Origin of the sequence: Binatus sp. (SeqCode) (assembly GCF_049584895.1) — a bacterium.
Lineage (GTDB): Bacteria > Desulfobacterota > Binatia > Binatales > Binataceae > Binatus.
Window position 1 is genome coordinate 1 of sequence record NZ_JBAUYR010000086.1, and the last position, 115343, is coordinate 115343.

The window sequence follows — 115343 nt, forward strand, 5'->3', positions numbered from 1 at the left end:
GTTCAGGTGTCGTTAAGATGGTCGAGCACATCGAGCATCTCGACATGCCAATCGTCGTCGAAGCGAAGAATATGAACCGAGCCAAGCTCAACGACGGGCTCGCGGCGCGTGAGCTTTCGCACGATCGCGCGAATCACTCCGCGATGCGCCACCAAGAGCGCGACGCCATCGCGCGGTGTCCACGCAGCCAGCATGCGCTCCAGGCCGCGCTCGACGCGGTTGGTAAAGTCAGCGCGGCTCTCGCCCTCGGGATAAGTGTAGCCGGGCGCGAGTCGATCGATGTTCCATCGCGCGAACTCGTCGGGATAGCGAGCGCGAATCTCGTCCGCGGTGAGTCCTTCAAAGAGCCCGAAATGAACTTCTGCGAACTCATCGATCGTGACAAGCGGCGCCGAGTCACCCGCGACGATTCGAGCACCCTCGGATGCGCGCACCAGCGGGCTCGAAAAGACGCGGGCGAAGTTTACCCCGCCGTGATTAGTCTCGATCGCACGAGCCGCGCGACGCATCTGGTCGCGCCCGAATTCCGACAGCGCCACGTCGGTGCGGCCGTGATACCTGATGCTCGACTCGCCCTCGGTCTCGCCGTGGCGAACCAGGATCAACCGCGCGCCACGCGAATTCATTTGTCGTCGAACAGCGGATTCATCACGAGACCGGTGAGGAGCTTGGGATGGAAGTAGGTTGATTTCTCGGGCATCGTCGCGCCCGCGTTGCTGACGCGCTCGACATCGTCAATTGACGGCGGATTCATCAGGAATGCCCCGTCGGCATGCCCCTGCGCAACTGCGCCGAGCGCGCCGCCGATTTCGATCGTGTATTCGATATTTCCACCTTTGCGAATCTCGTCGGCGCGGAGCCCGAATATTCGATCGAACACGAGCGCGTGCAGAATCGATATGTCGAGGCGACGCACCTCGTCGGGCGTATTGGGCATCGCGTTTTCCATCTTGCCGGCGCTGCGCAATCGCAGAATCAGATAGTTGGGAGTTCCTTTCAGCGTTACGCCGATTGCGCCGGTGCCCGAATCGTTCAGGCGATCGCGAAATTCGTCGCGATGCGCGATTTCATCAACGTCGAACACCTCGCGCGCACGTTGCGTGAACGTCGCGATCGCGCTGGCGGGCAACGATTTCACCACTCGATGCGTCGGCAGGATCACGAGACCAGGATCGTCACATGCGACCAGCGTCATCATCGTGTAGTCATACGGCTCGGGCTCGCTCGACGGGTTCTCTTGCCGACGCGCGCGTCGATAGTTCAGCGCGGTTTCATACCGATGGTGTCCATCGGCGATCAAGATTCGCGGCGATTCAAGTTCGCGCTGTACGATCGCAATTTCGTCGGGAGCCTCGATCGGTCGCAGCTCGTTGCGGATTCCGAGGTCATCGACGAGGTCGATCAGCGGCTGGCGCGCGGCCACCTGCGCGCGCAGTCGATCGAGCTGGGGATGCGCGCCCGAATACAGCCCGAAGATCGAGCTCGTGTTGATCTGGAGCGCGGTGAGCAAGCGAAGACGGTCTTCTTTGGCGGCGGGAAAAGTTTTCTCATGAGGCAGGATGCGGCCGCGATCGAATTCCTCGAGCCGCACGCGCGCGATGTATCCCGTCCGATGCAGCAGCCGACCCTCGAGGTCAAAGGTTTGCGTGTACTGAAAAATAGCAGGACGCGCCGATCGCTCGAGTACGCCCCACGCGCGCCACTCCGCGAGCGTCTTCTCCGCTGCGACGTATCGGTCGGCCTCGCGCCCGAGTTCGAGGCGCACGACGTTGTACGGACTGCGCTCGTAGAGTTGATTCTGACGCGCGGCGCCGATGAGGTCGTACGGGGGAGCCACCACGCGCGATGGATCGCCGACAATTTTGTGATTGTACATCAGCGCGCGGAACGGCTCGATCCGTTTGCCGAGCCCGCTCATTTCAATGCGTCTCCCGCCAGCGCCATCGCGATCTGGCGTTCCGAAATCGCTCCCAATCTCACCATTTTCCATCCTGTCTGGTTTACCGCGACGACCGTGCTCGGTTCCGCCGCCGTCAATTTCCCACCTTCAAGGTATACTTTAACTTTTTCGCCGAGGCCCGAGCGCGCTTGCTCGAGCGTGCTTGCGGGTACGGCTCCGCTCAGATTTGCACTGGTCGCCGTAATCGGCCGGCCGATTCCTGCGCTGAGTGCGCGCGCGACCGGATTGGGAGATACGCGAACACCGACACCGTCGGAACCTGCCAGCTCCGGCGCGATGCTGTCGCGAGCGGGCAACACGAGTGTCAGCGGTCCCGGCCAGAATGCGTCGGCGAGTCTTCGCGCGTCGATCGGTATTTCGCGCGCAACCGAAAATGCCATCGCAGTGTCGGCTGCGATCAATCCAACCGGGCGTCCCGGTTCGCGCCCTTTCACTTGGAAGAGGCGTCGAAGGGCGATGGATGAAAATGCGTCGGCACCGATCGCATAGAAGGTCTCAGTCGGATAGACGACCAGCTCGCCGGCTTGCAGCGCCGCAATTCCGTCCTCGAGCCGAAACATCACGACGAGCCGAGAGCGCGGCGCGCGATATCGCGCCGGAAGTGGCGTCCCTCGAACTCGATCAGTTCCGCCGCCTCGTACGCCGCGTCGACCGCGGTAGCGAGTTCCGGCGCCATCGCAGTCACCGTCAGTACGCGCCCGCCGTCGGTCACGAGCTGCCCGTCGCGCATCGCGGTGCCCGAATGAAAAACCTTTGCGCGAATCTTTTTCATCGCCCATTTGATCTTGATGTCCGACGGGACGTTACCTTCGAGCCGGTCCAGCCCGCGAATCGCGATACCTTTTTTGTACTCGGCGGGATATCCGCCCGACGCGAGCACCACAGCGACTGCGCTTCGCGGCGAGAGCCTGATCGCAGCGTTGGCGACTTTGCCTTCAGCGGCAGCGAGCAGGTTCTCGGCAAGGTCGCTATCCAGCCGCATCATCAGAGCTTCGCATTCAGGATCGCCGAAGCGGACGTTGAACTCGAGCACGTTGATTCGATCGCCATCGATCATCAAGCCGACGAACAGCAGTCCGCGAAACGGAATCCCGCGCGCGTTCATCGCCGCCAGCGTGGGGCCGACGACCTCGCGCATCACGCGCGCTTCCATCTCGGGCCCGAATTGCGGCACCGGCGAATACGCGCCCATCCCGCCGGTATTGGGGCCGCGATCGCCGTCGAAGATAGCTTTGTGATCCTGGAACGTCCCGAGCGGGATCGCGTTTTCGCCGTCGCACAGCGCGAAGAACGAAACTTCCTCGCCGCGCAGGAACTCCTCGACAATCACGCGATTGCCGGCCGCGCCGAAAAGCTGCCGCTCCATCGCGTCTGCGATGGCTTCCAGAGCTGTCGTTATGTCGTGGCAGATGACGACGCCTTTTCCGAGTGCGAGGCCGTCTGCCTTTACGACCATCGAGCCGGTGCGCGCGTTGACGTAGCGGCGCGCGGCCTCTGCGTCGTCAAAAGCGGCGAAGTCAGCGGTTGGCACACCAGCTTCGCGCATGATCGTCTTTGCGAACGACTTGCTGGTTTCGAGCTGCGAGGCCGCCGCGGTCGGACCGAATATCTTCAGACCGGCGCGTGTGAACTCGTCGACGATTCCGGCGGCGAGCGGATCCTCGGGTCCGACGATTGTCAGATCGACTGACTTCGACTTCGCGAAATCTGCCAGCGCCGCGACGTCGGTCGGCGCGATCGGCACAGCTTCCGCGATCTGATCGATGCCCGGATTTCCGCTCGCGCAAAAGATCTTCCAGACGGTCTCGCTCTGATGGAGCCGCCAGACCAGCGCATGCTCGCGGCCGCCTTTTCCTATGACCAGTACTTTCATCGCGCGAAGTGCCTAATGCCTGAAGTGGCGCACCCCCGTAAAAACCATCGCAAGCCCGAACTTGTCGGCAGCCTCGATCACTTTGTCGTCGCGCAACGAGCCACCCGGCTGTGCAATCGCAGTCGCGCCCGCCTCGGCCGCGAGCGTCGGGCCGTCGGGAAACGGAAACAACGCCTCCGACACCAGCACGGAACCCTGGAGCGCGACTTTGAGCCGCGCTGCTTTCTCGCGCGCCGCGTACACCGGATCGATTCGCGAAGTGGCGCCGCCACCGACCGCCAGCGTGCGATCTTCCGCGACGAACGCGATCGCATTGGACTTGACGTGCTTGCAGACCTTGATGCCGAAGGTCATGGCGCGAATCTCGGCGTCGGTCGGCGCTCGACGCGTCACGACCTTGCCTTTGTGAGGATCCTCGATGGTCAGATCCGGGGTCTGCACCAGCAGTCCGCCGAGTACCTTTTTGAGGTCGGGCTCGTTGCGATCGACCGCCTTCGAATTGAATGTCATGACGCGCCGATTTTTATTCTTGCGCAGGAACGCGATCACATCGTCAGGATACGAGGGACCGATCAGCACCTCGGTAAACAATTCATCTACGGCGCGCGCGAACTCCATGTCCCACGGGCGATTGGTGATGATGATACCGCCGAAAGGAGAGTCCGGATCGGTCGCGAACGCCTTGTCCCATGCCTCTTTCAGCGTATCGGCGATGCCGACTCCGCAGGGAGTGTTGTGCTTCAATATCGCGACGACCGCGCGCCGCTCGTCCTGAAATTCGAGCATCAGGTTCATCGCCGAGCTGATGTCGACGACGTTGTTGAACGAGAGTTCCTTGCCGTGAAGCTGATGCGCGATCTCGAGGAAGTGGCCGTAGAGTGCGCCCGTCTGATGTGGATTCTCGCCGTAGCGCAGCGCCTGTTCACGCTCGAGCGAAAGATTGAAGGTCTCGCCGAGCGAAGACTCATCGGCGTCGCCGCTGTGTGTGCCGAGATAGTTCGAGATCGCGGCGTCGTACGCAGTGACGCGCGCGAACGCCTTGCGCGCGAGGCGCCATCGCGTGTCGGCGCTTATCGCACCATGGTTTGCGTCGAGTTCGGCGGCGATCGCATCGTAGTCAGCAGCGTCGACGAGCACCGCGACATCGTCGTGATTTTTTGCCGCTGCACGGACCAGCGTGGGACCGCCGATGTCGATATTTTCGATCGCGTCCGCAAGCCGGGCGTGAGATGCCGCCACAGTTTTCTCGAATGGATAGAAATTCACGACCACCATATCGATCGGCTCGATATTATGCTGACGCATCTCGCGCTGATGATTCTCGTCGGCGCGCCGCGCGAGGATTCCACCGTGAATCTTCGGATGCAGCGTCTTGACGCGACCGTCGAGCATCTCGGGCAAGCCGGTAAAATTCTCGACGGTTCTGACTTTCACTCCCGCCTTTTCCAGAGCCGCGGCCGTGCCTCCGGTAGATACTATTTCAACCCCGTGCCGCTCGAGGGCGGTGGCAAAGGCCGCGAGACCCGCCTTGTCCGAGACGCCCAGCAGCGCGCGCCTGATCACGACCCTTTGACTCTTCATCGTCAGCTAGCTCCGAATCACACGCGGCACTCGTTTGCCGACCGTGCACAGCATCTCGTAAGAAATTGTCTGCGCCAGGCGCGCGACGTCGTTGACGCTGATGACCTCGCCGCCGGATTCGCCCCACAAGATTACCTCATCGCCGACCGACGCGCCCGCAATGTCGGTGACGTCGATCGTCGTCAGATCCATTGAGACCGCGCCGATGACAGGCGCGCGCGCGCCGCGCACGATCACTTCGCCGCCGTGTTGCAGACCTCTGCGGTAGCCGTCGGCGTAACCAACCGGCAGCACTCCGATCAAGCTCTCGCGCGGCGCGACGAATGTATGCCCATAGCCGACGCCGCTGCCGGCGGGCGCGCGCTTGACTTGCATCAGCCGCGTCTTGAAGGTCATGACCGGTTGCAGGTCGACGCGCTCGCGCACGGCAGTGACGGGCGGCAGCCCGTAGATCGCCAGCCCGGGGCGAGCCAGGTTGAAGTGCGAATCGTAACGCAGCACGAGCGCCGCCGAATTTGCGACGTGGATCACCGAGGGCCTCATCCCGGCCGCTTTCAGCGTCTCGATTGCCTTGTTAAAGACGGCGAGTTGCGCGTCGGTGATGGGACTCTTCGGATCGCCGGCGTTGGCGAGCAGGGTGCACACGCCCTCGAGGCGTATTGCCGACGCGCTCCGCACGGCCTCGATCACGTCGGGAAGATCCGCGGGCATCACGCCCAGCCGGGTCGCGCCGCTGTCGATTTTTAGGTGAATCGGAAAATCGGCTCGGCCGGCCGACGCGGCCGCGCGGTCGAGCAGCCCGATCATCGGCGCGTCGAAAACGAACGGCGTCAGATCGAGGGCAACGATCTCACCTGTCTGTTCGGCAAAGAAACCCGCCTGCAGATACACGCGCGTGCGAACGCCTGCGTCGCGCAACTCGCGTGCCTCGTCGAGCGTGGCCACTCCGAAATGACGGCAACCTTCATCGATCAAGGTGCGTGCGACCGTCACCGCGCCATGGCCGTAAGCGTCGGCCTTGACCACGACCATCAATTCGCCGTGCGATGCCACCGCACGCAGCGCGCGAAAGTTCGAGCGCAGTGCGCTGAGATCGATCTCGGCGACGGTCGGGCGTTGCGTTTCGATTGCCATGGATCGCTGAATTTCCATCTTAGCGCGCGAGGACGCAAGCCGTCAGGTTCTTGCCCCTGTGGATGCGTTCGCCGCGGCCGCTCCCATCAACTTTGCGAGAATGCAATTATCGCCCGAGATGAACACTGCCATCGTGACGGGCGCTAACACGGGCTTGGGCTTTGAGTGCGCCCGAGCGCTCGCCGAGACCGGCTACTGGCACGTCGTCGTCGCTGGTCGCAGCGCCGAAAAAGGTCGCGAGGCGGTCAAGCGAATCGTCGCGCAGACAGGGCAGAAAGAAATCGAAGCCAAAGAAATCGAAGCAATGACGCTGGACCTCGCTTCGCTCGAGTCAGTGCGAAACTTCGCGCGCGACTACGCGGCTGAGCGGCGTCCGCCGCTGCGCGCGATCGTATGCAATGCGGCGACGCAAATCGTGACCGGCAGAACCTTCACCGAGGATGGCTTCGAGACGACCTTCGCCGTTAATCATCTTGGGCATTTTCTGCTGGTGAACCTGATGCTTGCGCAGATGTCGCCGTCGGCGCGCATCGTCGTCGTCAGCAGCGGCACGCACGATCCGGCGCAGACGACCGGGATGCCAGCACCGCTCTACCGACGCGCGCGAATTCTTGCGCGTCCGGATGAAGATTCAAAGCCGCTCCACGATCCCCAGGGGACAGCGGGCCGGCGCGCATACACTACGTCGAAGCTGTGCAATGTTCTGTTCACCTACGAACTCGAGCGCAGGTTGCGCGCCGAAAAAGCAGCCGGACAAAATGGCGCTTCGATTACCGTCAACGCGTTCGACCCGGGGCTGATGCCGGGGACTGGGCTGGCGCGCGACTATGGCAGGATTGCACGATTCGCGTGGCGATTCGTGCTGCCGGTGCTGCGCCCGTTTGTGCCGAATGTGAACAGCGTCGCGCGATCGGGGCGTTCGCTTGCGAGCATGGTCACCGATCCAAGATTCGAGCGCATCTCGGGAAAATACTTCCAGGGCGCGCGCGACGTGCCGTCGTCCAAGGACTCATACGATCCTGCGATGGCGGCGGAGTTGTGGGAGTCGAGCGCCGCGATGGTCAAGCTGACGCCCGATGAGACGATTCTACGGCTGAGATCGACTCCCTCGGCAGCGTAACCGGTGCCGCGGAATACATATCCAGTAGTATTCTCAGTTGATTATATTTTACTCGGGTTGACACTAGTAAATTACTAGTTCAAGCTAGAGAAAGCCGGAATCGATATAAGAGTCGAGTCTCGGCTTGATCCAGCCTGACAGTGGCCCTTTGCTCGCCTTTGACCACGTTCCGCTAGACCAACGTCATTAGTACGATCGCAAGGCTTGAGGAGGCCGCATGGCAGAACCTCGTCGCCAATCCCTCAGAATCGATCTATCGGCTGCGTCGGAAAAATTGAGTTTGATCGCCGGATTGAGCGCTGGCCTCGGGTACTCGATCTTTGCCAGCTTTGTCGCTAACGCACTCACCCCCGTCACGGGACACCTCGTTGAGACGGACTCCTTCCACCGCCTGGCGTCTGGGCACTACCTGGAAGTTTTCAACCTAGACGGCGCCGTTCCTACTGTTGTCGCGTCGCTCATAGTTTTCGTTCTGGTTTGGTGGTCGATGCGCGTGATTCTCGAACACTGGAATCGCGAAAACTGGGGACGCATCGGCGCAGTCGATCGTAGCTTATCAAGCGGACCGATGCTCATACAGGTGACCGTCGCGCCTCCGGTATCTGTAGTGAATAAGTAATCTGTAACTATATCGAAATCTCAGTTCACTGAAAGGAGAATGACTAATGAATGGAACAACTGACAAAATTAAGGGACGCGTCGAAGAAGCGGCCGGCGTATTGACTAATGACAAGAAACTGAAGAATCGCGGAAAGGTGGATCAGGCCGTCGGCAACGTCAAGGATGCAATCGCAAAGACGATTGACAAGGCGGTATCGGCGGTCAATCGCGACAAGCGCTAGAGCTTTCCCCGCGACAAGCGCTAGAACGTTCCCAAGGCTCGAAAACGCAAGCGTTCTTTGCTTTCGCAGCGCGACGGCAAATGGTAAGAGTGCGATATTGCTTGTGGGTGGGAATGAGAGCAGACGGAAGAGAGACACTCTGATTTAGCCGGAGAAGAATTATGGAGCGCAAGCTACGCACTACCTTTGTTACGGCCGCGTCCGGACTGTTATTACTGGTAGTAGGACTTTCGGGATGCTCGATGTTCTCAACGTCGAACGATCCAGTCGATTGTAACATCGTGAAAACGCAGAGAGCGGCGGGACAGACCGACGCGCAGATCGCATCTAACTTGAATGCGACGGAAGATAAGGTCGCCGCCTGCAGCAGCGGCTCGGAGCACGACACTAACAAGCAGACCGTCGTTCCCGAAAAGGGATACTAGGCGGAAGCATAGTCTGAACTTCACGCGCCCGGGATGATCCGCGGCGAGTGGAGGATTTACCAAAACCGCCGGCTCCGTGCGATACTCGCCGCCGAGGGATGAAATCATGAGCAGCGAATATCGCATTCACGGCATCGAGCTCTCGCCGTACTCTGTAAAAGTCCGATCGTACTTCCGCTATAAAGGGATTCCCCATCGATGGATACCGCGGAGTCTCGACGCCGACGGCGAGTATCAGAAATACTCGAAGCTCCCGCTGGTGCCGCTGGTCGTCACGCCCGAGAACCAAGGCATCCAGGATTCCACACCGATCATCGAGCGGGTCGAAGCAGGTCATCCTGAGCCTTCGATTCATCCAGTCGATCCGGTAACAAAATTCATTTCGGCCTTGATAGAAGAGTTCGGCGATGAATGGGGGAACAAGTGGATGTTTCATTACCGATGGGCGCGCGAGGCCGATATTCTTTCGGCCGCTGGGCGTATCGCGCGCTCGATGATGCCCGCAGTCGATGAGACTCAGCTCGCCAACGGAATCGCGATGGTCCGCGAGCGAATGGTCCCGCGGGTTTCTTTCGTCGGTTCGAATCCCGTGACTGCGCCGCAGATCGAGGACTCATTCCGCGATACGCTCGCGATTCTCGAACCTCACTTCGCCACGCGCAACTATCTGTTCGGCAATCGTCCAGCTTTCGGCGACTTCGCGATGTGGGGACAGCTCTACAACGCATGGACCGATCCGACTCCCGGCGCGATTATCAATGCGACCACACCAAATACGCTCGCATGGATCCATCGCATGCTCTGGCCCAGGGCCGACGGTGACTTCGAGCCGTGGTCGAGCCTCGCACCGACTTTGACGCCATTGCTCCAGCGTCAGGTTGGCAGACTGTTCATGCCGTGGACGGTGGCCAATGCGGCTGCGATAGCGAAAGGCAGCGACGAGTTCAGCGTCGAGCTTGGCAGCCGCACCTGGACTCAGAAGCCGCAGAAGTATCACGCCAAATCGCTGATAGCTTTGCGCGAAAAATATCAAGCCGTTGGCGATAAGAGCGCTCTGGATCCGATTCTGGATGCGTCCGGTTGCCTGGCAGGATTACGCGGCTAAGGATCGAGCCCGGCACCGTTACGATGTTAGTGAAGCCTTCCAGGCAGTTGGTTATCTCGTTCGCGACAGTGGTCCTGCTTTGCCTGGGCGTGACCTTCGCAGCGCCAGGTCCTATATCGTCCGATGAGGCAACGTTGGAGCGCAACTTTGACGCGCTCATTCATCCGGACGAGATGCGCGACTGGATGAAGCTGCTCGCCGCTCAGCCGAACCACGTCAGCTCTCCTCACGACAAGTCCAATGCCGACCAGATCCTTGCATGGTTCAAGGACTGGGGCTGGGATGCACACATCGAAACTTTCTGGGTGCTATATCCCAAGCCCATAAGCGAGACCCTCGAGCTAGTGGGCCCTCAGAAGTTCAGCGCCACGCTTCAAGAGCCACCGATCCCCGGCGATTCCAGTGCCACTGCGACTGATCCTGCGCTTCCCGCCTATGCCGCCTACCAGAGCGACGGCGATGTCACTGCTGAGCTGGTCTACGTCAATTTTGGGATGCTCGACGATTACAAGATGCTCCAGCGGCTGGGTGTAAGTGTCAAAGGCAAGATCGTAATTGCGCGCTACGGTGGCGGCTGGCGTGGGTTGAAGCCCAAGCTGGCGTACGATCATGGCGCGATAGGTTGCATCATCTACTCGGACCCTGCGCAAGACGGTTATTCCATCGAGGAGACTTATCCCAACGGTCCTATGCGCCCGCCTCACGGTGTGCAGCGCGGATCGGTGCTCGATATGGGTCTCTATCCCGGCGATCCACTAACGCCAGGCATAGGTGCGACCAAGGACGCAAAGCGCCTTGAGAGGTCCGACGCGCCGACCATCATGAAGATTCCCACAATACCGATCTCCTATGCCGACGCACAGGTCTTCCTCGCAGCACTTACCGGTCCTGTTGTTCCGCAAAACTGGCGCGGCGCGCTGCCGATCACCTATCGAGTAGGACCCGGTCCTGCGCTAGTCCACCTGGCAATAAAGTCCGACTGGCAGCAACAGCCGATCTATGACGTGATCGCGACGATGAAAGGCTCGACCTGGCCGGACCAGTGGGTCGTTCGCGGCAATCATCACGACGGCTGGGTATTCGGAGCTACCGACCCGTTGTCGGGTCAGGTCGCGCTGCTTGCAGAGGCTAAGGCCTTTGGCGGTCTCGCGAAGCATGGTTGGCAGCCCAAGCGGACAATCGTTTATACAAGTTGGGACGCCGAAGAGCCGATGCTCCTGGGATCGACTGAATGGGCCGAGCAGCATGCGGACGAACTCAAGAAAAAAGTAGTCTTATATATTAACTCGGACTCCAACGAACGCGGCTTCCTAGGTGTAGGCGGCAGCCACGACTTCCAGCATCTGATGAACGAAGTAGCAGCGGACGTAATCGATCCTGAGACCGGCGTGTCGATAGGCACTCGCGAACGCGCGAAGATGCGCATAGCAGCGCTCGCACCTACTGCCACCGAGCATGCCAGGGCCGAAGCAAAGATCGCGGCGGACCCCGACAAGGACTTTCCTATTGAGGCGCTTGGGTCGGGCTCTGACTTTTCAGCTTTCATCGATCACTTGGGCATACCTGTGCTGGACGTGGGTTTCTATGAAGAAGGACACTCAGGAGGCGTATATCACTCTCGTTACGACACCTTCGAGCATCACAGCCGGTTTGTCGATCCGGGTTTTGTATATGATGCATTATTGGCGAAGACAGTCGGTCGAATAGTCTTGCGCGCGGCCGATTCGGACCTTCCACTCCAAAACGCGAGCGGTTTTGCAAACGCGGTCTCGGACTATCTCGATCAGGTGAAGAAGCTGGTTGACGACGAGCGCGAGGAAGCCGAGACCCAAGCAAGACTGCTGCATGATCGCGCGTTCCAGCTAGCAGCCGACCCAACCAAGCCAAGCGGCTTGCCCACGGCGCTCGATCGCGTTCCGCATCTCGAGTTTGCAGCCTTAGAGGACGCGGTCGATCGCCTAGAGCGGAGCGCCAAGTCCTATGACGACGCGCTGGCAAAGAACGGCTCACACCTATCCAGCTCTCAGATAGCACAGGTACAAGTCCTGATGTTGAACATCGACCAAACCTTAGCACCCGAGAATGTAGGACTGCCTGGAAGGGATTGGTATAAGAACCTGGTTTACGCTCCGGGGCGCTACACGGGCTACGAAGGCAAAACCCTCCCCGGCGTCCGTGAAGCAATCGAAGACCGCCGTTGGTCCGACGCCAATCGTTACGCCAAGCTGACTGCACAGGCCCTAAACGCGTACAGCGACCGCCTGAACGCCGCAACAGCCGTCCTCAACGGCGGCTGAGGGTTTCATCGTGTCAGTGGGACTCCGAGACTTGAACCCCTAGCGCTTTTGCGAATTCCTTGGCGAACGGTTTGGCATGCTCGCTCGATTTGAAGCCGGCGAAGTACTGCGACGGAATCGCGACCTGGCTTCCATCTGCCAGTTCCAGCCGGACCTCGCAATCGCCTACCTCGCCGCCGAACGACGGGACGATCCGCACGCTTCGAACGGTTCCCGCCGCGCATAATTCTTGTTCGCCGTAGCTGACGCGGCCTCCATTTTTGACGTTGAGCGGAGTGTTGCGAGTTCGCCATGCCCGTATCGCCATCGCGGCGATCAGAACTCCTGCGAGAAGGAGAGTCACGCCAAACAGTGTGTTCGCAGATCGAATGAAATAAGTGGACAGGTAGAGGTAAAGTGCGCTGCCCGCGACGAAGCCGCCGATCATCAAGCTGGCGAGAGTCGTGGAGGGGACGAATTCCCATCCGTCGTCGCGGCGCTTGACTACAATTGGGGCTAGCATCCTTTCTTCCACTGAGCGATCTCAGTACAGCCCGCCGCGGGTCAGATCGCGTGTCAGTGAATTAGCGAATTCCAGCCCAAGCAATTGACTAAGTTTCGGCGTCGCGCGTGCGAGCACATAAGCCGGTACCTTCGCGATCTCGGAATCGAGCGGCCGAATCACCTTCAATCCATAGTTGATCAAGAGAGCCACGCGCGGATCGCTGGTGTGATTTTGCGAAGTGTCATGCCACAGCAGCCCATGTGAAATGATCGCATCGCCGGCAGCGCCCGTGATCTTGATCGCCTCGCGCGCGAAGTCCTCGCGATTCGGCCGCGCGCATCGCAATTGGCTGCGCGGCGCGACCAGCGTGGCGCCGTTTTTTTCGGTGAAGTCTTGCAGCATCAAAATGACTTGCAGCATGAGCGGCGGCCGCAGCGTGAACGGCCCGCGCATCGCCCAGTACGGATAGTCGATGTGAACCCCCATCTCGATCGCGCCCGGGTACAGAATCCGCGCTGAGTATGCGCCGAGCGTCATATCGTCACCGAGCATTGCCTCGGCGATTTCCAGAAGCGCAGGATGCTGCACGATGCGCTCGAAAATCTCACCGTGTCCGAGCAATCCGCGAACATGCTGCTGGCCGATTTTTTCATTGAGCTTGCCGAACGCGGCAGCGGAGGGCGATGCGGCGACTTCCAATGCTCGCGAACGCGCCTGCGCCGCTTCGGACGGGTCGATCAAATTCGGCATCAGCACGAATCCCGGCCCATCGATGAGCTCGTCAACAATCTCGGATGTCGCTGGCACAGCAATCTCCTTCATTCTTCTGAGGATCGATTTCGCATAGCACAAACGCGCGGACTCGATCGAATTGGACATGAATTGCCGAGGCGCACGGCCAACTGCGCAACGAGTCGATCTTTCGAGAAACGCAAATTCACACTATCTGTTGTGGTTTGGTGACGGCCTGCCACTATCGGTAGCTTCGTTCCGTCAAAATTGCTGTTTCGGAGCAGGATCCTGAGCCGACGCTGAGTGTTGGACGGGTGATCTGAAGCCGGGTTTGCATTTAGTCGCGAAGGTAAAGTGGGCAGTACCAGAGAGCTATCCATTAAACTATCCTGTACGGTAGCACCTCAGTGGCGGCGCGTTCAGGCTGAAAAGTTCATCCCCGAATCTGGCCGTTTGCGTTAAGATGGACGAAGGCACTTGTGATCAAAGATCCCCGCCTGATTTGCGATGATCGACCTTTACGAACATAAAAATTCCGGCGATGGTAAAACTGTCACCTTTTTTCCAGGTAAAGAGAATTTGGATCGACGAATAGCGACGGCTGAAAAGATGTTGGCCGGTGCGACGCCTCCGTACAAAGAGAATTTTGTCAGACCGCGATAATATTTGTGGATTGGAACCCGGTCTTTCCGCGGCTTGCAGCCTTCGCTCCCGAGACCGAAAAAAAGCCTGCGCTCGTGATCAGATCGGGGCTCGGATTTTTTGACTCCACGCGGCGGTGGTCGTATAGTTGAATTGGCTGGGGGTGTGCGTTAGCGCACTGAGAGCTCCTGCGGGAGAACCCCTTGAACCTGATCCGGATCATGCCGGCGTAGGGAAGCCTTTGGCGCGCCGTTCGTGGCTGCGCCTGAGCCGCTTCCTCTCACCGGGGAAGCGGCTCAATAATGCCTGACTCCATCGCAACTTCAATCACACTCAACGGCGATTCGTACCCGCTCGACGCCGATACTCCGCTGACCGCGCTGCTCGAGCGCCTGAATATGCGCCGCGGGCGCGTCGCGGTCGAGATCAATCGAGAGATCGTGCCCAAGGCCAATTACAATGCGACGATCGTGCGGGCTGGGGATCACGTTGAGATAATCAACTTCGTCGGGGGCGGCTGAATTTAGCCTGCGGAAAGTAGAATCTTGAATCGCGCGCGGAAAAATCGCGCGCTGAATAAGGTTGACGGAATAAATTCCGTCCTATTGTCGGAGAAAAGATGCAGGACACTCCATTTGAATTAGGCGGCAAGAAATATAGTTCGCGGCTGATCGTCGGGACCGGCAAATATCGGGACTTTGCCGAGACCAAGGCCGCGGTCGAGGAAAGCGGCGCCGCAATCGTGACGGTCGCGGTGCGTCGCGTGAACATCACGGATCGCGGCAAGGAAAATCTGCTCGACTATCTCGATCCAAAGCGCTACCAGATTCTGCCCAACACTGCCGGATGCTTCACCGCCGAAGAGGCGATTCGCACCTGCCGCCTCGCGCGCGAGGTGGGAGTCGGTGAGCTGGTCAAGCTCGAAGTGATCGGCGACCAGCAGACGCTGTTTCCCGATGTGGCCGCGACGCTCGAAGCGGCTCGCGTACTGGTCAAGGAAGGATTCAAGGTGATGCCCTACGTCACCGACGATCCCGTGACTTGCCTGCGGCTCCAGGAGATCGGATGCGTGGCGGTGATGCCGCTGGCGGCGCCGATTGGATCAGGCCTCGGAATCCGCAATCCATTCAACCTCGCGATCATTATCGAACAGGCGAAGGTTCCGGTGATCGTCGATGCGGGCGTCGGCACCGCGTCCGATGCGGCCGAGGCGATGGAACTTGGATGCGACGGGGTGCTGATGAACACGGCGATCGCGGGCGCAAAAGATCCAATCGCGATGGCGCGCGCGATGAAACTGGCGGTCGAAGCGGGCCGTATCGCGTATCGTGCCGGAAGAATCGAGCGCAAGCTGTACGCGACGGCGTCGAGCCCGTTGACGGGGCTGATAGGGTAGGAAGGAACCTAATAATCGCCTGCGCGGCGGGCGGCAGGGGTGACCCCTGCACCCAGTGAGAAAAGTGAGAAACGCAAAGTTGCGCGCGGCGGGATTTCGGCTTTATCTGATTACTGATCGACGCGTCGTAAAGAGTGGTGACCTGATCTCGGCGTGCGAAGCCGCGCTGTCGGCTGCGGCGCCGGGGACCGTCGCATTGCAGCTTCGCGAAAAGGATTTGCCGGCGCGTGAACTCTACGAACTCGCGCTTCGGCTTCGGGAAATCTGTACGCGCGCTGATGCGCCGCTGATCGTGAACGATCGGGTTGATGTGGCGATTGCGGCGAATGCTGATGGGGTGCATCTGCCGTTCGATTCGATCGGCGTCAGCATGGCGCGCAAGCTGCTCGGTCGCAGCAGGCTTATTGGAGTGTCGAGTCACTCGCCGCCCGACGTATCAGGTGCCGCTCGCGAGGGCGCCGACTTCGCGGTCTTCGGGCCTGTCTTCGATCCGCTATCCAAACCTGCGACCGGTCCGGCATGGGGTGTGACCGGCCTGAAAGCGGCATGCAGAGCGGGTGCGATTCCAGTGTTCGCGCTCGGCGGCATGACAGCTGATCGCACGCGCGAGGTGTTCGCGTCTTTTGAGGACACGGCGCGGCCGGCCGGAGTGGCATCGATCGGTGCGATATTTGCGGCTGATTCGCCGGCTCTAGCTACTGCGGAAATGCTGCGGGCGCTGGATGCGTCGTCGACTCGCGCGCAATGACAGATTTCGCGGCGTCGAGAAGAGTGTCGGGTCGCGGCAGTTCGCGATAGTAGGGCGACGTGAAGATCCATCGTACGACGCCATCTCGATCGACGATAAGGAACGCGGGTATCGCGTTGTCGGGTTCGCCGTTGCGATGGTGTTGCACGAGACCGAGCGGCGCGATGAGCGATTCGCTGTTGTCGCTCAGCAGCGGGATTTTTGTGCGCAGGAAGCCTGCGAGCATCTTCGATCGTTCGACCTGGTCGGTACTGATAGCAATCGTGTCGAGGCCGGCGCGGTTAAACTCTTCACGGTGCGCGGTTAATTCGGCGAGCTCGAATCGCGCGAACGGATCGTAATCGCCGCGATAAATATAAATCAACGTCGCGCCCGTGTCGGATGCCGGTCCGTGATGAATCGAGTCATTTTGATCGATGAGCGCGAAGCTTGGGAATTGTTGTCCGACCGCGAGCTTCAGGGTGAATGGCGGATTGAGCGTCGCGCGCATCACATAACTGACGAATCTGCCCCCGCCTGCACCGACTACGATGCATGCCAGGAATGCGAACAACCCGAATCCCAGCTTTGCGTGCGGCGAATACAGTCCTAGCGCGAGTCGCAGTCCCGCAATCGAGAGCACCATCGCGGCTGCCAGGATCGCGAACGCGGGCCATGGGATTCGTTCGTGAATGCCCATCCACGGCACCGACCAGAACGATACCAATACATATTCGTAGAGTCCGAAGCCGCCCGCTATCAGGATGAGCGCAGCGATCGCGCGGATTGGCTGGAATGGCGGGGTAATCCAGGGCTCGTCGTAAAATTCCGGAGCGTGCTCGTCATCTGCGTCGCGGTCGAGCGGTTCAGAGTCGGCCATCAGTTGAGCATCCGCAGCTTCAAATCCTCAAAGGTGATCAGCTCGACGCCCTCCTGCTGCAATTTTTCGTGGAAGGTTGGCGACTCGGTGCCGACAATCGCGACGGCGTCCGTGACGATATGGAGTTTCGGGCCGACCCCTACCAGCGCTGCGATCTCGCGCGATACGCATGCCTCGGTGTAGACGCCGTATATTACGATGTCCTGGTATGGATGCAGCACGAGCCGCAGGATGGCGCCCAGGTGAGGGTTGTCGGCAAGCTTCTCGAATTGCTGGCGGCGAAAAACGATCTCTCCCTTGTGGTCGAGGATTTTTTGAATTTCGTCCGGCGTGTATTCCCGGGTTTCCAGCGTCAGAGGATTGAGCGGCTTGGTCTCGTCGATTTTCTCCTGGCCGGGCGTGCCTGCCATGCAATGATCGGGATATGGACCGCCCCAGCTTTTCAGCTGCGGATCGCCGGGAACGTGACAGTCGACCGAGCATACGATGCGCACTTTCTGATCGCGCGCGAGATCGGTAATCGCCTTCCACGTCGGCACGAGATTTTCAGCACCCTCGATATGAAATTTGCCGTCGTGCAGAACGAGGTCTCGCTGAGTGTTGATGTCGTAAAATATTGTCTGATCAGATTTCATCAGATCGACTCAGAAATGCTCGGGCTCGTGCTCGCGCCGATTGTTACATTCGAGCTGCAACGTAAGATGATGAATGTCGAACTTGCTCTGGAGCAAATGGCACATTTCGGCGAGCACGCGATCGCGATCCGCGTCCGCCGCGACCACCGCATGCGCTGACAGCGCGATCTGCCGCGTCGTCAGACACCAGACATGAAGGTCGTGGACTTCTTCGGTACCGCTGACGGCGAGCAGGTCGGTGCGCATTTCGTTGAGGTCGATATGTCGAGGTACTGACTCCATCAGGATATCCACGCCCTCACGCACGAGCCCCCACGACCCGTACAGCACCAGGCCTCCTATCAATATGCTCACGGCAGGGTCGGCCTGCATCCATCCGGTGAAATAATTCAACGCGCCGGAAGCGAGCACGCCGATCGAGCCGATGAGATCGGAAATGACGTGGACGAATACGGCGCGCATCGCCATTCCATGCTTGTGACCGCCGTGAGACTCGGTCGAGGTCATCCACGCGGCGAAAGCATTTACGCAGATTCCAACGAGTGCGATAGCCATTACGGCCAGCCCTGAGACTGGACGAGGGTTTCGCAGCCGCTCGAACGCTTCGATCCAGATGAAGACCACCAGCACCCAGAGGAACAAGCCGTTGAGCAGTGCGCCGAGGATTTCCGCGCGAATGTAGCCGTAAGTTTTCGCCAATGATGCGGGCCGCGTCGAGATCCACAACGTCAGCATTCCAAGGCAGAGCGCGGCGATGTCGGTGAGCATGTGGACTGCGTCGGACAACAGCGCGAGGCTGCCGGTCAGATAGCCGCCGACGAGCTCGCTAAGGAGATATGCCGACGTGACGCCGAGGACGACTAGCAGGCGGCGCTGATCCGACCGCGCAGGCGCGCGCGGTTCGTGATTGTCGATCGGGGTTCGCATTGTTTAATCATAGTGGATCAGCGAGAAGCAGTTCACTGGCGCGAGGCGCTCGCGTCCCTTGAGCGCGTCAAGCTCGACCACGAACGCGCATCCGATCACGTTGCCACCGAGCTTTGCAACAAGGTGAGTCGCTGCCGCGGCCGTGCCTCCCGTCGCCAGCAAGTCATCAACGAGTAGTACGCGCCCCTTGCCGGAGAGCGCGTCCTGATGCATCTGCAACGACGCGCTGCCGTACTCGAGATCGTACGCCTGATCATAAGTATGGAACGGGAGCTTGCCAGGCTTGCGCGCGATCGCCAGGCCCACGCCCAATCGATACGCGACGGGCGCGCCGACGATGAAGCCGCGCGACTCGATTCCGACCACAGCGTCAACTTTGCCGAGGTAAGGCTCGGCCAACTGATCGACTACAGCGGCGAAACCGCGCGCATCGGCGATCAGCGGCGTGAAGTCCCTGAACATTATCCCGGACTTGGGGAAGTCCGGTATGTTGCGAATCAGTTTTTTGATTTCTTCAGCAGTCATCCTTGATTCCATCGCACTGGTTTCATGGAACAGTCTCGCGTGCGGTGGTCAACGATACTAGCTGCCACCGGCCGCGGCAAAGCTGATTCCATCGGAGGTCGCGGGCTCGGGCAGATATGCCAGCGGATTCTCAGCGATGTTGTCACGACGAACTTCGAAGTGAAGGTTCGCGCCGGTGGTATGTCCGGAGCGCCCGATCTCTCCGATCTCCTGTCCGCGTGTGACGCGCGCGCCTTCGCTTACCAGGTTGCGCGAGTTGTGCCCGTACACGGTTGCGTACTCGTCGTCGTGACGGATGATCACCGTGTTGCCGTAGCCGTGAAGTGTGCCCGAAAAAATCACGACGCCGCTGTCGGCTGCAAGCACGGGAGTACCGACTGGAGCCGCGATATCGACGCCGCTGTGCATCGCGCCGTTGCGGATTCCGAATCCTGACGACACCACTCCTTGCTGCACCGGCCATAAGAATTGGCGCGACGCCCGTTCGCCGGCGTATCGATGCACTCCGCTGGACGCAGTCCCGATCGACACAGCGCGATACGCGCCCGGGATTGTCAACACCTGGCCGACGCGCAACTCGCGCGGGTCGCTGAGTCCGTTCGCCGACATCAGGCGTCCAACGCTGACGCCGTATTCAGTCGCGATACGGTAAACCGTCTCGCCTGGTGCGACGACGTGAGTCACTGCGCGCTGCGGACCGATGGGAAGTTGCGTCGAAGGCGATGAGCTGTCACCGCATCCGGCGAGCGCGATCGAAATCGCAAGCGCGAGCACCACGCTCGCGCGCGAAATTCGTCGCGTATGTTCAGTCCCCGCCCGGGTCACTTCATCCGCCGTCCGTCACCGCCCCGCACCACATCCCTGCGGGTCCCGTGAAATAGGAAATATCAGTACGCTAATCCTGGAAGCCGTGCTTGCCGGTCATCTTTACGAATCGGCACTCGCCGAAATATTCCTCATTCCAATGCCCGGTCTTGTGACTGATGCGCACCAGGGTCTGGAGTTCGTCTTCGCCAATCGGCGCAATCAGCCGGCCTTGCGGGGTCAACTGATTCAGCAGCGGCAGCGCGATACCGGGCATGGCCGCAGTCACCATGACGACGTCGAAGGGCGCCTCCTCGGGCCAGCCGTCGGAGCCGTCGCCGCATCGGAGATAGACGTTGCCGACGCCCATCGAGTTGAGAATCACGCTGGCGCGATCGTGAAGATGAAGGTTGAGCTCGACGGAATAGACGGCGCGCGCGAGCTGCGCCAGCACGGCAGTCTGATAGCCCGAGCCGGTGCCGACTTCGAGAACTTTTTCGGTGCCCGTCAGTTCGGCGACCTCGCTCATCAGCGCGACCATGTACGGTTGCGAAATTGTCTGCGAGTCGCCAATCGGCAGGGGCCCGTCGTCGTAGGCGTGGTCGTGGAGCTCCGCGGGAAGAAATCGATGGCGCGGGACCGTGCGCATCGCGGTGAGCACGCGCGGATCTTTGATGCCGCGGCGTTCGAGTTGCTCGAGCACCATCCGTTCGCGCGCGTTTTCGAGATCAATCGCCATCGCCAGCATCATTATACAGATACGTCGGCCAACGATTAAGGTATCAGGCGAGATTGCGCGCAGGAGATTTGGGGATGCCGTTTTTCGATTCGGCGGGAATCAAGATTCACTACCAGGACGCCGGCTCGGGCGAGGCCGTGATGCTGGTGCATGGATTTGCTTCGACGGCGGAGCACAATTGGGGCGGCACCGGATGGATCGCGACGCTGTCGGAGAAGTATCGCGTAATTGCAATCGACGTGCGCGGGCACGGACTCAGCGACCAGCCGCATTCGTCCGAGGCGTACGGCTACGCCGGCATGGGTGCGGACGTGACGCGACTCATGGACCATCTTGGAATCGAGCGCGCTGTTCTGATCGGCTATTCGATGGGCGCGAGCATCGCGATCGAGCTGATGCTGTCGCATCCGGAGCGCTGGCGCGCGATAGTGCTTGGCGGAATCGCGTACGACGATGGCCTCGAAGACAAAGCGGACCGCGACGCGATTGCGGAGGCCTACCGCGCTGACGATCCGGCGACGATCAAAAGTCCGGTGGCAAAAGCGTATCGGCGATTCGCGGAGTCGATGCCGAACGACCTGAAGGCGCTGGCCGCGTTGATAGAAGCGGAACGCTCGCCGTTCGATCCCGCCAAGCTCGCGGCAGTCCAGACGCCGGTGCTGATTGTTGTTGGGACCAACGACAATGCGATCGGAGATCCGAAGCCGCTGGCGAAGATAATCCCGGGAGCGCGGCTAGTAATGCTCGAAGGGCGCGACCACATGACGGCGCCGGCGGATCCCAGATTCAAGAAGGCGGTACTCGATTTTCTTCGAGCTACTCCCCTCTAGAAGACGAAGATGCGAGAACTGTACAAAATGGAGCGCCTATTCAATCGGCACTGCTCAAAAAGTTTGCAGCAAGTATGACTGTTAGCTTCCTCTGATCGACGGCCTGAGAGGAATCCGGCCGTTCCAAGTGTATTGCAATATGAAATCGCACGCATTGTATGCTGCATTGTTTGTGAATTGACCAAGTTCGAGGTGGGCGGTCGAACAATTCAATTTGCAAAGCTGATGATTGCTTACCGTTAGCCGTCCTTCACCGATTACTTTTGCTCATCAAACTGGCGCTAGTGGCATAGATCCTGCTGCCGTCCGGCGGAAGAGAGATCTATTGGGGAAAGTCCTAGAACTAGCCGGGGAGTTGAGAGCAACGCGCAACCCGAGCCCAAACACAAAGGTGTAAGGATGGCCGAATCAACAGAACCAAAGATGAAACCGACCTTGGGATTGACCGGAGTTACGGTCAACGCGATGGCGCTGATTGCGCCGGGAGCCTTCCTATGGATTACGTTTGTAGTCCAGGCCGGTTATGCGTACCCGTCCGGCATGGCGATGTGGTTTGGAATTTTCTTCGCTATTCTGCTGGCGTACGCGACTGCGATTTCTTACTCGGAACTCGCCAAGCTCTATCCGGGGGCTGGCAGCTCCTATCTCTTCGCGGAAAAGGCCTTCCTCAACCATTCGACGAACTTCAGGTTCGCGCGAATCGCTAAGTTCGCAACCGGATGGGCATCGCACCTCTACTATTGGGTTTACCCCGGCGTGATGGTCGCGACGATCGGCATCATGATCGGATACATCGTCGGCAGCATAGCTCCCAACTACATGAATGCGGGAATTCCGGGGCCTGTATTCATGGCGCTGATCGCCGTTATTTCAGCTTACGGAATCTCCTGGATCGCGTTTAAGGGTGTGGTCGGCTCCACCATGGTCAATCTCGTGATCAACATAGTTCAGTGGATCGCGCTTCTGTTCTTTACTGCGCTGGCGATCGCCTACAGGATGGGACATCCGGATGGTTCCACGGGTATGGCCCTGGACGGCACGAGCAAGGTGCTGCACTACGCGTTCAACGGCGACGCGCCGGCGCATCCGACCGCGCTCTCGGTGATCATGCCGCACAACTTCAACTGGATGATGCTGCAGGCGACGATCGCAATCCTGCTGCTGGTCGGATTCGAATCAATAACCTCTTTGGGCGAGGAAGCCAGGAACCCGACAAAGGACATCCCGCGAGGGGTGCTGCTCTCGATTACGATCCAGTGCCTGTTCATGTACCTGATCGAATACTTCGCCGCCAACTATTTCATGAACAGCGCTTATAGCTTGGCCGACGCCAAAGGCTCGGCCGCGCCGATCGGCGACATGATGGTGATCATCGGAAATACGTTGCTCGCCGGTCACGGCCAGGCGTTCATGCTGCTCGAAGCGGTGACTGTGTTCCTCGCGCTGATCGGAACGACCCTGGCCTGCATCAACACCGGCGCACGCGTCACCTATGCGATGGGCCGCGACGAGGAGGTGCCACAGCACTTCGGTCTGCTGCACGGCGATAATCTCACCCCGCATCGCGCAATCTGGACGCTGGCGACAATCTCGGCAGTATTGGGCGCTTTCGCCGCACTGTTTTTCTTCTGTGGTTCGGCCGCACCCGACGACAAGACCATGGCCACGTTGCCCCACAGCATCTGGTACGCGGTGGGTTTAGGTTCAAACGCAACCCTGTCTGAGCTGCCAAACGGACTTTCGCTGGTAACGCTGATATCCAACTTTGGCACGTTCGCGCTTTACGGCATGACCAACATCATCTGCATAGTGGCCTTCCGCGAGCATCACTCATTTAGCGGCTTCAAGCACATGATGGTGCCGGTATTCGGCGCGATCGCGAACTTCGGCTGCATGGCGTTCTACATCATCGGGCCTCTGGAAGGACTTGGAAGTTGGAAGGAGCCGATTATTGCAGTGGTGCTGTCGGTTATTTGGGGAATATATGGCGCGTACTATTTCTCGCGCAACTCAAAGAAACTTGGAAGGGATACGCTGACGGCTAAAGTCACAACTGCTTGATGAACTGTGCCTCCGCTGTGCGGGTCGGCCCACCAGCAAAGGTTTTACGGGGACCGGTGGGACCACCCGCACGGTTTTTTTAATCGGCACCTCATTCCCTGGACTCAACCCTAGACGAATAATCACCTGCGCGGCGGGCGGCAGGGGCGACGCCTGCACTCAGTGAGAAAGTGAGAAACACAAGTTGCGCGGCGCGCTACTTTGCTCTCACTGCGGTGGCAAGGGGAATTGGAGGTTACGGGCCCCAGCAGGGAGGGGGACCAGTAGGCTGGGGCCCGAGCAGGATCGCAAGGTTGTTATTGGACTATGACTCGTTGGACGGCGGTGATTCTGGCGTCGTCGCCGAAGGCGCGGCGGAGGTCTTCGGCTTCCTCCCATGCCTCATCCTCGTTGTCGGTCTCGACCAACAGGCCCATCTGTTTGCCGCCGTAACTGACACTCACGTAATGCCATTGGCTGTCGAGCAAGCCAGGCTCGTCGTTAAAGAAATCGCCGATTGTTGCCGCGCTGTCGTTTTTATTCATCAGACTACTGCCTATGGGTTGGGACCTATTGTCTCTCTGATCGTTGCGGTCAATTCGCCCGGCTTGAAGGTGGCGATTACCAGCAGGAATTGCTCGAAGGTCATGCCGAGATTGCGAAATCCACCTTGGCAAAAGAGAAATGCGTAAAGGTCGAGGACTTCGTCCCGGATAGCCACGGGCATGCTCGGCGCCGTGGTTGCAATCGGGAATTCGCGCAGCTCGGGGCCATGGAATTTCTCACCGATGATCCTGAAACGCTTTGCTTCGACTGGCTTGTCCTTGACTGTCGGTAACAGCGAAGGGCTGGCTTCTGGGGACATTTTGGCTTCCTCCCAAAATATGTCGTCCGGTATTCGAGATGGCGGCGAGCAGGCGATTGGGATCGCCCAGATCGCTCCAGGTGACGCCTTTGACGGGCAGAACCGAGAACTCCGCTGGAAATGCAGCCAGCACGCTGGCTGAGAAATCCGCGGAAGGTAGATGACGATAGACGGTTTGAAGAATTTCCGCTTCGGCAGCGCCACCGAAGAATGGGCGGATGCCGGCGAAGGCGGCGTACAATTCAGGCATCGCTTTGGCGATCAAGGAGAGCAGCGTTGTGGTGTTCGCGATGAGAACGAAGCTGTTCCAGAGATAGTTGCGGTCGTACAGTTGGCGCGCGACCTCGCGCGAGGGTTTCTCGAGGAAGCGGCGAACCCGGCTGATCTGGCAGGTGCCGGCAGCGGGCAACGATAGAGGAGAGCCCGGCTCGATCCATCCGTACTCAGTCTCAGGACCGTCGGGCGCAATTCCCAACAGCACCGTCAACTGGGGCGAGCATTCGACCGCGCGCAGGGCGGTGTAAACATGGTGCATGAAGAGGGTGTCGTCGCTGATGTAGTGATCAGAGGGAAAGATCGCGACAGACCCCGTGTGTCCAGTCTCGGCAAGGCGAAGCAACGCGCACAGGATGGCAGTAGCTGTGCCACGATTCTCAGGCTGGACGAACAGATTGCTGGACGGAGTTCCATGGAGGAGCGGGGTGTAAAACTGCCGATGCGCGCGATTCAGCACGGTCAAGGTTTGCGACGGAGGGATCAGCATCGAGACCCGACGCGTCGTCTGTTCGAGCAGGGTCTTATCCTCGAACAGCGGACAAAACTGCTTGGGCAGGTGATAGCCGAAAACTTCGCGAGTGAAAGAACTGAGGCGTACGCCGTCCCCTCCGGCGAGAATCAATGCCGCGTATTTGGAGTCATCGAAATTTGAGGTCGTCAGGAGGCGCGGTTCTAGTTTCCCATCGTGACTGGTCGCTCCGGGCATTTTTACTATCTCTCCCTGTCTATGCTCAGTCGGGCGGGTCAACGAGATTTTTCTTCGGATGTAGCGGCAATGAAGCAAGCTATATGCCGCGATATAATCGAGGCGCCGCAATGGATAGCGGTCATGCTGAGTTGGAAGCCAGTAGTTTTTTCTTGATTAGTAGGGATTACATGATCTGACCTGAGCCGATTGCATCATGATGTCGTCGGAGTAGGCCTACCAGTACGAGCTACGATCCACTCATGACGCGGATAGGTAATTAATTCATAGTAGCTTTGGAGTTTGTAAATCTTACCTGCTGCTATTTAAAAAACCTCAGAGTTTACGAACAATTTGTTGGCCTTGCTCTTGCTGATTCAGCTTCGGCCCAACGTGTTCACCTACAGACAGCAACCTGTGATCTCTTGGCGAGATGTGGTCCTCCCATGAATGGCACAATCAGAACGATGCCCGGGAACCCTTACCCGCAGGGGGCGAACTGGGACGGGGCGGGCGTAAACTTTTCGCTGTTCAGCGAAAACGCGACCGGCGTAGAGCTTTGTCTTTACGATGATCGTGACGAAAACCTGGAAATCGCCCGAATAGCAATTACCGAACAGACCGACTGTGTCTGGCATATCTATTTGCAAGGGGCGAAGCCGGGCTTGCGATATGGCTATCGGGTGCAGGGACCTTATGATCCGAATAACGGGCATCGGTTCAATCCGTCGAAGCTGCTGATAGACCCGTACGCCAAATCGATCGACGGCACACTGCGGTGGGACGATGCGCTGTTCGGCTACACGATTGGGCATCCCGATCAGGATTTGAGCCGCGACGATCGCGACAGTGCGCCGTTCGTTCCGAAGAGCGTGGTGGTCGATCGCTACTTCGACTGGCGCAACGATTCGCAACTGCACATCCCGTGGCATGAGACGATAATTTACGAGCTGCACGTCAAGGGCTTTACGATGCAGCATCCGGAGATACCGGCCGACCTGCGCGGCACCTATGCAGGGCTGGCGCATCCGGCGGCGATTGACTACCTGAAAAAACTTGGAATCACATCGGTCGAGCTGATGCCGATACATCATTCGGTCGCGGACAGGCATCTGCTGGAGCGCGGGCTTACCAACTACTGGGGCTACAACTCGATCGGATTTTTCGCGCCCGACGCGCGCTTCTCAGCCGCGGGCTCCGCCGGCGATCAGGTGGCGGAATTCAAGAACATGGTGCGGACGCTGCACAGCGCCGGCCTCGAAGTAATCCTGGACGTGGTCTACAACCATACTGCGGAGGGTAATCATCTCGGGCCGACGGTTTCGTTCAGGGGTATCGATAACACGGCGTACTATCGTTCGGTGGAAGGGAATCCGCGCTACTACATGGATTACACCGGATGCGGCAACACCTTGAACATGCGGCATCCACGGGCACTGCAGTTGCTGATGGACAGTTTGCGCTACTGGGTCACGGAGATGCACGTCGATGGGTTTCGATTCGATCTCGCGGCGGCGTTGGCGCGAGAGCTACACGAAGTCGATCGCCTCGGCGCGTTCTTCGATATCATTCACCAGGACCCTACTTTGTCGCAGGTTAAACTGATTGCGGAGCCGTGGGACCTGGGCGAAGGCGGCTACCAGGTCGGCAACTTCCCGGTGTTGTGGTCGGAGTGGAACGGGCGCTATCGCGACTGCGTCCGCGACTATTGGCGAGGATCCGATCAAGGCATAGCGGAATTTGCGTCGCGCCTGACCGGCAGCTCTGACCTGTACGAATCGGGGGGGCGCAAGCCTTACGCCAGCATAAATTTTCTGACCGCGCATGACGGCTTCACCTTGAACGACCTGGTCAGCTACAACGAGCGGCATAACGAAAACAATGGCGAGGAGAATCGCGACGGCGAGTCCAATAATCGATCGTGGAATTGCGGCGTCGAAGGACCAGCGGGCGACAATCGGGAGGTCACCGTATTGCGCGCGCGTCAGAAGCGGAATTTTCTCGCGACACTGTTCCTGTCGCTGGGCGTTCCGATGCTGCTCGCGGGCGACGAATTGGGGCGTACGCAACGAGGCAACAATAACGCGTACTGCCAGGACAATGAGATTTCGTGGCTGGACTGGGAAAATGTAGATCTTAAGCAGCTCGAGTTTACCAAAGAACTCATCCAGTTCCGCAAGGAACATCCCGTATTTTGCCGGCGAAAATGGTTCCAGGGAAAATCAATTCGCGGCGGCGACGTGAACGATCTGGCGTGGTTTCGTCCCGATGGAGAGCAAATGTCGGATGAAGATTGGGGCGCCGGTTTCGCGAAGTCGCTGGGCGTGTTCCTCAACGGCGACGAAATTCCAAGCGTCGATGCGGCCGGGCGTCGCGTGCTCGATCAATCTTTCTATCTAATCTTCAATGCTCATTGGGAGCCGGTCGAATTTATACTGCCGCCGGAAATCTGGGGGCAAAGCTGGACGCGGGTGCTCGATACCAGGAACGGGGATGCGCCCGCCGAGGACAATTGGCAGCGAGCGGCGGGAACCAAGATCAATATCGAATCACGTTCGCTCGTAGTGATGAGCCGTGTTGCGTGAATCGCGATCCGCTATCCACCTACCGCATCCAACTGAATAGCCAGTTCGGGTTCGAGGATGCGGCAGGAATCATTCCGTACCTGGAAGAACTAGGTATCGACTATCTCTATTGCTCACCGCTTTTGCAGGCGGCGCCGGGCAGCACTCATGGCTACGACGTGGTCGATCACTCGAAGGTGAACCGCGAGTTAGGCGGCGAGCGCGCCTACGATCGAATGTGCGCAGCGCTCGAGCGCGCGAAGATGGGCCAGATGCTCGACATCGTGCCGAACCACATGGCGATCCATCGCGAAAATCCGTGGTGGTGGGACGTGCTGGAGAATGGACCGTCGAGCGCGTACGCGGAATTCTTCGATGTCGATTGGGAACCGCCGGAACACCGCATCCACAATACGGTGCTGATGCCGGTGCTCGAGGATCAATACGGAATCCTGCTCGAGGCGGGAAAATTGAAGGTCGTGCGCGAGGGCGGCGCCTTCGAAGTGCGCAACGGCGACAAAGTGTTCCCGGTTGCGCCGCGATCGTTGCGGCAGATTCTTGCTCCGGCGGCGCAGAACAGCGGAAGCGATGCGCTCGCGTTTCTGGCCGACGGATTCGACGCATTGCCGTCGCCTGCGTCGACCGATCTCGCGAGCATCACGCGGCGGCATCGCGACAAAAAGTTGTTGGCCGAAATGTTGGCGAAGCTGCTGAATGAAGACGCCTCGGCCGCCAATGCGGTTGACCAGGTGCTCGAGCAATTGAACTCCAACCCCGAGCTGCTACACGAATTTCTCGAGCAGCAGAACTATCGCGTCGCGTATTGGCGGATGGCGGCGCGGGATCTTGGTTACCGCCGGTTTTTCGATATCAACTCGCTGGTGGGTCTGAGAATCGAGAACGAACGGGTGTTCTACGCAACCCACAAGCTGGTGATGCGGTGGGTTGCCGAAGGGCGGTTGCAGGGACTCCGGGTCGATCATCCTGACGGATTGCGCGATCCGCTGGAATATTTTCAGCGCTTGCGGGCCGCATGCCCTGACACCTGGATCGTTGCCGAAAAGATTCTGCTTGGCTCTGAGAGCCTGCGCCAGTCGTGGCCGATCGAAGGCACAACAGGCTACGACTTTTTGAATATCACGGGGCGATTGTTTGTCGATCCGGCCGGCGCTCAGCCGTTGACGGATTTTTATCGAGAGTTCACCGGTGAGTCGGCCGACTATGCCGCGCTGGTTCGAGCGCGCAAGCAATTTGCGATGCGCGATACGCTTGGCAGTGAGATCAATACGCTCACCGCGATGATGCTGGACTTGTGCGAGGCTGACCGGCTGCATCGCGACTACACGCGTCACGAAGCGCACGAGGTTATTCGGGCGACGATGGCGTGCCTGCCGATTTACCGCACCTACGTTCGGGAGTCCGGCGAAGTCGCTCCTGAAGATGAATGTCAAATATCGAGTGCGGTCGAGGCGGCCAAAGCGTACCGGCCAGACCTTGATGCGCGACTGTTCGATTTCATGCGCGATATTCTGTCGCTGCAAACCGGCGGAAAGATGGGTGCAGAGCTGGCGCTTCGATTTCAGCAGATTTCGGCGGCGGTGATGGCGAAGGGCGTCGAGGATACAGCTTTCTACTCATTCAACCGGATGCTCGCGCTCAACGAAGTCGGCGGCGATCCGGATTGCTTCGCCGTCGCGCCGGCGGAGTTCATCGCGTGGTGCCGCAAGATGCATCGTCATTGGCCGCGCACGATGCTGGCGACGTCGACCCACGACACCAAGCGCAGCGAGGATGTGCGGGCGCGGCTGTTCCTGCTCTCGGAGGAACCTCAGCGATGGAGCCGCGCGGTTAGCCAATGGGCCGCGATCAACGAACGTCATCGCGTCGGCGAGATGCCGGATCGAAATTTTGAATATCATCTATACCAGTCGATGGTAGGCGCGTGGCCGATCGAAAAATCGCGGTTGATCGCATATGCAGAGAAGGCGGCGCGCGAAGCCAAGGTCCACACGTCGTGGACCGACCCGGCGCCCGCTTACGAAGACGCGGTGCGGAAATTTATCGAAGGCATCTACGACGATCCTGCTTTCATCGAAGCGCTGAATGAATTTGTTGCATCGCTGATTCATCCCGGGCGGATAAATTCGCTCGCACAAACTTTGCTGAAAATTACCGCGCCCGGTGTGCCCGACTTTTACCAGGGCACCGAGCTATGGAATCTCGCGCTGGTCGATCCGGATAATCGCCGGCCGCAGGATTTCGATCTGCGACGACGAATGCTGGCCGATCTCCGAAGCGCAACGCCCGAACAGGTTATGAAACGCTTCGACGAGGGCATGCCCAAGCTGTGGCTCATCCGGCAGGGCCTCGCGCTACGCAAGCAGCATCCGGAATGGTTCGGCGCGAAGGCCGGAATCGAACCGCTCGAAGTTCGCGGAGACCGCCGCGATCACGTCGTCGCATTCATTCGCGGGGAGTCGGTGGTGACTATCGTGCCTCGGCTGGTGGCGAAGCTGGGCGGCGATTGGCGCGACACTGAAGTAGAACTGCCGCGTGGCGAATGGATCAATCATATGACTGACGCGCGATTGCGTGGCGGACGCATAAAGCTCGCCGAGCTGATGCGTCGATTTCCAGTTGCGTTGCTCGCGCGCGAAGGAACCTAGTCGTGAATCGGCGGATTGTGTGGGCGCCGTCGGCGGCCAGCGTCGCGATGGTCACGGCGAATGAGCGCGTCGAGATGCATCGGGCGAGCGACGGATGGTGGCGCGTGGAATTGAGTCCCGAATTATCGCGAGCCGACTACGCCTTCAGTCTCGACGGCGGTCCGCCTTTGCCCGATCCGCGATCGCCGTATCAGCCGCACGGTGTGCACGGTTTGTCGCGGCCGGTCGATCACTCGGCTTTCGAGTGGCGCAATACGAAATGGCAAGCGGCGACGTTGTCGTCGGCGATCATTTACGAATGCCACATCGGAACGTTCACGTCGTCGGGGACGTTTGACGCCGTGATCGAGCGTCTTGGCCATCTGCGCGAGCTGGGTGTGACCCACATCGAGTTGATGCCGGTGGCCGAGTTTTCGGGCGCGCGCGGGTGGGGCTACGACGGCGTCGATCTTTTCGCACCGCATCATTCGTACGGCGGCCCGGACGCGATGAAACGCTTCATCGATGCGGCGCATGGGCATGGTCTCGGCGTTATTCTCGATGTCGTTTACAATCATCTCGGCCCGGAGGGGAGCTATCTCGCCAAGTTCGGTCCCTATTTTACTAATCGCTATCGCACGCCGTGGGGCGACGCGGTTAACCTCGACGACAGAGACAGCGACAAGGTCCGCCGATTCTTCTGCGACAACGCGTTGATGTGGCTGCGCGACTATCGCGTCGACGGTCTGCGCCTCGATGCGATTCACGCAATTTTCGACGCCTCCGCGATTCACTTTCTCGAGCAGCTGGGCGCGGAGGTTCATCAGCTGGAAGCCGAAGTGGGGCGCCATCTGTTCGTGATCGCGGAAAGCGACCTCAATCAGCCGCAAATCGTCGCGGCGCGCGAGGCGGGTGGCTACGGCCTGGACGCGCAATGGAATGACGATTTTCATCACGCGCTGCACACTATCCTGACGGGTGAGACCGCCGGCTACCTGGCGGACTTCGGATCGATCGCGCAGCTCGCGAAGTGCGTTACGCGCGGCTTCGTTTACGACGGTACGTATTCGAAGAGTCGGCGGCGGACGCATGGCAGGCCGGTGCTCGGGCTTTCGGCGCATCGATTTGTCGCGTTCATGCAGAACCACGATCAGGTTGGCAATCGCGCGATGGGCGAGCGTCTTGGGCATCTGGTGACTATGGAGCAGCTCAAGATTTCCGCGACGCTTTTGATGACGTCGCCGTTTATCCCGATGTTATTTCAAGGCGAGGAATGGAACGCGTCGAGCCCGTTTCAGTACTTCACCGATCATCAGGATTCCGCGCTGGCAGAGTCTGTACGCAAAGGCCGGCGTGCGGAATTCGCACATTTCGTCGCGGATGCGTCGGAGGTTCCCGATCCACAGGCATTGCAGACGTTCGAGCGATCCAAGCTGGACTGGGACGAGCGCGAGCGGGACGAGCATCGCGAAATATTCGAATGGTATCGGCAACTGATTGCTCTTCGCCGACGCGTTCGCGACTTCGAGAAGGGCGAGCTCAACCTTGACGCTGTAAAGTTCGACGAAGCAGCGCGCTGGATATGCGTAAGTCGCGGCGAGTCCCTCGTGATTTGCAATTTCGCGACGAGTCCGCAACGCATACCAATTGCGCAGGAGGCAAATCGCTTGCGCGTCGCGCTCGCGTCGAAACACGGCGTTCGAGTGGACGGCCTCGCGATCGAGCTGCCGCCGGTCTCCGTCGCGATCCTGGCGCCGGAAGACGGCGCTCGTTCAACGGGAGGGTTCGAGTGAGTAGTCCGATCGAAAACTATGCGCTCATCGGAAACCTGCGAACGGCGGCGCTGGTCGATCGGACTGGTTCGATCGATTGGTTATGTTTGCCCCGGTTTGATTCGGGCGCATGCTTCGCGGCGCTTCTCGGAGACGAGACAAACGGTCACTGGCTCTTGGCGCCAAAAGGCGACGTCAAGCAAGTCCGGCGGAAGTATCGCGATGAGACGCTAATCCTCGAAACCGAGTTCGAGACTGAAGGCGGTGTTGCGACAGTCATCGACTTCATGACGGTTGAAGAGCGCCCGGAGCGGGTCGAAGTGATTCGAATCGTGAAAGGAATTCGGGGGCAGGTGCCGATGCGCACGGAATTAATTTTGCGGTTCGACTATGGCCGCACGATCCCGTGGGTGCGAAAACGCGATTATGGTCTCAGCGCGGTCTCGGGGCCGAGTGCGATCGCCTTCCGAACCGCGGTACCTCTGAGTAGCAAGGACTATACGACCTTTGGCGAATTTACTATCAGCGAAGGTCAAACTGAGACGTTCAGATTGACCAGTTATCCTTCGCACGAAGACGAACCGGGTGACGCGGATCCGCTCAAGATGCTATCGGCGACCGAACAACGGTGGCGAGACTGGTCTGGCCGCTGCAGTTGCCAGGGCGAATGGCGAGAGCCGGTATTGCGGTCGCTGATCACTCTAAAGGCTCTCACATATAGGCCAACTGGAGGTATCCTTGCGGCGCCGACGACCTCGCTCCCCGAGAGTCTCGGCGGTGCGCGCAATTGGGACTATCGATTTTGCTGGCTGCGCGATTCTACTTTCACACTTTACGCACTATTGATTTGTGGCTATATCGATGAGGCGCGCGAGTGGCGCGAATGGCTACTCAGAGCAATAGCCGGTCATCCACAAGATACTCAGATCATGTATGGAGTCGCGGGCGAACGAATGCTCATTGAGTCGGAGCTTCCGTGGCTGTGTGGCTATGAGAACAGCTGCCCAGTGCGTATAGGCAATGCGGCGCATCAGCAGTTTCAGCTCGACGTCTATGGCGAAGTGATCGACACGCTGCACGTGGCGCGCAAGTACAAACTGGAACGCAACGATGACGCCTGGCGCTTGCAGACTGCGCTGATGGATTTCCTCGAATCGGGCTGGAAGGAACCTGATGAGGGAATCTGGGAAGTGCGTGGTCCTCGGCGGAATTTTACGCACTCGAAGGTGATGGCGTGGGTGGCAGTCGATCGATCGGTGAAAGAAATTCACCACGGCTTCGGCGATGGTCCGATCGATCGATGGCGAGCGCTGCGCAACGAGATTCATCGCGACGTTTGCAGCCATGGCTTCGATCCAGAGCGCAATGCGTTCGTCCAATACTATGGATCGAAATCGCTCGATGCGTCGCTGCTGATGATTCCGCTGGTCGGTTTCTTGCCGGCAAATGATCCGCGCGTAGTGTCGACGGTCGCAGCAATCGAACGGGAACTTATGTACAAAGGCCTGGTGCTCAGATATCCGACCGAGACCGGCGTCGACGGCCTCCCGCCGGGTGAGGGGGCGTTCATTCCGTGCACGTTCTGGCTCGCTGACAACTATTCGATGGCAGGCCGTCATCAGGAGGCGCGCGATCTCTATTTGCGTCTGCTCGATCTGCGCAATGACGTCGGCCTGCTCTCCGAAGAATATGATCCCGTTCTTCGCCGCCAGCTCGGGAATTTTCCGCAAGCCTTCAGCCATGTGTCGCTGGTCAACACGGCGCACAATATTATGCCGGCTGAAGGTCCCGCGGAGCATCGAGCCGAACATTGATCGTCGAACCGATGCGAGAGGGCAGCCAATGCGAACATCGACGCGACTTCTCGCCCTGGCGCTTGCGACGTTGCTTTATGGATGCCATGCCTCGCCGGAGCCTGATCAACTCAATATCGCGCTGGCGGTCTTCCCTGACGAAGCCGCGCGCTATGAGTCGTTCGTCGCCGACTTCGAATCGCAGCACCACATGCATGTGAAGGTGTTCGCGCAGACTTACACCGACATACTGCAAGCGATGCGGGTGCAAGCCGGGAGTCATGGATCGCTCGACCTGATTGAACTCGATCTCGCGATGCTGGGCGAGGCGCATAGTTACGCAGAACCGATCGACAAGGTCGTGTCGCCGACTGCGCGGGGGTTGTTTTCAAAAGAGGCGTGGGATGCCGCGACGATCGATCGGCAACTCTACTTTGTTCCGCACCGGTTGATGTGGCAGGCGATGATCTACAATCACGTTGAGGTGCCGAATCCGCCGGCGACGTGGGATGAGCTCGAGCGGTTCGCGCGCGAGCATCCGGGCAAGCTCGCGCTGAAAGGCGCGCGCTACGAGGGCGCGATTTGTGACGTGATGCCGTTCGTGTGGACGGCGGGCGGCAACGAATGCGCGCCGGATTCGACTGGATCGATCCGCGCGCTCGATTTTCTGCGGCAACTGGCGCCGGACTTGAATGACGAGTCGGCGGTGTTTCGCGAGATGTCGGTGCTTGAAGCGCAAGCGCGCGGCGCGGTCTGGATTCATTTCAACTGGCCGTTCGCGATTGGCTATCTGCACACGAAAGGCCTGGCCCCCAACGTAAATCTGAGCGCGCCGATTCCGGCCGGGCCTGACGGCAGAGCAACCGCGCTTGGTGGCGGCTACCTTGCTATTCCGAATTCCGCGCCTCATCCGAAGCTCGCCGCGGAATTCATCGAGTATCTTCTGACGGCGGACACGCAAGCGAAGTTGAGCCGCGAACTTGGATGGTATGGGAGTGTTCCGCCGGCGCCCGGAAGCGAAGACGCGATACTCTATGCCGGCTACACCGCAATGCGACCGTTTGTGCGAGCGCGTCCGACGGTCGATTGCTATGCCGATCTGAGCGATCAATGGCGGCGTGCGATACGCGCGGTGCTCTTCGATGACGCTGCGCCGGCCTCTGCGGTCAGGTCCAACATTCTAGATGCGCATGACCGATGCGACTGCGCGCAATCGCCTTCAGGTTCACAGCTGTGAATCCTGCCGCAAAGAGACTTCGCATCGTCTTCGTCGTGGTGCCATGCATCTTCATGATCGCGATGCTCGTGTTGCCTGCGTTGAACGGCCTGATTCTTTCTTTCGATCATAACGGTCCGTCGCTAGCCAACTACAAAATTCTTTTCGATGATTCGATGTTCTGGCGCGCACTAGCGAACAACCTGCTGGTGCCGTTCGGGAGCGTCATTGTCGAATTTGTACTGGGACTCGCGCTGGCATTGGCGCTGACGGCGCGGCGGAGCCGGTCCGCAATTATAGAAACCGCGGCGATACTGCCGTTCGCGATTCCCGAGATCGTTATCCTCACGCTTGCGCGCTACATCTTCATGCCGCGCGGATACTTGAACGGCGCGATCGCGATGACCGGGATGCATCTGCTGCCGTGGCTGAGTCCGCGCAGTTCGCTGGCTATGTTCACGGTCATCGTGGTTGACGCGTGGCACGTGACTCCGATCGTGATGCTGATGTTGATGGCGGGTCTGCAGACGATCCCCGACGAACTCTACGAAGCGGCACGCCTCGATGGTGCTGGAACGTTCGCCACGTTCAGGTTCGTCACGCTGCCGATGCTGACGCCGGCAATTGTTGGAGCGCTGATCCTGCGTGGAATCGATGCGTTGAGGATTTTCTCAACCGTGCTCGTACTCACTGGGCCAGAAGGGGTTCCTGTGCTCTCGACTTATTCCTACGGCTTATGGGATGACGCACAGAAACCGCACGAAGCGATGGCAGCTTCGATGATCCTGGCACTGATGGTCACGATGATCGGAGTCGGCGGTCTCGTGGCAGCGCGCCGATTCTCGCGCGACGATGGAGCGTTGGCGTGAAGCCTGGAGCGAAAGGCGATACCGCCGACCGCAGTCTGCGGGCCGCACGCCTCGCATTGAACGCGTTTGTGATTGTGGGCGCCGCGTTGCCGCTCTACATTCTCGCGAAACAGGCGGTGACGCCCGAGCTCGAGACCTTTGCGTGGCCGCCGCATTGGACGCCGCATCATCTGACGCTCGCACATTTCATCAGCGTGTTTGCGGTCAATGAGCTTCGCAGCGCGGTGCTTAGAAGTCTCGGCGTCGCGGCGGTTTCGGCGGCGATTGCGACATTGCTGGGTGCGATGCTGGCGCACGCGATGGCGCGCAGCTCGTTGGCGCAACGCGTCGGATTTTCTACGGTGTCAGGGATAAGGCTGCTGCCGATGATCGCAGTGGCGATTCCGCTGGGGATTATTCTGGCAACTTTTGGAATTTACGATTCACCGACTGGAATCGGGCTGGCGATCGTTCACGCTGCAATCGCGATTCCGACGGCCGCGCTGACCTTGTACGCTGCTTTCGTTGCGATTCCGCTCGAGATCGAAGAGGCTGCGTGGATCGATGGTGCCTCGCCCTTGCGAATATTTCTGACGATCGATCTGCCGATGGCGCGCGGCGCGATCGCGACGGCGCTGATCCTGTGCTTCATCCTGAGCTGGGATGAATTTGGATTTGCACTGCTCGTGCAACAGACCAATCGCACGCTTCCTCCGCTGCTTTACTACTACACGGTGTTCGGCAACGTCGGTCCCGCCAGTGCGCTCGCGCTGCTGATGATGGTTCCGGCGATCTGTGTAGTTGTCGCGCTGGGTCCGTCGTTGCGCGGAGCGCTGACGGCAGGGAGTTCGCGATAAGGCGCCGCCGACATGGCAGACCTCGTCGTTCGAAACCTGACGCGTCGTTTCCCTTCTGGCGGCGGCATTTTTGACGTTTCGCTGTCTGTCCAGAGCGGCGAATTCGTGGTTCTCCTTGGTCCTTCGGGATGTGGAAAGACCACGTTGCTGCGGATGATCGCCGGGCTTGAGTTTCCTGACAGTGGCGAAATTCAAATCGGCGGAACGAATCAGGCCGGCAACACGACACATCGCGAGGCGATCGCGATGGTGTTTCAGAATTTCGCGCTCTATCCGCACATGACGGTGTTTCAGAACATCGCGTTTCCGTTGAAGCTGCGGCATGTCGCGCGCGAGGAGACCGAACGGCGGGTGAAGGAGAGCGCAGCCAAGGCGGGACTCACTGTCGATCTAACACGCTATCCGCGCGAGCTGTCAGGGGGGGAACGGCAGCGCGTCGCGCTTGCGCGCGCGCTGGTGCGCGAGCCGGAAATCATTTTGATGGACGAGGCGCTCGCGAGCCTCGACGCACAATTGCGTGCATCGCTGCGGATCGAACTGAAAGATTTTCAGCGCCGCACCGGCCGCACTTTCGTGTACGTGACGCACGACCAGGTCGAAGCGCTCGCGCTGGCGGACAGACTGGTGGTGATGCGCAAGGGGAGAGTCGAGCAGGTGGGAGGCCCTCAGGAGGTTTTCGATCGGCCGCAGAGCGAGTTTGTCGCTGCATTCGTGGGCAATCCGCCAATGAATTTCTTTGTTGCGGAGAGGGCAGCGAGCGCAAGCCTCATCGCCGATGGCGTCGATTTTAAGATCAAAGCGCCGGAGGGCTATGCGCAAATCAAGGTCGGCATTCGTCCGAATGATTTGGCTCCGGAAGTGGGCGACGGGCGCGTTGCGATCGAGGTCGTGGTCGAGAGCGTCGAATTCTCGGGCGCGACGTACATCGTCTACGCGAAGTTAGGAAGTAATCCGATTCGAGCGGAGTTGTCGCGACGGGTCGAAGCAGGCGCGCGTCTGACGCTGTATTTTGAACCCGCGCGAGCACATCTGTTCGATCCGTCGACGGGCCGGCGGATCGGTCCTGCTTAGTTATTCCACCGCACGTGGATGATGGTGTCGGCGTGGAGGAACATATCGCTGGCTTTGACTCTGTTGTAGCTCGTGCTGCTGCCACGCCCACAATCCAACGGCGAGCGCACCGACGACAGCGGCACCGATCAGCGCTGAGCGTTCTGTGTTCGGGTCGACGTATCGATTATTCCACTCCGGCGGCGGCGCGCTTTGAGGATAGTAGTTTTGCGGCGGAATGGGCTGCGAATAGCCTTGCGATGGAACGGCCGAAGTCGAAGGTCCGTCACCATCCTGGTGCATGTAATCATCGACACTGCCGAGATTTGCTTCCGCCAACTGGATTGGAGGATTAACTTCGGCGCTTACCGTTGAGCCGCTGAATTCAGGCGAAAGATTGGCGAAGGCGCGCGTAGTCGACATCACCCAGACTGTCAGAGCGATCAGTATCGCGAGCACCAACGTGCAAAATTTTTGTCGATCGCAAATTTGATGTAACCGCAACACACAACTCTCCCGCGTTATATAGACGCGGTCGCGGAAGATCTGGTTACGGCGCGGGGACCTCGAACCAGACGGTGCCGAGGGGGGGTAGCCGGAGAGATAGTGAATAGGGGAAGGCGTGCCAGGGAATTTTTTCCGCGGTCACCGCGCCGGCATTACCCTGATTGCTGCCACCGTAGAGAGTCGAGTCGCTATTGAGAATTTCGCGATAGACGCCAGGAGTCGGAACGCCGACACGGTATCCGGCGCGCACGACCGGCGCGAAATTACATACGCAGATCACTTTGCGGCCGCTGGACGGCGCGATCCGCATGAAGGCGATCACGTTCTCGTCGGAATTGTTGGCATCGATCCACTGGAAACCGGACGGCTGATGATCGGCTTCCCACAGGGCAGGCTCGGCGCGATAGATGCGATTAAGATCGCGAATCAGGTTCTGCAGGCCGCGATGGTCGGACTCATCGAGCAGATTCCAATCAAGGCTGGCGTCATGATTCCATTCGCGCCACTGGCCGAACTCTCCCCCCATGAAGAGAATTTTTTTCCCCGGGCGCGCCCACATGTAACCGAACAGCGCGCGCAAGTTGGCGAACTTCTGCCATCGATCGCCGGGCATCTTGTCGAGCAGCGAGCGCTTGCCGTATACGACCTCGTCGTGGGAGAGGGGCAGCATAAAATTTTCGAACCATGCGTAGACGAATCCGAAGGTCAGATCGCGATGATGAAATCGGCGATAGATGGGTTCCTTCTCGAAGTAGTCGAGAGTGTCATGCATCCATCCCATGTCCCACTTGAAGCCGAAACCAAGACCGCCGACATAAACCGGGCGGCTGACACCGGGCCATGAAGTGGACTCCTCGGCAACCATCATGACGCCCGGCTGACGCGCGTAGATCTGCAGATTCATTTCCTTGAGAAATGAAATCGCTTCGAGGTTTTCGTTGCCGCCGTGGATATTCGGAATCCACTCGCTGCTTTTGCGACCGTAGTCGAGGTAGAGCATCGACGATACTGCGTCGACGCGAATCCCGTCGGCATGGAATTCCTCGAGCCAGTACTTCGCGTTGCCGAGCAGAAAGCTTCGGACTTCGTTGCGGCCGAAATTGAAAATGAAGGTGTTCCATTCGGGATGGAAGCCCTGGCGCGGATCGGCATGCTCGTAGAGAGCGGTGCCGTCGAAACGTCCGAGGCCGAAAGAATCGGTCGGAAAGTGCGCGGGCGTCCAGTCGAGAATCACGCCGATACCATTTTGATGAAGACGATCGACCAGGTAACGAAAGTCGTCGGGCGATCCGTAGCGGGCAGTGGGCGCATAGTAACCGGTCGTCTCATAACCCCAGGAACCGGTGAACGGATGCTCCATGACGGGAAGGAATTCGACGTGGGTAAAGCCGAGGTCGACCAGGTATTCGACGAGTTCCGCGGCGAGTTCGCGATAGGTGAGCGGCCGGTTGCCTTCCTCAGGCACGCGGCGCCAGGAGCCGAGATGCATTTCATATATAGCGGCAGGACTGCGCAATGGATCGCGGCTGTTTCGATTCGACATCCAGCCGGCGTCATTAAATGAGTAATTGGACTGATATACCTTCGATGCAGTAGCGGGTGGGCATTCGGTGGCGAACGCGAAGGGATCGGCCTTAATAGTCAGTCCGCCGGTTTTAGTACGAATCTCGTATTTGTATTTCGTACCTGCAGTCAGGTCGGGGAAAAATATTTCCCAGACACCGGAGTTGCCGAGCATCCGCATCATGTCGAGGCGGCCGTCCCAACTGTTGAAGTCGCCAACCACGCTGACGCCATCGGCATTCGGCGCCCAGACTGCGAAGGACGTCCCCTGAACGCTATCCACCTCGCGAACGTGCGCGCCCAGCTTGTCCCAGATGCGTTCGTGTTTCTGTTCCGCCCATAAATAGAGATCGAGCTCGCCTAACGTCGGCGGGAACGGGTAGGGCTCGCGAATCGTGACGACAAGATCGCCGGAGTAGTGAATGCGAAGCTGATATGGGAAGACCTGACGCCGGTCAGACATGAGAATCTCGAACAGGCCGGGCTCGGGGCGCTTCAGCATCTCGCGCGGCGGCTCACCGTCAATGAGCAGGGATATTTTCTGAGCGTCGGGACGATACGCGCGCACAATTACTCCGCGGTCGGTCGGATGCGCGCCCAGTATCGAATGTGGATCGTGATGCCGGAGCGCCAGAAGGCGCTTGAGTTCCTCGGATGGAATACTGGAGACGGTTAAGTCGCCGGACTTCGCGATCGGCTGTTCATGCTCGCGGACTTTCATGGATACCAGGATTGGGGACGATCAGGTTTTGAGTATTAGTACTTTCCAGGCCGAGCGATTGTCCAAGACTGAGTAATGGAATCAATAGCCAGTCGGGGCGATTGTTTAGTTCGTAGCCAAGTTCGTAGATAGCCTTGTCCATCACGAAGGCGTCGAGCACGATTCTCAATTCTTCGTCACTCTTCGGAATGAAAGACGCGTGGCCGCCGGCTTCCAGATAGCCTTTCATGAATGCCCACGATGACCAGGTCCGCCAGAAGTTCGACCACGGCACCATGCCGGCAAAATCGAACTTGCCCAGTGCTCCGATTCTCAGCTGCTCGACAGTCGAGGTGAGGGCCGCGTAGTGAAATGAGCGCAGCATCCCGGCGACGTCTCGCAATCCGGCGCGCTTGAGCCGGCGCTCGCTCAGCGGACGGGCAGGCTCGCCCTCGAAATCGATTATGGCGAAGTCGCGGCCGGTGTACAGAAGCTGGCCGAGATGCAGGTCGCCATGAATGCGCATTCGATCGATGGTCAAGCGGCATCGAAGAAACGCGTCGAATCGTGCGGCGATCTCCCGCTGATGCGAGGAGACCAGTTGCGCCAGTTCGCGCAAATCTTTCGGAACGATCGACGCGCGACTGTTGAGCATGCGCATCACGCGCGCGAGCAAATTCTGCATCGATTGATAGGTCGAGCGCTGGTAGAGGGTCGAGTAGGGCTCAGGCGCGAACTCGGGATCATCGCTAGTTGATGTTAGCGCGTGATGAAGTTCGGCGAGACGCTTGCCCATCAATCGCGCCGCGTCGAGATAGTGACCGATCAACTCGGCGGCAAGCGGATCTGGCTCCTGCACCGTCAGCAACTCGTAGAGAGTTTTGTCGGTCGTCGGCGGCGGTTCCGATCTGGTGGCGGCGTTCTCGAGGTAGCGATGCATTTCTCCGAGCGTGAACTGCCACGCATCGCCTTCGTTGGGCACGAAGCCCTGCAGCACGGCGATATTTTTTCGATCGCCGTTTTCGGAGCTGTAATCGATCCATCCGGCCAGCGGAGGCACGTGCGAAAACAGCGCGTGGGTCGTCAGGAAGCGTCCAATCTCGAGGTCGGGATTCAGACCGTCTTCGATGCATCGAAAGAGCTTGATGATAAAGCGGTCGCCGTACACGACCGAGCTGTTGCTCTGCTCCGCCTTCAGGACGCGCGGTTCGAGGGGAGTTTCGGGATTTCCGCGCAGCTGATGAAACGCCTGAGTGACACCGGGCAGAAGCTCGCCGAGCGAACCGCGATGACGACGGCGCCGCGCGATGATCTCGAGGAGAGTAGTCAGGAAATCCGGATCGACGGCAGCGTCAAAAAGGATTCCGTCGCTGTCGCCGTTGCGTCGCGAACTAGTCACTTCGGCAATGACGTGCTCCGGCCAACGCGATCGTAAGTCGCGCGCTCGATCGCCTGTCGCAATAGCCAGTGGCAACAGGTAAGTCTCGGGCTCGCTGTTTGAGTATTCGACATTGAGCAGAGTGAGGTGCGCAACGGCTGGTCCCTCCGCCATCGGCATGGCCTCCGCGATGTGAACGGCGGTGATAGGCCGGGTCTTCGAGCGAAACCACCGACAGTGTAGCAAGTAGGCGGGCAAGAGGCGTTCGAGTTGCTGGCGAGATTCGCTGCGTAGGAAGCCATCGAAACTCGCATTCATCTCGATGCGAGGAATTTCGTACTCGGAGCGATCGGCAGCGGTGGTTGTCTTGGGCTGTTCGATCGAGAACCAGAAGAAACCGTGCGGTCCGAGAGTCAGCAGGTAAGGCAGATCTCCGATTGGGGGGAAAGGCGTGCGGCCGAATAACTCGACCGGCGTCGTCCCTTTGAACTTGGCGAGATCGAGCTCGACGTATTGGACGAATCGCGAGAGATTGGCGACTACCAAAATTTGTTCGTCTTCATAGGCGCGGATAAAAGCCAGCACGTGTGAGTTTTCAGGACTGAGAAACTCCATCGTGCCGCGGCCGAATGCTTTGATCTGTTTGCGCAGCGCAAGCAGTCGACGCATCCACCACAGCAGCGAATGACGATTGCTCTCGTGCGCTTCGACGTTGACGCTCTGGTAGTGGTACTCGGGATCGATGATCACAGGCAGAATGAGACGCTGCGGATTGGCGGTGGAAAATCCGGCGTTGCGATCCGCGCTCCACTGCATCGGCGTGCGCATTCCATCGCGATCGCCGAGGTACACATTGTCGCCCATTCCAATTTCGTCGCCGTAGTAAATGACCGGCGTTCCCGGCAATGAACACAGCAAGGCATTATTCAGTTCAATAGTACGTCGATGATTTCCGAGCAGAGGGGCGAGCCGGCGGCGAATACCCAGATTGACTCTCATTCGCGCGTCCTGCGCATAGGCGCGATACATATAATCGCGCTCCTCGTCGGTAACCATTTCGAGCGTCAGCTCGTCGTGATTACGCAGAAACAGTGCCCACTGGCATGTCGGATCGATCTCGGGAGTCTGCGCCCAGATGTCGGTAAGCGGAAATCGATCCTCCATCCGCACCGCCATGAACATTCGAGGCATCAGGGGAAAATGGAATGCCATATTGCATTCCTTGCCCTCCGCCAGGTACGCGACGGCGTCTTCCGGCCACTGATTCGCCTCGGCCAGCAGCATCCGGTTGGGGAACTTCGAGTCGATGTAAGCTCTCAATTCACGCAGGAATGCGTGGGTTTCGGGCAGGTTCTCACAATTCGTGCCTTCGCGCTTGAAGAGGTAAGGAACCGCGTCGAGCCTGAGACCATCCACGCCGAGACCGAGCCAGAACGAGATCACTTTTCGAATTTCGCGGATGACTGCCGGATTGTCGTAGTTGAGATCAGGTTGATGGGAATAAAATCGGTGGAAGTAGTAAGCCTTGGCGACTGGATCCCAAGACCAGTTGGACGGCTCGAAGTCCTGAAAGATTATTCGCGCTTCCTTGTACTTCTCAGGCGTGTCGCTCCACACATAGTAATCGCGAAATATACTTCCGGCGGGAGAACGGCGGGCGCGCTGAAACCATTCATGACGATCCGAAGTATGATTCAATACTAACTCAGTGACTATCTTGAGACCGCGCCGATGGGCCTCGCGCACGAATATCTTGAAGTCGCGCAAAGTCCCGCACGAAGGATGGATGTTGGTATAGTCGGAAATGTCGTATCCATCGTCGCGCATCGGAGAAGGATAAAAGGGAAGCAGCCAGAGCGTGGTGACGCCCAACGCGTGCAAGTAGTCGAGCTTGGCGGTCAGACCGGGGAAATCGCCGACTCCGTCGGCGTTGCTGTCGAAGAAGGAGCGGACGCGCAGTTCATAGAAAATAGCGTCCTTGTACCACAAAGGATCAGGCTTCGAATTGTTTTCAGGCTGGTTGGTCGGCACGAGTGGAACTCAGAGGCGCTGTTCAACGCGCAAGATGTGCGCCGGTTCGACGGCTGGATCCAGCCGCACGTAGTTGCGATCGGACCAAACGTACTTTGCGCCGGTCAGCAAATCAGTGACTCGATAACTTCTGCCCGGCGCGACGCCAACCACCTCCGGCGGTACGAACGCGGTGCAATAGTGCGCGTTCAATGGATCAAGATTGACGGCTACCAGAATGACATTCTTGTTATCCGGCGTCGCTTTCGAGAAGAACAGGATTTGATCGTTGTCGGTGGTTAGAAATTGAAGATTGAGAAACTGTTGGAGCGCGCGATTCTCGCGGCGAATCGAGTTGACGCGGCCGATGAACTCCTTGATATTTCCGGGTTGGTTCCAATCGCGCACCTTGAGCTCGTACTTCTCCGAGTTGAGATACTCCTCGGTGCCTGGTACCGCCTGGTGTTCGCACAATTCATAACCGCTGTAGATACCGTAGGAGGGCGACAGGGTTGACGCGAGTACGAGCCTCATCTTGAAAGCCGCACGTCCGCCAGTCTGCAGCACGGGGGAAAGAATGTCGGGAGTATTGGTAAAGAAATTAGGACGAAAGTACTCTTTCATCGGCGTTTGCGTCAGCTCGGTCATATACTCAGTCAGCTCAGACTTGGTATTGCGCCAGGTGAAGTAGGTATACGACTGAGTAAAGCCCGCTTTAGCCAGCGCCTTCATCAGTTTCGGACGGGTAAATGCTTCGGCCAAGAAAATTACTTCAGGATTGGTAGCCTGCACTTCATTGATTAGCCAGTTCCAAAATTGGACCGGCTTGGTATGCGGATTGTCGACGCGGAAGATCTTCACGCCGTGATCGCGCCAGAATCTCAAAACTCCCAGCATCGCTTCGAACAGTCCGCGCTGATCGGGAGTGTCGAAATCGATCGGATAGATATCCTCGTACTCCTTGGGCGGGTTCTCGGCGTACTTGATGCTGCCGTCGGGCCGGTGGTGAAACCAATTCGGATGCTCACGCACCCATGGATGGTCAGGCGAGCACTGGATCGCGAAGTCGAGCGCCACCTCCATTCCTAGGCGGTTGGCGGCAGCGTTGAAGCGATCGAAATCGCCGAGCGTACCGATCGACGGATCGATCGCAGTATGCCCACCGGCCTCGCTGCCAATCGCCCATGGGCTGCCCGGAGAATTTGATCCACCGTTCAGCGAGTTGCCTAGGCCCTTGCGATTGGTGTGGCCGATCGGATGAATCGGCGCGAGATACACGACGTCGAAGCCGAGGTCGCGAAGCTCGGGCAGGCGGCGCTCGGCATCGTGGAAAGTGCCGGGCTTTCCGGGCTCGCGGCCCTGCGAGCGCACAAACATCTCGTACCAGGTTCCATAACGAGCCTTCTCGCGATCGACGACGAGCTCGAGGTTCGGCTCGAATCGGGTCAGGCCGAACCGCTCGCCGACGCGTTCTGTGACGGCCGAAATCTCTGCTTCGCTGATTGACGCGAGCGCTGTCGGACCGTCGCTGGTTTTGCGCAATCGCGCGAGTAGTCGCTCGAGCGATTCGCGATCGGCTCCTTTGGCACTCGAGAACATTTTCTCGACGAGTGCAATCCCTTCCAAAATATCGGATGCGACCGGACGCGCTGCGTTCACCTTCTTGGTGAAGTCCGCGAGCCACGAGGCGAATAGATCGGTCCATGCTTCGATCGTGAAAACGTAGCGCGTATTGTCGGTAGGGATGAACTCGCCGCGCCATCGATCATTGTCGAATGGCGCCATCGGCGCCTCGTCGAAGACCTCGTCTCGCTTGCGGCGCCATTTGACGGCGGCGCGCAACACCTGATGACCATCGCGAAAGATATCCGCTTCGACGACGCACGGTTCGCCGGCGATCCGCTTGGCCGGATAACGGCCGCCATCAACCGAAGGCGTTACCTCTTCGATAATGATGTGGCTCAGCCGCGGAACGGGCGAGATGAGCTGAAAATCGGTTCGTGTTTGATATGAAGACATCGCCGATCGGAATTACCAGGGATTTTCAAGTTTAGGTTTCGGCTCGCCGGTGCAGCCCGTGGTTACTCACCACATTAGCTACAATTCAAGCCAAGATCATTTAGAAGTTTGAAGCAACTCGGAAACCAGCGAAAAAAACTACCTGGATTCGGCGCGCCGGCGCGAGTTCCTGACTGAGCGGCGTGCGTGGCATCGAGCGAAAGAAAAAGGATTTGTGGAGTATGCGAGAAGGCGCTGGACTCTTTTCTCTACCGCCGAGATTCCAGCAGTTCGCTGACTGACACTCGCGACGACCGCGCGCAGCGAGCCGCCGTGGTAACTACTGATCACCGCCGGATGAATATAGCACTTGCGGCACACCGCGACGGTATTGCCGAGTTGCTGCGCGACGCTTCTGACGACCTCGAGCTCGCTCTTCTTTGTGGGCTTTTCTTCTTTCAAGGCGCAGAACGCGACGATGGCGAGGTTGGTGCCGGCCCAGGTGCGAAAATCCTTGGCAGTGATATCGCGGCCTGAGGCGTTGCGCAGGTAGTCATTTACGTCGCTCGAATCAATGCTGTGTCGATCGCCGTTTTCGTCCAGATATTGAAACAGTTCCGATCCTGGAAGGTCGCGACAGTGTTTGAGGATGCGCGCGAGCTTCTTGTCGCTGACCACGCGACGACATTGCACGCCGCTTTTCGCGCGAAAATCCAGCGTGATTTTATCCCGTTTGATCGTGACGTGGCGATTTTGCAGCGTGGTAAGACCGAAGCTTTGGTTCTCTCGCGCGTATTCAGCATTGCCGACGCGGGCGAGCGTTCTTTCCATCAGTCGTACTACCGCGGCAAGCACTTTTTCTCGCGGCAAATCCGGGCGTGAGAGGTCATGCTGAACGCGTCGCCGAATAGCAGGCAGCGACCGCGCGAAATCGAGCAGATGCTCGTATTTGTTTTCGTCGCGCACCGCACGCCATCGCGCGTGGTATCGATATTGTTTGCGCCTGCGAGCGTCGCGACCGGTCGCTTGTAGATGGCCGTCAGCCGACGCGCAAATCCACACGTTGGTCCACGCCGGCGGAATTGCCAGCGCCTTGATGCGATCGAGCACCGCGGCGTCGGTGATTTCTTTGCCCGCACTGTCACGATAGACGAAGCGGCCATGCTGGCGCGCTCGCACGATGCCGGCGTCCTGGTCGCTGACGTAACGCAGCTTTGCGGATTTGGCGGCGAGAATGGCCTCGGGATCCGGTGAGGAACCGTTTAGCGGTGCGAGGGCGGCGCTCATCGTTCGATAGTTACCGCTGGCGAGGATCCGCTCCTTCTCATCGGTAAATCAATGAGAAGGAGTGGATCGTGAACTGACTCAGGCGATTATTGATTCTGCTCGACCTTCTCGCTCGAGTGATGCTCTTCGTGTTCGGTTTCCGTCGAGCCGGGAGCCATCTTCGAGTCGTTGCTGATTTCGTTCTGATGACGCTCCGACGTCGCGCCCATCCCATTGTCCGCATTCACAGTCTCGGTGGTCTTGCTCTCTTCGTGCTTTTGCTCGACTGCGCCGGGAGCGGCGGGGGCAGCATCAGCAGGGGCGGGGGCGACGTCAGTACCGCTTTGCATCTCGTTGGTCTTCTGCTCGGTCGTCTTCTCCTCGGATTCCTGCTGCTCCACCTGGGCAAGCTGGATGGGGCTGGCGTCGATCCGTGTGATCGTCGAACCGGTAGACGCGGTGGTAGCGGTGGCACCGCACGGAACTGCGAAGGCGCTTAGCGTAAGAGCGGCGAGTCCAGCGACCAATGTGTTTCCATATTTCAAGTTCATTTTGATTCTCCTGCTAGTGAATTTGCTGAGAGCGCGATTAATTCAGCAAGAATGGGGCCGAGCAAAATTGTGCGAGGAGGCGAAGGAACCGTCGCGGGAGTTACAGAAACTCCTTTCCTGAATCGGTAGCCCTGGAGATCTTACACGCTGCGCGCTGCTGCTTAGACCGACGCCAGTCGGTGACGGAAGCCTTGTGCTGGTTCCGGTTCCAGCGACAGTCCGCGCGCTTGCTCATTGAAGAGCCGTGCATACGCGCCTTCGCGACGCATCAGTTCCGCGTGCGTGCCGGTCTCGACGATTCGGCCATTGCCCATGACGACGATTAGGTCGGCGGTAACCGCGCTGCGCAACCGATGCGCGATCATGAATACGGTTCGGCCGGTCATCAGCAGTTCCATCGCGCGGTGAATCTGGTTCTCCGATTCGGAGTCGACCGCCGAGGTCGCTTCGTCGAGGATGACGATCTTCGAGTCCTTCAGGAACGCGCGCGCGATCGCCAGGCGCTGACGCTGGCCGCCAGAAACCTTGAAGCCGCGCTCACCGATGATGGTATCGAGTCCGTCGGGCAGACTTTCGACAAACTCTCGCAGGCTGGCCATCTCGAGCGCCCGCAACAGCATTTCGTCTGTTGCCTCGGGGCGCGCATAGCGCAAGTTGTCTCGGATACTTGCGCTGAACAGCAGCGCGTCCTGTGCGACCAACGCAACGTGCTCGCGCAACGACTTGAGCGTGTAGTGGCGCACGTCGCGGCCGTCGATCAGAACGCGGCCGCGAGTCGCCTCGTAGAAGCGCGGAATCAAACTCGCCAACGTCGTCTTGCCGGCGCCGGATCGGCCGACGAGAGCGACGCGGCATCCGCCGGGGACGTGCAGATTAAGATTCTCGAGGGCAAACTCGGTGGACGCGCCGTTGCGCGCGCTGTAGGCGAAAGACACGTCGTCGAACTGAACGGTCCCGTTGCGCACCGCAAAAGGACGACTGAGGGCGTGATCGGTTATCTCGGGTTTCAGATCGAGAAAGCCGAAGATTCGCTCGATCGCCGCCATCGACGCGGAGACCACGACCGAAAGTTGCGCGAATCGTTCAAGTGGCAGATAGAGAAAACCGAGATAAGAGAAGAACGCGACCATCGTGCCGAGCGTCATAGTGCCGCGAATGATCATGAGTGCGCCGACCCAGATCACGACTGTCGGTGCGGCGCGAGTGAGAAGTTGAATCAGCATCTCCTGGCGCGCGGCGAGTCTCACCTTGTCGATAGTGCGTTCGAGCAGGCGCTCGGTCTGACCTCGGAATTGCTGGACCTCGTGATCCTCGCGGCAAAAAGACTTGATCGTGCTCGCACCCGCGACGCGCTCGTGCACTTCGCCGGCGATCTCTTCGACGGTCTCCTGCATCCGATGGCTCACCGATTTGATCCGCGGAGAGAAGAACCGCATGAATGCAACCCAGAGCGGCGAGATGCAAAGTGCGACGAGTGCGAGATGCCAATTGAGCGCAAGCAACGCAGCCACTACCAGCGTCAACGACACGGCGTCCATCCACACATCGATCAGCACCGATCCGACCAGTTCATTGGCCTGTTGAACGTCATTGAGAACGCGCGAGACGATCGCTCCGCTGGGATTCTGATCGAAAAAAGAATGCGGCAGACTTTGCATGTGCGAAAACAAACGGCGCTGAAGATCGAAAATCAGTTTGTTACCGGCGAGGCCAGCCCAGTAGTTGCGATAAAAACTGGCGAGCGATTGAAGCGCATAAAGCGTCAGCATCACCAGACTTAATGCGGCCAGTTTGTTGGTAGGCGTCGCCGTGTAACCGACGAGTCTGGTAAGGCCGATGCACCAGCCATCGATTGAGCGCATCAACCCGTCAAACTTCGGCGGCGAAGTCAGTAAAACGTCGATGACATATTTAAACGCAAGCGGAAAGGCGAGAGGGAGCGTAAATTTGCCGACGCCCATCAGCGCTGCGCCAATCACCAACCGCAGATACGGTCGGAGGCATGCGGCGAATCTAAAAATTACCGACTTGGAAAATTTTTCCTCGTGCGGGTTCATACAAACATCCTCAACAAATTCCGGAAGGCACGTGAGCAGGGCAGGTTAAAAAAGCGGCCTTGATGGCAAAGCAACGTGTATGCCTGTCGCCGGCCCTGATTGCTAGCGAGGTTTTTGCCTGCGAGTTACTAGGAGAACGCATCCTGTGAAATTTTAGACGTTCCAAATCGTCAAGCCGATTAACCCATATGGGAAGATGAACGCCGACGACAGGGATGCTGGCTTAGATGCGTTGGCTCGGAATTCGCTTGAATTTGCGTCGGAGTGCTCTGTGGCTAAGCAAAAGACTAAAGCTAAGGCAGGAAGCGAATCTTCCGCGAGCCACGCCGCGCAAGCGTCGCGAAGTAGCGGCCCGAGGTCGAGCACTACAGTCGGTGCGATCGTAATTCTACTACTGTACCAGGGTTACACGCTGTCGATCGTCGGCATCGCGTCGCCGTGGATAGCGAAAAGTTTTGCGCTGGATGAAGGCAAGCTCGCCAGACTTTTTGCCTGGATGGCGATATCGGCATTCGGCTCGCTGGCGCTCGCGCGACTTGCCGATCGGGTCGGACGCCGGTTGGTGATTCTCGCCGCTCTGATACTCGCGCCATTGTTCTCGGCTGGAGCCGCGTTGGCTCCCACGGCCAACGTATTCGCCGCGTGCGAGATAATGGTTTCCGCACTGCTCGGCGGATCAGTTTCGTCGGCGATCGCGTTGCTCGCCGAAGAACTCCCGGCCGAGCAGCGCGCTCGCGGGCAGGCAGCGGCAGCATTGGCGAGCGCGATCGGCGGCGTGCTTGGCTATCTGATCATTCCCGCTTTGCTGGCGTGGAACTATTCGTGGCGCTGGCTGCTGGCGCCGTCGGTGGCTGGAATATTGCTCGCAGTGCCGGTGTCGATGATGCTGCCTGCGCAATCGAAATGGTCGAGCGCTTCTTCGAGCGGATCCGCGAAGCGCAGTCACTTCTACGATATTTTTCATCCGATCTATCGACGCAGATCGCTCACCCTGTTGACCTGCGCCGCGCTCGACACGATCGCTGGCACGGCGGTAAACGGCTGGCTCTACTATCAATCAGTCTCGATCCTCGGCCTCTCGCCGGTGGCCGCAAGCACGCTGGTGGTGACAGGGATGGGAGTCGGCATGATCGGATTTCCTATCGGCGCGTGGATGTCGGACAAGTTCGGCCGGGTGCCGACTGTTGTCTATGTGGGCGGCGCGGCATGGCTTGGCGCCTTCGCCTTCTACTACGGTCCGCCCGCGTTCGTGCAGTGGCCGTTCATGTACCTGGTGGTGGTGTATTGCTGGTTCAAAGTCGCGTCGGACGTGATGACAGTCGGCGCGAATTCCGCGGCGACCGAACTTTTTCCGGCTGCTCTGCGCACCACGATGATCGGCGCGCAGGGAATGACCGCGGCGGTGTTCTCGATGCTCGCGCAGATCTTAATTGCCGCTTTGATCGGACCGTTGGGCGGACTCGCGAGCGTCATTCGCTATCTAGCCTTGCTCGGCATTCCGAGCGCGGTGATCTTCGGCCTGTTCATCGATGAAACGCGCGGGCTGACGCTGGAACAATCTGCGCTCGAAGATAAATGGAATGAAGTCCGACACAACCCGTGGCCGTCGGAGGCAGAAAGTCCCCGCCAGGCGACCGACAAGGTGAGCGGATGAGAGAACGTCGCAAACTTTCACCCGATCCGAGGAGCATGCGCACGTTGATTCTGTGTACGATCGCTCTCGGCGTAATGTTCGCAGCGGCCCTCGCTGATGAACGGCAGAATTCCAGCACTACCCCTGAAGCGTCGCCTTCGTCTTCACCTACGCCCGCAGTCGGCGCGTTGAAGCCAATTGTGTTGATTGCAGGTGGGACAGGTTTGGTCGATATGCCAACCGGAAAAAGTCCGGGAGTGCTCAATTCTGCCGAAATTTACGATCTCGCGATTCACCGGTTTCTGCCGATCGCACCGATGAACGAGCGGCGCGACCAATTCACCGCTGCTGCGATCGGTATCGACAGGGTTTTGATTTTGGGCGGCATCAACACTCTGCTGGTCCCGCTGAACGTATTTCCGGGACCGGCGATGCCGTGGATTCTGCGTTCCGCCGAGATTTTTAATTCAGGTGATGGCAAATTCGTCGCGACGCCGAACATGAAGGAAGCCCGCGACGATCCTACTGCCACGACTTTGCAAAACGACAAGGTTCTCATTGTCGGCGGCGCATCGCCGACCGCCGAACTTTACGATCCTGCGACGAACGCCTTTGCCGAAACCGGCGCGATGTTGTCGAGCCGGCATGGTCAAACGGCGACGATGCTGCGCGACGGTGGCGTGCTGATTGCGGGAGGTGGATTTCAGAAACTCGAGATTTACGATCCCGCGAGCGGAAAATTTCACTTCGCCGGCACGCTCAACGACAATCGCGTGTATCACACTGCGACGCTGCTCGAGGACGGCCTCGTTATGATAGCCGGCGGCTGTCCATTCGCGAGGAGCAGCGCGGTCGACACCAGCGAGATTTTCGACGAATCGAACGGAACGGTGCGCGAGGGGCCGAAGATGACTCAAAGCCGTGCCGGGCATACGGCGACGCTGCTCCCTGACGGACGGGTTCTGATCGCGGGCGGACGCGGGGACAAAACGTCCGAGTTTTACGATCCGCAATCGCACCAGTTCGTCGAGGGACCCGAGATGGTCGCAGCGCGTTCCGGACATTCGGCGACGCTGTTGCCGGACGGAACCGTGCTGATCGCGGGCGGTTGGGATCCGGATTACAAGCCGCTTTCCAGCGCCGAGATTTTCGATCCGGTGGCGGACCGATTCGTTACCACCGGGGAGATGAGCGATGCACGCGTGGGACATAGCGCGACGCTCATCTTTGGACGTGAGCCGATCACCTGGATTCGGCCAACACCGTCGGCGACTCCAACTCCGAGCATCACGGCGACGGACACTTTGACCCCGACGCCGTCGATAACGCCAACGATCAGTCCGACGCCGTCGATAACACAGACCCTCACGCCGACGCCGTCGATCACGCCAACGAAATCATTGACGCCAACGATCAGTCCAACTCCGAGTGACAGCACGATCGCGACACCATCTCCAACCGACACGCCGCAGCATTAGAACGGATCAGATTTCGACGCGGACGCCGCTGGATTTATCTTTCACTTCGATCGCGGCGCCGTTGGGGGAGCGCCGCAGCACGAACGAGACGCGGCCGTCGCCGACGCGCAACTTGTCGATGCTGAGCCAGTCCAGCCACGATGGAATCAAGTGTGTGTCGAAAAAGACGCGGCGCTCGAATCCCAGCACCCGAATCCCAAGCATCGCCTGCAGTATCATGAACACGCTGGCCGCCGACCACGCTTGCGGATAGCACGCCACAGGATATGGAACAGGGCCGAGGCCAATCTCGCGCCGGAAGCCGCAGAAGAGTTCAGGCAGACTGGAAGTGTTGAGCTGCTCCGACGCGTCGAACAGACCTTCGAGAACCTTGAGCACGCCGGTATGATCGCAGGCGCGCGCGAGTCCCAGCGCGGCCATCGCGTTGTCGTGCGGCCACACTGATCCGTTGTGGTAGCTCATCGGATTGTAGCGTTTTTCTCTGCCCGAGAGTGTCCGGATTCCCCATCCGGAGTACATGTCGTCGGCGAGCAGCCGCTTACACATCGCGGTAGCGCGCTCGCCGTCGACCAGCCCGGTCGCGAGGCAATGAGCGCCGTTCGAAGTCATCACGCGGCATGGGCGCCGGTCGGCGTCGAGTGCCAGCGCGATCATGCCCTCGGGCTCGAGCCAGAAGTCGCGCTCGAAAGATTGTTTCAGTGCTGTCGCGCGCGTGAGTAGCCGATCCGCGACGCTGCCGCGCCCCAGGCGCGCCGCGACCGACGCCACGTCCATGCACGCCGCGTACACGTAGCCCTGCACTTCTGCGAGCGCGATCGGAGGACGCGCAAGCTCGCCGTCCTTATGAAAGATCGCGTCCTCGGAATCCTTCCAGCCCTGGTTGGCCAGCCCGCGCGGAGTTTCGCGCAGATATTTGACGTAACCGTCACCCTCGCGATCGCCCCATCGTTCGATCCATTCGATCGCACGTTCGACATTGGGCCACAGCTCGTCGGCGAACTGAAGGTCTCCGGTGGACTCGACGCAGCGTCCGTATAGCCACAGGAAGAGCGGGGTCGCGTCGACGCTGCCATAGTATCGGCCGAAGGGCACTTCGCCGGTTGCGGCCATCTCGCCGGTTCGAATCTCGTGCACGATCTTGCCGGGCTGTTCGTCACGTGCCTCATCGACAGTATCGCCCTGAAGCTTCGCCAGCGTCCGCAGGGTTCGAACCGCGATTTGCGGATAGAACGGAAGAATCGACAGTGCCGTGATTATGCTGTCGCGTCCGAAGAGAGTGGCGAACCACGGAACGCCCGCCATGATGAACGCACCCCTGCTGTCGCCGCGCGCAATGATCGAAGTCAGGTCGACGCCCGCGTGTCGAATCATGGTAGCGAATTCGTTATTGCTGGCCGAGATGACGGCCCAGTCGCTGCGGAATTCGGAAAGCTCGGATTGCCGTTGCTCGAGCGCCTGGAGGAAGGTGGGCGCCCGATTCACCGCAACGGCGGAGTAGGATGGCGATTCACCGCTGGCCGCGATCCGGCATTCGAGCTCACGGTTTTCGCCCGGCTCGAGGCGCAGCACGAACACGGCATGCTGATCGTCAATCTGTCTGGGCGTAATATCAAAGCGGATTTCGGTCGCGCGCACAGAGTTGTCGAGACCGCGATAGCGAAGCTCGACCCTGCTGGCGTCAACCGAGGGATTCAACATTTCACCGCGGCGCTTGCGGCGAAGGCCGCGGACCTCGAAGACGTCGGCGAAATCGACGCCGTAGAAAAAATCGATTTCAATGTCGACCGGCGTGTCAATGTAGTTGTGCAACGTCAACCGATGGTAGAGCGCGGCGCCACTCAGGACCCATCCGCGGTTCACTCTGATCGAGTTGCGTGGCAGCCAATCCTGCCGCCCCTTCTTCCCCAAATCAGCGTTGGTAAGAGTGGCGCGGAACTGCGCGCGGTCGTCGCTGAGGTAAGAGTTCAGAAAGTACGGTGCGGCGCCGGCAATCAGCATCTCGAAGCGGCTCAGATGCCTCGTATCTGAATCGAAAAATCCCTGCGCCTCGAGCGGTGAATCAATAATGTCGCCGGCCGTTTCGAAGACCGCGAAACTTCGCCCGTCCGCAAGCACCTGGCTCGCGCGACGCGACGCGAGCGAGGACGCCAGCACATAGTAGTCGGAGCCAACCTTGACGACGGTCTGCGCTGGCTCAGCGGTAGCCCTGCGTTCTGCCATGATGCGTTAGAAACGCCGCGAATACGGAATCGGCGTCCTGATTACACGCAGTCTAGCATCGAAGGTTTGTCAGTCCAGCTTTGACCGTCTAGCGGCCAACAGCAGCTTCCTGTGTTTCGAATTCCGGCGTTATTGCGTCCGCGCCGATCAGCCTATGATAGATGCGCTCGTATTTCGCGACCATCACTTCCGAAGTGAAGCGTTCGTCGAACTCGCGACGGCATTGTTCGCGTGAGATCGAATCGATCCTGCCAACGGCTGCCACCAGCTCATCGATTTCCTTTGAGAGAAACCCGGTGACGCCGGGCCTGATGACTTCGGGAACGGATCCGCACGGGCGTGCGATGACTGGAGTGCCGCACGCCAGCGCCTCGATCATCGCAAGGCCGAACGGCTCGGGCCAATCGATCGTGAAGAGCAATGCGAGTGCTCCGCCGAGGAATTCGCTCTTGTGCGCATCGTCGATCTCGCCGATGTATTCGATCATTGGCGGCTTGATGCGCGGCTTGATCACTTGGTTGAAGTACTCGTGGTCAACGACGTCGACTTTAGCGGCAATCTTGAGCGGCACTCCGGATCTGAGCGCGACCTCGATCGCAACGTCGATACCTTTCTCGGGCGAGATGCGTCCGATGAAAGCGAGATACTTTCCGTTCTGTCCGTTGAAGCGAAGCATGTCGCGCGGCATGCCGTGATACACCGTGCCCGCCCAATTCATCTGCGCCAACGGAGCGCGCTGGGAATCGCTGATAGAGACAAGGGCCGCATCGGGAAATCGATGGTACACCGGATGAAGGTCGGGGATGTCGAGGCGTCCGTGCATGGTGGAAACGGTAGGCACTCCGGTGAGCTGTGCAAACGGGAACGACCAGTAGTCGATGTGCGAATGCACGATGTCGAAACTGTCGGGGGCCATTTCGTAAACCTCCGACAGCATCGCCAACTGCAACGATGATCCGAGATCAGGCTTCCCCATCAGACGCAGTGCCTGCGCACACGCGGGCATCAGATTCGCGCGGGTCTGCGAATCGCCCGCCGCGAACAGCGTCACCTCATGGCCACGACGCACCAGTTCTTCGGTGATATACGAAACCACGCGCTCGGTGCCGCCGTAGAGTTTGGGCGGCACGCTCTCATATAGAGGAGCGATCTGAGCGATGCGCAAACGCCTGGAACTGGCGCCTCCGAAACTTCCGTTGGTATCCAAATTGATCTCTCCGCGCTTACGGCTGAAAAAATTTAGCGGCAAGAAAACTCCCCTTTGGAAAGCGTCAATGCGCTCCGAAAATCAAAAGGTAGCGAGCGCACAAGAAGCGAAAACCATGCCACCGGCTCGTGTGACGAAGAACTCGCAATGCCTAGAGCGGGAAACCAGCGTCGCTTAATGGTTTTTGGAAACTGCGAAAAATTTACGCGATGGCGTAACGCGGAACGAAAGCGAAATCAAAATTGAAGGCGTCGCACGATTTGGGTGTCGCGCTTCCCCATACGGTGAAGCTGGTGCGGCCCGTGATCGTAGCTGATTAAAAAAGTTGCAACGCCGAAATTGCGACGAGTGGACTTCACCAAAAAATTGAAATGGTCGGGGTGGCCGGATTTGAACCGGCGACCACTCGCACCCCAAGCGAGTGCGCTACCAGTCTGCGCCACACCCCGACGCGAGGAAGATTATATATCCGCTCCCCGCAAGACCACACCCGCATATGAGCAGGTGCGCGGCGATCAGACTTTTTTCTTCGGCGCGACGCGCGGACGCCATTGCACAAACGCGCGCATGTCGACCTGGAAGGTCCAGGCGCTTTTCGACTGATTGATCAGGTGCACGATCTCGTCGCATATCGCCGCAGGCGGCACGAAGTGCGACGGATCCACGTCGGGCATCGACTCGCGCACGCGCGCACTATCGACCGCGCCGTCCACGTCGATCGTGGCGGCATGCACGCCGAGATGCATGAATTCGTAGGCGACTGACTCCGCGATCGCGCGCTGCGCCACCTTCGACGCATTGTAGGCCGAGTACTGTGCCGGTCCGCTGCGTGATTCCGATCCCAAAACGAAGATCACCGCGCCTGATTTGCGATCAGCCATCTTGCCGATAACGGCCTGCGTGCAGAAGAACGGTCCGTACGCGTTCACCTTGAGCTGGAAATCGAAATCTTCTTCGGTGATTTCGGTGAAGCGTTTGCGCAAGTATGCGCCGGCGTTGTTGATCAGCACCGAGATCGGTCCGAGCTCGCGCTCGACCGTCTCGACCGCGGCGACGACCTGGTCGCGGCGCGATACGTCTGTGGGAGTCACGACGGCTTTGCCGCCTTGCGCGCGAATCAGTTCGGCGGTTTCGTCGAGCTGCGACTTGGTCCGCGCGATCAGCCCGACCGCGTAGCCTTCCTTTGCCATTCGAAGCGCGATGTCGCGGCCGATGCCGCGGCCCGCGCCGGTTACCAGTGCGACTTTTGTTTCTGACATAGGGCGAAATCTTAGCCGCTCGCGGCGTGCGTGCAAACCGTATGCAAGCGCTCTACAGATTTCGTCTTGGCGCTGACATCAATCGAGTGGTAGTGTCGAAGAATGAGTACGGCACGGTCGTCGCGATTGATTGTCGGGATTGTTGCAGCCCTTGCGATGACTGTCTTCGTGAACGCGCGCTTTGCATTTTCGCAAGAGGCGCCCGACTCTGGCACGAGCGTCGATGCCAATTGGGATAGCACCGGTCCCACTATCGATGAGGACGCGGCATCGGCGGACAAGGTACTCGAGATCCCTCAGGCGACGTGCAATAACGACGGCACTTCCGCTCCGTGCGACGGTCCCGCTGCCAGCGGCACTGACGACGACGGCCAGGCTATCAACGCTCCGTCGCCGGGTGCTCCGCCTCAAGTCTACGATGACGATACCGCCAGCAGCGGCGCGCCCGATGAAGATTGGGGCACGGCGGACGACTATCAGAATCAGCAGGTCTACGCGGTTCCGTACGGCGGTTATGGTTATCCGTACACGATAAACACTCCGCTGACGATGAACCGACCCTCTCCCGTTCCTGCGTCGGCCTACGCGCCGATGAGCAGTCCTCTGACGGAGGCCGCGCGTCCATCGCTGAATCAGGGACCGTGGATGACGCCGCCTACGATGTCCGCATTCAGCCGCCCCGCGGGCAGTCCGATGATGGGGATGGCGAGTTCGCCGTTCGGGTTCCATCATTAAGCACTGACGGCGCTTCGTCAGCCGTTTCATTTACAGCGAGTTTGCGCGCTATTATCTGTGCCCGATCGCGTCGCTATCGACGACGCCCGTCGGACGGGGATTTGTCATGCTGATAACGGTTGACGTCGGTAATAGCCATACCGTGATTGGAATCTACGAAGGCGAGCGTCTGCGCAATCACTGGCGTATCTCGACCGTTCCCGATCGCACGACGGACGAGCATGGCGCGCTGCTCAATACGCTGCTCGCGGGCGCAGGTCTCGAGGGCGGGGTCAGGCCTGAGGGCGTTGCGATCGCATGCGTGGTTCCTCCGCTCAACCAAGTGATGGAGCAACTGGCAGAGCGCTACTTCCATTGCACGCCCCTGATGGTCGGTCCGGGAATCAAAACCGGGATGCCGATCCTTTACGAGAATCCCAAGGAAGTGGGAGCGGATCGAATCGTCAACGCGGTCGCCGCCTTTGAGCGTTACTCATGCGCGACGATCGTGGTCGATTTCGGCACCGCCACCACTTTCGACTACGTGACCGGCAAGGGCGAGTATGCCGGAGGGGCGATCGCGCCGGGCCTTGGGGTTTCGATGAACGCGTTGATCGAGCACGCCGCAAAGCTGTATCGAGTCGAGCTGGTTCGCCCGCGCGAAGCTGTCGGCCGCACCACAGTCGGCTCGATTCAATCGGGACTTATCTTCGGCTACACGGCGCTGGTGGACGGACTCGTCGGCCGCATCCTGAAGGAGCGCGGCGAAAAGGCGCGCGTCATCGCGACCGGCGGTCTCGCCGACCTGATTTCGCCCGAGAGCGAAACGATTGAAGAGGTCGACGAGTTTTTGACATTGAAAGGACTCCGGCTGATATTTGAGCGCAACCGGCGCTAGCCGGTGAGGGACGTTTGATGAGCAAGCAGACGCGAGTCGTGACCGATTCGATGATCGGTCTTAAGATGCCGGACTACTCGCGAATCTCGCCGCGGGTCGCGACGGTGCTCGGCCAGAATCCGAGTCCATTCACCGGACCGGGCACCAACACCTACATCGTTGGAACCTCGAAGCGTCCGATCCTGCTCGACACGGGCCAGGGCGTCGCGATCTACGCCGACCTGCTCGAGACGGCGCTCGAGGAACTGTCCAGCAGCACCGAACTCGAACGAATCGTGCTGACCCATGCGCACGTCGATCACCTGGGAGGCGTCAAGCAGGTCACTGAAAAATTCGGCGAGATGGAAGTGCTCAAGATGCCGTGGGAAGGCCACGACGCTCCCGCCGGCGAGATATCGGCGATCGGTCACGACGCGGTCGTTCATACCGAAGGCGCGACGCTTCGCGCGGTTTTTACTCCTGGCCACGCACCCGATCACCTGTGCTACTATCTGGAAGAAGAGCGCGCGCTGTTCACGGGGGACGTCGTGCTGGGAGCGGGTACCACAGTCATTCCTGATGATACTGGCGATTTGGGCGAGTACATGGACTCGCTGAGGCGTTTGCTCGCGCTTGATCTCGAGACGATTTATCCGGCGCACGGGCCGGTAATCCGCAATCCCAAAGAAAAGATCGGGGAGTATATTGCGCATCGCGAATTGCGCGAGCGCCAGGTGCTCGAGGCGCTCGCCGACGGTGCGGGACCGCTCGACGCGATGGCAATCGTGAAGAAAATTTACGTCGGCTATCCGGAATATCTGCATGCTGCGGCTGCAAGCTCGATTCGCTCTCATCTGAAAAAGCTCGAGCGCGAGGGCCGCGTGGTGGAGCATGAAAAACGCTGGAGCGTTAGCTAGCAAAGCGAGGGAGCACCACGCTTTCGGCGCGTCGCTCGCGGCGATGCTGCTGGTTGTGTTCGCCAGCGCGCTCGCGTGCGCCCAGTCGAGCGATACCACCGCCTCTGAAACCTGGAAGTCTGCGGCGGCGTCGGCGGCGGCCGCGAGTTCGACCTCCGCCGGTCCTACGAACCTGGTACCGACTCCGCTGGACAACGTCGAAGCCGCGGTTCCTGACACCGCAGAGATTTCGCCCTCGTCGCAACAGCAGCCATCGGGCACTGCCTCCGATTCGCAGACCTCCGCAGATTCGCAGCCTCCAAATCAGAGCAACGACATCGCGCGCTACCAGGAAGAGCAGAGCGGGGTGCCGCCGCAACAGCTCATGCAGCAGCAGTTCGACAACGACGGCGAGCTTTCGACGCCATTCGGAATGCAACTGCGCGAAGCGAGACGCACGCTCAAATCCGGCGAGGAGGCAGACGGCCTGCTCATCACGACGGTGGAGAAAGGCGGCCCAGCAGCGACTGCCGGTTTGCATTCATACAGTCACGTCGTGCATGACGCCCTTACCGGTGTGGCGATGGCCGGCGCGTTGCTCCCGTTCGGGCAGGCCGCCATTCTGTTGATACCGGTGCTCGATGTCATGCAAGTCGGCGAGAGCTACGACATGATCATCGGCGTCGATGGCTCGAGGGTGACGAACTTTCTGGATTTCCAGGACCGCATGCGCGATTTGCAGCCGGGCGAGATCGTTTACCTGAGCGTCGTGCGCAACGGTAAACGCCTCCAGGTAACGCTGCCGGTGACGGCCAACACCCTGCAAGCCAACAACTGATCCGGTCCCTCGCCCGTTCGTTCACGGGAGAGGTCAGGTGAGGGTTCCGGGTGCATCGACTTTTCCCATTCCCCGCTTTACGGACCGCCCATCTTTCTCTATATAGTTGAATTGGTCCGTCGAGGATTTTTCCCGGCGAGACGGTGTTGAGAGATTTGATTTCGTAGTCTGCTCGCGCCTGGATCCGATAAGGACCGGGACTCCGAGTGATTCGAGCGCTCGTTCATTCGAGATTGCTCTGATGCGGGGTTGCCGGTACGCGGCAGCCCCGATTTTCTTTTAGTGGGAGCAACTGACTCGAATGAGTGAGAAAATGGTGCAAGAAAAAGTTCGCGTGCCCGATCTCGCGCGCATGAAAGCCGCGCATCAGCCGATCACGATGCTGACCGCGTATGACTTTCCATTCGCGCGGATCTTCGACAACTGCGGCGTCGACGTGCTGCTCATCGGAGATAGTCTCGGCATGGCGGTGCGCGGCGAAGACACCACGCTCGCTGTCACGATCGACGAGGTCATCTACCACACGCGTGCGGTCGCGCGGGCGCGGCGTCGCGCGCTCGTCGTCGCCGACATGCCGTTCCTCTCGTACCAGGTGAGTCCCGAAGACGCGCTGCGTAACGCCGGGCGCCTCGTCAAGGAAGGCGGGGCGGAGGCGGTGAAGCTCGAAGGGGGAATCGCGATCGCGGAAGCGGTGGCAAGAATCGCGGCGGTCGATATTCCCGTGATGGGTCATGTCGGGCTGACGCCGCAGTCGATACATCGGATGGGCGGGCATCGCGTGCAAGGCCGCAAATCGGGCAACGCTCCCGGATGCCGTGAGCGACTGCTCGAGGACGCCGCCGCACTCGAAGCCGCGGGCGCATTTGCGATCGTGGTCGAGGGCGTGCCGCCGTCGCTGGCGCGCGAAATAACTGCGAGCGTCACAATCCCGACTATCGGCATCGGCGCCGGCCCGGAGTGCGACGGCCAGGTGCTCGTGATGCACGACATGCTCGGCCTCTACGAATCGTGCGCGCCGCGCTTCGCCAAGCCGTTCGCGCATTTGTGGAATGATGCCACCGCGGCGGCAAACGCGTACGTGCGCGAAGTGAAAGAGCGCGCATTCCCGGCGCCGGAACATTGCTACGCAGAATCCAGGAGGGCTCCTCGATGATCGTCATCACCTCGCCCGACGAGATGACCCGTTACGCAGAGAGCGCTCGCCAGAGCGGCGAACGAATCGGGCTCGTTCCGACGATGGGCTTTCTGCACGACGGTCATCTGACCCTGATGCGCGAGGGACGCCGGCAATCGTCGGTGCTGGTCGCGTCGATCTTCGTCAACCCGATGCAGTTCGGCCCGGGCGAGGACTTCGCGCGCTATCCGCGCAACTTCGAACGCGACTGCGCAATGCTCGAGAGGGTGCCGGTGGACGTGGTGTTCGCGCCCGAGCCCGCCGCGATGTACTCAACCGACGCGCAGAGCTGGGTCGACGCCGGCGACATAACCAGCGGCCTCTGCGGCGCGCATCGCCCGGGCCATTTCCGGGGAGTAACGACGGTAGTCGCCAAGCTGTTCAACATCGTCAAACCGCATCTGGCGGTATTCGGCGAAAAAGATTTCCAGCAGCTCCGCGCGATCCAGAAAATGGTCCGCGACCTGAACTTCGATGTGGAAATTCTGCCGGTGCCGATAGTGCGCGAAAAAGACGGGCTCGCGATGAGCTCGCGCAACGCTTACCTGTCGTCAACTGAGCGCGAAGACGCACTCGCACTGAGCCTCGCACTACGCGCCGCCCGCGAAAAGCATCGCACCGACCCATGCTGCGCTGAGGAAGTAGTGTTCGCCGCGACGCGCGTGCTCAAGCGGATGAAGGGCGTCGAGATAGAATACGTCGAAGGAGTGGACGCCGAAACGCTGTCGCGCCACCCGTCGCTCGACCGTCCAATCCTGATCGCGATAGCCGCCCGCGTCGGCAAAACGCGCCTGATCGACAACGTCGTGCTCAACCCGTAGGAATGGCACGAAAAAGCGACGAAATAAATTTCGTCCTACTGGCGCAGAAAAAAGTAGGACGGAATTTATTCCGTCATTTCCCTAAGTCATCAACAAAATCACTAGGCCGCCTGTCACGATGAAGCCGCCGCCTAGCAGGATTCTGTCGTCGGGGATTTGCTTGAAGAACAGAAACGAGATCGCTTGCGATACCACGAAGAAGATCGCGATGTAGATTCCCATCAGGCGGTTGAAATCGACGCCGCTCTGATTGACCAGGATTCCGTAGGCGAACAGCGCGAACGCGCCTGCTGCCAGCGAGTAGCCGTAGGTGTGCAGTCCTATTCGGACTAGCGCGTCGCCGCCGACCTCGAGCAGCGCGGCGAGCACCAGCACCGCGAGAGTCTTTAAGATCAAAGCCGGGGTGGCCTATAGCCTAATAGTAATCGACCGGATCGATCTGTCGCTTGGCACCCCAGTAGAAGAGCATGTTCTCAGTCAGGCCCTGCCAGGTGAACTTTCCGGGCGGCATCAGGAGGCGCTTGAACATCGACTTCAGCGAGTAGAATTCCTTGGTGCATCGCCACACGCCTTCTTCGACCTCCTGCGGCGACATGTTCTTCGGCACGAACATGCAGCGGAAGTTGTTGGTGTACAGGTCGGCGTCGGGGATTATCACGCGGCCTTCGTTTTCGAGCTGCGTGCGCATCGGAGTGCCGACGCGCGGCGTCACCGTGTTGAAGAAAGCCTCGGGCGCCTTGACCTCATGCAGGAACTTCAGCGTGTCGTCGAAAATACCTGGATGATCCTCTTCCAGCCCGAACAGGAAATTCAGCGAGTAGTAGATGCCGTATTTTTCGAGCTTCTTGAGCAGCTTCTTGTACTGCCCCGCGTGATTCTGAATCTTGTTCATCGACAACAGGCTGTCCTGGCTGATCGATTCCACCCCGATGTTGACGTGGAAGATTCCCGCCTTGGCCGCGAGGTCGAGCAGCTCGTCGTCGTGATTCGAGTTGATCGTCCACAGGCAGGAGAAGCGGATGTTGAGCGGCTCGAGCGCCTTGAACAACTCGCGCGCGAATTTGTGCTTGCCGGTGATCTGATCGTCGATGAACTGAAAGCGTTTGAAGCCGGTCACCTTCATGACCTGCTTGATTTCCTCGACGATATCCTCGATTGGCCGCGTCCGATACGCGCCGTCGTAGAACACCGGAATTTCACAGAACGAGCATCGATAGGGGCATCCGCGGCTCGCCTGCACCGGCACCGCCTTGAACAGGTAGCGATTGAGCTTGAGCAGCTCATGTCGCGGGCGCGGCAGGTTCTTGAGATCGTGCACCTTGTCGGCTTTGTAAATCGTCTTGAGTTTTCCGTCGCGCCAGTCCTGCAGCAGCTCGGGCCACACCAGGTCGGCCTCGCCCTTCACGACGGCGTCGCAGTGATGGAGAGCCTCTTCAGTCTGTAGCGTTGCATGGAAGCCGCCGAACACAACCGGGATGCCGCGTTTGCGGAACTCGTCGCCGAGCTGGTACGCACGCAGCGACGCGCCGATGGTGGTCGTCATCCCGACCAGGTCCCATCCGCCGTCGAAATTGATGTTCTCGAGGCGCTCATCGCACAGCGTCACGTCGTAATCGTCGGGCGTGAGTCCCGCCATCAGCGGAATCATCAGTCCCATGATTAGCCGCCACCGGGTTTTGTGCGGCGTGCCGTCCAGATGGACAGTCGTGGGTTGCACCAGGAGAATTCGTGGCTTCTTGCCGTTCATACTTCCTCACCCTCAGGCTTCATTGACGATTCGGTCCGGCCAGTAATCCAAATAAGGACCAAAGCAAATACGTACGTTCCAAACGCTGTTCCCCAAGCGAAGTACTCTAGCCGATTGATTAGAGCCAATACCACGAGCAAATAGGCGAAATCGCGCCCGCTCCAGCGATCGACTTTGTCCAGCCATTCCGCTGCCCGCGCGCCTTTGATCTTGAAAGCGCGCCACGTCGCGTATGCGCACATTGTGAACCCGCCGAGCAGGATTGGAATCAGGTACAGGTAAGCGCGGCTGTGTTCGATGCGATAGCATCCGACAAGCAGACCGATGAAGACGGCGGCATGCACGATATTGTCGGTGATGACGTCGAGCGCGCCGCCAAAATCGCTCTCGACCATCTTGAGCCGCGCCAGTTCGCCGTCGACGCCGTCGATCGTGATCGAAATCAAAAAGAAAATCGCCGCGAACAGCCGCATCCAATAGTTCGGCACCGAGAACATCAACGCAGTCGCCAGCCCGAATATCGTGTTCGCGACCGTGACCATGTTCGGCGTTGCGCGGGTGTGCGACGCGAGCCAATAGCTGATGCGCCACGAAATGCGCCGGTCGACCCATCGCGCCATCGGCGCATCTTTGTGGGCCGATTCCTCGCGAATCGATTTCGCCAGCCGCAGTTCTGCTTCCTCGCGATCTTCGGGCCGGCCGTTCAGCGCGAAGGGCAGCAGGCTCGCGGCAGACGCCGGGACGGTGGTTGAAATGCCGCCGCGCTTGAGAATCTCGCCGATCGCACCGGTCGCGATTTCGCCGCCGCGGTCATGGTCGGTGCTCGCGGACCGATGTATCGACTGAGGATCGGAGGCATGCGCGTCGAGGATCCGCGCCAGTTGCGATTTCGCAAATACCAGGTTTCCGGAAAAGGACACGCACGGCGACGACAGGTCGATGCCCAGTTCCTGTGCATTGTGCTGATTCAGAATCTCGCTGAACGACTCGACCATCGAGACCGTGTCCAAATTTTTGAACCGGCCCATTGCGCGTGCGACGTCCGAATAGCGATCGCGCGGCGCCGCGATGACGAACCGTTTAATCCCGACGCGCTCGCAATTGATCATCAGCCGCTCTAAAAGCGGACGTCCGAAGACCGCGTTGTCCGCGCGGTCAGGTGCAGCGATTAGAGCAGTTTCAATCAATGAAGTCTTATTAAAACCCAGTTTCCCCCGTCCTCGATCGCGCCAACGGTAACACAGCGGTAACGGCAGCGGAAGTAGCATTGCTACTAGCCTTATCCACTAATTATGAGTTCGTCTGCTTTTCGAGGCGAGTATTTTCAACACCTGAAAGATGCGGTCATCGACGAACGAAAACTGGAGGACGGTCACTGCGACTGGTAGAATGCTCGTTTTATGGCCACGATTACCGCTCTGCTATTCGATTTCGGCGGCACCCTCGATGGGCCGGCGCATTGGCTCGATCGATTTCTGGCCAGTTATCGCGCGGCAGGTGTTGATATTTCCCGCATTGAGCTGGACCCCGCTTTCGATCACGCGACGCGAACGGGGTACGGCGCGACCAGGATAGTAGCGCGCTTCGGGATGACGGACCTCGTGCGATTCCTCGTCGGCCATCAGTTCGAATACCTGCGGAAGAGTGGGCCGGAGGCGCTTCGCGCGACCCTCGAAGATGCCGGCGCCGCGGGACGTCATCGATTGGTCGAGGCCGTCACGAATTCGTTCGTTCTCGAGACGTCGGCGGGGCTAGCGCACAGTCGCGAAGTCGTCGGTCCGCTGAAAAGCCGTTTCAAGCTTGGTGTCGTGTCGAATTTCTACGGAAATCTCGACCGCGTGCTCCAGGAAGCAAAGCTCGATCGATTTTTTACCGCGATCGTCGATTCGTCGCGCCTCGGGATCTTCAAGCCCGACGCGGGCATCTTTGAAGCCGCTCTAAAAAAAATACAATGCGCGCCTGAGTCGGTCGCGATGATTGGCGACTCGATCGGCAAGGATTGTGCGCCCGCGCGCAAGCTAGGCATGCGCGCAGTATGGTTGTGCAGTGAACCTCGAGAGGGTGAAGATTCCGGCGCCGCTGACGTCACGATCCGAAGTATCGACGAAGTTGCGCAGATTCGATGGTGACGAAATTACAAGGAGCGATCATCGCCGCCGGCCGCGGTGAGCGCCTGCGCATCTCGACCCGCGACGATATTCCAAAGCCGCTCGTGAAGCTGGGCGGCGAGGCGATGCTTTCGCGCCAGGCGCGCGCGCTTATCGATGCGGGCGCCGAGTCGGTTGTCGCAGTGATCAATTCGGAGACGGCGCGCATTGCGGGCGAGATGGCTCTTGAGATTCCGAACTCGATTCGTTTGGTCGTTCGCGATACCGCCAATTCGATGGAGACGATGCTCGCGCTGGGCGATCTGCTGGAGCCGGGATGGTTTATCGCATCGACGGTGGACGCTGTAATTCCGCAGATCGAACTGGTGCGTTTTGTTAATGAGTCGCGGAAAAAAATCGAGGACTGCCGCGACAAAAATTTGCTGGGTGTGCTGGCAGTAACGCGATGGCGCGGCGAGGCCAAGCCGCTTTTTGCAGATGTAACAGAGAATGGCTTGATCCTCGGGCTGGGCAGTCGTCACACTTCTATGGTGACGGCGGGATTCTATTTCCTGTCGACCGGAATTTTCGACTACGCCGCTGACGCGCGCCGCGCGGGGCTCGACGCGCTCCGCCGCTTTCTCGCTATGATCATCGAACGTGGAATGCGGCTGGATGCGATCGAGATCGAAGGATCGATCGACGTGGACGAAGCGCCGGACCTCGACGCGGCGCGCCTCGCAATACGGAAGATGCCATGAGCCACAAAGCTTTGGGAATTTATCGGGAGCCCGAGTTTTCACCGGGCAAGGTCGAGGCCGACGCCGCGATTCTCGATGCCACGATGGCGGAGCTGAAGCGCGAGGGCGTCGAAATCCAGACGATCGATGCGGTCAGCTTTGCGGCGGGCGCTCCACCGCGTGCCGATCTCGTGCTGCCGATGTGCCAGGGGCCGCGCGCGCTCAAGCGGCTGGCAGCAGTCGAGCAGGCGGGTGCGATTGCGATTAACTCCGCGCTCTCGATTCGCAACTGCTACCGTGACTTGCTCGCGCCCGGGCTCGAGCGCGCGGGAGTGCCGACGCCGGCGGGCGCGTTGATTCCGGCTGACGAGCCGCTCGATGCGCGCAAGCTGGCCGGGCTGGATTTGTCGGCGGGGGTGTTCGTCAAGCGCGGAGATTTGCATGCGCTCGCGCCTGAAGACGTGCAGCGCGCGGCGGATCGCGCGGAGGTCGAAGCGATTCTCGCCAACTTCGCGCGGCGCGGAGTTCGCTTCGCGTACGTGCAGCAGGAAGTCGTCGGCCGCGTCGTGAAATTTTACGGCGTCAGCGGCGGCGCGCATTTCAGCGTGCATCCAGAGGGCGAGGAAGTGCCCGAAGCCGCTGTGCGCGCGCTCGCGGAAGCGGCGGCTGCAGCTGCTGGCGCGCTCGGCCTGCAGGCATGGGGCGGCGATGTGGTCTTGAGTGGCGATCGGTTTGCGATTATCGATTTCAACGACTGGCCGAGTTACAGCCGGGTGCGGGGAGCTGCCGCTCGCGCGATCGCGCGCCGTGCTATAAGTCTGCTGGGCCGATCGCGTTGAAATCGCGCCGCAAAATTCAAACAAGGATTCGAACCGCCATCAATTGAAGACCACGACAACCACTGGTAATAACGGAAAACTTCCCTCGATCAAGACCGCGGTACCGGGACCCAAATCGAAAGAGATCTTCGACCTCGAACAAAAATATATCGCGCCCGGCCGGCAGCGAATCTCGCTGCTGGCCGGTCTCGCATTCGATCACGGCGAAGGTGCGACCCTCACCGACGCCGACGGCAATACCTACGTCGATTTTTTCGCGGGCGTCGCGGTCGCAAGCCTCGGTCATGCGCATCCGGGGATGGCGCAGGCGCTGGCGCATCAGGCGTCGCGGCTGACTGTCGGTACTTTCGCAACCAAAGAGCGCGCGGCGGCGTTCAAGGCGCTGGCCGAAGTCGCGCCCGCGGGACTGAATCGCGCACATCTATACAGCGGCGGCGCGGAAGCCGTCGAAGCTGCGCTCAGGCTGGCGCGCTCTGCCACCGGCCATCACGAGGCCGTCAGTTTCTGGGGCGGCTTCCATGGCAAGACCGGTGGCGTCCTGGGTCTGATCGGCGACGAATCGAAGCAGGGCTATGGGCCGTTGCAGGGCGGGCAATACACTGTGCCGTATGCTGATTGCTACCGATGCCCGTTCAAGTTGAAGTATCCCGAATGCGGGCTGTACTGCGTCGATTTCGCGCGCCAACAGATTAAGATGAGCTCGAGCGGCGCGCTCGCCGCGATCGTCGCCGAACCGATGCAGGGAACGGCCGGCAACGTGATCCCTCCCGACGACTGGCTGCCTGCAGTTAAATCCGTGGCGAAGGATTTCGGCGCGCTGCTGATCGCTGACGAAATGATCACCGGCTTCGGACGCACTGGAAAATGGTGGGGCGTCGAGCATAGCGGCACTCGCCCCGATATCGTCACCGTCGGCAAGGGGATGGGTTCGGGATTTCCGGTCTCGGGCGTGCTGCTGAGCGACGAGCTGGGCAAGGCGGAGCCGTTCGGAAAGCCGAGCGCGTCGTCGTCGAGCTACGGCGGAAATCCGCTGGCTGCAGTGGCAGTGTCGGAAACGATCGGCGCGATCCAGCGGGAGCATCTGGTTGAGAACTCGCGCAAGGTCGGCGCGATGATGCTGTCGCGGCTCGTGCAGCTGAAGGAAAAATACGAATTTGTCGGCGACGTCCGAGGTAAGGGGCTTTTGATCGGCGTCGAGCTGGTGCGCGATCTCGAAACCAAGGAACTGCTCGGCAAAAAAGTCACCGAGCTGATCTTCGCCGAATGCCTGAAACGCGGACTGGTCACGATGGCGTACTTTCCCAAGATTCGGATCAATCCGTCACTGGTGATCACCGAAGCTCAAGCCGAGGCGGGCGTCGAAATCATGGACGAGGTGTTCGCGCACGTCCGCGATCACGTTGACTGGCGCCACGCATAGGCGAATCTTTTTTCCATGGTCAATCCGAATGGCAACGCGGCGCTGTTCCTCGATCTCACCGGCACGTTGGTCAGGCTCAACGAGAATCTCGAGATTCCGCTCGACGCCAACGGCAACATCGTAATCGAACTGCTCCCCGGCGTAGCCGAAAAACTCCGCCCCATGCACGACTACCTGATGTTCGTCGTGACCAATCAGTCGGGAATCACGCGCGGCCGCCTCAAAGCGGAAAAAGTGGAAGCCGCGCTGAAGGATCTCGACGCCCAGCTCGGCGGCATCCTGTCGGGATGGCAAATCTGCCCGCACACCGATGCCGACAATTGCGAATGCCGCAAGCCGAAGGGCGGGATGATCACAGAGCTCGCCGATTTGTACGGCGTCGATTTGGCGTCGTCGACGATGGTCGGCGATCAGGAAGTCGACCGGCTCGCGGGTGAAGCGGCGGGCGTCGCGAAGTTTGTCGCCGCGAAAGATTTTTTTGGCTGGGAATGAGAGAAGCGTAAAACTGATCTTTTGTCTGTCGTCTTTTCTTTATGTCATTCTGAGCGAAGCGAAGAATCCCGGATCCTTCCTTGCCGGGAAAAGCCGCCGCGAGGAGATCGAAAATGAAAATTGGACTGCTCACTCCATTCACCGGCAAGAATGCTCATCCTGCGGAATTTGCGCGTGTCGCTGAGTCACTCGGATTCGAATCGATCTGGGTGCCCGAGCATCCCGCGATGCCCGCAAATCCCAAGCAGCAGTTTCCCACCGGCGGTCCGATTCCGCCCGCATATTTCACGATGGGCGATCAGATGATAGCGCTCAGCATGGCGGCTGCCGTCACCAAGAATCTGAAACTCGCCAGCGGTATCTGCCTCGTGCCGGAGCATGAGCCGCTCACTCTCGCCAAACAGTTCGCGACGCTGGACGCATACTCGGGCGGCCGCGTGCTGTTCGGAATCGGCGCGGGATGGCTGCGCGAGGAGAGCGATCTTTTCGGCGTCGACTTCCCCCATCGATGGAGCGAGACTGCCGAGATTGTCGCCGCCATGCGCAAGCTGTGGACCGAGGACTCGGCGTCGTTCGAAGGCAAGTACGTGAAGTTTCCGCCGGTGAAGTCGCTGCCTAAGCCGGCGCAAAAATCAGGACCGCCGGTGCTGATCGGCAGCCTCGACAAGAACGCCCTCAAGCGCGTTGCCAAGTGGGCCGACGGATGGTGCCCGATTCAACTCAACGCGGGGCAGTTGAAAACACGTGTCGACGAGCTCAAGCGCGAGTGCACGGCGGTCGGCAGGAATTTCGCAGAGCTCGATATTACGATCATGGGCGGAATCCGCGGCGACCGCACGACGGTGCAGGATGGTCTGAAGGAGTTCGCGGAAGCAGGCGCGGGTCGATTCGTCGCTGGCCTGGGAGATCTGACTTTCGAGAATTCCGAAGGGATGCTGAAGAAGATCGCCGCGCTGTACGTTTAGGGAAGGGCGAATGACCCTTTTTCCGTCATCCTGAGCGAAGCGGAGGATCTCGCGCGCCAGCGCGTTCGTGGGCAGTGGCGCCGACGCCGGAGCGTCGTCGAGATTCTTCGCTACGGCAGCCTCCGCTCAGAATGACAACGATGAACTGATCAGCGCGTAGATGGCTTCGCGCTCAAATCTCGTCGCGGATTATTCTTGTCGCTATTACCAGCGCGGTGGCGCCGGCCGTGGACATCAGGATGGCGCCAATGAAGTTGTGCGCGCGTACGCCCAGGACCTCGAAGATCATTCCGCCGACGATGCCGCCGAGCAGGCCGAGCCCGATGTCGCACATCATGCCGTAGCCGTTGCCGTTGAGAATTTTTCCCGCCAGCCATCCCGAGATGAGTCCGATTAGAATCCATGCGAACATGATTCGCCTGCCTCCCTGTTTGTTGTGCGTTCGCTAGAGAGGGGAGCAAGAGCGCTGCCATCGGGATCCAGAGGATTTGCGAGTGATTTGGTCTAAATCGGACGGCTGCGATGCCGCTTTTCGACTGCACCGCCATCTTGCGACTGCGGGTGGGTTGCGAGGCAATCCGCTTTAGCTGACACTTGTCGGCGCTGATGGCGAATCGAACAAAATTGCGCGGGGCTATTTCCGGATTTGGCGAGGTTGCTGCCCGCGCGCACCTTGCTGGCTGGCGGACGCGCGAAAATATCGCAATCAGTGCGATTCACGATCCTGTCTCGGAGCGGCGGCACGAGGCCATCCACCTCATCAAGAGTGTCCGCGTTTATGACGACCTCGAACTGATGCTCGATGGCGAGGCTCCGGATTTTGTGGATGTCGCCAGTCCTCCGGGGCTCCATCAGGCGGCGGCGCGCCTGGCCCTGGCGGCTGGCGCGCACGTCCTCGTCGAAAAGCCGCTCGCGCTTTCGCTTGGCGAGTTCGACGAACTTGCGGCGGTTGCCGCGGAGAAGCAGCGCATCCTGATGTGCGTGCACAATTGGAAATACGCGCCCGCCTATGCGGCTGCGCGCCGAGCGATCGAGGCGGGGAGGCTGGGCGCGATTCGATTCATCTCGGTTGATCGCCTCCGGACCGAACCTGCCGGGACGGGAGGCAGCGGTGGAAAGTGGCGGGCGTCGGCGGCGTCGGGCGGCGGGATTTTGATCGATCACGGTTGGCATGTCTTCTATTTGATGAATTGGCTGCTCGGCGGCGAGGCGCCGACTTCGGTTTCAGCTCGGCTCGAGTCGCCCGCGGGCATGGACGTCGACGATGTCGCCGATGTGCGAATTCGGTTCGGTGATGGTGCGATCGGCCGGGCGCATCTCTCCTGGCGTGCTCCGGTGCGACGGACATCGGCGCTCATCTATGGCGAACGCGCAAGTCTCGAAATTGAAGGGGATCGAGTGTTCCTCACGGAACGGTCTGGGAAGACCGAGGACCTCTCGATTCCGGACATGGCCGACGATTCGTACCATGCGGCGTGGTTCGGCGGGGTGGCTGAGGAGTTCGAGCGAGCGGTCACCGAAGGAACCGATTCGCCGGTCGCGAGCCTCAACTTGGCGCAGGCGCGTGTTGCACTGGTGCTAATCGAGGCGGCGCGGAAATCGTCTATTAACAATGGTATCGAGATCGTAACTCCTTTTTCCACTGTAAAATCACATAGTTAAGCCGAAATAGCCCGCCAGAAACATTCTGGCGGCCGCTGACCGCCTGACCGCTCGGACTGTCGCTCTTGACTTTCGAGAATGTGACGGTAAAGTTTCAATTGACCGAAAGGTTAGCCGCATTTTCGAGACGCGCAGGTTACCGCTGCTCGAATTGGCGGCCATTGGACGCATTTTGTGGTTTCGGGCGACGACAGGAGTAGAGCGGGGGGGCATAGCCAGAATATGGGCGTGTCGCACATAAAAGTGGGTGTGGCGGAGCCGCGCACCGGATCGCAGGACTCGCGCGACGAGATTCTGAAGGCGGCGATGCGCCTTTTTGCCAGCCGCGGATTCCATGAGACCTCGATGTCGGAAGTGGCGCGCGAGGCGCACGTCAGCAAGGCGCTGATTTTTTGGCATTTCAAGACCAAGGAAGAGCTGTTCGTCGCAGTTTTGAACCGCCTGCTCGAACCGTACTTTATCGATTTCGCGGAAGAAGCGGCCGCGATGGACGAGCGCCAACAGATTCTAAAGCTGGTTGAGGCGTACCTGTCGTTCGTGCGCGACAACGCGAGTTCGGTGCGGTTCTTCCTGGCGCAGATGCTTCACGATCCGACGCTGTCCGAAGGTCTCAATGAGCAGGTACTGCAGCTCTATAGCGGCTATCGCGCGATGTTGGTCGAGCTGATCACGAGCGCGCAACAGAAGGGAGTCTGCGCGCGCCGGACTGCCCCGGAATCGGCGGCGGCGTTTCTGCTTTCGGCGCTGAACGGGTTGCTGATCGAACATTTATTTATGGGCGCAAATGCGATCGACCCCGAAGGGGCGGTGGCGATGGTGGGCGAGTGGTTGTTCGGTCCGTCGGGGACATCTTCATCGGAGGGCGGTGCACCGTCCGCCTGACTGTTTTCTTCAACATGGTTCCAGGAGAACGCAAAAGCTATGCGCATTCCATTGAGGCAGATGATCGATCTCGGCCGCTACATGCGCGCCAAGAAGAAATCCGGTGAGAAATATTTTCCACTGGTGCTGATGCTCGAACCGCTCCATGCGTGCAACCTTGCGTGCATCGGATGCGGGCGAATCGTCGAGTACAAGGACACCATCCGCGACATGATGCCGCTGGACGAGGCGTTGCATTCGGCGGAAGAAGCGGGCGCGCCGATCGTGTCGATCTGCGGTGGCGAGCCGCTGATGTACAAGCATATCGCGGCGCTGACGCGCGGACTGATCGAGGATCAGAAGCGTCACGTGATGATATGCACCAATGCGATCCTGCTCGAACGTTTCGTCAAGCAGGTGCCGCCGAGTCCCTATCTCAGCTTCAACCTGCACCTCGACGGGATGCGCGAGACTAACGATCGGGTGACCGACAGGGTCGGGCATTTCGACATCGTCGTGAAGATGATCAAGATGCTGAAGGAGAAGGGCTACCGCGTACAGACCAACACGACTGTCTTTCGCGAGACCACCGGTCAGGAGCTCGAGGACATGGTCAAGTACCTGACCAGCCTCGGCGTCGACGGGATGCTGCTGAGCCCCGGCTATCACTACCAGGTGCTGCAGAACGACGAGGAGTATCTCCGCAAAGACGAGATGCCCGCGAAGTTTTTCAAGGTTCGCGACATGGCGAACGATTACAAGATTATCAACACGCCGATTTACCTCGACTACCTGGTCGGCAAGCGCGACATGCAATGCAGTCCGTGGACCACGGTCACGCGCAATCCGCAAGGATGGAAGGGGCCGTGCTACCTCATCACAAACGGTCACTATAAGACCCTTAATGAGATGCATGCGGCGACGGATTGGGAATACTATCGAACCAAGCAGGATTTCCGCTGTCGCGATTGCAAGCTGCATTCGGGATTTGAGGGGACCGTGGCGCTCGACTTCGGCAAAAATCTGAAGGACTCATGGCGCATGGTGCGGCATTACGTGGCGTGACGTGTTCGACTTACACAGTTATCTAAAAGAGCGCGCGCAGCTCATTGAGCGCGCGCTGAAGCGAAGCGTCGAAGAGCCCACCGGCGCCGCAGCGCGCTTGCATGAGGCGATGCGCTATTCGCTGCTCGCGGGCGGCAAGCGCCTGCGGCCGGTGCTCGCGCTTGCGTCGTGCGAGGCGGTCGGCGGCAAGCTCGAGGCGGCGATGGGGCTCGCGTGCGCGGTCGAGATGATTCACACCTACTCGCTGATTCATGACGATCTGCCATGCATGGACGACGACGATATGCGTCGCGGACGCCCGACCAATCACAAAGTTTATGGCGAAGCGATCGCGACACTTGCGGGCGACGCGCTCCTGACGGACGCATTCAAGGTGCTCACGCGGTCGGCGGACAAAGGTGCGTCGCCGGCGCTCGTGCTCGAGACTGTCGCGGAGCTCGCGGCGGCGGCGGGATCGACCGGGATGGTCGCAGGGCAGGTGATCGATTTGCTCGGCGAGGGCAAGTCGAAGACGGTCGAAGAGCTCGAAGAACTGCACGGCAAAAAAACCGGCGCGCTGTTCCTGGCTTCGGTGCGCGGCGGTGCGCGACTCGGTGGCGCGAGCGCGTCGCAGATCGAGTCGCTCGACGCGTACGCGCGCGCGCTCGGGCTCGCGTTCCAGGTCGTCGATGATCTGCTCGACGTTCAAGGCACGCCGGAGCAGATGGGCAAGCGCACGCAAAAGGACGGCGAGCGCGGCAAGGCGACCTATCCAGCGATATTGGGAATCGAGCGCTCGATGGATTTGACGCGCGAGCTTGAAACGCGAGCGCATCGCGCGTTGCAAGGCTTCGGCGATCGTGCCGACGCGTTGCGGCATATCGCGACGTTTGTTGTGGAGCGCAAACTGTGAGCGCGCTCGAAGCATCGGCGAGAATTACCCAAGCGCATTCGCGCCAGGCGATGCTGGTCGAGCCCGGCCGGATCGAACTTCGAGATTACGTCGCCCCGAGTCCGAAGCCGGGCGAGTTGCTGATTCAAATTCGATGCGCGCTCAGTTGCGGCACCGATCTCAAAACATTTCGCCGCGGCCACCCGATGTGGAACCTGCCGATGCCGTTCGGGCATGAGTTTTCCGGCGTAGTAGCGGAAGCGGGCGAGGGTGTGACCGCGTTCAAGCCCGGCGACGAAATCATGGCGGCGCCGACTGCGCCGTGTGGAGTTTGCTTCTACTGCCAGCATGGGCAGGAAAATCTTTGCGACGACGCGGTCGGACGAATGGTTCATGGCGCGTACGCGGACACGCTGACGCTGCCGCCGCATGTCGTCGCGCGCAACACGTTTATCAAACCTGCGGACCTGCCGTTCGAGGAGGCCGCGCTGCTCGAACCGCTCTCGTGCGTCGTGCACGCGAATGATACGGCGCGTGCCGACAAAAATGAGACGGTGGTGATACTCGGTGGCGGCGCTTTCGGCCTGCTGCACATGCTGGTGCTGCGAGCGGCGGGCGTTCGCGAGGTGGTGGTGGTAGGGCGCGGCGCAGAGCGTCTGAAGTGGGCGGAGAATCTGGGCGCGGACCGCGTGATCGATGCGCGCGGGGCAGACGCCGTCGCGGAAATCGCACGGCTCAATGGCGGCTTCGGTCCCGATTTGGTCATCGAGTGCACGGGGCAAGTCGAGGGTTGGGAGGATGCGCTCGCGCGAGTGCGGCGCGGAGGCCGCGTAGTTTTTTTCGGCGGCTGTCCGACCGGCACCGCGCTGAGTGTCGATACGCGACGGATGCATTACGACAACCTTACCCTGATGTCGCCGTTTCATTATCGGCCGCGCGATGTGCGCCGTGCGTACGAATTGCTGGCGGGACGCGCGCTGAATGCAGGCGCGATCGTCAACGCTCGGAAGCGGCTGGGCGAACTCGCGGAAGTTTTCGACATGTTGGAGCGCGGCGAGGTTCTGAAATGCGCCGTGATTCCATGAGGGGTTAATATGAATCCGGCTGCTGAAATTGGAAACACGGCGATTGCGATGTCGCCACATGACGAGTTCGTCGCGAAGATTGATTACACCGTCGATTGCGCCCAACGCGCGCTGCTCGCGCTGCAGAAGCCCGAAGGCTACTGGCATGCGCCGCTCGAGGCGAACGCGGAGATGAACGCGGAGTTCATCATCTTCAATCACTTCATGGACACCGTCGATCTCGAGACCGAGGCGCGGCTGAGGAAGCACCTGCTCGACACGCAGAGCGCGGACGGGAGCTGGGCGCTGTACCAGGGCGGCGAGGGTTATCTCTCGACGACGATCGAAAGTTATTTTGCGCTGAAGCTCACCGGCATGCGCGCGGGCGACGAGCCGATGGCGGCTGCGCGGCGTTGGATTTTGTCGAAGGGCGGAATCGTGAACTGCGGGACGCTGGCGCGCTTCTACCTGGCGTCGATGGGACAGATCACGTGGGACGCGACGGCGGCGCTGCCGGTCGAGCTCTCGCTGTTCCCGAATTGGTTCCCGTTCAACATTTACGAGCTCGGCTCGTGGGCGCGCGGAACGCTAATGGGACTGATGATGCTGCAGGCGGCGCGTCCGGAGAAAAAAATCGACTACCAGCGCGGAGTGCTGGAACTCTTCATCGAGCCGCCGCATTTCACCAAGTTCAAACAGCCGCGCGGAAAGAATTTGTTGTCACTGCGCAACGCGTTGAATTTCGCTGACAAGGCGCTGCGCTTCTATGATCGGCACAAAATTAAGTCTCTGCGCGCACGCGCGCTGCGTCACACCGAAGAATGGTTGCTCGAGCATCAGGAGGCGAACGGCTCGTGGGGCGGGATTGAGCCGTGCTACCTGTTGAGCGCGATGGCTCTGAAAGCCAACGGCTACCGCAACGACCATCCGGTACTGAAGAAAGCGATCGAGGCGTCGCAGGAACTCATCTGGCATTTCAGCGACTACGACATGTACATGCCGTGCGTCTCGGTCAACTGGGACACCGGCCTGGCAGGGCGCGCGCTGCTCGACTCCGGTCTGCCGGGCGATCATCCGTCGCTGAAGCAGACCTCGCAGTGGCTGATCGATCATCAAATTTTCAAGAAGGGCGATTGGTCGGTGAAGCGTCCCGATCTTGAACCGGGCGGATGGGCGTTCGAGTTCTTTAACGATAACTATCCCGACGTTGATGATTCGGCGGTGATCCTTTCGGTGATGGCTGACTCGAAAGCCGATGACGCTGCCGCCAGGGAGCGTGCAATTCGCACCGGCGCGAACTGGGTGATGGGGATGCAATCGAAGGACGGCGGCTTCGCGGCGTTCGACGCCGACAATAATTCGACCTGGCTGAATCATCTGCCGCTTGCCGACGTGGAAGCGGTGACCGATCCGTCGTGTCCCGATCTCACCGGACGCGTGCTCGAGATGATGGCGGCGGTCGGGTATCGCACTGAGCATCCGGTGGCGAAACGCGCGATCGAATGGCTCAAGAAAAATCAGTCGCCGGCCGGTGGATGGTGGGGGCGCTGGGGTATCAACTATATCTACGGAACTTTCTCGGCGCTGTCGGGACTGCGTGCGATTGGCGTCGATATCAACGAGCCATGGATCAAGAAGGCCGTCGCATGGCTCAAGTCGAAGCAGAATCCGGACGGCGGATGGGGCGAGAGCCCGCTGTCCGACAAGGATCCGGCGTGGCGCGGACGCGGGACCAGCACCGCGTCGCAAACGGCGTGGGCGCTGATCGGATTGATCGCAGGCGAGGCCGGAATCAGCGAGCATGCGATGCGCGGCGCGCAATGGCTCTCAGAGCGGCAGAACGACGAAGGCGCGTGGGACGAGCGAGAATCGACCGGCAACGGATTTCCAAATCATTTCTATCTTCGCTACCACATGTACGCGCATTATTTTCCGCTGATGGCGCTGGGGCGCTTCCGCAAAAGATTGGCGGAGACCGCGTCACGCTGAGCGATTCGCGATGAAACCGATTTCAATTCTCGGCTCGACTGGATCTGTCGGCGTGACGACGCTGGACGTGGTCGGCCGCTTCAGCGATCGATTTCGCGTCGTCGCGATGGCCGCGGGACGCAATCTCGATTTGCTGACAGAGCAGGTGAATCGCTTTCATCCGGAGTTGGTATCGGTGGCGACGCCTGAGCTCGCGCGCGAACTGGCGACGCACCTCGGCGCGACTCGCGTGACGATCATGCACGGACTCGACGGCGCAATCGCCGTTGCGACGCATCCTGATGCGAAGTTGGTGATGTCCGCGCTGGTCGGTGCGATGGGATTGCAGCCGACGCTCGCTGCAATCAACGCCGGCAAGGATATCGCGTTCGCCAACAAGGAAGTGCTGGTCATCGCGGGCGAGTTGATTACGTCGGCGGTGCGCGAGAATCGTGTGCGATTGCTTCCTGTCGACAGCGAGCACAACGCGGTTTTTCAATGCCTCGAAGGACGCGGGCGCGAGTCGTTGAAGCGAATTATTCTAACTGCATCGGGCGGACCGTTCCGCGAATTGCCCGCCGATCGTTTCGAGGCGATTACCATCGAGCAGGCGCTGAAGCATCCGACCTGGGTGATGGGCAGCAAGATCACGATCGACTCCGCGAACCTGATGAACAAGGGTCTCGAGGTGATCGAGGCGCGCTGGCTGTTCGACCTGAAGGCTGGCGAAGTTTCGGTGGTGATTCATCCGCAGAGCGTGATTCATTCGATGGTCGAAATGATCGACGGCTCGGTGATCGCGGAGATGGCGATTCCCGACATGGCGATTCCCGTCGCCTATGCGCTCGCGTATCCCGAGCGGCTGCCGATGACGCATCTCAAACCGCTGTCGCTTGCCGAAAATTCGCGACTGACGTTTGAGGAGCCTGACCTGCGGCGGTTCCCCTGTTTGCGGCTCGCATACGACGCGCTCGCAGCGGGGAACACGATGAGCGCGTGCCTCAACGCCGCCAACGAGGAACTCGTCGCTGGATTTCTTGCGGGACGCGTACGTTTCATGGATATCCCGCGCCACATCGAGGCAGTGATGAATCGGCATCACAACTCGGCGGCGCGAACGATCGAAGATTTGCTCGAGACGGACGGATGGGCGCGAGCCGCGGCGCGCGAACTTATCGGAGCGCGACCGGTCGCAGCCTGAGACGATGGCAACCGCGCAGGCCAGCGAGCAGGGCGGGGTACCGTCGTACGCGTCGAGCACGGTGCGTGACGCGTCGATGCCGCCGGGAACCTTCGACGTCGCGAGCGCGTACGAATTCTGCACGCGGCTGGCGAAGTCCCACTACGAAAATTTCACGGTCGCGTCGTGGCTGATGCCGCGCGAGATGCGTCCGCACATGTACGCGATTTACGCGTACGCGCGGATGGCCGACGACTTTGCCGACGAGCATCACGACCGCGCGATGCTCGACGATTGGGAGCGCGAGCTCGATCTGGCGTACGCCGGCGGTCCGCGCCATCCGGTGTTTATCGCGCTCGCGGACACGGTGCGTCGTTTTGATATCCCGCGCGATCCGTTCAAGGATCTGCTGACCGCGTTTCGATCCGACGTGGAGTTCAAGGGCTTCGACACGCTGGACGATCTGCTTGGCTACTCGCGCTACTCGGCGAATCCTGTAGGGCGGCTGGTCCTTTACCTGTTCGGCTATCGCGACGCGGAACGGCAACATCTGTCGGACCTGGTCTGCAGCGGATTGCAGCTCGCCAATTTCTGGCAGGACGTTGCCGTCGATCTCGACAAGGGACGAATTTATTTTCCGCGCCGCGACATGGAACGGTTTGGCGTGACGCCGGCCGACCTCGCGGCGCATACGTCATCGCGCCAGTTTATCGATTTGATGCGTCACGAAGTCGGCGTCGCGCGCGCGATGCTGGTCGAAGGCGGAGAGCTGCACAAACGCGTGGACAAGCGGCTGCGGCGCGACATCGTGATGTTCGCGGGCGGCGGGCTGGCAATATTGCGTGCGATCGATCGCGTCAACTACGACGTGTTCCGGATGCGTCCGGAATTGGCGAAACTCGATTACCTGAAACTCGGATGGAGCGCTTTTCGTGGACGACTTGAAGTCTGACGGCGGCGCCGCAGGCCTCGCGGACGTATCGCGCAACGACGGCAGGTCGCTCGACGCCGACTACGAGCACTGTGCGCAAGTCACGCGGCGCTCGCGCTCGAGTTTCTACTACGCGTTCATTTTGCTCCCGCCCGAACGGCGCCGCGCGCTGCACGCCGTGTATGCGTTCTGCCGTTTCATCGACGATATCGCCGACGACGAAGCGATTCGCGAGCCGGCTCTCCTGCTCAAACGATGGCGCCAGGAACTTGACCGCGTCTATTCGGGCGCACCGACGCGCGCGCTTTCCCGCGCGCTGGCCGACAGCGCGCGACGATTTAAAATTCCGCGCGAGCTGTTCGAGGAAATCATCAACGGCGTCGAGATGGACCTCTCGCGCAAGCGCTACCAGAGCTGGGAAGAGCTGCGGCCGTACTGTTATCGTGTCGCGTCGGCGCTCGGCCTCATCTGTATCGAAATATTCGGCTATTCAAATCCGTCGGCGAAGCTGTACGCGGAGAATCTCGGACTGGCGCTTCAGCTGACGAATATTCTGCGCGACGTGCGCGAGGATGCCGAGCGCGGACGAATTTATCTGCCACTGGAGGATCTCGCGCGCTTCAGCGTGAGCGAAGACGAAATTCTCGGCGGCGTGTACTCGCCGAACTTCGTCAGGCTGATGGACTTCGAGGCGCGACGCGCGCGCGAGCTCTACGCGCTGGCGCAAAGCGAGCTCGCGCCGGAAGATCGCGCGACTCTGCTGACCGCGGAGGCGATGCGGCTCATCTATGCAGCGCTGCTCGAACGCATCATCAATTCCAACTATCGCGTGCTCGACCGCCGCCACAGCCTGTCCGCGCCGCACAAGCTCTACCTGGTCGGCCGCGCGTGGGCTGAAGGGCGCATCAGCGCGCTGCGCGGATAGATGGCATCCGCGCGGAAAAATGTGGTCGTCATCGGCGCCGGGTTCGCGGGCCTCAGCGCAGCGGTCGCGCTCGCGGAGCGGGGACTACGAGTTACGGTGCTCGAAGGAAAGCCTGCGCTCGGCGGGCGCGCGTATTCGTTTGCCGATCCTGACACCGGCGACTTCGTCGACAACGGCCAGCACGTCCTGATGGGCTGTTACGGCGAGACGCTCGACTTCCTCAAGCGGATCGGCACCTACGACCAGCTTGTGTTCCAGGTGGATCTGAAGATCGAAATGCTCGCGGGTCCCGGACAAAGCGCAGTGTTGAAAACGGCGCGACTCCCGGGACCTCTCCACATGATGGCCGCGCTGTTCGGCTATCGGCATCTGAGTCCTGCGGAGCGGATAAGTGTTATGCGCGGCGGGTTCCGCATGCTCGTGATGAGGCGATTCGGCGACGAGCTGCGTCGTCTCACCGTCGCGCAACTGATGGATCGCCTCGGACAGTCGGAGCACGCGCGGCAATGCTTCTGGTATCCGCTGTCGATCGCGACCCTCAACGACGAGCCGGAATCGTCGTCGTCACAGCAGTTGGTCGAAGTGCTGAGGCGCGCATTTTTTTCCCGCCACCGCCGCGACTCTGCGTTCGTATATTCGCGCGTCGGGTTGAGCGACCTGTACTGCACTGGCGCGACGCGGTTGATTGAGCGCGCGGGCGGGACTGTGGTTTCGCGCTCGATCGTCGAAATGCTGGAACTCGGCGCGGGCGGCAATGTCGCAAGCGTGCGGCTCCGCGACGGGCGGCGAATCGAAGCGTCGGACTTCATCAGCGCCGTGCCGGCGCCCCAGTTGCTCCGTATTCTGCCTGAAAACGCGGTCGCGGATCCATTTTTCTCGCGCTTCACGGGATTAACCAGTTCGCCAATCATCTGCGTCCACGTATGGCTCGATCGCGAAGTGACTAACTCACCGTTCATCGGCTTCATCGGCACGACTACTCAATGGCTATTCAACAAACGCCAGATATTCGCGCAGCGCGGCGAGGCGCATCCGGGTTACCTGAGCTTCGTGATCAGCGGCGCACGAAAGCTGGTCGATAGCAGCAACGAGGAAATTCTCGATATCGTGATTAACGATCTCCACGCGATGATTCCTGCGTCGCGTGAGGCCAAAGTCGTGAAGTCACTGGTGCTGAAGGAGAAGAATGCGACGATCGCGCCGGACCTTCGATCGCTTGAATTGCGTCCGAAGGCGAAGACGCCGATCGCGAACTTCTTTCTGGCTGGTGACTGGATCCAAACAGAACTGCCTGCGACGATTGAGAGCGCGGTGATCTCCGGGCGGGCCGCGGCGGCCGCCGTCCTCTCGCGCTCCACCGAATAGCTATTGACTAATCGCGATTGACTAATCGCAAACTAATCTAAATGACTACCAAGTTGGCACTGGTCACAGGCGGCAACGGATTCGTGGGATGCCACGTCGTGCGCGCCCTTATTGCCCGCGGCGATCGTGTAAGGGTGCTGGCGCGCGAGAACGCGGATTTGAGCGCGCTCGCCGGGTTGCCGGTTGAAATCGTACGCGGCGATCTCCGGTATTTCGATTCGATCGAGCGCGCCGTGAACGGATGCAATGAGGTTTATCACGTCGGCGCGGACTATCGGCTGTGGCTGACCGATCCGGCGCCGATGTATGCGACCAACGTCAACGGCACCGAGCACGTTATTCGCGCTGCAACCGGCGCGGGTGTTTCGCGGATTGTTTATACGAGCACGGTCGGGGCGCTAGGGATTCCACACGGCGGTGTAGGACGAGAGGACACGCCGTCGTCGCTCGCAACGATGCCCGGTCATTACAAGCGATCGAAGTATATGGCGGAGCAGGCGGCGCTGAAGGCCGCGCGCGAGGGCGCGCCCGTCGTGATCGTAAATCCGTCGACGCCGATTGGTGCGCTCGACTTCAAGCCGACGCCGACCGGCAGAATCATCGTGGATTTCCTGAATCGGCGGATGCCCGCGTACGTCGAGACCGGGCTTAATATCGTCGATGTCGCAGACGTCGCGCGCGGTCACCTGCTGGCGGCAGAGCGAGGCCGGATCGGTGAGAAATATATTCTTGGCGGCGAGAATCTTACGCTCAAGGAATTTCTCGGGCGGCTTGCGGCGATTTCCGGAATGCCTGCGCCGAAGATGAGAATTCCGTACGCTGTCGCGTTCAGCTTCGCGCTCGGCGCCGAAGCGTTTGCGCGCACCGTCACGCGCCGCGCGCCGCGCGCCAGCCTGACCGAAGTGCGGATGGCGCGAAAGCATATGTTCTTCGACTCCTCGAAGGCACGCGTAGAACTGGGCTATTCGCCCGGACCGATCGACGTGGCGATAACCGCAGCGATCGAATTCTTCAGAAACAAAGGAGCCGCGAAGAGCGCCGCGTAAACCTCGCGATGCATCTCCTGCTATCCACCATTGCACTGCGCCCGTATGTGTTTATCTTCCTCGCGAGTTTTCTGTTTATCGCGATCGTGAACTTCGGCCTGCGCACGACGCTGCTCTTCACCATGCTGACCTACGCGGTCTCGCTCGCGTGCGAGTGGTCCTCGATCCACAACGGATTCCCGTTCGGGCTTTATCATTATATTGACGCGACTCGCGGGCGCGAGATTTGGGTCTTCGGCGTCCCGTTCATGGACTCGTTGTCGTTCACTTTCCTCGGCTTCGCCAGTTACACCGTCGCGCTCTTGCTCAGCTCGCCCCTGTATCGGCGCGGGGCGGACGTCCGAATTCTCGACACATGGAAAATCCGCCGCGCACCGCGAGTCTGGCTGATGGCAGCGCTGTTCATGGTGATGGTGGATATGGTCGTCGATCCGTTGAGCGTGCTCGGCGACCGATGGTTCCTCGGCAAGATTTTCTGGTACGACCCGCCGGGTCCGCATTTCGGTGTCCCCATCAGCAATTATCTCGGATGGTATTTTGTCGCCGCGATCACGATTGCGATGTTCCAGTGGCTCGACGCCGCCCTCAATCGCGGCCCGGTCAAGCCGGCCGGCCTGGTCCCTGGGATGGTATCGCGCGCGCTGCTCGGCCCGATGCTCTACGCCGGAATCGTGATCTTCGGAATCACGATGTTGTTCCGCATCGATGCGCCGAATATCGGATGGGCGGCAGTTTTCATCTTTCTGCCGTTTGCCGTGCTCGCGATTCATATCCTCACTCGTCACGAATCGTCGGGCGATGACGCAGCAATCGAACGTCATCTGACAGATTTTCCTTACGAGCGGGATCTTCCTGTCTGGAAGCCAAAGAGCGGGCGCAAGCGCGAACTGCGTAGCGTCACCGCGTAGAGGCAGCGCTTCCAAAATTTCACTGACTGTGGCAAGCGTCAATCGCCGGGCTACGATCGCGTCGGCAGAGGTGAACCATCATGCTGCTCAAGGACAAAGTTGCGTTGATCACGGGTGCGGGTTCGGGAATCGGGCGCGCGAGTGCACTTCGATTCGCACGCGAAGGCGCGAAGTTGATGATCGCCGACGTGCGCGCGGAATCCGCGAGCAATACCGCCGCTGAGATCGAGAAGGCCGGCGGGGTTGCGAAGTCAGTCTCGGTTGATGTGCGCGTCGCGGCCGAAGTCGAGCGCATGGTCGACGAAACGATCCGTGCGTTCGGCCGCCTCGACATCCTGTTCAACAACGCCGGCGTCTTCGTGCCCAAAACCGTAGTGGATACGACCGAGGAAGAATGGGACTGGGTCGTAGACGTGTGCCTGAAGGGAGTGTTCTTCGGCTGCAAGTACGCGATCCCCCACATGATCAAGCAGGGGGGTGGCGTGATCATCAACACCGCCAGCGGCGCGGGCATCGAGGGCGTGCCGAATCTTGGCGCCTACCAGGCGGCGAAGGGCGGCGTCGTGATCATGTCGAAGGGAATCGCGCTCGATTTCGCGCGCCAGAACATTCGATGCGTCTCGATTTGCCCGGGCGTGATCGAAACGCCGATCGCCGAGAACTGCAACACCATTCCCGCCGGCGCGTCGCAGCTGATGTGGGAGCGCACCGGCATCATGCATCCGCTCGGGCGCAACGGAAAACCGGAAGAAGTCGGCGCGCTAGCGGCGTTCCTCGCGTCGGACGAGGCGGGATTCATCACCGGCGTCGCGGTGCCGATCGACGGCGGATTCAGCGCGGGTGCTTTCGCGCCACCGAGTCGCGATCGCGCTTCGTAGCATCCGGAGCCTGACCTTCGTACGCGATCGCCGTGAGTGCGTCGGCGATTGCGGCGGTCGCGCGCGAGAGGTTTCGAATCATCTTCGGCAACTTGAGCATCGTCGCCGGATTGCGGATTAGGTACGACGTCGCCGCGAGCGGCCGCACGTTGCCGTCCGCGTCCGCCATCTCTGCTCCCACGACATCGTCGTCAACTTCGTCGAGCACTGCGCGAATCGCAACGAAAGGCAGTCCGCGCGCGGCCGCTTCTGCAGCTATCGCGGCGGTTTCCATGTCCACCGCAATCGCGCCGGTGCTTTCTTTCGCACGCCGCTTCTCAACGCCGCTCGCGAGCACGCGATGCGAAGTCAAAATCGCTCCGGTTGAGTATGCGATACCCACCTTCGCTAGCGAACGGCCGGCCGCGCGCAGATGCGAGTCGCTGACAGCGATCACTCGTTCGGCCACCTGTCCATCGCCATCAATAGTCATTACGCGGTCGGAAAGGATGAGGTCACCCGGCTTCAGCCCGCTCGACAGCGCCCCAACGACGCCGGTCCCGATTACCAATTCGGCGCCAGGTATCGAGTCAAAGGCTCTGCGCGCCGTTTCGGTTGCGCGACGATGCCCGATTCCGTGGCCGATAACCGCAAACTCCTTGCCGCCGATCTCCGCGCGGAAGCCATGCAAGCCATCGAGCGCGAGCGGAGTACGCTTGACCTGCCGGCGCTTGAAAGGCGCAATCTCGCGCGAGAAGGCGTAGAAGAGAAGAATCAACCCTGTAATCTCATTAGCATTGCGAAATGACGCTTGAGTAGGCCGTTCGATACTAGCAAAATCGAGCACGTGTTTTTCGATAGTCGCGGTGCCGCGGTTTGAAGCGCCTCATCGTTAACGCCGACGACTTCGGCTTGTCGCCCGAGGTCAACGCCGGCATCACGCGAGCGCATCGCGACGGGATTCTGCGCAGCGCGAGCCTGATGGTCGCGGAGCCGGCCGCGCGCGCGGCCGCCGAGCTTGCGCGCGACAATCCCGAGCTCGACGTCGGTCTGCATGCTGTAGTCTGCCGGGGTCGCAGCATGCTTGACGGCTCTCGGCTCGGCGCGGCAGTGGGCGCGTCGGGAGAGTTCATCGAGAGTCCGGTCGCCGCGGGCATGCGCTATTTCTTCGACCGCTCGTTGCGCGCCGCGATGACCGACGAGCTGCGCGCGCAGGTCGAGCGGCATCTCGAGCTGGTCGGCTACCTCAATCATATCGACGGGCATCTGAACTTCCATGTCCATCCGCTGTTCGCCGATATTCTGGTGAACCTCGCCGTCGAATACAAAGTGCCGTGCATCCGGCTCCCGCGCGAGCGCGTGATGACGACGCTGCGGCTGCGCCGCGACAATGCGACGCGCAAGCTGGTCGAGTCGGCGATCTTTCGTACGCTGTCGCGCCGAACGCGCCGCATGATGACCGAGCGCGGCCTGACCTCGACCGACGCGCTGTTCGGACTCCATCAGAGCGGCAATCTGAGCGAAGACTACGTCGTGGGCGTGATCGATCGAATTCGCGACGGCACCACCGAGCTGTATTTTCATCCGGCGGCCGACATCGGCGGTACTCCGCCAACGCCCGCGGCGCAGCTCGAAGTCGAGATTCTGACCAGTCCGCGCGTTCACAACGCGATCGTTCGAAATGGAATCGAGCTGATCACGTTTGCCGATCTCGCGAAGGACAAACTGGCCGCTTGATTCAACTCCGCATCTGGCATTGCCTGTGATTCGGCGAAACTTCCCAACCAGGAGACCAGGTTCATGGCGGACGTAAAAATTCGGCCAGCGACGCGCGAAGACCTGCCGCGCCTGACCGAAATTTACAACTACTACGTGATCAACACTCCCATCACGTTCGACCTGGAACCGGTCACGGCCGAGCAACGCGCGCGATGGTTCGACGAGCACACCGGCACGAAGCGGCATCGCCTGTTCGTCGCGGAAGACGCCGGGCTCGTCGTGGGTTGGGCGGGGACCGGGCCGTTTCGCGACAGGGCGGCGTACGACACCAGCGTTGAGACGTCGATCTATTGTGCGAACGATGCGAAGAGTCGGGGAATCGGAGCCGCGATGTATCGCGTACTTCTCGATGCGCTCAAGAATGAGGACATCAATCGAGTACTGGCCGGAATCACGCTTCCTAATGAGGTGTCGATCAAGCTGCATCGCAAATTCGGCTTCACCGACGTTGGCGTCTTCACCGAATGCGGCCGCAAGTTCAACCGTTACTGGGACGTCGTGTGGATGGAGCGACCGTTGCGACTCGCCGGCGAATGAGTTGCTCGCGCCTCGACGCTGTTTGAACTAGGCTAAGTGAATGCGGGCCAGCGTCCTGCATTTTTCACCTTCACCGCGACTGCCTTATAAGGAAGAGAGATCATCAGATGAGCGATCAGGATGGAGCTCCCTTCGCCGATACTTCGCAGGACTATCGCCTGCCGAAAACCGTCACGCCCAGGCGCTACGACATTCGGCTGACGCCCGACCTCAAGGCCTTCACGTTTCAAGGCGACCTGAGTGTCGCCGTCGCCGTCAACGAAGCGACCGATGACGTCGTGCTGAACGCGCTCGAGCTGGAGATCGACAAGGTGACTGCAGAACGCGGTGGAAAATCTCTCGCGGCGAAGGTCGAGATGGAACCGGCCAAGGAACGCGCGCACCTTCGATTCGCCGAGAAACTTTCGCCGGGCGAGTGGACGCTGAAGATTGCGTTTCGCGGAATCCTGAATGACAAGCTGCACGGATTTTATCGCAGCCAGTACCAGGACGCGTCGGGGAAGACTCATGTCGCCGCGACGACGCAGTTCGAATCCACCGACGCGCGCCGCGCGTTTCCATGCTGGGACGAGCCGGAGCTGAAGGCGAGTTACAAGGTGACGCTGGTCGTCGACGAAAACCTTGCGGCAATTTCGAATGGCGGGCAGGAGAGCGAGCGCAAGCTGCCCGGCGGCAAGAAGGAGGTGGTCTTCAAGGAGACGATCCGGATGTCCACCTACCTGGTCGCATTCATTGTCGGCGAGTTCGACGCGACTGCGCCGGTTGATGCGGGCACGCCGCTGCGTATCGTTCACGTCCCCGGCAAGGAGTCCCTGACCGGATGGGCGAAGCAGATTGGCGCATTTTCGCTTAAATACTTTGCGGACTACTACGGGCTCAAGTATCCCGGCGACAAGCTCGATCTGATCGCGATTCCCGACTTCGCGTCGGGCGCGATGGAAAATCTTGGAGCGATAACGTTTCGCGAGACCGCGCTGCTGGCCGATGAGAAGACCGCGTCGCGCGCCGAGCTCGAGCGCGTCGCCGACGTGGTCTCGCACGAAAACGCGCACATGTGGTTCGGCGACCTCGTCACGATGCGCTGGTGGAACGGCATCTGGCTCAACGAGGCGTTTGCGACCTTCATGGAAATGCTGGCGGTCGACGCCTGGAAGCCGGAGTGGAAGCGATGGGAGAGCTTCAGCGTCTCGCGCGCGGCGGCGATGTCGATCGACGGGCTGCGCAGTACGCGCCCGATCGAGTACGAGGTGCGCAGTCCCGAGGATTGCCGCGCGATGTTCGACATCCTGACCTATGAGAAGGGTGCGGCGGTGCTGCGGATGCTCGAGCAGTTTTTGAGCGACAAGGTTTTTCGCGACGGAATCCGCCTCTACCTGAAGAAGCATCAATTCAATAACACCGAGACCGGCGATTTGTGGGACGCGCTCGAAGCGGCGTCGCGCGAGCCTGTGCGCAAGTTGATGGACTCGTGGATCTTCCAGCCCGGTTTCCCGATGATCGACGCGTCGCCGGCTGCCGGCGGACTCAAGATTTCGCAGCGGCGCTTCTTCTATCTCCCCGAAGACAACGACCAGCTTTGGCATGTGCCCGTGATGGTTCGCGCCAAGACCGATAAGGGCGTTTCGACGCACAAAGTTTTGCTGACCACTCGAGAGACGACGATCGATATTCCCGGCAAGCTCGAGTGGGCGCTACTCAACGAGGGCGGCCACGGCTTCTATCGCGTGCATTACGCGCCGGAATTGCTCGCGTCGCTCACGAAAAATCTCAGCGCGCTTCAGCCGATCGAACGCTTCGGGCTGGTGAGCGATACCTGGGTCTCGACCGTCGCTGGGATCGGCCCGCTGAGCGAGTTCCTCAAGATGGCGCGGCTGTTCACCAATGAGACCGACATCAACGTGTGGCGCGCGCTGATTGGCGCGTTCTCGTATCTCGATATGATAGCGTCTGACGCCGACCGGCCCGCACTCGCCGCAGCCGTGCGCGAGATTGTCGGTCCGGCAGCCGCACGTCTCGGCTGGGAGCCAAAACCGGGCGAGAGCGAGCTCATCCGCCAGTTGCGCGGCACGCTAATCGGCGCGCTCGGCACGCTCGGCGACGATCGCGAAGTGCAAAAGCGCGCGCAGGATCTGTACGCCCGCTTCGAGGACAATCCCGAGTCCGCGGATCGCGACCTGATGCCCGCGCTGGTGAACATCCTCGCGTACTCGGGCGACGCCAGGCGTTACGAGGAGTTCAAGCGAAAGTTCAAGGCGCCGCGCACGCCGCAGGAAGAGCAGCGCTACCTGTTTGCGCTCGCAAATTTCCGCGATCGCGAGCTGCTCAGAAAAACTATGGAGATGACGATCGACGGTGAGGTGCGGACGCAGAACGCGCCGTACCTGATGCATTCGCTGCTGCTCAATCCCGCGTCGCGCTACGAGGCGTGGGACTTTGCGCGCGCGCATTGGGACGAGATGATTCAAAAATATCCCGACAACGCGCTGCCGCGAATGTGCGAGGCGGTCGTCGCGCTGCTCGATCGCGAGGACGAGGTGAAGAAATTCTTCGCCGAGCATCGGGTGCGCCTCGGCGGCAAGATAATCGATCAGCACCTCGAGCGGCTGAGCGTCGCGGTCGGATTCAGGAATCGCGAAGGAAAAAATCTGCAGGCAACACTGAAAGGACTAACAGGGGAGAAGCGATGACGGACCAATCGAAAGCAGCTGCCGCAACGATCATCCACGACGACCAGCCGTTGCATTTCGAACGCGCGATCGCGGATTCGAATGCGGTGTGGCTCGACGCGGCGGAGTTGAAAAAGCTTGCGGGATGGGAGCTTAAGCCGGAGGGAATCTGCCGCGGCGATTTGTGCGTGCCGATTCCGCCCGGACGCGAGAGCGAATTCACTTCGAAGCGCGACGGCGCGTCCTGGCTCAACTTCAGCGCGCTCGCCGACCAGATGGGCAAGCCGTGGGCGGGAGACGCAAAGAATCGCGTGTGGTACTTCGGCGCGGAGGCGGCAGATCGCGGCAACGCGCTGCGAACGCTCGAGGCTCCCGACTTCGAGCTGCCTGACCTCGACGGCAAACTGCATCGCCTGTCAGACTATCGCGGCCGGAAAGTCTTTTTACTGGCCTGGGCCTCGTGGTGAGGATGCTCCCTTGACCTGCCCGGGTGGCAGGCGCTGTACGAAGAACTCAAGGACCTCAACTTCACGATCGTCACCGTCGCGTTCGACACCGGCGGGGCGGCTGCGGCAGGCCCGTTCATCAAGGCCGGCAATCCAGCGCATCCTTCGCTAATCGATACGCGCCACGTCGTCGCCGAACTCTACAACATGGTCAACGTGCCGACCGCGGTTTGGATCGATGAATCGGGAACGATCGTTCGGCCTAACGAAGTCGCGTATGCGCTCGACACTTTCCGCGCGATCACCGGTATCGATTCGGCACGATACCTCGACGCACTGCGCGATTGGGCGAAGAACGGCGCGAACAGCCGCTACGTCATGAAGCCCGACGAGGTCAAGCGCAAGCTCAAACTGCCGACCCGCGAGCATGCGCAAGCTGCGGCATACTTCCGGCTCGCCGAATATCTGTGCGAGACCGGGCACGCGCCTGACGCAGTGCCGTATTTCAAGCAGGCGCGGCAATTGCGTCCCGAGAGCTGGACGATCACGCGGCAGGCGTTCGCGATGGGCGATCCGGAGCGCGACTACGGCACCACCTTCGTCAACGAAGTCGCCAATCTGAAAGGCAAGCTCTATTACGACCTGCTTGATCTCGATGGCTCTGGGAGCAATCCGGAGCAGGAGCAGGTCGCGAAGGAGGGCGCCGAGCGCCTGCGCAAACTGGTCGAGGGTCGCAGCGAATAGATGTCGGCACTCGACTAAACTTCGGCATTGGCTAGGATGACGCGATGGCGAAGGCGGACATCCTGATTGGCACGTCGGGCTTTTCGTACAAGGAATGGCTCGGCGGCTTTTACCCGGAGAAACTACCAGGCGCCAAGATGCTCGAGTACTACGCCGAGCGGATGCCGACGGTCGAGATCAACTACACGTTCCGCGCGATGCCGAAGTCCGCGATGCTCGAAGGATGGGCCGCGCGCACGCCGGCGAATTTCCGCTTCGCACTGAAGGCTCCGCAACGTATCACGCATTTCGCCAAGCTCCGCGACGTCAAAGAAACCACCGACACCTTCATCGAGCGTGCGTCGGTTATGGGCGAGCGGCTAGCACCCGCGCTGTTCCAGCTTCCGCCGGACCTGAAGCGCGATCTCCCGTTGCTGCAAGACTTTCTAGCGATACTGAAAAACAGGGTTCGCGCCGCGTTCGAGTTCCGAAACAAAAGCTGGTTCGATGATTCCGTGATCAGCGTGCTGGCAGACAACGGCGCTGCGCTGTGTATCGCGGAAACGGAAAAGCTCGCATCGCCGCTCGCGCGAACCGCGCCCTACGTCTATGTTCGATTGCGCAAGGAAACCTACGACGACGCCGGCCTGGATGTTTGGGTGAAGAATCTCAATCGCCTGGCCGCCGGTGCCGACGAAGTTTTCGTCTATTTCAAACACGAAACCTCGGCGCCCGATCTCGCGGCACGTCTGCGCGCCAAGCTCGACCGCCCCTAACGCGACTCTCTCCTTTGCGTCGCTCGTTCACTCCCAATAATCTTCGAGACTTATGGCAATCGAATATCGCGTGTTGGGAAAGACCGGCCTTCGAGTAAGTACTCTCGGATTTGGCGGGTCTGAGGTTGGCTACCAGGCGGTCGCGCAGAAGACCGTCGACAAAATTCTGAACACTGCGCTCGATGCCGGTATCAACGTGATCGATACCGCCGAGTGTTATGCCGACGGCGAGGCGCTGATCGGCAAGGCGATTTCCAAACGGCGCGCGGAAGTTGTGCTCATGACGAAATGCGGGCATGCGCCGCTTGGGTCCGCGTCCGAGCGCGCGGCCGGTTATGCGCAGCCGGATTGGGATCCTGCGATGCTCGCGCGCAGTATCGAGCGCAGTCTCAAGAATCTGCGCACCGACCATGTCGATATAATGCAGTTCCATAGCCCGCCGCTCGCGACGCTCAAGGACGGCCGCGTGATCGAAGTTCTCCACAAGGCGCGCGAGCGTGGACAGGCGCGCTTCGTCGGATGCAGCGCGGACGCGGATGAGGCGGTGTACGCGGTCGAATGCGGCGCGTTCGACACGCTGCAGATCTCTTTGAGTATCGCGGATCAGGAGGCAATCGATCGCGTGCTGCCCAAAGCGGCTGCGCGCCGGATGGGCGTGATCGTCAAGCGGCCAATCGCCAACGCGGCCTGGCTTCACGGCAAACAGCCGCCTGCCGACTGGTACACGCGGCCATATTGGGACCGACTCCAGAAGCTCGACTACGATTTTGTCAATCGAGAAGTCGAGGACGCGGTTGCGATCGCGCTTCGATTCGCACTCGGCACGGCGGGTGTCACGACCGCGATCGTCGGCACGACACGGCCCCAGCGCGTCGCGCAAAATATCGCGCACGCCGCCGCGGGACCATTGCCGGCCGCGGAGTACGAAGCGATTCGCGCGCGATGGCGCTCAGTCGCGCCTTCCGAGTGGACCGGCCAGCGCTAGCGGGGAGTTCGCAGGGACATATTCAGACGTGCGAGGGTGTCCGTGTCCAGCGTCTCGCTGCCGCCTGCAGCCTCGCCGACGAGCAATTCGGCGATGGTGACCATCGCGATCAATGCGATCATCGAGAGCCACGCAAAACCGTAGCAGAGTGTCGCGGCGCCATGTCTAATGCGTAACAGTTTTCTGTCCCTCTCAGTAAATCCTTTAGCGCGAAGCTGACTACTTGACCACTTCATGACAACAGATTGTTATCAAAGCTGTTACAAACAGAACAAATAAAGTGTCGATCCCGAATTTTTTGAAAATTACGAAGATCCAAGTCCGAGATCCGTATAGACGGCGTCGACAGAGGTGACCCCTGCACCCAATCTTTTAGACGGCCCTTGCCCTTGGCGCAGATAATTCTCTGGTGTCATCCTGAGCGCAGCGAAGGATCTCGTGCGCTCGCGCGCGTTTCTACGGAGCATCACAAATGGAAATCGGATGGATCGGAACCGGAATAATGGGCGCGCCGATGGCGCGACGCTTGATTGGCGGAGGCCATCGCGTGCGCGTCTTCAATCGATCGCCCGAGAAGGCTCGTGCGCTCGCGGCTGACGGCGCGATGGTTGCCGCCGACACCGCCGCGTGCGTCGCGGGCGCCGACGTCGTGTTCATCATGGTGCCAGACACGCCTGACGTAGAGGCAACCGTCGCGAAGATCGAGCCCGCGCTCAAGACGGGGCAGCTCGTCGTCGATATGAGCACGATTTCACCGGCGGCCGAGCGCACGATCGCCACCCGGCTGAAGGCGGCCGGCGTCGATTACCTCGATGCGCCGGTCTCCGGCGGTGACGTCGGGGCTCGCGACGGCACGCTCGCGATCATGGTCGGCGGCGACGCGTCCGTATTCGAGCGCGCGCGTCCGTTGTTCGAGCTAATGGGAAAAAGGATCACCCACATGGGCCCGTCCGGCGCGGGCCAGATGACCAAGCTCGCCAATCAGATCGCAGTCGCAATCAATCTCGAGGCGGCGGCCGAGGCGATCAAGTTCGCCAAGGGCGGCGGTCTCGATGCGTCTCGAGTGGTCGAGGCGATTGGTGCGGGCGCGGCTGCCTCGTGGCAGTTGTCGAATCTTGGCCCCAAGATAATAGCCGGCGACTATCGCCCCGGGTTCTTTATAAAGCTGATTCGCAAGGACCTGCGCCTGGTGGTCGAGGCGGCGCGCGAATCAGGGCTTGCGCTGCCCGGACTTTCGCTGATGGCCTCGATGTTCAACGCGTCGGCCGCGCTCGATCACGACCTCGACGGAACCCAGGCGGTCGCGGCGGCACTCGACAGATTGGCGGACGTGAAGTAGTACCAGAGTTCGAACCCGGATTTTTTGGAGGCCCAAAATGGCAGACCTGCTGACCGAAGTTAAAGACCGCGTGCTTTATCTCACGCTGAATCGCCCCGACAAGCTGAACGCGATGAGCGCCGAGATGATGGGCGCTCTGGTGGACAACCTCTCGCGCGCCGCGACCAATCCCGAAATCGGGGCCGTCGTGCTGACCGGTGCGGGGCGCGGATTCTGCTCGGGCGGAGATATCGGCGGGATGCGCGATCGCAACGAGAATGCGAACGCCGGAGCGACGCAGACGATAGAGGATCGCGTCGCCGGCCTGCGTCGCGGCGAAGAGGCGTCGTTGATGCTGCACGAGATGGCGAAGGTCACGATCGCGGCGGTCAACGGTCCGGCCGCCGGTGCCGGCTTGAGTCTGGCGATGGCCTGCGACCTCAGGATCGCGTCCGACGCGGCGCGTTTCGGCACCGCGTTCGCCAAAGTCGGCTTCTCGGGCGACTACGGCGGCACCTGGTCGCTGACGCATCTGGTGGGATCGGCGAAAGCGCGCGAACTGTATTTCCTGGCCGACGTGATCGGCGCCGACGAAGCGTTGCGAATCGGATTGGCGAATCGCGTCGTGCCTGCCGCCTCGTTCAAGGACGAAGTGCATGCCCTCGCCTCGCGAATCGCCAACGGTCCGACGATTGCCTACGGCTATATGAAGGCGAATCTCAATGCTGCCCTGAATCACGAATTCAACGAGCTGCTCGATCGCGAAGCGTGGGGGCAAACGATGACCGGCCGCACCGAGGACCATCGCGAAGCCGTTAAGGCGTTCCTGGAAAAGCGCCCACCGACGTTCAAGGGGCGGTAGGAACTCGGGCTGGGGGCTGCGGTTTCCCTCCGTCATCCTGAGTGGAGTCCGCGGAGCGAAGGATCTCGACGCGCGAAGCGCGGCGCAAAGCAGTCGGGTGCTCCCCTTACCGCGGTTGTTCCCCTTCCCTCGAGGGAAGGGGCTAGGGGGCTAGGGGTTAGGTTGCTGAGATTCTTCGCTGCGGCAGCCTGCGCTCAGAATGACGGCGAAAAAAGAGAGGTCACTTACGATGGACTTCAAAACAATCATCTATGGGTCGCGCGACGGCATCGCGAAAATCACCATCAATCGCGCTGAGCGGATGAACGGCTACAACGAGACGATGGTCAAGGAGATGTGCGCGGCGATCGATCTCGCGCGCCAGGACGACGATGTCCGCGTGCTGATTATCACCGGCAGCGGACGCGCGTTCTGCGCCGGCGGCGATATCAGCGGCGCGCCCGAGAGCCGCTCGCGATTTCATGGGCATCCGATGGGCCACATGCTCGAGATGCGTGAGGGGTTTCATCAACTGGTCCTGTCGCTGCATCGCTTCGACAAGCCGGTCATTGCGGCGATTAACGGCGCGGCTGTCGCCGGTGGCCTGACGCTCGCGCTGTCGTGCGATTTCAGGATCGCGTCGGACCAGGCACGGCTCGGAGACACTGCCCTCAAGTTTGCGCTGCTTTGCGACGAGGGCGGCGCGTACCTGTTTCCCCGCTTCATGGGACTGGATCGCGCGCTCAAGATGACGCTGCTGTCCGAAGTTTACGACGCGAAGACCGCGCTTGAGCTCGGGCTGGTCACCGAAGTGGTGCCGCACGCGGAACTCGAGGCGCGCGTGAATGATTTCGCGCGTCGGCTCGCAGACGGACCGCCGTTGGCAATCCGGCTGGCCAAACGCATGATGTACAAGCAGCGCGAGATGACGCTCGAAAACGCGCTCGAGGACGCCGCGCTCAACGTGATGATTACCAATCCGTCAGAGGACGTGCGCGAGGGTATCCGCGCCTTCCGCGAAAAACAAAAGCCGAATTTCAAGGGCAAGTGAGTTCTCGTCCAGCCCTGCCGCTACAGGAGATCCCGTTCGCATGCCGATGAAGAAAAAAGATATCGAGAAGCTGCTCAAGAAACCGATCGTCGCCGTGGTTGCGGTCACCGCGCCCGACGGCGCGCCGCACGCCGTGCCGACCTGGTACGAATACGCCGACGGGCAAATCGTGTTTCACACCGGCGCGGAGTCATTCAAATACAAATGCCTGGTGCGCGACCCCCGCGTCACGCTGGTGGTCGATACCAAGAAGGCGCCGTACAAGACAGTGGTGCTGAAGGGCCGCGCCACGCTCGAAGAAAAAGTCGACGACAAGCGCACCGAGAGAATGGCGGTCGAGTACCTGGGCAAGAAACTCGGCAAGGCGTACGCGAAGTCGCTCAAGGGCAACAAGGTCGTGGTCGTGACCTTCAAGCCGTCGCACACGGTCTCGTGGGATTACAGCCAGGAAAGCCCGTAGTATCCGCGATGGACGATCGGCTGAAAGCAAATCTCGACGCGTGGAACACGAATTCGCCGAGTGCATCTATCAGCGTTTCCCGTTCATGAAGCAGGAGAACGACGGGCACTGGCACATCGAAGGCGATCCGATTCCGACTATCTTTTCGATCAAAGCGACCAAGTCCCTCAAATGACGGTATGCTGACCGATGAATTTATTTTGCCGATTAGTTAAGAAGGACTAATAGAGACCTGTAGAAAAGTCGCTAAATCTCGACAGATTGTAGAAATTTCTACTAAACCGCGTCAGGAGCGTATGACACGTCTAGTAGCGATTAACTGCTATCTGTTTGTTTTATTTTATTTATGTGTTAATAATTCACGGTATGTCGAAGGTAAAGAGTTCACCACGAACAACCGCGGCCCGCGCCGCGAAGGCCAAACCTGACACTTCACCAGTGCGTCCGAAGACCCCGAATTTCGGGGAAGTGATTCGCACCAGGCGAAGGGAACTGAATCTCACGCAGGACGAAATCGCTGCCAGGATCAAGATTTCGACGCCATATATCGGGCACCTCGAGTCAGGCAAGCGGCATCCCTCCGACAAGATCCTTACCAAATTGGGGGAAGTGCTCGGCCTCGACAACCGCGAACTCTTTTTTCTCGCGAACCCGCACGCACAGGCGCTGATCTCGGAGCCGGTGAGCGCCGAGGGTTCGAGTTGGGAACAGTTCCAGAAGAACGAAAAACTTCAACGCATTCATAACGTCACCCCGGACGAGATGCAGATTTTGTCGCAGGTGGCGCTGATGGGCGACATTCAATCGCCTCGCGATCTGATCTATATACTCACCACCATTCGTCACGCGGTCGGAAGGTAGCTGACCCTCGCGATGTCGCTGTTGCTGCCCGCAGCCGCGGGTAGCCGGCGCATCGTACCGCGTCTCTCCTACAGCCATTCGAAGAGTTGCTCTAGTTCTTAAGATCCAGCCCCGCTTGCCTGCGATACTAGTCGCGGCATCGAATAGCTAATCGTCAATGTAGCAGTGCGTTCACGAGCAAGTAGCAACTTGCTAATGCACTCATCATTCTATCCTATCTCACTATTCAGCCTCAGTTCACTATTTGTGTAGTTATCCAATCCCGGATCTGATTGCCTATTGAAGTAGGGTTCTCGGCGGATCGTTGGATGCAGGCGGAAGGGATGGTCGTGTCGCAATCAGTGCGAGACACGATGGAGGAGGGTAGGCCATGTTTCAACGCACTTACTACCGAACGATCTGGATCTCCGATGTGCACCTCGGCACTCGAGCGTGCAAAGCAAGTTCGCTGCTCGATTTCCTGCGTCATCATATTTCGGAGACGCTCTATCTCGTCGGCGACATAGTCGACGGATGGAACTGCGGACCGTCGTGGCACTGGAGCTCCGCGCAACAGGAGCTGGTGGATGAAATCGTGCGATGGCGCCGCAGTGGCGTCAACGTAGTATTCATGCCGGGCAATCATGACGAGGGAAATCCCGGCCTCGTGGAAGAATTGTTCGGACGTATCCCGAGTGTCAGTTCGTTGATTCACACCACCCTCGACGGTTCCAGGATGCTGGTGATCCACGGACATCAGTTCGATGGCTCGCTGAATCTGAATCGGTTGCTGCCGAAGATAGGATCCAATGCGTATGCGCGCGCCCAACGGATCCATGACTGGTACAATCGGAAGAGCGAACAGACCGGCGATGAAGGCCGCTCGCTTTCCGACTATCTCCGTGAACCCGCCCGCAAGGCTATCGAGTTCCTGACTGACTTCCGCGATCGAGCAGTGCTGGCAGCCGCGCGCGACCACAAAGCCGACGGCGTTATCTGCGGGCACATCCATCGTTCGGATCATCGGCTGATCGGAAACGTCATGTACGTAAACGACGGCGACTGGGTCCACAACCGGACCGCGCTGGTCGAAGATCGGGACGGGACGCTGCAAATCCTGCGATGGAGTCCTCCACCGCACCACATTTCGGTTTCGGCACCGATGCCGCAGGAGGCGATTTCGTGACACCTCTACGCCCCGAATCGACGAGTCACGCAGATTCACGGATCGATCTGATTTATTTCGACGCGGGCGGTGGACATCGCGCTTCAGCGGCGGCGCTGATTTCAGCGGCTCGCCAACAGCATCCTTCCTGGAATATCAATCCGATCAACCTGCGCGAGCTGCTCGAGCCGGCCGATGTGATTCGACGCCTGACCGGCGTGCGCATCGAAGATTTCTACAACTCGCAGCTCAAACACGGTCTGACCATCGGCACCGGCCCGCTGCTGCGGATTACGCAGATGCTGATTCGGCAACTCGAGCCGACGATCATCAAGCTGCTGGCGCACCACTGGAATCGTTCACGGCCCGAGCTGGTGGTCTCGATGATCCCCAATTTCAATCACGCGATTCTGCAAGGGCTGCGACAGGCTGACGCGATGAATCGACGATCCGAAACTCCGATGGTCACGATTCTGACCGACCTCGCGGACTGTCCGCCGCACTTCTGGATCGAACGCCAGAAGCAGTACCTGATTTGCGGCACTGAAGCCGCGGTGGATCAGGCGCTCGCGATGGGCCACGCGCCAGAGCGCGTATTTCGCACCTCGGGAATGATCGTTCGTCCCGAGTTCTATCGACCCATCGAGATAAACCGCGAAGCCGAGCGCGTCCGATTAGGCCTCGACCCCGACTTGCCGACCGGCATCGTGATGTTCGGCAGCTACGGCTCGAGCCAGATGGCGGCTATCGCGCGACGAATCGAAACCGCCCAGCTCAAGACTCAGCTGATTTTTATATGCGGTCACAATGACAAGCTGCGCGAGCGTATCGAAAGTATGGAGCTGCGCTATCCGTTTCATTGCGTGGGCTTCACGCAGGAAATTCCCTACTTCATGAAGCTGGCGGATTTTTTCATCGGCAAGCCGGGCCCCGGCAGCATCAGCGAAGCTCTGGTGATGGGTCTTCCACTGATCGTCGAGCGCAACGCCTGGACGATGGTGCAGGAGCGCTTCAACACCGATTGGATCGCGCAAAACGAATTCGGAATAGTGCTGCCCTCATTTCGGGAAGTCGGGACCGCGGTCTCGACAATGCTGGATAGCGAACACTTTCTCCGCTCGCACGCCAACGTGGAAGCTTACGACAACCGCGCGGTGTTCGAGATTCCGGAAATTCTCGACGCGCTGATTTCTCATCATCGAACCGCAAACTGGAGCTTCGGGCGCACCGCAACTGCGAGGCAGTTCGCATCAGAAATTCACTACGGCATCTGAACGACGCCCGAGCTGTCACCGCTGTCACGTTGCTGGTCGCGTTCTCTCTGGCCGCATCGGTTGCTCGAGCTGGCGCTCCGGATTTTGGCGGTCTGCAATTCAATATCCTCAGTCCCGATGGCAAGCAGAAGATCGGCGCCACCCGCTTCACAGTCTTGCGCAAAGATTCGACCGAAGAGATCAAGGGCGAGACCAGGTATCTCGACGGCGAGCGCGATAGTGAGGATGTGCGCCTCGAGGTCGAAGACCCACGGCCCACTCTCAAACTCGACACCTATGAACACTCCTTCTTCAACGCTGACGGCACGCTTCACATGGTTGATACTCTAAACGCCAAATCTGGCGTCGCGTCGTGTACGAGTTACACGTCGGGCGCGGTTAAGCTTCGCAAGTCTCAGCTTGACGTACCGGCGGACTCGTTCGCTGGCGCCTCCGGCCTGTTGATGATGGTCACGGATCTACGGCACGGGAGCCGTGAAATCAGGTTTCACGCGTTCGCATGCGCGCCGGGACCAGAGATCTTCAGCGTCAAGGCGTCGCTTCCCGATCAATCGGAGCGTTGGCCTTTTTACTCCGGCGATCTTTTCCGCCTCGATATGCGTCCTGACCTCGGCGCCTTGAACCTGTTGATCGCGCCGTTTCTGCCGACGATGGACGCGTGGTTCAGTCCCGCTGATAACTGGAACTACGTCGGCGGCGAATTCGACCGCTACTACCGCGGACCTCACGTGTTGACAGTGCGAGTCCCGCCGGCGAACTAAGGGCGACCTCCGCTCCAACTGGTCGAAAGCGCGCGGGCGTCACACCAGTGCGCATGAATTTTAATAATTCTTCTTTCGATCGTTCATACATTCGATGAACATCCCGCGCTATTCGTGCGTTGCACCGAATCGGTAATCACGCGACGCAGAATCGTGGTCGCTCGCTCATTCTGCGCGCACACATCACCAGGGAGGAACAATGCTGTGAAACTTCTCAGAGCAACCTTGAAATCTGTGCCCGCATTGCTTGGCGCGATCCTGCTCAGCGCGGTTCCGGCGATCGCGCACGAACACAGCGCGCCTTGCCAGCTCGGCAACGGCATCCAACACGTCATCTACGTGCAATTCGACAATACGCATTTCCTGCGAGACAACCCGAATGTGCCCTCCGACCTCGAACAAATGCCGCACTTGCTGAACTTCTTGCGGCAGAACGGCACCTTTGACGTTAACGACCACACGGTCCTCATCTCGCACACGGCCAATGGCCTGGTCACCTCGGTCACGGGCGTATATAGCGACCGCAATGGAGCCGCGGTGTCCAACAGCTTCGGCGTCTTCGCCGGAAGCCCGCCGGGAAGCTTCATCTCTTTCCCGGCCACCTTCAATTATTGGACCGACACGGTGAACGAAGTTTCATCCGCGACGAATGACTCGACGCCAATAATGGTGACACCGGGTCCGAATGGAAAGGTCGAGAACATGCCCGGACCGTGGGTCCCGTTTACGCGCGCTGGATGCAATGTGGGAGCGTTTTCGTTCGCAAATCTCGAATTCGAAAGTGCAACCGAAAAGCTCGGCGGAAAGACCGTGCTCACGGACGTCGCGAATATCTACGGGCCGACCTCCCCGCAGGTCGCCGAAAGCCTTAATCAGCAGGAGGCGGACTTTCAGGGAGTCGCGGTCCACTGCGCCGCGGGCAATCCAGTCTGCTCGACCGCAAACGGCGGCATTCCCGATCTGCTTCCGGACGAGCCGGGCGGGTACACGGGATTCAACGGGCTGTTCGGCGCCAAGTATGTCGCTCCTGCCGTCGGACTTCCGGGCGGTCTGCAAGATCTAAGTGGCAACGTTCTGACCAACGCCGACTCGGGACTGGTGGGATTTACCGGGTTCGATCCTTTGGCTACCCAGGCGCTCGGCGCGATCGCTGAGATGCAGGAAGGCGGCGTCCCGGTCACCTTCGCGTACATCGCGGACGCGCATGATAATCATCAGTTTGATTTTCCATACGGCCCAGGCGAGGCGGGCTACGTCGCGCAGTTGAAGGCCTACGATCAGGCGTTCGCACAGTTCTTCACCCGGCTGCAGAACGACGGCATCAATCAGAGCAATACACTCTTCGTCTTCACCGTCGAGGAGGGCGACCATTTCGTCGGCTCTGCGCCGACCAACCCGAGCTGCGACGGAGTGACGACGCCGTGCGTTTACCCGAATGATCCAACGACGGGAGAAGAGTTAATCGGTGAGATCGATGCAGACTTGAATGGGCTGGTGGCGCCTATCGATTCGACCCCATTCAGCGAGCACGAGGATTCTGCGCCGACGATCTATATTATCGGCGATCCAACCAGCGCTGATTTCGACCCGGCGAGCCCTGATTCGTTGGCGAGAGGTCTGGAAGTCGCGATGGGAGGCCTGACTGCGCCCGATCCCTACACGGGCGAAAATGTGAGCACGTTGGCTGCCATGGCGGATCCGGTCGAGGAAAAGCTGCTGCACATGGTTACCGCGGACCCGCTCAGGACGCCGAACTTCACTTACTTCGGCAATCCCGATTTCTTCTTCGATTTCTCTACCCAGCCGGCGGACTTCTGCGCCGATGTCCCAATCGATTCCGGCCTGATTTGCATCGACAACGGCTTCGCCTGGAACCACGGCGACATTCAGCCGGAGATCGCTTCGACCTGGCTCGGAATCGTCGGGCCCGGAGTCAACCGGCTGGGACAGACCAATGCGTTTTTCAGCGACCACACCGACGTGCGGCCCACGATGCTGACGCTGCTTGGCCTTCAGGACGACTACATTCACGACGGGCGGGTGATCGTCGAGGCGATCAACCAGTCAGCGCTTCCTTTCAGCCTCAAGGTGAATAATTCGACGCTGATCGCTCTGGGCGCCGCCTACAAACAGATCAACGCGCCATTCGGTCAGCTCGGCATGAACAGCCTCACGGTCTCGACCTTCGCGCTTAGCTCGAACGACCCGAGTACCTATCTCAACCTTGAACGACAAATTCAGCAATGGACGAGGGAGCGCGACGCGATTGCCGGGGCAATGAGAGAAATACTCGAAGCGGCGGCTTTCGGTGGACACCCTGTCAATCAGTTCGAGGCGGCACTTCTGATCTTTCTGGCGAATGACCTGAACCATCAGGCGGCGAGCGTCGCTGCGTCGCTCTGATTCTTTCAATTTGCGCTTGGCCCGGGCGGGGCATCTTAACCTCGCCCCAGCCCGGGTCTCACGCCTCTCCAATTCCCGGACCTTACGGTATCGGGTCTGACCCACCACCGGATTTAGGAGATGAACTTCTCCGCCTCACCCCGGCGGACTCGGCGTGCTAAACAAACTGTGTGCACGAAATACAGAGTGACAAATGCTCGCTTTGCCTGTCTCAAACTGGATGGCGCCAAGCGACGACCAAAATAATTTTGACGGAACAAAGCTACCGATGGTGGTGAGGACATCTGAAAACCACAACAGTTAGTATTATTTCACGATGGACTACGTCTCGTTATCAGGTCTTTTGGCTTGCGCCTTGTGTACGAAATGTCGAGAATTGAGCCGCGAATTCTATACTGACATTGGCCATCGGAAAATTGGGGAGGTTTCCATGGAGATTGGCGAGCGGCGCGATGGCGACATTCTGATCCTGAGTCCCACGGGAAGAATCGACAACGACACGAGTCCGGACTTCCAAACCAGGCTGCTCGCCGCGTTGACTCCCGCTGCGGCGGTGCTGGTAGATTTATCGGGCGTCGCCTACGTTTCGAGCGCCGGCTTGCGAGCGCTGATGATGGGATCGAAGCAATCGAAGGCGGCTAACGGCCGGCTCGCGGTCGCGGGGCTCGGTCCTGTGGTCAAGGAGATCTTCGAGATCAGCCGCTTCTCGCTGGTGGTGCAGGTCTTCGATACTCCCGCGGACGCACTTGCGGCTTTGCGCTAACTCGCGGACAACTGCACGAGGGTAAGTGCCGATGCTGATCCGTTTCTGGGGAAGTCGCGGTTCGATTCCGACACCGCTCGGATACCGCGCCGTGCGAACCAAGCTTCGCGAGGCGCTGCTGGTCGCGCGCGGCCATCGACTGGACAGCCTCGAAGCGATCGACAGTTTTCTCGTGAAGGAACTCCCGTTCTCGATCAGCGGCACCTATGGCGGTAATTCCAGCTGCGTCGAGATCGAAGCGGGCGGCACCGAAAACGAGTATGTGCTGTGTGACCTCGGCTCCGGCGTGCGCGAGTTCGGAAATGCGCTGATCGCGAAGCATGGACCCGCCAGAAAATCCCGCTTCAATGTTTTTCTGTCGCATACCCATTGGGATCACATCATGGGGTTTCCGTTTTTTACTCCGTCGTACATCCCCGGCAATGTGATCCGGATTCACGGCTGCCACAAAGAGATGCGCGACATTTTTATTCGTCAGCAATCCAATCCCTGCTTCCCAATCGATTTCCGATCGCTCGGCGCGACGATAGAGTTCGTCGAATTGGAACCGGGTCGCACCTACGAGATCGATGGCCTGTCAGTTACGCCGATCCGGCAGAACCATCCGAGCGATTCGTACGGGTTTCGATTTTCAAAAGATGGCAAGTCGATGGTTTACTCGACCGACTCCGAGCACAAGTTCGACGTTCTGACCGAGAACTATCCGTTCGTCGAGTTTTTCCGCGACGCCGACGTGCTGATCTTCGACGCGCAGTACTCGCTGGCGGATCAAATCTCGGTGAAAGAGGACTGGGGACATTCGAGCAACATGATTGCGGTCGAGCTCGCGCAGCTCGCGCGCGTCAAACACCTGGTGATGTACCATCACGAGCCTGTCCTCGACGACAAGATGATCGAGAAGGTGCTGGGCGAGACGCGGCGTTACGCCGAAATCAACGGATCTCCGCATAAGTTGACCGTCACCTCCGCGTACGACGGACTCGAGATTGTCATCTGAGGACAAGGCTGCCGAGGAACAGTCTGCCGGACGGCTAAGATGGCGGCTGAGCTGGCTGCATCGAACGTTCTCAGCGCCGGGACGAGCACCGGCGCTGGTCGTGCTCGCTCTCCTCGTGATTGTGCGCGCGCTCGATCCCGCTGTCGTGCAGAGCCTGAGGTTGCGAGGCTTCGATTTTCTCGAACAGCTCGCGCTGCGCAAATATCAGCCGCTGCCGGTTGAGATCGTCGCGATCGACGACAAGAGTCTCGCGCAATACGGCCAATGGCCGTGGTCGCGGGCGCGGCTTGCGCAGCTGGTCGACAAGATCGCGTCGGGCAAGCCGAGCGTGCTCGGGGTCGACGTCATCTTCGCAGAGCCTGACCGGCTTTCACCCGGACGCCTCGTCAATTCCGATCCCGAAATTCCCGCATCCGTCGCCGGCGAACTGTCCCGGCTGCCCTCGCATGAAACCGTGCTGGCCGATGCTCTGCGCAAAGTCCCGACCGTGTTGGCGGCGGGAGTTAGCGACGAAGGTCATCCTCGCAGCGCTCCCTCGCGCGTCACGATGATACTCGAATCGGGAATCAATCCGCGTCCGTTCCTCTTCACGCATCCAGAGTTGCTTCGCAGCTTGCCGGAAATCACTGCGGCCGAACGCGGTCAAGGCTCCGTCGACATGGAATCGGATCGCGACGGCGTCACTCGCCGCGTACCGCTTTTCATTTTCGCCGAAGGTCACCTGGTGCCGGACCTTGCGCTCGAAATGCTTCGCGTAGCATTGGGTGGCGGCGCGCTCGGCATCGTAACCGGAAGTGAAGGTGTGGAAGGTGCGACGCTCGGCACGCACTTTCTCCCGACCGACAGCCGCGGCCGCATATACCCGTATTTCACGCCGTCGTACTACGCCCGCTACATCTCGGCGGCGGACCTGCTCAATGGATCCTATGACCCTTCCCGACTCAATGGCGCCGCAGTACTCGTGGGATCCAGCGCTGCGGGATTGTCGGACCTGGCGCAGACTCCGCTCGGCCTGATGCCGGCGGTCGAGGTCTGGGCACAATCCCTGGAATCGATGCTCACCGGAAATCTATTGCGCCGTCCGGCGTCGATGAACCTGATCGAGATCGCAATCGTGCTGCTCGCAGGCCTCATCATTATCTTTTCATTGCCTTACCAGAATCCGCGAGTAGCTGGCGCCGCGCTTCTATGCATCGTCGCGATCCTGTTCGGCTCTGCGCTGGCGAGTTTCAAATTTTCGAAGCTCCTGCTCGACGGCATTTATCCAGCACTGTCGTCGGTGATGGTGTTCGGCGTGATGTTGTCGGAGAATTTGCGCGTCGCCGAAGCTGGACGCCGCCGTCTCGCATCTGAGCTGCAACACGAGCGTGAAGTCGAAGCTCGGCTGGATGGCGAGCTGAATGCCGCGCGCGCGATTCAGCTGGGCCTGCTCCCGCGGCACTTCCCGGGGCCGCCTGATCGCCACGACCTCGAGGTCTTCGCTTCCATCGAGCCCGCGCGGATGGTCGGCGGCGACCTTTATGATTTCGTTTTGCTCGATCCCGAACATCTCTCATTCGCGATTGCCGACGTGTCGGGCAAGGGAGTGCCGGCCGCATTGTTCATGGCGATGACCAAAGAGGTGCTGCACACCGCGACGCTGCGTTATCGGAACGCGCTCGACCGTGTTTTCAATGAGGCGAACGACAAGATTTCCGCCGCGAGCGAGGAACTTGGCGCGGGCGGCACCAACATGATGTTCGTGACGGTGTTCGCGGGAATCCTCGACCTCGCGTCGGGCATGCTGGTTTACGTAAATGCCGGCCACGACTCGCCGTTCGTAATTCGCGCCGGCGCGGAGCCTGAAGGTTTTCCGCTCGCGGGAGGGCCGCCGCTCGGCACGGTCGACGACTTTCAGTATTCGATCGAGCATCGTCAGCTTGCGCCCGGCGCGATGGTGCTGGCCTACACCGACGGAGTGACGGAGGCCCAGGATACGAACCGGATGTTGTATTCGGGCGCGCGGCTGAAGGCATTGCTCGCGTCAGTGCCGACGATCGGCGCGAGAGCGGTTGTCGATTTCGTGCGCGACGACGTCCGCAGGTTCGCCGCAGGCGCGGAGCAGGCCGACGACATTACGCTGCTCGCGGTTCGCTGGCTCGGTCCCGCTTCTTCGGGTTGATCAGCGCACGGTGATTTCGACGCGTCGATTCCGCGGTTCCGCCACCTGATCTGCCGTCAAGACCGCAAGATCCAACTGACCGCGGCCCGCGACCGAGATCGATTTGGCACTGATACCGTCATGCTCCAGACGCTCCCGAATCATCACCGCACGGCTCATCGAGAGCTCCTGATTGTGCGGCACGGTGCCGAGTGTATCGGTATGCCCAATCACCTCGACCTCGTACACGCTTCGGCGCTTGATATCCGCGAACACGGCCTGGTACTGGCGCTGCGAGTCGGGCGTCAAGGTGTCGCTGTCCTTTTCGAAGTAAAGCACGAAGTGGGCGGGCAGGATTGGCTGCGCGGCGAGCGCGTTGCCGAAGATTTGCTGAACCTGCGCCTGGTCGACTTTCACCGGCGCGGCGACGCCTCCGCGAACTTCTCCGGCCGCATACGGATGGTCGAGCAAGACCGATTTCTGGCCGTCTTCAATCGTCACCGCACCCGAGCTGCCGTCCGGATTTGGCAGGACGACGAAGAGCGACTGGCGGCTGGAACAAGACGCCAGCATCAGAAGCAGCGGAATCAGAACGATGCGCCGCATGATCAGCGGTTGTCTTTAACTTCGATTACGAACCGGGTTCCGCGCACGCCGAGTATCGCCGTCGGCGTTTTGACCTTCATCGCGCCGGGCGAACTTCGCGCGATATCGCCGGAGATCATCGAGACCGTGCCGCGGTTCATGTCGGCCAGCATCGAGCCTTTGAAATTGCTCGAGTTGAACTTATAGTCCTCGAGTACGATCTCACTGTCCGGGCCACTCGACATCACGGTGTTGTCGATGAAGGTGATTCCGATCGAGCCGTCGGGTCCGGTCTCGATCGTGTCCTTTTCGTAGAGTGGATCACCGACACGCGCAACGGTGCGGGCGCTATTGCGCACGATCTCGGCCTGTCCGGTCACCGTCTTGATTTGCGCAACCTGGGAGTTATCCGCGTTCGCCACAGATCCGAAGGCGGTCAGCGTTGTCAGGATGAAGGCGAGACTGGAGGCCACGCCCCGAGCACGATTTACGAAAGTCATTTAGCATCCCTCGCGAATCTGACACGATTCGCGGTGCAGACTATCGCCGCGTGGCGTCAGAAGCCAGCAGTGGCAACCGCTGCAAGAGGCCGATAGTCTGGTCTGACTAAGCGATGCAATCCCGCCTTATCATCCGATCCGATTCCAGCGCGATGCGTGAGGTAGACGGTTTCGTCACGACATTTGTCAGAGATCACGGAATGGCGCCCGATGAAGCCTCGCGCACCCTCATCTTGCTCGAAGAACTGATCACCAACCTGGTGAAATATGGATATCCGGATCGGCCGGAGTGCGGACGCGCCGAAATCGTGCTCGCGCTCGACGGCAGTCGCCTCGTAATCGAATTCATCGACGACGGCTGCGAGTTCGATCCGCTCGCAGGACCACCGCCCAATCTCGAAGCCCCGCTCGAGACCAGAACCCCGGGCGGACTCGGTCTCCACATCCTGCGTTCGCTAACCGATGAAGCGCGCTACGAACGCCGCAACGGCAACAACGTAATCCGACTGTCCAGGACAGTCGCGCCGCCCAAACGCCCATGAGACGGAACAGCCACAGGGGAGCATCATTAAGAAGAAATCAGCAGGCGGCACGAAATCCACAGGTCGGCGGTTCTTCGAGCATCGTCACGAAACCCTGCTGCCGTTTCCCCTGTTCATCCGGCGTGTCGCGCGTTGGGCGGCGCTGGCATTCGCCGTCGTGGTGGTGTCGCTCGCGGTCGGCATCTGCGGCTATCACTATCTCGACGGATTGCCGTGGGTCGATTCGCTGCTGAACGCGTCGATGATCCTCGGTGGCATGGGTCCGGTCGATCCGCTCAAGACCACTGCCGGAAAAGTCTTCGCGTCAGTGTATGCGCTTTACAGCGGCCTTGCGTTGATTGCGGTGATCGGAATTCTGCTGACTCCGATCCTTCATCGCGTGATGCACGTGTTTCACATGGAGTACAAGGAATAGAGCGATGGCGGCCCGCAATCGGACCGCCACCGAGGTTCCTTCGTGCCTAATTTCAGTACGGGGCGCTTTTCGGCGACGCCATCGCTTTGTCGGCGGCGCTAAGCGGGAAATCCTCGCCATTCTTAAGCTTGGCCATCAGGTCTTTGATCTCGTCAATCTTTTTGTCGTAAGTGGCCTGCGTCAGCGGCTCCTGCGACCATCCCGCGCGCGCAATTTTGTCGTGCTTCTTCGCCTCCGCGAGCTTTTTCATCAACTCTTGTTTCTCTGCCGGCGACAGACTCGATGCCATCTTCTCAGTCGGCATCGCGCCCGGCGCAGGCTGCGCGAACGACACCCCCTGCTGGAGCGGTGCCCCCACCCAAGCCATCGCCACCAACGCTACGATCGCGGTCTTCCGCATGCCCATAATTTCTCCTTCCTCCCGATGGTAGCGTCCGAATGTGGCCGCTCCAGTTGGTCTGTCCTGCCAAATCGACGTTACCGAAGCATTAACGACTGGTTGACGAAGGGTGAATAAATCGATCGTTTCGGTGTCGGCAGAAGTGAGAGGGCGTTTGGAATTGTCCGAAGTATTTTGATAAGTATCTAATTAGATATACGTCAAAGTAGTTGAGAGAAAACGATGGATTCCCGACAGCCTGAAATGATGCTTCAGTTCTGCAAGGCGATGGCCGACGAGAGTCGCCTCAAGATAATCGGCCTGCTCTCGACCGCCGAGCACAGCGTTCAGCAGCTCGCGTCGATGCTCGAATTGAAGGAGCCGACCGTCTCGCACCATCTCGGGATGCTGAAGCAGCTCGACCTCGTAAGACTGCGCGCCGACGGCAATTTCCGCTGGTACCGCTTGAATGAGGAGGTGCTCGGACAGATTAGCCGCACCGTTTTCAGCCGCGACAACATCGCACGGCTGGCAACATCGGTCGGTGCTCGCAGCGCGGAGAGGAAAATCCTCGACAACTTTGTCGACGGAGAGCGTCTGCTGGAAATTCCGGTCAGTTATAAGAAACGACTGACTATTCTGAAGTGGCTGGTCGGTTTCTTTGAGTCGGGCATTAGTTACACCGAGTCGCAGGTGAACGCCATCATCAAGCTGCACCATCAGGATTGCGCCACGATACGTCGTGAGATGATTGGATGCGGGATGCTGGCGCGGGACAAGGGTATCTATCACCGCAGACCGGAATCCGTATGGCGGACGGTCGTTAAATAGGCGACTTAACGCCGAGCAGGCGCGTGCCCTGTGTAACGCAACAGGTAAAATTGCACCGAAGCGCAATTAGTCTCATTGACATCTGTACCTGACCGTTCTAATAGCAAGATTAGCTGTGAAAAGTTCACGCAAAAAGGCTTTTAGTCGAGACGAACGTTACGGCTCTATTACGGAGGTACGAAATGGTATTGGGGACATTGGGGATTCGCAAATCGATAGTCGTCGGGGGCATTGCATTGCTTGCCCTCGCGGCCTTGAGCCTGCCTGGGGAGGCGGGTGTCAAGCCGGGCGACTTCATCACTCCTGAGAACTCGGCGCAGGTTAGAGATCTCGTTTCTCCTGGTGTGTTTTACCGAGTCCAGCACGGTATGACGATGAAAATCGTGCCGACCGTGCGCGTGGATTGGCCGCCTCCTTATAAGGATGCGACCGAAAAGTATTCCTCGCAGGTGGAACTCTCGAAGGATCATCGCACGGTCGTCGGCTACGTCGCCGGCCAGCCGTTCCCGCTGATCGACGCTAACGATCCTGACGTCGCGACCAAGGTCGTTTGGAACAACGTGTTCCGGCCGATTCAGTCGGACGATTACGATCTCCGATACTTCGACTGCGACACCGTTTACAGCGGCTACAACAAGCCGTTCTTCGAGATCGCGTACGGACAGCTCGGTCACTATGCCGGTTACGATCTCGTTGGTCGAACCGAAGTCGAGCCTCTGCCGACCGATCCGGACTTCAAGAGGACCAATCGCCTGTGGCTGTTCCTGCTCGGTCCTGAGCTGGCACCACAGGACGCTCGCGGCACCAGCCTGCTGCGTTATCGTTATGCCGACCCGGCCCACGGTGATGACACCTGGACCTGGACCACCGGCGCGCGGCGCCTGCGCCGTCTGAACGAGTCGATCAATTCGAGCGCCACCGGAGCGCAGACCTGGGATCCCGATCACTATTCGGGTTTCAATCCGAAGACCGAACAGTACAACTATAAGTTCCTTGGCGAGAAAGAGATGCTCGCGACGGTTGACGCCGAGCATTCACCGGAAATCCGATGCGCCACCGACGGCGGCGCGAGCGCATGTCCCGAGCGTTGGCAGATGCGGCACATGTACATCGTCACCGCCGAGCCGCGGCGTAGCGTGAACAACTCCGAGGCGCTCGATTCGAAGACCGTCATCTACATGGATTCTGAAATGTGGTTCGAGCCGTACATCGACACGTACGATCGTCGCGGCGAACTTTTCCGCAACCACGTTTACTGGCTGGCGTATCGCGACCGCCCAGTGCCCGACGCCAAAGTCGCCATCTATCCTTTCAAGCGCGAGTTCGTCGTCGGCGCATCCTCCCAGGATGTGCAGAGCAGCGAGGCCACCATGTGCTATCTGCCGGGCATCGAGACGCCCGAGCGCGAGTGCTGGTACATCAACATGGGCGCGGTAGACCGCGCGTTCTTCACTACCGAGGCGATGGTGAAGATGTCCGAAGTCGGACACATGTAGCCTGACGATCCTGATTGTGAGAACGCCGGCAGGAGCATCCCCTCCTGCCGGCGTTTTCGTTTCTTCATTTGTGAAGTGGCACAGACTTTAGGCTGTGATTCTCCGGCAGATGAGGAAGATCACAGACTAAAATCTGTGCCACCTAGCTCAGCAGTACATACGCGGCGCCGCCAATCAGGACCAGTACGCCCGGATTGATGTGGCGCCAGAGTAATATCGAGAACACCACGAGCGCGATCGCGAGGGTTTGCACGTTCACGATCGAAAGCTTTGCGATCGCATACGTTCCCGACGTCATCAGGCCTATCGCCACCGGCGCCAGCCCGCGCTGAATCGAAGTGCGCCACGGCCATGCGCCCAGATGCACCCACCATCGATTCACGAACAACGTGATGATGCAGTCGGGCAGGAAGAATCCGATTCCGACCACCACCATCCCGGCCCATCCGGCCAACTTGTATCCGATCACCAGCACCATCAGCATGTTCGGTCCCGGCGCAACCTGTCCGAGGCTGTAGATGTTGCGGAACTGCGCGTCCGTCAGCCAGTGAAATGTATGCACCGTCATGTGCTGCATCTCAGGCAGCACCGCGGTGCCGCCGCCAACTGCCAGCACTGACAGCAGCGAGAAGACCAGGAACAAATGTATCAATCGTGTCATGCGGTTTTGGATCTCATTTGCTAGTGCCGAAACCAGTGATGATGCGGGCCGCGATGAAACGGCAGATGCTCGTCCTGTGCGCGCGGTTTTGAGACGTGCGGACGGTACAGCCAGACCGATATCGGCCCAAGTCCCAGCAACACCACGAACAGCGGCAGTTTGAGGAAACTGACCGCGAGAAAAGTACCTGCGATAATTGCGATGTCAGGAAGCTGCCGAAATTGTCGTCGCCCGATTTGCAGGGTTACCGCCGAGAGCAGACCGACGGCCGCAGCCGCGATCCCGAGCAGGAAGCGCTTCACCTCGGGGTTGTCGTGATTCGATTGATACAGTATCCCGAGCACCATCACGACGATCGATCCCGGCAGCAGCATCCCGATGACCGACACCACTGCGCCCGCGAGGCCGCGCAGATTGTCGCCCATAATGATCGCCATGTTGACGGCGTTGAGCCCCGGCAGCGTCTCGCTGATCTCCATCGCGCCGAGAAACCCCTCGTCGTCGAGCCAACCCTCTTCGCGCACCAGGTATTCGCGCAAATAAGCGACGGCGCCGCCGCCGAAGCTCAGCCCTCCTGCTAGCAGGAAGATCCTGAACAGCGTCAGCAGGCTCGGATGAAGATCGGGCTCACTCCTGATGTTTGAGACTGGCGTTTCCGTATCCGTAGATAAGGGCGGTTTTGGTTGTTCCACGCTGCACCCAGTCTGTGGCCCGCGATTGCAAGGCCGTGTAGAAGAACTCTGAAAGCTCCCGCTGCTTGCGACGCACCGCTTCGGGACTGTCGAACTTCAACTGATAAGCGAACTCCGCGACTATCGGCGTGTTGGTCGTCCGCACGCGCCATACCGCGAGGTTCGCCTTCGCCTCGAGCTTGTGCCCGAAGTCCAGCATCCCGAGGTCCACCAGATATTCCTGGATCGAGACGCCGTTGACGACGCTCAGCGCAGCCTTCGGATTCGCGTCAATCTTCTTGAGCGCCGGAAACGCTTCGGCAGTCGTCTCGAATCGTTGCGTCAATATGATGTTAGGCGTGTCGAGCTCGCAGTTGTGCGAATACACCAGCCGCATCCCGAGCGCGCCGTCCTTGGGTAGGAGGATCTCCTCCTTGAACTTCAGCGTGTACTCGCACGGCAGCAGTGGCCGCGGATCGACCGCCAGCGCCACCTTTTTTTCCGGATGACGAAACTTGATTACCAGTTCGTGCCGTGCGTCCGGGACGCCGTGATGGTAGAAGGTTCGTTTTCTCAGGATGAAGCCGTGATTGTAGAGCTTGAAGTGGGGCGTGTCGTAGAAGACCACTTCGCGCTGATGCGGCTTGATCGTCTCGTCCATCTTGCCGAGCTTGATGCCGAGCGACTTGGCCGCGTGATGCGCAAGTTTCCAGAATTTGTGAAATGGTTTCTCGTCGGGAAACAGCTCTGGCTTCAGCAGCAGCTTGTATTCGCGATACTGAATCTGGTCCGACGGTGAGATCGGTTCGTAAAGCTTTGAACTTTCGGCGTTCGTATTCATCCCCAATTTTTCTGTCCGTTCGAGAACGTCTCGTCGGAGTTCCCGTCTGTCCGCATCAGGGCCACCGCGGCGCATCTCCCACCCATTC

107 protein-coding genes, 1 tRNA gene, 1 pseudogene and 1 riboswitch are annotated in these 115343 nt (G+C 59.8%); of the genes and pseudogenes, 69 read left to right on the forward strand and 40 right to left on the reverse strand.

Translation table 11 applies throughout. The features are described 5' to 3' along the window. Positions 1 to 2: 2 nt before the first annotated feature. From WB650_RS15055 to alr, 6 genes are read right to left on the reverse strand one after another with little or no spacing between them, the layout of a single operon-like run. On the reverse strand, positions 3 to 626 hold the full coding sequence (locus tag WB650_RS15055) for a histidine phosphatase family protein (RefSeq protein WP_422303431.1): 624 nt from the start codon (positions 624 to 626) through the stop codon (positions 3 to 5). Then, on the reverse strand, positions 623 to 1918 hold the full coding sequence (locus tag WB650_RS15060; RefSeq protein WP_422303432.1) for a DUF1015 domain-containing protein: 1296 nt from the start codon (positions 1916 to 1918) through the stop codon (positions 623 to 625). Before WB650_RS15060 ends, WB650_RS15055 begins: the two co-directional genes overlap by 4 nt. Then, the gene (locus tag WB650_RS15065) at positions 1915 to 2520 is read right to left on the reverse strand and encodes an L-threonylcarbamoyladenylate synthase (protein WP_422303433.1); all 606 of its coding nucleotides are present in this window, start codon (positions 2518 to 2520) and stop codon (positions 1915 to 1917) included. Before WB650_RS15065 ends, WB650_RS15060 begins: the two co-directional genes overlap by 4 nt. Beyond that, positions 2520 to 3833 carry a phosphoribosylamine--glycine ligase gene (gene purD / locus WB650_RS15070; RefSeq protein ID WP_422303434.1) on the reverse strand — a complete coding sequence of 438 codons (1314 nt, stop codon included), beginning with the start codon at positions 3831 to 3833 and terminating at the stop codon, positions 2520 to 2522. Before purD ends, WB650_RS15065 begins: the two co-directional genes overlap by 1 nt. A 12-nt stretch (positions 3834 to 3845) precedes the next feature. After that, positions 3846 to 5414 carry a bifunctional phosphoribosylaminoimidazolecarboxamide formyltransferase/IMP cyclohydrolase gene (purH, locus tag WB650_RS15075; protein ID WP_422303435.1) on the reverse strand — a complete coding sequence of 523 codons (1569 nt, stop codon included), beginning with the start codon at positions 5412 to 5414 and terminating at the stop codon, positions 3846 to 3848. Positions 5415 to 5420: 6 nt separating this feature from the next. After that, on the reverse strand, positions 5421 to 6548 hold the full coding sequence (gene alr, locus WB650_RS15080) for an alanine racemase (RefSeq protein WP_422303436.1): 1128 nt from the start codon (positions 6546 to 6548) through the stop codon (positions 5421 to 5423). Positions 6549 to 6666: 118 nt separating this feature from the next. On the opposite strand from alr, the gene WB650_RS15085 reads away from it, so the two are divergent. From WB650_RS15085 to WB650_RS15110, 6 genes are all read left to right on the forward strand, one after another. Next, positions 6667 to 7668: an SDR family NAD(P)-dependent oxidoreductase gene (locus WB650_RS15085; RefSeq protein WP_423961043.1), complete on the forward strand. Its 1002-nt coding sequence runs from the start codon at positions 6667 to 6669 to the stop codon at positions 7666 to 7668. Positions 7669 to 7885: 217 nt separating this feature from the next. After that, complete coding sequence (locus WB650_RS15090; RefSeq protein ID WP_422303438.1) at positions 7886 to 8287, forward strand: hypothetical protein; 402 nt, start codon at positions 7886 to 7888, stop codon at positions 8285 to 8287. A gap of 46 nt (positions 8288 to 8333) precedes the next feature. Beyond that, positions 8334 to 8510 carry a CsbD family protein gene (locus tag WB650_RS15095; protein ID WP_422303439.1) on the forward strand — a complete coding sequence of 59 codons (177 nt, stop codon included), beginning with the start codon at positions 8334 to 8336 and terminating at the stop codon, positions 8508 to 8510. A gap of 161 nt (positions 8511 to 8671) precedes the next feature. Then, on the forward strand, positions 8672 to 8935 hold the full coding sequence (locus tag WB650_RS15100) for a hypothetical protein (protein ID WP_422303440.1): 264 nt from the start codon (positions 8672 to 8674) through the stop codon (positions 8933 to 8935). A gap of 106 nt (positions 8936 to 9041) precedes the next feature. Continuing rightward, positions 9042 to 10040, forward strand: coding sequence for a glutathione S-transferase family protein (locus WB650_RS15105; RefSeq protein WP_422303441.1), 999 nt, complete (start codon positions 9042 to 9044; stop codon positions 10038 to 10040). Further along, a complete protein-coding gene (locus WB650_RS15110) occupies positions 10016 to 12337 on the forward strand; it encodes a transferrin receptor-like dimerization domain-containing protein (RefSeq protein ID WP_422303442.1) in 2322 nt (773 codons plus the stop codon). Before WB650_RS15105 ends, WB650_RS15110 begins: the two co-directional genes overlap by 25 nt. 13 nt (positions 12338 to 12350) lie before the next feature. Here WB650_RS15110 and WB650_RS15115 read toward each other — a convergent pair whose 3' ends face one another. Both WB650_RS15115 and WB650_RS15120 read right to left on the reverse strand, forming a co-directional pair. Next, entirely contained in the window at positions 12351 to 12839 is a 489-nt protein-coding gene (locus tag WB650_RS15115; protein WP_422303443.1) for a hypothetical protein, read from the reverse strand. Between the two features lie 21 nt (positions 12840 to 12860). Beyond that, positions 12861 to 13628, reverse strand: a complete 768-nt coding sequence (locus tag WB650_RS15120) for a phytanoyl-CoA dioxygenase family protein (RefSeq protein WP_422303444.1) — start codon at positions 13626 to 13628, stop codon at positions 12861 to 12863. 716 nt (positions 13629 to 14344) lie between these two features. After that, positions 14345 to 14448, forward strand: a riboswitch (TPP riboswitch). A 49-nt stretch (positions 14449 to 14497) separates the two neighbouring features. On the opposite strand from WB650_RS15120, the gene thiS reads away from it, so the two are divergent. The 3 genes from thiS to thiE all read left to right on the forward strand — a co-directional run bounded on the left by thiS (position 14498) and on the right by thiE (position 16339). After that, positions 14498 to 14716: a sulfur carrier protein ThiS gene (gene thiS, locus WB650_RS15125; RefSeq protein WP_422303445.1), complete on the forward strand. Its 219-nt coding sequence runs from the start codon at positions 14498 to 14500 to the stop codon at positions 14714 to 14716. Positions 14717 to 14814: 98 nt separating this feature from the next. Continuing rightward, positions 14815 to 15591: a thiazole synthase gene (locus WB650_RS15130; RefSeq protein WP_422303446.1), complete on the forward strand. Its 777-nt coding sequence runs from the start codon at positions 14815 to 14817 to the stop codon at positions 15589 to 15591. Positions 15592 to 15655: 64 nt separating this feature from the next. Continuing rightward, a complete protein-coding gene (thiE, locus tag WB650_RS15135) occupies positions 15656 to 16339 on the forward strand; it encodes a thiamine phosphate synthase (RefSeq protein ID WP_423961047.1) in 684 nt (227 codons plus the stop codon). Here the strand turns inward: thiE and WB650_RS15140 are convergent. From WB650_RS15140 to WB650_RS15165, 6 genes are all read right to left on the reverse strand, one after another. Continuing rightward, positions 16287 to 17198 carry a redoxin domain-containing protein gene (locus WB650_RS15140; RefSeq protein ID WP_422303448.1) on the reverse strand — a complete coding sequence of 304 codons (912 nt, stop codon included), beginning with the start codon at positions 17196 to 17198 and terminating at the stop codon, positions 16287 to 16289. The two genes, thiE and WB650_RS15140, sit on opposite strands and share 53 nt — an antisense overlap. Then, positions 17198 to 17833, reverse strand: a complete 636-nt coding sequence (locus tag WB650_RS15145) for a cysteine hydrolase family protein (protein ID WP_423961049.1) — start codon at positions 17831 to 17833, stop codon at positions 17198 to 17200. The genes WB650_RS15140 and WB650_RS15145 overlap by 1 nt, the downstream gene beginning before the upstream one ends. Before the next feature lie 9 nt (positions 17834 to 17842). Beyond that, positions 17843 to 18760: a cation diffusion facilitator family transporter gene (locus WB650_RS15150; protein WP_422302595.1), complete on the reverse strand. Its 918-nt coding sequence runs from the start codon at positions 18758 to 18760 to the stop codon at positions 17843 to 17845. A 3-nt stretch (positions 18761 to 18763) separates the two neighbouring features. Further along, a complete protein-coding gene (locus WB650_RS15155; RefSeq protein ID WP_422302596.1) occupies positions 18764 to 19285 on the reverse strand; it encodes an adenine phosphoribosyltransferase in 522 nt (173 codons plus the stop codon). 57 nt (positions 19286 to 19342) lie between these two features. Continuing rightward, the gene (locus WB650_RS15160; RefSeq protein WP_422302598.1) at positions 19343 to 20110 is read right to left on the reverse strand and encodes a peptidoglycan DD-metalloendopeptidase family protein; all 768 of its coding nucleotides are present in this window, start codon (positions 20108 to 20110) and stop codon (positions 19343 to 19345) included. Between the two features lie 70 nt (positions 20111 to 20180). Then, positions 20181 to 20828, reverse strand: coding sequence for a protein-L-isoaspartate(D-aspartate) O-methyltransferase (locus WB650_RS15165; RefSeq protein WP_422302600.1), 648 nt, complete (start codon positions 20826 to 20828; stop codon positions 20181 to 20183). 74 nt (positions 20829 to 20902) lie between these two features. Between WB650_RS15165 and WB650_RS15170 the strand changes: the two genes are divergently transcribed. After that, positions 20903 to 21658 carry an alpha/beta fold hydrolase gene (locus tag WB650_RS15170; protein WP_422302602.1) on the forward strand — a complete coding sequence of 252 codons (756 nt, stop codon included), beginning with the start codon at positions 20903 to 20905 and terminating at the stop codon, positions 21656 to 21658. 399 nt (positions 21659 to 22057) lie between these two features. Next, the gene (locus tag WB650_RS15175; protein ID WP_423961052.1) at positions 22058 to 23719 is read left to right on the forward strand and encodes an APC family permease; all 1662 of its coding nucleotides are present in this window, start codon (positions 22058 to 22060) and stop codon (positions 23717 to 23719) included. 296 nt (positions 23720 to 24015) lie between these two features. Here the strand turns inward: WB650_RS15175 and WB650_RS15180 are convergent, their stop codons facing one another. From WB650_RS15180 to WB650_RS15190, 3 genes are all read right to left on the reverse strand, one after another. After that, positions 24016 to 24243: a hypothetical protein gene (locus WB650_RS15180; protein WP_422304285.1), complete on the reverse strand. Its 228-nt coding sequence runs from the start codon at positions 24241 to 24243 to the stop codon at positions 24016 to 24018. Between the two features lie 11 nt (positions 24244 to 24254). Further along, the gene (locus tag WB650_RS15185) at positions 24255 to 24419 is read right to left on the reverse strand and encodes a hypothetical protein (RefSeq protein WP_422304286.1); all 165 of its coding nucleotides are present in this window, start codon (positions 24417 to 24419) and stop codon (positions 24255 to 24257) included. Positions 24420 to 24480: 61 nt separating this feature from the next. Continuing rightward, positions 24481 to 25545 carry a sugar phosphate nucleotidyltransferase gene (locus WB650_RS15190; RefSeq protein WP_423961055.1) on the reverse strand — a complete coding sequence of 355 codons (1065 nt, stop codon included), beginning with the start codon at positions 25543 to 25545 and terminating at the stop codon, positions 24481 to 24483. Positions 25546 to 25991: 446 nt separating this feature from the next. Between WB650_RS15190 and glgX the strand changes: the two genes are divergently transcribed. From glgX to WB650_RS15230, 8 genes are read left to right on the forward strand one after another with little or no spacing between them, the layout of a single operon-like run. Beyond that, positions 25992 to 28109 carry a glycogen debranching protein GlgX gene (gene glgX / locus WB650_RS15195; RefSeq protein WP_423961057.1) on the forward strand — a complete coding sequence of 706 codons (2118 nt, stop codon included), beginning with the start codon at positions 25992 to 25994 and terminating at the stop codon, positions 28107 to 28109. Further along, on the forward strand, positions 28106 to 30754 hold the full coding sequence (gene treY / locus WB650_RS15200; RefSeq protein ID WP_423961059.1) for a malto-oligosyltrehalose synthase: 2649 nt from the start codon (positions 28106 to 28108) through the stop codon (positions 30752 to 30754). Before glgX ends, treY begins: the two co-directional genes overlap by 4 nt. Before the next feature lie 2 nt (positions 30755 to 30756). After that, a complete protein-coding gene (treZ, locus tag WB650_RS15205) occupies positions 30757 to 32526 on the forward strand; it encodes a malto-oligosyltrehalose trehalohydrolase (protein ID WP_423961061.1) in 1770 nt (589 codons plus the stop codon). After that, on the forward strand, positions 32523 to 34319 hold the full coding sequence (locus WB650_RS15210) for a glycoside hydrolase family 15 protein (protein ID WP_423961062.1): 1797 nt from the start codon (positions 32523 to 32525) through the stop codon (positions 34317 to 34319). The genes treZ and WB650_RS15210 overlap by 4 nt, the downstream gene beginning before the upstream one ends. Before the next feature lie 28 nt (positions 34320 to 34347). Then, positions 34348 to 35535: an extracellular solute-binding protein gene (locus WB650_RS15215; protein ID WP_422305792.1), complete on the forward strand. Its 1188-nt coding sequence runs from the start codon at positions 34348 to 34350 to the stop codon at positions 35533 to 35535. Then, positions 35532 to 36383: a carbohydrate ABC transporter permease gene (locus tag WB650_RS15220; RefSeq protein ID WP_423961064.1), complete on the forward strand. Its 852-nt coding sequence runs from the start codon at positions 35532 to 35534 to the stop codon at positions 36381 to 36383. The genes WB650_RS15215 and WB650_RS15220 overlap by 4 nt, the downstream gene beginning before the upstream one ends. After that, positions 36380 to 37219, forward strand: a complete 840-nt coding sequence (locus WB650_RS15225; RefSeq protein ID WP_422305789.1) for a carbohydrate ABC transporter permease — start codon at positions 36380 to 36382, stop codon at positions 37217 to 37219. The genes WB650_RS15220 and WB650_RS15225 overlap by 4 nt, the downstream gene beginning before the upstream one ends. Positions 37220 to 37231: 12 nt before the next feature. Further along, on the forward strand, positions 37232 to 38290 hold the full coding sequence (locus WB650_RS15230) for an ABC transporter ATP-binding protein (RefSeq protein WP_423961066.1): 1059 nt from the start codon (positions 37232 to 37234) through the stop codon (positions 38288 to 38290). Here WB650_RS15230 and WB650_RS15235 read toward each other — a convergent pair whose 3' ends face one another. From WB650_RS15235 to WB650_RS15265, 7 genes are all read right to left on the reverse strand, one after another. After that, on the reverse strand, positions 38291 to 38608 hold the full coding sequence (locus WB650_RS15235) for a hypothetical protein (RefSeq protein WP_423961068.1): 318 nt from the start codon (positions 38606 to 38608) through the stop codon (positions 38291 to 38293). 211 nt (positions 38609 to 38819) lie between these two features. Next, positions 38820 to 41060: a 1,4-alpha-glucan branching protein GlgB gene (glgB, locus tag WB650_RS15240; RefSeq protein WP_422305783.1), complete on the reverse strand. Its 2241-nt coding sequence runs from the start codon at positions 41058 to 41060 to the stop codon at positions 38820 to 38822. After that, complete coding sequence (gene treS / locus WB650_RS15245; RefSeq protein ID WP_422305781.1) at positions 41041 to 44448, reverse strand: maltose alpha-D-glucosyltransferase; 3408 nt, start codon at positions 44446 to 44448, stop codon at positions 41041 to 41043. The genes glgB and treS overlap by 20 nt, the downstream gene beginning before the upstream one ends. A gap of 9 nt (positions 44449 to 44457) precedes the next feature. Beyond that, on the reverse strand, positions 44458 to 46446 hold the full coding sequence (locus tag WB650_RS15250; RefSeq protein WP_423961071.1) for an alpha-1,4-glucan--maltose-1-phosphate maltosyltransferase: 1989 nt from the start codon (positions 46444 to 46446) through the stop codon (positions 44458 to 44460). 138 nt (positions 46447 to 46584) lie between these two features. Next, on the reverse strand, positions 46585 to 47712 hold the full coding sequence (locus tag WB650_RS15255) for a DNA topoisomerase IB (protein ID WP_423961072.1): 1128 nt from the start codon (positions 47710 to 47712) through the stop codon (positions 46585 to 46587). Positions 47713 to 47798: 86 nt separating this feature from the next. Then, positions 47799 to 48242 carry a hypothetical protein gene (locus WB650_RS15260; protein WP_423961074.1) on the reverse strand — a complete coding sequence of 148 codons (444 nt, stop codon included), beginning with the start codon at positions 48240 to 48242 and terminating at the stop codon, positions 47799 to 47801. Between the two features lie 161 nt (positions 48243 to 48403). Beyond that, complete coding sequence (locus WB650_RS15265; RefSeq protein ID WP_423961075.1) at positions 48404 to 50299, reverse strand: ABC transporter ATP-binding protein; 1896 nt, start codon at positions 50297 to 50299, stop codon at positions 48404 to 48406. Between the two features lie 271 nt (positions 50300 to 50570). Between WB650_RS15265 and WB650_RS15270 the strand changes: the two genes are divergently transcribed. Beyond that, the gene (locus tag WB650_RS15270; protein ID WP_423961077.1) at positions 50571 to 51953 is read left to right on the forward strand and encodes an MFS transporter; all 1383 of its coding nucleotides are present in this window, start codon (positions 50571 to 50573) and stop codon (positions 51951 to 51953) included. A gap of 212 nt (positions 51954 to 52165) precedes the next feature. Continuing rightward, the gene (locus tag WB650_RS15275) at positions 52166 to 53410 is read left to right on the forward strand and encodes a kelch repeat-containing protein (RefSeq protein ID WP_423961079.1); all 1245 of its coding nucleotides are present in this window, start codon (positions 52166 to 52168) and stop codon (positions 53408 to 53410) included. Positions 53411 to 53416: 6 nt separating this feature from the next. On the opposite strand, the gene WB650_RS15280 is transcribed toward WB650_RS15275, so the two are convergent. The 4 genes from WB650_RS15280 to WB650_RS15295 form a co-directional block, all read right to left on the reverse strand. Next, positions 53417 to 55630 (reverse strand): glycogen debranching N-terminal domain-containing protein, encoded by a 2214-nt coding sequence (locus tag WB650_RS15280; protein ID WP_423961081.1) that lies wholly within the window; start codon positions 55628 to 55630, stop codon positions 53417 to 53419. 88 nt (positions 55631 to 55718) lie between these two features. After that, entirely contained in the window at positions 55719 to 56837 is a 1119-nt protein-coding gene (locus WB650_RS15285) for a glycosyltransferase family 4 protein (protein WP_422300983.1), read from the reverse strand. Positions 56838 to 57209: 372 nt separating this feature from the next. Then, a tRNA-Pro gene (locus WB650_RS15290) sits at positions 57210 to 57286 on the reverse strand. 66 nt (positions 57287 to 57352) lie between these two features. Beyond that, on the reverse strand, positions 57353 to 58096 hold the full coding sequence (locus WB650_RS15295; RefSeq protein ID WP_422300982.1) for an SDR family NAD(P)-dependent oxidoreductase: 744 nt from the start codon (positions 58094 to 58096) through the stop codon (positions 57353 to 57355). Between the two features lie 102 nt (positions 58097 to 58198). On the opposite strand from WB650_RS15295, the gene WB650_RS15300 reads away from it, so the two are divergent. The 6 genes from WB650_RS15300 to panC all read left to right on the forward strand — a co-directional run bounded on the left by WB650_RS15300 (position 58199) and on the right by panC (position 63416). Continuing rightward, positions 58199 to 58831, forward strand: a complete 633-nt coding sequence (locus WB650_RS15300; protein WP_422300981.1) for a hypothetical protein — start codon at positions 58199 to 58201, stop codon at positions 58829 to 58831. 106 nt (positions 58832 to 58937) lie between these two features. Next, positions 58938 to 59708 carry a type III pantothenate kinase gene (locus WB650_RS15305; protein WP_422300980.1) on the forward strand — a complete coding sequence of 257 codons (771 nt, stop codon included), beginning with the start codon at positions 58938 to 58940 and terminating at the stop codon, positions 59706 to 59708. Between the two features lie 17 nt (positions 59709 to 59725). Then, a complete protein-coding gene (locus WB650_RS15310; protein WP_422300979.1) occupies positions 59726 to 60604 on the forward strand; it encodes an MBL fold metallo-hydrolase in 879 nt (292 codons plus the stop codon). Next, positions 60579 to 61421 (forward strand): PDZ domain-containing protein, encoded by an 843-nt coding sequence (locus tag WB650_RS15315; RefSeq protein ID WP_422300978.1) that lies wholly within the window; start codon positions 60579 to 60581, stop codon positions 61419 to 61421. The genes WB650_RS15310 and WB650_RS15315 overlap by 26 nt, the downstream gene beginning before the upstream one ends. Before the next feature lie 316 nt (positions 61422 to 61737). Continuing rightward, positions 61738 to 62574, forward strand: coding sequence for a 3-methyl-2-oxobutanoate hydroxymethyltransferase (gene panB, locus WB650_RS15320; protein ID WP_422300985.1), 837 nt, complete (start codon positions 61738 to 61740; stop codon positions 62572 to 62574). Then, the gene (panC, locus tag WB650_RS15325) at positions 62571 to 63416 is read left to right on the forward strand and encodes a pantoate--beta-alanine ligase (protein ID WP_422300977.1); all 846 of its coding nucleotides are present in this window, start codon (positions 62571 to 62573) and stop codon (positions 63414 to 63416) included. Before panB ends, panC begins: the two co-directional genes overlap by 4 nt. A gap of 81 nt (positions 63417 to 63497) precedes the next feature. On the opposite strand, the gene WB650_RS15330 is transcribed toward panC, so the two are convergent. The 3 genes from WB650_RS15330 to WB650_RS15340 are packed head-to-tail and all read right to left on the reverse strand — an operon-like array spanning position 63498 to position 66350. Then, complete coding sequence (locus WB650_RS15330; protein WP_423961084.1) at positions 63498 to 63812, reverse strand: hypothetical protein; 315 nt, start codon at positions 63810 to 63812, stop codon at positions 63498 to 63500. Positions 63813 to 63831: 19 nt separating this feature from the next. Continuing rightward, positions 63832 to 65163 (reverse strand): B12-binding domain-containing radical SAM protein, encoded by a 1332-nt coding sequence (locus WB650_RS15335; protein WP_422300975.1) that lies wholly within the window; start codon positions 65161 to 65163, stop codon positions 63832 to 63834. Next, on the reverse strand, positions 65160 to 66350 hold the full coding sequence (locus WB650_RS15340) for a CDP-alcohol phosphatidyltransferase family protein (protein ID WP_422300974.1): 1191 nt from the start codon (positions 66348 to 66350) through the stop codon (positions 65160 to 65162). The genes WB650_RS15335 and WB650_RS15340 overlap by 4 nt, the downstream gene beginning before the upstream one ends. Positions 66351 to 66563: 213 nt before the next feature. On the opposite strand from WB650_RS15340, the gene WB650_RS15345 reads away from it, so the two are divergent. The 6 genes from WB650_RS15345 (at position 66564) to WB650_RS15370 (ending at position 71706) form a co-directional block, all read left to right on the forward strand. Beyond that, positions 66564 to 67292 carry an HAD family hydrolase gene (locus WB650_RS15345; RefSeq protein ID WP_422300973.1) on the forward strand — a complete coding sequence of 243 codons (729 nt, stop codon included), beginning with the start codon at positions 66564 to 66566 and terminating at the stop codon, positions 67290 to 67292. After that, positions 67286 to 68011 (forward strand): NTP transferase domain-containing protein, encoded by a 726-nt coding sequence (locus WB650_RS15350; protein ID WP_422300972.1) that lies wholly within the window; start codon positions 67286 to 67288, stop codon positions 68009 to 68011. The genes WB650_RS15345 and WB650_RS15350 overlap by 7 nt, the downstream gene beginning before the upstream one ends. Then, on the forward strand, positions 68008 to 68829 hold the full coding sequence (locus WB650_RS15355) for a hypothetical protein (RefSeq protein WP_422300971.1): 822 nt from the start codon (positions 68008 to 68010) through the stop codon (positions 68827 to 68829). The genes WB650_RS15350 and WB650_RS15355 overlap by 4 nt, the downstream gene beginning before the upstream one ends. A 43-nt stretch (positions 68830 to 68872) precedes the next feature. Then, positions 68873 to 70249, forward strand: a complete 1377-nt coding sequence (locus WB650_RS15360) for an aspartate aminotransferase family protein (RefSeq protein ID WP_422300970.1) — start codon at positions 68873 to 68875, stop codon at positions 70247 to 70249. Between the two features lie 15 nt (positions 70250 to 70264). Then, positions 70265 to 70741: an HAD-IIIA family hydrolase gene (locus WB650_RS15365; protein ID WP_422300969.1), complete on the forward strand. Its 477-nt coding sequence runs from the start codon at positions 70265 to 70267 to the stop codon at positions 70739 to 70741. A gap of 113 nt (positions 70742 to 70854) precedes the next feature. Then, positions 70855 to 71706 carry an LLM class F420-dependent oxidoreductase gene (locus tag WB650_RS15370; protein ID WP_422300968.1) on the forward strand — a complete coding sequence of 284 codons (852 nt, stop codon included), beginning with the start codon at positions 70855 to 70857 and terminating at the stop codon, positions 71704 to 71706. Between the two features lie 172 nt (positions 71707 to 71878). Here WB650_RS15370 and WB650_RS15375 read toward each other — a convergent pair whose 3' ends face one another. Next, positions 71879 to 72118, reverse strand: coding sequence for a GlsB/YeaQ/YmgE family stress response membrane protein (locus WB650_RS15375; RefSeq protein ID WP_422300967.1), 240 nt, complete (start codon positions 72116 to 72118; stop codon positions 71879 to 71881). Positions 72119 to 72312: 194 nt separating this feature from the next. Between WB650_RS15375 and WB650_RS15380 the strand changes: the two genes are divergently transcribed. The 13 genes from WB650_RS15380 to WB650_RS15440 all read left to right on the forward strand — a co-directional run bounded on the left by WB650_RS15380 (position 72313) and on the right by WB650_RS15440 (position 86430). Then, on the forward strand, positions 72313 to 73368 hold the full coding sequence (locus WB650_RS15380) for a Gfo/Idh/MocA family protein (protein WP_423961089.1): 1056 nt from the start codon (positions 72313 to 72315) through the stop codon (positions 73366 to 73368). A gap of 228 nt (positions 73369 to 73596) precedes the next feature. Next, positions 73597 to 74250, forward strand: coding sequence for a TetR/AcrR family transcriptional regulator (locus WB650_RS15385; RefSeq protein ID WP_422300965.1), 654 nt, complete (start codon positions 73597 to 73599; stop codon positions 74248 to 74250). Positions 74251 to 74289: 39 nt separating this feature from the next. After that, a complete protein-coding gene (gene hpnH, locus WB650_RS15390) occupies positions 74290 to 75294 on the forward strand; it encodes an adenosyl-hopene transferase HpnH (RefSeq protein ID WP_423961090.1) in 1005 nt (334 codons plus the stop codon). Between the two features lies 1 nt (position 75295). Then, entirely contained in the window at positions 75296 to 76186 is an 891-nt protein-coding gene (locus tag WB650_RS15395; RefSeq protein ID WP_422300991.1) for a polyprenyl synthetase family protein, read from the forward strand. After that, the gene (locus WB650_RS15400; RefSeq protein ID WP_422300992.1) at positions 76183 to 77250 is read left to right on the forward strand and encodes a zinc-dependent alcohol dehydrogenase; all 1068 of its coding nucleotides are present in this window, start codon (positions 76183 to 76185) and stop codon (positions 77248 to 77250) included. Before WB650_RS15395 ends, WB650_RS15400 begins: the two co-directional genes overlap by 4 nt. 9 nt (positions 77251 to 77259) lie before the next feature. Further along, entirely contained in the window at positions 77260 to 79218 is a 1959-nt protein-coding gene (gene shc / locus WB650_RS15405; protein WP_423961092.1) for a squalene--hopene cyclase, read from the forward strand. Positions 79219 to 79228: 10 nt separating this feature from the next. After that, positions 79229 to 80398: a 1-deoxy-D-xylulose-5-phosphate reductoisomerase gene (locus WB650_RS15410; RefSeq protein ID WP_423961094.1), complete on the forward strand. Its 1170-nt coding sequence runs from the start codon at positions 79229 to 79231 to the stop codon at positions 80396 to 80398. A 4-nt stretch (positions 80399 to 80402) separates the two neighbouring features. Further along, positions 80403 to 81329 carry a squalene synthase HpnC gene (gene hpnC, locus WB650_RS15415; protein ID WP_422300787.1) on the forward strand — a complete coding sequence of 309 codons (927 nt, stop codon included), beginning with the start codon at positions 80403 to 80405 and terminating at the stop codon, positions 81327 to 81329. After that, positions 81310 to 82233, forward strand: coding sequence for a presqualene diphosphate synthase HpnD (gene hpnD, locus WB650_RS15420; protein ID WP_422300786.1), 924 nt, complete (start codon positions 81310 to 81312; stop codon positions 82231 to 82233). The genes hpnC and hpnD overlap by 20 nt, the downstream gene beginning before the upstream one ends. Next, positions 82234 to 83598: a hydroxysqualene dehydroxylase HpnE gene (gene hpnE, locus WB650_RS15425; protein ID WP_422300785.1), complete on the forward strand. Its 1365-nt coding sequence runs from the start codon at positions 82234 to 82236 to the stop codon at positions 83596 to 83598. Positions 83599 to 83639: 41 nt separating this feature from the next. Further along, positions 83640 to 84644 (forward strand): hopanoid-associated sugar epimerase, encoded by a 1005-nt coding sequence (gene hpnA, locus WB650_RS15430; RefSeq protein ID WP_422300784.1) that lies wholly within the window; start codon positions 83640 to 83642, stop codon positions 84642 to 84644. An 8-nt stretch (positions 84645 to 84652) separates the two neighbouring features. Then, positions 84653 to 85552 carry a carotenoid biosynthesis protein gene (locus WB650_RS15435; RefSeq protein ID WP_423961097.1) on the forward strand — a complete coding sequence of 300 codons (900 nt, stop codon included), beginning with the start codon at positions 84653 to 84655 and terminating at the stop codon, positions 85550 to 85552. Between the two features lie 80 nt (positions 85553 to 85632). Further along, positions 85633 to 86430 (forward strand): SDR family NAD(P)-dependent oxidoreductase, encoded by a 798-nt coding sequence (locus tag WB650_RS15440; RefSeq protein WP_422300782.1) that lies wholly within the window; start codon positions 85633 to 85635, stop codon positions 86428 to 86430. On the opposite strand, the gene WB650_RS15445 is transcribed toward WB650_RS15440, so the two are convergent. Beyond that, on the reverse strand, positions 86384 to 87256 hold the full coding sequence (locus WB650_RS15445) for a hypothetical protein (RefSeq protein ID WP_423961100.1): 873 nt from the start codon (positions 87254 to 87256) through the stop codon (positions 86384 to 86386). The genes WB650_RS15440 and WB650_RS15445 overlap by 47 nt on opposite strands. Before the next feature lie 29 nt (positions 87257 to 87285). Between WB650_RS15445 and hpnK the strand changes: the two genes are divergently transcribed. The 6 genes and pseudogenes from hpnK (at position 87286) to WB650_RS15475 (ending at position 94321) form a co-directional block, all read left to right on the forward strand. Further along, positions 87286 to 88146 (forward strand): hopanoid biosynthesis-associated protein HpnK, encoded by an 861-nt coding sequence (gene hpnK, locus WB650_RS15450; protein WP_423961101.1) that lies wholly within the window; start codon positions 87286 to 87288, stop codon positions 88144 to 88146. Positions 88147 to 88209: 63 nt separating this feature from the next. Then, positions 88210 to 88725 carry a GNAT family N-acetyltransferase gene (locus WB650_RS15455; protein WP_422300779.1) on the forward strand — a complete coding sequence of 172 codons (516 nt, stop codon included), beginning with the start codon at positions 88210 to 88212 and terminating at the stop codon, positions 88723 to 88725. A 107-nt stretch (positions 88726 to 88832) separates the two neighbouring features. Beyond that, complete coding sequence (locus tag WB650_RS15460; RefSeq protein ID WP_423961103.1) at positions 88833 to 91412, forward strand: M1 family metallopeptidase; 2580 nt, start codon at positions 88833 to 88835, stop codon at positions 91410 to 91412. Then, a pseudogene (locus WB650_RS15465) lies at positions 91409 to 92497 on the forward strand (redoxin domain-containing protein); the annotation flags it as partial. The gene WB650_RS15460 and the pseudogene WB650_RS15465, both read left to right, overlap by 4 nt. Before the next feature lie 128 nt (positions 92498 to 92625). Further along, entirely contained in the window at positions 92626 to 93336 is a 711-nt protein-coding gene (locus tag WB650_RS15470; protein ID WP_423961105.1) for a DUF72 domain-containing protein, read from the forward strand. Between the two features lie 58 nt (positions 93337 to 93394). Continuing rightward, positions 93395 to 94321, forward strand: coding sequence for an aldo/keto reductase (locus tag WB650_RS15475; RefSeq protein ID WP_423961123.1), 927 nt, complete (start codon positions 93395 to 93397; stop codon positions 94319 to 94321). On the opposite strand, the gene WB650_RS15480 is transcribed toward WB650_RS15475, so the two are convergent. Continuing rightward, entirely contained in the window at positions 94318 to 94443 is a 126-nt protein-coding gene (locus tag WB650_RS15480; RefSeq protein WP_422307405.1) for a hypothetical protein, read from the reverse strand. The genes WB650_RS15475 and WB650_RS15480 overlap by 4 nt on opposite strands. Before the next feature lie 311 nt (positions 94444 to 94754). On the opposite strand from WB650_RS15480, the gene WB650_RS15485 reads away from it, so the two are divergent. The 13 genes from WB650_RS15485 to WB650_RS15545 all read left to right on the forward strand — a co-directional run bounded on the left by WB650_RS15485 (position 94755) and on the right by WB650_RS15545 (position 108355). Further along, a complete protein-coding gene (locus tag WB650_RS15485; protein ID WP_422307411.1) occupies positions 94755 to 95660 on the forward strand; it encodes an NAD(P)-dependent oxidoreductase in 906 nt (301 codons plus the stop codon). 37 nt (positions 95661 to 95697) lie between these two features. Then, positions 95698 to 96501, forward strand: a complete 804-nt coding sequence (locus WB650_RS15490; protein ID WP_422307407.1) for an enoyl-CoA hydratase — start codon at positions 95698 to 95700, stop codon at positions 96499 to 96501. 229 nt (positions 96502 to 96730) lie between these two features. Continuing rightward, positions 96731 to 97531, forward strand: coding sequence for an enoyl-CoA hydratase/isomerase family protein (locus WB650_RS15495; RefSeq protein WP_423961107.1), 801 nt, complete (start codon positions 96731 to 96733; stop codon positions 97529 to 97531). A 40-nt stretch (positions 97532 to 97571) separates the two neighbouring features. Beyond that, entirely contained in the window at positions 97572 to 97991 is a 420-nt protein-coding gene (locus WB650_RS15500; RefSeq protein WP_422301104.1) for a pyridoxamine 5'-phosphate oxidase family protein, read from the forward strand. Between the two features lie 40 nt (positions 97992 to 98031). Further along, the gene (locus tag WB650_RS15505; protein ID WP_422301102.1) at positions 98032 to 98166 is read left to right on the forward strand and encodes a hypothetical protein; all 135 of its coding nucleotides are present in this window, start codon (positions 98032 to 98034) and stop codon (positions 98164 to 98166) included. Between the two features lie 191 nt (positions 98167 to 98357). After that, on the forward strand, positions 98358 to 98852 hold the full coding sequence (locus WB650_RS15510) for a helix-turn-helix domain-containing protein (protein ID WP_422301100.1): 495 nt from the start codon (positions 98358 to 98360) through the stop codon (positions 98850 to 98852). A 370-nt stretch (positions 98853 to 99222) separates the two neighbouring features. Then, a complete protein-coding gene (locus WB650_RS15515) occupies positions 99223 to 100017 on the forward strand; it encodes a UDP-2,3-diacylglucosamine diphosphatase (RefSeq protein WP_422301098.1) in 795 nt (264 codons plus the stop codon). Then, the gene (locus WB650_RS15520) at positions 100014 to 101270 is read left to right on the forward strand and encodes a glycosyltransferase (protein WP_422301096.1); all 1257 of its coding nucleotides are present in this window, start codon (positions 100014 to 100016) and stop codon (positions 101268 to 101270) included. Before WB650_RS15515 ends, WB650_RS15520 begins: the two co-directional genes overlap by 4 nt. Positions 101271 to 101299: 29 nt before the next feature. Next, complete coding sequence (locus WB650_RS15525; RefSeq protein ID WP_422301094.1) at positions 101300 to 102031, forward strand: hypothetical protein; 732 nt, start codon at positions 101300 to 101302, stop codon at positions 102029 to 102031. 204 nt (positions 102032 to 102235) lie between these two features. Then, positions 102236 to 104434, forward strand: a complete 2199-nt coding sequence (locus WB650_RS15530; protein WP_422301093.1) for a hypothetical protein — start codon at positions 102236 to 102238, stop codon at positions 104432 to 104434. A gap of 430 nt (positions 104435 to 104864) precedes the next feature. Continuing rightward, positions 104865 to 105197: an STAS domain-containing protein gene (locus tag WB650_RS15535; protein ID WP_422301579.1), complete on the forward strand. Its 333-nt coding sequence runs from the start codon at positions 104865 to 104867 to the stop codon at positions 105195 to 105197. Between the two features lie 31 nt (positions 105198 to 105228). Further along, complete coding sequence (locus WB650_RS15540; RefSeq protein WP_423961111.1) at positions 105229 to 106194, forward strand: MBL fold metallo-hydrolase; 966 nt, start codon at positions 105229 to 105231, stop codon at positions 106192 to 106194. Further along, a complete protein-coding gene (locus WB650_RS15545) occupies positions 106184 to 108355 on the forward strand; it encodes a CHASE2 domain-containing protein (RefSeq protein ID WP_422303215.1) in 2172 nt (723 codons plus the stop codon). Before WB650_RS15540 ends, WB650_RS15545 begins: the two co-directional genes overlap by 11 nt. On the opposite strand, the gene WB650_RS15550 is transcribed toward WB650_RS15545, so the two are convergent. Both WB650_RS15550 and WB650_RS15555 read right to left on the reverse strand, forming a co-directional pair. Further along, positions 108356 to 108940: an OmpA family protein gene (locus WB650_RS15550; protein ID WP_422303216.1), complete on the reverse strand. Its 585-nt coding sequence runs from the start codon at positions 108938 to 108940 to the stop codon at positions 108356 to 108358. A 2-nt stretch (positions 108941 to 108942) separates the two neighbouring features. Then, entirely contained in the window at positions 108943 to 109419 is a 477-nt protein-coding gene (locus WB650_RS15555) for a FecR family protein (RefSeq protein WP_422303217.1), read from the reverse strand. Positions 109420 to 109532: 113 nt separating this feature from the next. Here WB650_RS15555 and WB650_RS15560 point away from each other — a divergent pair, with 113 nt between their 5' ends. Continuing rightward, complete coding sequence (locus tag WB650_RS15560; protein ID WP_422303218.1) at positions 109533 to 109961, forward strand: ATP-binding protein; 429 nt, start codon at positions 109533 to 109535, stop codon at positions 109959 to 109961. A 160-nt stretch (positions 109962 to 110121) separates the two neighbouring features. After that, positions 110122 to 110376: a hypothetical protein gene (locus WB650_RS15565; RefSeq protein WP_422303219.1), complete on the forward strand. Its 255-nt coding sequence runs from the start codon at positions 110122 to 110124 to the stop codon at positions 110374 to 110376. Between the two features lie 52 nt (positions 110377 to 110428). Here WB650_RS15565 and WB650_RS15570 read toward each other — a convergent pair whose 3' ends face one another. Next, on the reverse strand, positions 110429 to 110782 hold the full coding sequence (locus WB650_RS15570) for a hypothetical protein (protein ID WP_422303220.1): 354 nt from the start codon (positions 110780 to 110782) through the stop codon (positions 110429 to 110431). A gap of 216 nt (positions 110783 to 110998) precedes the next feature. Between WB650_RS15570 and WB650_RS15575 the strand changes: the two genes are divergently transcribed. Further along, on the forward strand, positions 110999 to 111586 hold the full coding sequence (locus tag WB650_RS15575; protein ID WP_422303221.1) for a metalloregulator ArsR/SmtB family transcription factor: 588 nt from the start codon (positions 110999 to 111001) through the stop codon (positions 111584 to 111586). Between the two features lie 182 nt (positions 111587 to 111768). Continuing rightward, a complete protein-coding gene (locus WB650_RS15580; protein ID WP_422303222.1) occupies positions 111769 to 113082 on the forward strand; it encodes a DUF1329 domain-containing protein in 1314 nt (437 codons plus the stop codon). A 142-nt stretch (positions 113083 to 113224) separates the two neighbouring features. Here WB650_RS15580 and WB650_RS15585 read toward each other — a convergent pair whose 3' ends face one another. The 3 genes from WB650_RS15585 to WB650_RS15595 are packed head-to-tail and all read right to left on the reverse strand — an operon-like array spanning position 113225 to position 115255. Further along, complete coding sequence (locus WB650_RS15585; RefSeq protein WP_422303223.1) at positions 113225 to 113743, reverse strand: chromate transporter; 519 nt, start codon at positions 113741 to 113743, stop codon at positions 113225 to 113227. 20 nt (positions 113744 to 113763) lie between these two features. Further along, positions 113764 to 114435 (reverse strand): chromate transporter, encoded by a 672-nt coding sequence (locus WB650_RS15590; RefSeq protein ID WP_422303224.1) that lies wholly within the window; start codon positions 114433 to 114435, stop codon positions 113764 to 113766. Beyond that, on the reverse strand, positions 114371 to 115255 hold the full coding sequence (locus WB650_RS15595; RefSeq protein ID WP_422303225.1) for a hypothetical protein: 885 nt from the start codon (positions 115253 to 115255) through the stop codon (positions 114371 to 114373). Before WB650_RS15595 ends, WB650_RS15590 begins: the two co-directional genes overlap by 65 nt. Between the last annotated feature and the right edge of the window lie 88 nt (positions 115256 to 115343).

Excerpts from the sequence above, each read along its gene's own strand:
- WB650_RS15250 (WP_423961071.1), bottom strand. The coding sequence starts at position 46,446 with ATGTCTTCATATCAAACACGAACCGATTTTCAGCTCATCTCGCCCGTT.
- WB650_RS15560 (WP_422303218.1), top strand. The coding sequence starts at position 109,533 with ATGCAATCCCGCCTTATCATCCGATCCGATTCCAGCGCGATGCGTGAG.
- WB650_RS15275 (WP_423961079.1), top strand. The coding sequence starts at position 52,166 with ATGCCAACCGGAAAAAGTCCGGGAGTGCTCAATTCTGCCGAAATTTAC.
- WB650_RS15580 (WP_422303222.1), top strand. The coding sequence starts at position 111,769 with ATGGTATTGGGGACATTGGGGATTCGCAAATCGATAGTCGTCGGGGGC.
- WB650_RS15550 (WP_422303216.1), bottom strand. The coding sequence starts at position 108,940 with ATGCGGCGCATCGTTCTGATTCCGCTGCTTCTGATGCTGGCGTCTTGT.
- WB650_RS15480 (WP_422307405.1), bottom strand. The coding sequence starts at position 94,443 with ATGATCGCATTGATCGCGATGGTCACCATCGCCGAATTGCTCGTCGGC.
- WB650_RS15460 (WP_423961103.1), top strand. The coding sequence starts at position 88,833 with ATGAGCGATCAGGATGGAGCTCCCTTCGCCGATACTTCGCAGGACTAT.
- WB650_RS15435 (WP_423961097.1), top strand. The coding sequence starts at position 84,653 with ATGCATCTCCTGCTATCCACCATTGCACTGCGCCCGTATGTGTTTATC.
- WB650_RS15055 (WP_422303431.1), bottom strand. The coding sequence starts at position 626 with ATGAATTCGCGTGGCGCGCGGTTGATCCTGGTTCGCCACGGCGAGACC.
- WB650_RS15300 (WP_422300981.1), top strand. The coding sequence starts at position 58,199 with ATGAGTACGGCACGGTCGTCGCGATTGATTGTCGGGATTGTTGCAGCC.
- WB650_RS15490 (WP_422307407.1), top strand. The coding sequence starts at position 95,698 with ATGGCAGACCTGCTGACCGAAGTTAAAGACCGCGTGCTTTATCTCACG.
- WB650_RS15345 (WP_422300973.1), top strand. The coding sequence starts at position 66,564 with ATGGCCACGATTACCGCTCTGCTATTCGATTTCGGCGGCACCCTCGAT.
- WB650_RS15265 (WP_423961075.1), bottom strand. The coding sequence starts at position 50,299 with ATGAACCCGCACGAGGAAAAATTTTCCAAGTCGGTAATTTTTAGATTC.
- WB650_RS15215 (WP_422305792.1), top strand. The coding sequence starts at position 34,348 with ATGCGAACATCGACGCGACTTCTCGCCCTGGCGCTTGCGACGTTGCTT.
- WB650_RS15350 (WP_422300972.1), top strand. The coding sequence starts at position 67,286 with ATGGTGACGAAATTACAAGGAGCGATCATCGCCGCCGGCCGCGGTGAG.
- WB650_RS15375 (WP_422300967.1), bottom strand. The coding sequence starts at position 72,118 with ATGTTCGCATGGATTCTAATCGGACTCATCTCGGGATGGCTGGCGGGA.
- WB650_RS15305 (WP_422300980.1), top strand. The coding sequence starts at position 58,938 with ATGCTGATAACGGTTGACGTCGGTAATAGCCATACCGTGATTGGAATC.
- WB650_RS15440 (WP_422300782.1), top strand. The coding sequence starts at position 85,633 with ATGCTGCTCAAGGACAAAGTTGCGTTGATCACGGGTGCGGGTTCGGGA.
- hpnE (WP_422300785.1), top strand. The coding sequence starts at position 82,234 with ATGGCATCCGCGCGGAAAAATGTGGTCGTCATCGGCGCCGGGTTCGCG.
- WB650_RS15315 (WP_422300978.1), top strand. The coding sequence starts at position 60,579 with ATGAAAAACGCTGGAGCGTTAGCTAGCAAAGCGAGGGAGCACCACGCT.
- WB650_RS15370 (WP_422300968.1), top strand. The coding sequence starts at position 70,855 with ATGAAAATTGGACTGCTCACTCCATTCACCGGCAAGAATGCTCATCCT.
- panC (WP_422300977.1), top strand. The coding sequence starts at position 62,571 with ATGATCGTCATCACCTCGCCCGACGAGATGACCCGTTACGCAGAGAGC.
- WB650_RS15150 (WP_422302595.1), bottom strand. The coding sequence starts at position 18,760 with ATGCGAACCCCGATCGACAATCACGAACCGCGCGCGCCTGCGCGGTCG.
- WB650_RS15295 (WP_422300982.1), bottom strand. The coding sequence starts at position 58,096 with ATGTCAGAAACAAAAGTCGCACTGGTAACCGGCGCGGGCCGCGGCATC.
- WB650_RS15355 (WP_422300971.1), top strand. The coding sequence starts at position 68,008 with ATGAGCCACAAAGCTTTGGGAATTTATCGGGAGCCCGAGTTTTCACCG.
- WB650_RS15575 (WP_422303221.1), top strand. The coding sequence starts at position 110,999 with ATGGATTCCCGACAGCCTGAAATGATGCTTCAGTTCTGCAAGGCGATG.
- WB650_RS15255 (WP_423961072.1), bottom strand. The coding sequence starts at position 47,712 with ATGAGCGCCGCCCTCGCACCGCTAAACGGTTCCTCACCGGATCCCGAG.
- WB650_RS15230 (WP_423961066.1), top strand. The coding sequence starts at position 37,232 with ATGGCAGACCTCGTCGTTCGAAACCTGACGCGTCGTTTCCCTTCTGGC.
- WB650_RS15335 (WP_422300975.1), bottom strand. The coding sequence starts at position 65,163 with ATGAACGGCAAGAAGCCACGAATTCTCCTGGTGCAACCCACGACTGTC.
- hpnC (WP_422300787.1), top strand. The coding sequence starts at position 80,403 with ATGGCAACCGCGCAGGCCAGCGAGCAGGGCGGGGTACCGTCGTACGCG.
- purD (WP_422303434.1), bottom strand. The coding sequence starts at position 3,833 with ATGAAAGTACTGGTCATAGGAAAAGGCGGCCGCGAGCATGCGCTGGTC.
- WB650_RS15455 (WP_422300779.1), top strand. The coding sequence starts at position 88,210 with ATGGCGGACGTAAAAATTCGGCCAGCGACGCGCGAAGACCTGCCGCGC.
- WB650_RS15100 (WP_422303440.1), top strand. The coding sequence starts at position 8,672 with ATGGAGCGCAAGCTACGCACTACCTTTGTTACGGCCGCGTCCGGACTG.
- WB650_RS15535 (WP_422301579.1), top strand. The coding sequence starts at position 104,865 with ATGGAGATTGGCGAGCGGCGCGATGGCGACATTCTGATCCTGAGTCCC.
- glgB (WP_422305783.1), bottom strand. The coding sequence starts at position 41,060 with ATGAAAGTCCGCGAGCATGAACAGCCGATCGCGAAGTCCGGCGACTTA.
- WB650_RS15515 (WP_422301098.1), top strand. The coding sequence starts at position 99,223 with ATGTTTCAACGCACTTACTACCGAACGATCTGGATCTCCGATGTGCAC.
- WB650_RS15470 (WP_423961105.1), top strand. The coding sequence starts at position 92,626 with ATGGCGAAGGCGGACATCCTGATTGGCACGTCGGGCTTTTCGTACAAG.
- WB650_RS15410 (WP_423961094.1), top strand. The coding sequence starts at position 79,229 with ATGAAACCGATTTCAATTCTCGGCTCGACTGGATCTGTCGGCGTGACG.
- WB650_RS15260 (WP_423961074.1), bottom strand. The coding sequence starts at position 48,242 with ATGAACTTGAAATATGGAAACACATTGGTCGCTGGACTCGCCGCTCTT.
- WB650_RS15145 (WP_423961049.1), bottom strand. The coding sequence starts at position 17,833 with ATGAAATCTGATCAGACAATATTTTACGACATCAACACTCAGCGAGAC.
- purH (WP_422303435.1), bottom strand. The coding sequence starts at position 5,414 with ATGAAGAGTCAAAGGGTCGTGATCAGGCGCGCGCTGCTGGGCGTCTCG.
- WB650_RS15105 (WP_422303441.1), top strand. The coding sequence starts at position 9,042 with ATGAGCAGCGAATATCGCATTCACGGCATCGAGCTCTCGCCGTACTCT.
- WB650_RS15140 (WP_422303448.1), bottom strand. The coding sequence starts at position 17,198 with ATGGCCGACTCTGAACCGCTCGACCGCGACGCAGATGACGAGCACGCT.
- hpnA (WP_422300784.1), top strand. The coding sequence starts at position 83,640 with ATGACTACCAAGTTGGCACTGGTCACAGGCGGCAACGGATTCGTGGGA.
- WB650_RS15115 (WP_422303443.1), bottom strand. The coding sequence starts at position 12,839 with ATGCTAGCCCCAATTGTAGTCAAGCGCCGCGACGACGGATGGGAATTC.
- WB650_RS15065 (WP_422303433.1), bottom strand. The coding sequence starts at position 2,520 with ATGTTTCGGCTCGAGGACGGAATTGCGGCGCTGCAAGCCGGCGAGCTG.
- WB650_RS15090 (WP_422303438.1), top strand. The coding sequence starts at position 7,886 with ATGGCAGAACCTCGTCGCCAATCCCTCAGAATCGATCTATCGGCTGCG.
- WB650_RS15280 (WP_423961081.1), bottom strand. The coding sequence starts at position 55,630 with ATGGCAGAACGCAGGGCTACCGCTGAGCCAGCGCAGACCGTCGTCAAG.
- WB650_RS15380 (WP_423961089.1), top strand. The coding sequence starts at position 72,313 with ATGGCGAATCGAACAAAATTGCGCGGGGCTATTTCCGGATTTGGCGAG.
- glgX (WP_423961057.1), top strand. The coding sequence starts at position 25,992 with ATGCCCGGGAACCCTTACCCGCAGGGGGCGAACTGGGACGGGGCGGGC.
- WB650_RS15365 (WP_422300969.1), top strand. The coding sequence starts at position 70,265 with ATGGTCAATCCGAATGGCAACGCGGCGCTGTTCCTCGATCTCACCGGC.
- WB650_RS15130 (WP_422303446.1), top strand. The coding sequence starts at position 14,815 with ATGCAGGACACTCCATTTGAATTAGGCGGCAAGAAATATAGTTCGCGG.
- WB650_RS15060 (WP_422303432.1), bottom strand. The coding sequence starts at position 1,918 with ATGAGCGGGCTCGGCAAACGGATCGAGCCGTTCCGCGCGCTGATGTAC.
- WB650_RS15555 (WP_422303217.1), bottom strand. The coding sequence starts at position 109,419 with ATGACTTTCGTAAATCGTGCTCGGGGCGTGGCCTCCAGTCTCGCCTTC.
- WB650_RS15170 (WP_422302602.1), top strand. The coding sequence starts at position 20,903 with ATGCCGTTTTTCGATTCGGCGGGAATCAAGATTCACTACCAGGACGCC.
- hpnH (WP_423961090.1), top strand. The coding sequence starts at position 74,290 with ATGCGCATTCCATTGAGGCAGATGATCGATCTCGGCCGCTACATGCGC.
- WB650_RS15180 (WP_422304285.1), bottom strand. The coding sequence starts at position 24,243 with ATGAATAAAAACGACAGCGCGGCAACAATCGGCGATTTCTTTAACGAC.
- WB650_RS15175 (WP_423961052.1), top strand. The coding sequence starts at position 22,058 with ATGGCCGAATCAACAGAACCAAAGATGAAACCGACCTTGGGATTGACC.
- WB650_RS15500 (WP_422301104.1), top strand. The coding sequence starts at position 97,572 with ATGCCGATGAAGAAAAAAGATATCGAGAAGCTGCTCAAGAAACCGATC.
- WB650_RS15495 (WP_423961107.1), top strand. The coding sequence starts at position 96,731 with ATGGACTTCAAAACAATCATCTATGGGTCGCGCGACGGCATCGCGAAA.
- WB650_RS15570 (WP_422303220.1), bottom strand. The coding sequence starts at position 110,782 with ATGGGCATGCGGAAGACCGCGATCGTAGCGTTGGTGGCGATGGCTTGG.
- WB650_RS15310 (WP_422300979.1), top strand. The coding sequence starts at position 59,726 with ATGAGCAAGCAGACGCGAGTCGTGACCGATTCGATGATCGGTCTTAAG.
- WB650_RS15165 (WP_422302600.1), bottom strand. The coding sequence starts at position 20,828 with ATGGCGATTGATCTCGAAAACGCGCGCGAACGGATGGTGCTCGAGCAA.
- WB650_RS15595 (WP_422303225.1), bottom strand. The coding sequence starts at position 115,255 with ATGAATACGAACGCCGAAAGTTCAAAGCTTTACGAACCGATCTCACCG.
- WB650_RS15155 (WP_422302596.1), bottom strand. The coding sequence starts at position 19,285 with ATGACTGCTGAAGAAATCAAAAAACTGATTCGCAACATACCGGACTTC.
- WB650_RS15585 (WP_422303223.1), bottom strand. The coding sequence starts at position 113,743 with ATGACACGATTGATACATTTGTTCCTGGTCTTCTCGCTGCTGTCAGTG.
- WB650_RS15095 (WP_422303439.1), top strand. The coding sequence starts at position 8,334 with ATGAATGGAACAACTGACAAAATTAAGGGACGCGTCGAAGAAGCGGCC.
- thiS (WP_422303445.1), top strand. The coding sequence starts at position 14,498 with ATGCCTGACTCCATCGCAACTTCAATCACACTCAACGGCGATTCGTAC.
- alr (WP_422303436.1), bottom strand. The coding sequence starts at position 6,548 with ATGGCAATCGAAACGCAACGCCCGACCGTCGCCGAGATCGATCTCAGC.
- shc (WP_423961092.1), top strand. The coding sequence starts at position 77,260 with ATGAATCCGGCTGCTGAAATTGGAAACACGGCGATTGCGATGTCGCCA.
- WB650_RS15190 (WP_423961055.1), bottom strand. The coding sequence starts at position 25,545 with ATGCCCGGAGCGACCAGTCACGATGGGAAACTAGAACCGCGCCTCCTG.
- WB650_RS15510 (WP_422301100.1), top strand. The coding sequence starts at position 98,358 with ATGTCGAAGGTAAAGAGTTCACCACGAACAACCGCGGCCCGCGCCGCG.
- WB650_RS15085 (WP_423961043.1), top strand. The coding sequence starts at position 6,667 with ATGAACACTGCCATCGTGACGGGCGCTAACACGGGCTTGGGCTTTGAG.
- WB650_RS15540 (WP_423961111.1), top strand. The coding sequence starts at position 105,229 with ATGCTGATCCGTTTCTGGGGAAGTCGCGGTTCGATTCCGACACCGCTC.